The sequence below is a fragment of the Pseudomonas sp. BJa5 genome (genome assembly GCF_030272875.2).
Taxonomy (GTDB): Bacteria; Pseudomonadota; Gammaproteobacteria; order Pseudomonadales; family Pseudomonadaceae; genus Aquipseudomonas.
In genome coordinates this window covers 1-112,045 of the sequence record NZ_JALRNG020000013.1, presented here as the reverse complement: position 1 = coordinate 112,045, position 112,045 = coordinate 1, and the positions used below count along the sequence as shown (strand labels likewise).

At 64.0% G+C, this 112,045-nt stretch carries 100 protein-coding genes and 2 pseudogenes (1 of these 102 cut by a window edge); 53 read left to right on the top strand and 49 right to left on the bottom strand.

Features of this window, described 5'->3' with window-relative positions; all coding sequences use genetic code 11:
• The 3 genes in view from M2D63_RS10230 to M2D63_RS10220 are tightly spaced (at most 50 nt apart) and all read right to left on the bottom strand, a layout consistent with a single transcriptional unit that may run on beyond the window.
• Positions 1-164 carry the 5' portion of a cob(I)yrinic acid a,c-diamide adenosyltransferase gene (locus tag M2D63_RS10230; RefSeq protein WP_285862760.1) on the bottom strand. 397 nt of this gene lie to the left of the window's left edge, so 164 of the gene's 561 nt are visible here — the first part of the coding sequence; its start codon is at positions 162-164; its stop codon lies beyond the left edge, outside the window.
• Between the two features lie 2 nt (positions 165-166).
• Complete coding sequence (locus tag M2D63_RS10225; protein WP_285862759.1) at positions 167-2,203, bottom strand: ATP-binding protein; 2,037 nt, start codon at positions 2,201-2,203, stop codon at positions 167-169.
• Between the two features lie 50 nt (positions 2,204-2,253).
• The gene (locus tag M2D63_RS10220; RefSeq protein WP_285862758.1) at positions 2,254-3,171 is read right to left on the bottom strand and encodes a putative 2-dehydropantoate 2-reductase; all 918 of its coding nucleotides are present in this window, start codon (positions 3,169-3,171) and stop codon (positions 2,254-2,256) included.
• A 113-nt stretch (positions 3,172-3,284) separates the two neighbouring features.
• On the opposite strand from M2D63_RS10220, the gene M2D63_RS10215 reads away from it, so the two are divergent.
• The 3 genes from M2D63_RS10215 (at position 3,285) to M2D63_RS10205 (ending at position 6,144) form a co-directional block, all read left to right on the top strand.
• A complete protein-coding gene (locus tag M2D63_RS10215; RefSeq protein WP_285862757.1) occupies positions 3,285-3,770 on the top strand; it encodes a YajQ family cyclic di-GMP-binding protein in 486 nt (161 codons plus the stop codon).
• 114 nt (positions 3,771-3,884) lie between these two features.
• Entirely contained in the window at positions 3,885-4,727 is an 843-nt protein-coding gene (locus tag M2D63_RS10210) for a mechanosensitive ion channel family protein (RefSeq protein WP_285862756.1), read from the top strand.
• A 166-nt stretch (positions 4,728-4,893) separates the two neighbouring features.
• Entirely contained in the window at positions 4,894-6,144 is a 1,251-nt protein-coding gene (locus tag M2D63_RS10205; RefSeq protein ID WP_285862755.1) for an MFS transporter, read from the top strand.
• 24 nt (positions 6,145-6,168) lie between these two features.
• Here the strand turns inward: M2D63_RS10205 and M2D63_RS10200 are convergent, their stop codons facing one another.
• Together M2D63_RS10200 and M2D63_RS10195 are read right to left on the bottom strand one after the other, a co-directional pair.
• The gene (locus M2D63_RS10200) at positions 6,169-7,719 is read right to left on the bottom strand and encodes an AmpG family muropeptide MFS transporter (protein ID WP_285862754.1); all 1,551 of its coding nucleotides are present in this window, start codon (positions 7,717-7,719) and stop codon (positions 6,169-6,171) included.
• 43 nt (positions 7,720-7,762) lie between these two features.
• The gene (locus M2D63_RS10195; RefSeq protein ID WP_285862753.1) at positions 7,763-8,116 is read right to left on the bottom strand and encodes an MGMT family protein; all 354 of its coding nucleotides are present in this window, start codon (positions 8,114-8,116) and stop codon (positions 7,763-7,765) included.
• A 152-nt stretch (positions 8,117-8,268) separates the two neighbouring features.
• On the opposite strand from M2D63_RS10195, the gene M2D63_RS10190 reads away from it, so the two are divergent.
• From M2D63_RS10190 to groL, 5 genes are all read left to right on the top strand, one after another.
• Positions 8,269-9,276 carry a DUF481 domain-containing protein gene (locus M2D63_RS10190; RefSeq protein ID WP_285862752.1) on the top strand — a complete coding sequence of 336 codons (1,008 nt, stop codon included), beginning with the start codon at positions 8,269-8,271 and terminating at the stop codon, positions 9,274-9,276.
• Between the two features lie 105 nt (positions 9,277-9,381).
• Positions 9,382-10,113 carry a HugZ family protein gene (locus tag M2D63_RS10185; protein WP_285862751.1) on the top strand — a complete coding sequence of 244 codons (732 nt, stop codon included), beginning with the start codon at positions 9,382-9,384 and terminating at the stop codon, positions 10,111-10,113.
• 64 nt (positions 10,114-10,177) lie between these two features.
• Entirely contained in the window at positions 10,178-10,675 is a 498-nt protein-coding gene (locus M2D63_RS10180; protein ID WP_285862750.1) for an FxsA family protein, read from the top strand.
• A 258-nt stretch (positions 10,676-10,933) separates the two neighbouring features.
• Positions 10,934-11,227, top strand: a complete 294-nt coding sequence (locus tag M2D63_RS10175) for a co-chaperone GroES (protein ID WP_003260750.1) — start codon at positions 10,934-10,936, stop codon at positions 11,225-11,227.
• A gap of 47 nt (positions 11,228-11,274) precedes the next feature.
• Positions 11,275-12,927, top strand: a complete 1,653-nt coding sequence (gene groL / locus M2D63_RS10170) for a chaperonin GroEL (RefSeq protein WP_285862749.1) — start codon at positions 11,275-11,277, stop codon at positions 12,925-12,927.
• A 105-nt stretch (positions 12,928-13,032) separates the two neighbouring features.
• Here groL and M2D63_RS10165 read toward each other — a convergent pair whose 3' ends face one another.
• Positions 13,033-13,797 (bottom strand): phosphatase PAP2 family protein, encoded by a 765-nt coding sequence (locus M2D63_RS10165; protein ID WP_285862748.1) that lies wholly within the window; start codon positions 13,795-13,797, stop codon positions 13,033-13,035.
• Between the two features lie 187 nt (positions 13,798-13,984).
• Here M2D63_RS10165 and colR point away from each other — a divergent pair, with 187 nt between their 5' ends.
• The 5 genes from colR to M2D63_RS10140 all read left to right on the top strand — a co-directional run bounded on the left by colR (position 13,985) and on the right by M2D63_RS10140 (position 17,716).
• The gene (gene colR / locus M2D63_RS10160; protein ID WP_285862747.1) at positions 13,985-14,668 is read left to right on the top strand and encodes a two-component system response regulator ColR; all 684 of its coding nucleotides are present in this window, start codon (positions 13,985-13,987) and stop codon (positions 14,666-14,668) included.
• Positions 14,658-15,956, top strand: a complete 1,299-nt coding sequence (locus tag M2D63_RS10155; RefSeq protein WP_285862746.1) for a HAMP domain-containing sensor histidine kinase — start codon at positions 14,658-14,660, stop codon at positions 15,954-15,956. The genes colR and M2D63_RS10155 overlap by 11 nt, the downstream gene beginning before the upstream one ends.
• Before the next feature lie 135 nt (positions 15,957-16,091).
• A complete protein-coding gene (locus tag M2D63_RS10150) occupies positions 16,092-16,772 on the top strand; it encodes a class I SAM-dependent methyltransferase (protein WP_285862745.1) in 681 nt (226 codons plus the stop codon).
• Positions 16,773-16,778: 6 nt separating this feature from the next.
• Positions 16,779-17,489, top strand: a complete 711-nt coding sequence (locus M2D63_RS10145; RefSeq protein WP_285862744.1) for a lipopolysaccharide kinase InaA family protein — start codon at positions 16,779-16,781, stop codon at positions 17,487-17,489.
• Entirely contained in the window at positions 17,489-17,716 is a 228-nt protein-coding gene (locus M2D63_RS10140; RefSeq protein ID WP_285862743.1) for a hypothetical protein, read from the top strand. The genes M2D63_RS10145 and M2D63_RS10140 overlap by 1 nt, the downstream gene beginning before the upstream one ends.
• 55 nt (positions 17,717-17,771) lie before the next feature.
• Here the strand turns inward: M2D63_RS10140 and M2D63_RS10135 are convergent, their stop codons facing one another.
• The 9 genes from M2D63_RS10135 to M2D63_RS10095 form a co-directional block, all read right to left on the bottom strand.
• Positions 17,772-20,819 (bottom strand): multidrug efflux RND transporter permease subunit, encoded by a 3,048-nt coding sequence (locus tag M2D63_RS10135; RefSeq protein WP_285862742.1) that lies wholly within the window; start codon positions 20,817-20,819, stop codon positions 17,772-17,774.
• A 13-nt stretch (positions 20,820-20,832) separates the two neighbouring features.
• Positions 20,833-21,984: an efflux RND transporter periplasmic adaptor subunit gene (locus M2D63_RS10130; protein WP_285862741.1), complete on the bottom strand. Its 1,152-nt coding sequence runs from the start codon at positions 21,982-21,984 to the stop codon at positions 20,833-20,835.
• A 903-nt stretch (positions 21,985-22,887) separates the two neighbouring features.
• Positions 22,888-23,985 (bottom strand): DUF1513 domain-containing protein, encoded by a 1,098-nt coding sequence (locus M2D63_RS10125; RefSeq protein ID WP_285862740.1) that lies wholly within the window; start codon positions 23,983-23,985, stop codon positions 22,888-22,890.
• 2 nt (positions 23,986-23,987) lie between these two features.
• Entirely contained in the window at positions 23,988-25,052 is a 1,065-nt protein-coding gene (locus M2D63_RS10120) for an imelysin family protein (protein ID WP_285862739.1), read from the bottom strand.
• Positions 25,053-25,066: 14 nt separating this feature from the next.
• On the bottom strand, positions 25,067-26,494 hold the full coding sequence (locus M2D63_RS10115) for a di-heme oxidoredictase family protein (protein WP_405309654.1): 1,428 nt from the start codon (positions 26,492-26,494) through the stop codon (positions 25,067-25,069).
• Between the two features lie 166 nt (positions 26,495-26,660).
• Positions 26,661-27,995, bottom strand: coding sequence for an imelysin family protein (locus tag M2D63_RS10110; protein WP_285862738.1), 1,335 nt, complete (start codon positions 27,993-27,995; stop codon positions 26,661-26,663).
• Between the two features lie 148 nt (positions 27,996-28,143).
• On the bottom strand, positions 28,144-30,225 hold the full coding sequence (locus M2D63_RS10105; protein WP_405309651.1) for a putative bifunctional diguanylate cyclase/phosphodiesterase: 2,082 nt from the start codon (positions 30,223-30,225) through the stop codon (positions 28,144-28,146).
• Positions 30,226-30,462: 237 nt separating this feature from the next.
• Positions 30,463-31,059 carry a superoxide dismutase gene (locus M2D63_RS10100; RefSeq protein WP_285862736.1) on the bottom strand — a complete coding sequence of 199 codons (597 nt, stop codon included), beginning with the start codon at positions 31,057-31,059 and terminating at the stop codon, positions 30,463-30,465.
• A 188-nt stretch (positions 31,060-31,247) separates the two neighbouring features.
• Positions 31,248-31,847, bottom strand: a complete 600-nt coding sequence (locus M2D63_RS10095) for a LysE/ArgO family amino acid transporter (protein ID WP_285862735.1) — start codon at positions 31,845-31,847, stop codon at positions 31,248-31,250.
• Positions 31,848-31,965: 118 nt separating this feature from the next.
• Here M2D63_RS10095 and M2D63_RS10090 point away from each other — a divergent pair, with 118 nt between their 5' ends.
• From M2D63_RS10090 to M2D63_RS10080, 3 genes are all read left to right on the top strand, one after another.
• Positions 31,966-32,856, top strand: coding sequence for a LysR family transcriptional regulator ArgP (locus M2D63_RS10090; RefSeq protein WP_285862734.1), 891 nt, complete (start codon positions 31,966-31,968; stop codon positions 32,854-32,856).
• Between the two features lie 49 nt (positions 32,857-32,905).
• Entirely contained in the window at positions 32,906-33,901 is a 996-nt protein-coding gene (locus M2D63_RS10085) for an NAD(P)-dependent oxidoreductase (RefSeq protein ID WP_285862733.1), read from the top strand.
• Positions 33,902-33,989: 88 nt separating this feature from the next.
• Positions 33,990-34,832: an ATPase gene (locus M2D63_RS10080; RefSeq protein ID WP_285862732.1), complete on the top strand. Its 843-nt coding sequence runs from the start codon at positions 33,990-33,992 to the stop codon at positions 34,830-34,832.
• An 81-nt stretch (positions 34,833-34,913) separates the two neighbouring features.
• Here the strand turns inward: M2D63_RS10080 and M2D63_RS10075 are convergent, their stop codons facing one another.
• From M2D63_RS10075 to M2D63_RS10065, 3 genes are read right to left on the bottom strand one after another with little or no spacing between them, the layout of a single operon-like run.
• Positions 34,914-35,963, bottom strand: coding sequence for an alkene reductase (locus M2D63_RS10075; protein ID WP_285862731.1), 1,050 nt, complete (start codon positions 35,961-35,963; stop codon positions 34,914-34,916).
• Between the two features lie 15 nt (positions 35,964-35,978).
• Positions 35,979-37,148 carry an MFS transporter gene (locus M2D63_RS10070; protein WP_285862730.1) on the bottom strand — a complete coding sequence of 390 codons (1,170 nt, stop codon included), beginning with the start codon at positions 37,146-37,148 and terminating at the stop codon, positions 35,979-35,981.
• 13 nt (positions 37,149-37,161) lie between these two features.
• Positions 37,162-37,464 carry a helix-turn-helix transcriptional regulator gene (locus tag M2D63_RS10065; RefSeq protein WP_038607345.1) on the bottom strand — a complete coding sequence of 101 codons (303 nt, stop codon included), beginning with the start codon at positions 37,462-37,464 and terminating at the stop codon, positions 37,162-37,164.
• 154 nt (positions 37,465-37,618) lie between these two features.
• Between M2D63_RS10065 and M2D63_RS10060 the strand changes: the two genes are divergently transcribed.
• Positions 37,619-38,200, top strand: coding sequence for an ACP phosphodiesterase (locus M2D63_RS10060; protein WP_285862729.1), 582 nt, complete (start codon positions 37,619-37,621; stop codon positions 38,198-38,200).
• A 1-nt stretch (position 38,201) separates the two neighbouring features.
• Here the strand turns inward: M2D63_RS10060 and M2D63_RS10055 are convergent, their stop codons facing one another.
• Both M2D63_RS10055 and olsB read right to left on the bottom strand, forming a co-directional pair.
• A complete protein-coding gene (locus M2D63_RS10055) occupies positions 38,202-38,990 on the bottom strand; it encodes a lysophospholipid acyltransferase family protein (protein WP_285862728.1) in 789 nt (262 codons plus the stop codon).
• Positions 38,990-39,745, bottom strand: a complete 756-nt coding sequence (gene olsB, locus M2D63_RS10050) for an L-ornithine N(alpha)-acyltransferase (protein WP_285862727.1) — start codon at positions 39,743-39,745, stop codon at positions 38,990-38,992. Before olsB ends, M2D63_RS10055 begins: the two co-directional genes overlap by 1 nt.
• A gap of 133 nt (positions 39,746-39,878) precedes the next feature.
• Here olsB and M2D63_RS10045 point away from each other — a divergent pair, with 133 nt between their 5' ends.
• From M2D63_RS10045 to M2D63_RS10020, 6 genes are all read left to right on the top strand, one after another.
• Positions 39,879-40,766, top strand: a complete 888-nt coding sequence (locus tag M2D63_RS10045) for an acyl-CoA dehydrogenase (protein ID WP_285862726.1) — start codon at positions 39,879-39,881, stop codon at positions 40,764-40,766.
• A 53-nt stretch (positions 40,767-40,819) separates the two neighbouring features.
• Positions 40,820-41,908 carry a serine hydrolase domain-containing protein gene (locus tag M2D63_RS10040; protein WP_405309678.1) on the top strand — a complete coding sequence of 363 codons (1,089 nt, stop codon included), beginning with the start codon at positions 40,820-40,822 and terminating at the stop codon, positions 41,906-41,908.
• Positions 41,905-42,201: an amidase gene (locus M2D63_RS10035; protein ID WP_285862724.1), complete on the top strand. Its 297-nt coding sequence runs from the start codon at positions 41,905-41,907 to the stop codon at positions 42,199-42,201. Before M2D63_RS10040 ends, M2D63_RS10035 begins: the two co-directional genes overlap by 4 nt.
• Positions 42,202-42,246: 45 nt before the next feature.
• Positions 42,247-42,828, top strand: a complete 582-nt coding sequence (locus M2D63_RS10030) for a YceI family protein (protein ID WP_285862723.1) — start codon at positions 42,247-42,249, stop codon at positions 42,826-42,828.
• A 1-nt stretch (position 42,829) separates the two neighbouring features.
• The gene (locus M2D63_RS10025; RefSeq protein WP_285862722.1) at positions 42,830-43,987 is read left to right on the top strand and encodes a phosphatidylserine/phosphatidylglycerophosphate/cardiolipin synthase family protein; all 1,158 of its coding nucleotides are present in this window, start codon (positions 42,830-42,832) and stop codon (positions 43,985-43,987) included.
• A 72-nt stretch (positions 43,988-44,059) separates the two neighbouring features.
• Positions 44,060-44,641, top strand: coding sequence for a DJ-1/PfpI family protein (locus tag M2D63_RS10020; RefSeq protein ID WP_285862721.1), 582 nt, complete (start codon positions 44,060-44,062; stop codon positions 44,639-44,641).
• Between the two features lie 147 nt (positions 44,642-44,788).
• Here the strand turns inward: M2D63_RS10020 and M2D63_RS10015 are convergent, their stop codons facing one another.
• Entirely contained in the window at positions 44,789-46,312 is a 1,524-nt protein-coding gene (locus M2D63_RS10015; protein WP_285862720.1) for a fumarate hydratase, read from the bottom strand.
• 251 nt (positions 46,313-46,563) lie between these two features.
• Here M2D63_RS10015 and M2D63_RS10010 point away from each other — a divergent pair, with 251 nt between their 5' ends.
• Positions 46,564-47,502 carry an iron-sulfur-binding ferredoxin reductase gene (locus M2D63_RS10010; RefSeq protein ID WP_285862719.1) on the top strand — a complete coding sequence of 313 codons (939 nt, stop codon included), beginning with the start codon at positions 46,564-46,566 and terminating at the stop codon, positions 47,500-47,502.
• Between the two features lie 44 nt (positions 47,503-47,546).
• Here the strand turns inward: M2D63_RS10010 and pyk are convergent, their stop codons facing one another.
• A complete protein-coding gene (gene pyk, locus M2D63_RS10005) occupies positions 47,547-48,998 on the bottom strand; it encodes a pyruvate kinase (protein WP_285862718.1) in 1,452 nt (483 codons plus the stop codon).
• An 879-nt stretch (positions 48,999-49,877) separates the two neighbouring features.
• On the opposite strand from pyk, the gene M2D63_RS10000 reads away from it, so the two are divergent.
• The 3 genes from M2D63_RS10000 (at position 49,878) to sbcB (ending at position 52,244) form a co-directional block, all read left to right on the top strand.
• Positions 49,878-50,264 (top strand): tol-pal system YbgF family protein, encoded by a 387-nt coding sequence (locus tag M2D63_RS10000; protein WP_285862717.1) that lies wholly within the window; start codon positions 49,878-49,880, stop codon positions 50,262-50,264.
• 125 nt (positions 50,265-50,389) lie between these two features.
• Positions 50,390-50,749, top strand: coding sequence for a PilZ domain-containing protein (locus tag M2D63_RS09995; protein ID WP_285862716.1), 360 nt, complete (start codon positions 50,390-50,392; stop codon positions 50,747-50,749).
• A gap of 64 nt (positions 50,750-50,813) precedes the next feature.
• Positions 50,814-52,244, top strand: a complete 1,431-nt coding sequence (gene sbcB, locus M2D63_RS09990; protein WP_285862715.1) for an exodeoxyribonuclease I — start codon at positions 50,814-50,816, stop codon at positions 52,242-52,244.
• Between the two features lie 78 nt (positions 52,245-52,322).
• On the opposite strand, the gene mvaT is transcribed toward sbcB, so the two are convergent.
• Positions 52,323-52,700 carry a histone-like nucleoid-structuring protein MvaT gene (gene mvaT, locus M2D63_RS09985; protein ID WP_285862714.1) on the bottom strand — a complete coding sequence of 126 codons (378 nt, stop codon included), beginning with the start codon at positions 52,698-52,700 and terminating at the stop codon, positions 52,323-52,325.
• 314 nt (positions 52,701-53,014) lie between these two features.
• Here mvaT and purU point away from each other — a divergent pair, with 314 nt between their 5' ends.
• Together purU and M2D63_RS09975 are read left to right on the top strand one after the other, a co-directional pair.
• Positions 53,015-53,866 carry a formyltetrahydrofolate deformylase gene (purU, locus tag M2D63_RS09980; RefSeq protein WP_285862713.1) on the top strand — a complete coding sequence of 284 codons (852 nt, stop codon included), beginning with the start codon at positions 53,015-53,017 and terminating at the stop codon, positions 53,864-53,866.
• Between the two features lie 23 nt (positions 53,867-53,889).
• A complete protein-coding gene (locus M2D63_RS09975; protein ID WP_285862712.1) occupies positions 53,890-54,063 on the top strand; it encodes a hypothetical protein in 174 nt (57 codons plus the stop codon).
• Here the strand turns inward: M2D63_RS09975 and M2D63_RS09970 are convergent.
• The 5 genes and pseudogenes from M2D63_RS09970 to M2D63_RS09950 form a co-directional block, all read right to left on the bottom strand.
• Positions 54,038-55,042, bottom strand: a complete 1,005-nt coding sequence (locus M2D63_RS09970) for a lysylphosphatidylglycerol synthase transmembrane domain-containing protein (RefSeq protein WP_285862711.1) — start codon at positions 55,040-55,042, stop codon at positions 54,038-54,040. The genes M2D63_RS09975 and M2D63_RS09970 overlap by 26 nt on opposite strands.
• Positions 55,042-55,800, bottom strand: a complete 759-nt coding sequence (locus M2D63_RS09965; RefSeq protein ID WP_285862710.1) for a polysaccharide deacetylase family protein — start codon at positions 55,798-55,800, stop codon at positions 55,042-55,044. Before M2D63_RS09965 ends, M2D63_RS09970 begins: the two co-directional genes overlap by 1 nt.
• Positions 55,793-56,914 (bottom strand): glycosyltransferase family 1 protein, encoded by a 1,122-nt coding sequence (locus M2D63_RS09960; RefSeq protein ID WP_285862708.1) that lies wholly within the window; start codon positions 56,912-56,914, stop codon positions 55,793-55,795. Before M2D63_RS09960 ends, M2D63_RS09965 begins: the two co-directional genes overlap by 8 nt.
• Before the next feature lie 141 nt (positions 56,915-57,055).
• A pseudogene (locus M2D63_RS09955) lies at positions 57,056-57,652 on the bottom strand (methyl-accepting chemotaxis protein); the annotation flags it as partial.
• A 261-nt stretch (positions 57,653-57,913) separates the two neighbouring features.
• Positions 57,914-58,792 (bottom strand): annotated as a pseudogene (locus M2D63_RS09950) (cache domain-containing protein); the annotation flags it as partial.
• A gap of 312 nt (positions 58,793-59,104) precedes the next feature.
• On the opposite strand from M2D63_RS09950, the gene M2D63_RS09945 reads away from it, so the two are divergent.
• Positions 59,105-60,583 (top strand): helicase HerA-like domain-containing protein, encoded by a 1,479-nt coding sequence (locus tag M2D63_RS09945; protein WP_285862706.1) that lies wholly within the window; start codon positions 59,105-59,107, stop codon positions 60,581-60,583.
• A 117-nt stretch (positions 60,584-60,700) separates the two neighbouring features.
• Here M2D63_RS09945 and M2D63_RS09940 read toward each other — a convergent pair whose 3' ends face one another.
• Positions 60,701-62,173 (bottom strand): inorganic phosphate transporter, encoded by a 1,473-nt coding sequence (locus tag M2D63_RS09940; protein ID WP_285862705.1) that lies wholly within the window; start codon positions 62,171-62,173, stop codon positions 60,701-60,703.
• Between the two features lie 341 nt (positions 62,174-62,514).
• A complete protein-coding gene (locus M2D63_RS09935; RefSeq protein ID WP_285862704.1) occupies positions 62,515-62,715 on the bottom strand; it encodes a hypothetical protein in 201 nt (66 codons plus the stop codon).
• Between the two features lie 449 nt (positions 62,716-63,164).
• Between M2D63_RS09935 and pcaR the strand changes: the two genes are divergently transcribed.
• From pcaR to pcaC, 9 genes are all read left to right on the top strand, one after another.
• On the top strand, positions 63,165-64,040 hold the full coding sequence (pcaR, locus tag M2D63_RS09930; protein WP_285862703.1) for a pca regulon transcriptional regulator PcaR: 876 nt from the start codon (positions 63,165-63,167) through the stop codon (positions 64,038-64,040).
• Positions 64,041-64,323: 283 nt separating this feature from the next.
• On the top strand, positions 64,324-65,670 hold the full coding sequence (locus M2D63_RS09925) for an MFS transporter (protein ID WP_285862702.1): 1,347 nt from the start codon (positions 64,324-64,326) through the stop codon (positions 65,668-65,670).
• Between the two features lie 245 nt (positions 65,671-65,915).
• A complete protein-coding gene (locus tag M2D63_RS09920; RefSeq protein ID WP_285862701.1) occupies positions 65,916-66,776 on the top strand; it encodes a CoA transferase subunit A in 861 nt (286 codons plus the stop codon).
• Positions 66,773-67,552 (top strand): CoA-transferase subunit beta, encoded by a 780-nt coding sequence (locus M2D63_RS09915; protein WP_285862700.1) that lies wholly within the window; start codon positions 66,773-66,775, stop codon positions 67,550-67,552. Before M2D63_RS09920 ends, M2D63_RS09915 begins: the two co-directional genes overlap by 4 nt.
• A complete protein-coding gene (pcaF, locus tag M2D63_RS09910; RefSeq protein WP_285862779.1) occupies positions 67,549-68,754 on the top strand; it encodes a 3-oxoadipyl-CoA thiolase in 1,206 nt (401 codons plus the stop codon). Before M2D63_RS09915 ends, pcaF begins: the two co-directional genes overlap by 4 nt.
• Positions 68,755-68,875: 121 nt before the next feature.
• On the top strand, positions 68,876-70,165 hold the full coding sequence (locus M2D63_RS09905; protein ID WP_285862699.1) for an MFS family transporter: 1,290 nt from the start codon (positions 68,876-68,878) through the stop codon (positions 70,163-70,165).
• Positions 70,166-70,184: 19 nt separating this feature from the next.
• The gene (locus M2D63_RS09900) at positions 70,185-71,549 is read left to right on the top strand and encodes a 3-carboxy-cis,cis-muconate cycloisomerase (protein WP_285862698.1); all 1,365 of its coding nucleotides are present in this window, start codon (positions 70,185-70,187) and stop codon (positions 71,547-71,549) included.
• Positions 71,550-71,559: 10 nt separating this feature from the next.
• Entirely contained in the window at positions 71,560-72,351 is a 792-nt protein-coding gene (gene pcaD / locus M2D63_RS09895; protein WP_285862697.1) for a 3-oxoadipate enol-lactonase, read from the top strand.
• A gap of 12 nt (positions 72,352-72,363) precedes the next feature.
• Positions 72,364-72,756 (top strand): 4-carboxymuconolactone decarboxylase, encoded by a 393-nt coding sequence (gene pcaC / locus M2D63_RS09890; RefSeq protein WP_285862696.1) that lies wholly within the window; start codon positions 72,364-72,366, stop codon positions 72,754-72,756.
• 77 nt (positions 72,757-72,833) lie between these two features.
• Here the strand turns inward: pcaC and M2D63_RS09885 are convergent, their stop codons facing one another.
• Entirely contained in the window at positions 72,834-73,340 is a 507-nt protein-coding gene (locus tag M2D63_RS09885) for a DUF962 domain-containing protein (RefSeq protein WP_285862695.1), read from the bottom strand.
• A gap of 90 nt (positions 73,341-73,430) precedes the next feature.
• Here M2D63_RS09885 and M2D63_RS09880 point away from each other — a divergent pair, with 90 nt between their 5' ends.
• Positions 73,431-74,138, top strand: a complete 708-nt coding sequence (locus tag M2D63_RS09880; RefSeq protein WP_285862694.1) for a Crp/Fnr family transcriptional regulator — start codon at positions 73,431-73,433, stop codon at positions 74,136-74,138.
• Here M2D63_RS09880 and M2D63_RS09875 read toward each other — a convergent pair.
• Genes M2D63_RS09875 through M2D63_RS09865 form a run of 3 tightly spaced genes read right to left on the bottom strand, consistent with a single transcriptional unit; the run spans position 74,110 to position 78,128 of the window.
• The gene (locus tag M2D63_RS09875) at positions 74,110-75,711 is read right to left on the bottom strand and encodes an arylsulfatase (protein ID WP_285862693.1); all 1,602 of its coding nucleotides are present in this window, start codon (positions 75,709-75,711) and stop codon (positions 74,110-74,112) included. The genes M2D63_RS09880 and M2D63_RS09875 overlap by 29 nt on opposite strands.
• A 9-nt stretch (positions 75,712-75,720) precedes the next feature.
• Complete coding sequence (locus M2D63_RS09870) at positions 75,721-76,545, bottom strand: ABC transporter ATP-binding protein (RefSeq protein ID WP_285862692.1); 825 nt, start codon at positions 76,543-76,545, stop codon at positions 75,721-75,723.
• On the bottom strand, positions 76,542-78,128 hold the full coding sequence (locus M2D63_RS09865; protein WP_285862691.1) for an ABC transporter permease: 1,587 nt from the start codon (positions 78,126-78,128) through the stop codon (positions 76,542-76,544). Before M2D63_RS09865 ends, M2D63_RS09870 begins: the two co-directional genes overlap by 4 nt.
• A gap of 279 nt (positions 78,129-78,407) precedes the next feature.
• Between M2D63_RS09865 and M2D63_RS09860 the strand changes: the two genes are divergently transcribed.
• Positions 78,408-79,454, top strand: a complete 1,047-nt coding sequence (locus M2D63_RS09860; protein WP_285862690.1) for an ABC transporter substrate-binding protein — start codon at positions 78,408-78,410, stop codon at positions 79,452-79,454.
• On the opposite strand, the gene M2D63_RS09855 is transcribed toward M2D63_RS09860, so the two are convergent.
• A complete protein-coding gene (locus tag M2D63_RS09855) occupies positions 79,411-80,337 on the bottom strand; it encodes a LysR family transcriptional regulator (protein WP_285862689.1) in 927 nt (308 codons plus the stop codon). The genes M2D63_RS09860 and M2D63_RS09855 overlap by 44 nt on opposite strands.
• A gap of 182 nt (positions 80,338-80,519) precedes the next feature.
• Between M2D63_RS09855 and M2D63_RS09850 the strand changes: the two genes are divergently transcribed.
• The gene (locus M2D63_RS09850) at positions 80,520-81,425 is read left to right on the top strand and encodes a TauD/TfdA family dioxygenase (protein ID WP_285862688.1); all 906 of its coding nucleotides are present in this window, start codon (positions 80,520-80,522) and stop codon (positions 81,423-81,425) included.
• 108 nt (positions 81,426-81,533) lie between these two features.
• Here the strand turns inward: M2D63_RS09850 and M2D63_RS09845 are convergent, their stop codons facing one another.
• The 4 genes from M2D63_RS09845 to M2D63_RS09830 all read right to left on the bottom strand — a co-directional run bounded on the left by M2D63_RS09845 (position 81,534) and on the right by M2D63_RS09830 (position 88,855).
• Positions 81,534-82,739, bottom strand: coding sequence for an OprD family porin (locus tag M2D63_RS09845; protein WP_405309623.1), 1,206 nt, complete (start codon positions 82,737-82,739; stop codon positions 81,534-81,536).
• 357 nt (positions 82,740-83,096) lie between these two features.
• A complete protein-coding gene (locus M2D63_RS09840) occupies positions 83,097-84,551 on the bottom strand; it encodes an AdeC/AdeK/OprM family multidrug efflux complex outer membrane factor (RefSeq protein WP_285862686.1) in 1,455 nt (484 codons plus the stop codon).
• A complete protein-coding gene (locus tag M2D63_RS09835) occupies positions 84,548-87,700 on the bottom strand; it encodes an efflux RND transporter permease subunit (RefSeq protein ID WP_285862685.1) in 3,153 nt (1,050 codons plus the stop codon). Before M2D63_RS09835 ends, M2D63_RS09840 begins: the two co-directional genes overlap by 4 nt.
• A 3-nt stretch (positions 87,701-87,703) precedes the next feature.
• Positions 87,704-88,855 (bottom strand): efflux RND transporter periplasmic adaptor subunit, encoded by a 1,152-nt coding sequence (locus M2D63_RS09830; RefSeq protein ID WP_285862684.1) that lies wholly within the window; start codon positions 88,853-88,855, stop codon positions 87,704-87,706.
• A 257-nt stretch (positions 88,856-89,112) separates the two neighbouring features.
• Between M2D63_RS09830 and M2D63_RS09825 the strand changes: the two genes are divergently transcribed.
• On the top strand, positions 89,113-89,745 hold the full coding sequence (locus tag M2D63_RS09825) for a TetR family transcriptional regulator (protein ID WP_285862683.1): 633 nt from the start codon (positions 89,113-89,115) through the stop codon (positions 89,743-89,745).
• Positions 89,746-89,795: 50 nt separating this feature from the next.
• On the opposite strand, the gene M2D63_RS09820 is transcribed toward M2D63_RS09825, so the two are convergent.
• Together M2D63_RS09820 and M2D63_RS09815 are read right to left on the bottom strand one after the other, a co-directional pair.
• Positions 89,796-91,253: an MDR family MFS transporter gene (locus tag M2D63_RS09820; protein WP_285862682.1), complete on the bottom strand. Its 1,458-nt coding sequence runs from the start codon at positions 91,251-91,253 to the stop codon at positions 89,796-89,798.
• A 376-nt stretch (positions 91,254-91,629) separates the two neighbouring features.
• Entirely contained in the window at positions 91,630-92,538 is a 909-nt protein-coding gene (locus M2D63_RS09815; RefSeq protein WP_285862681.1) for a LysR family transcriptional regulator, read from the bottom strand.
• A 104-nt stretch (positions 92,539-92,642) separates the two neighbouring features.
• Here M2D63_RS09815 and M2D63_RS09810 point away from each other — a divergent pair, with 104 nt between their 5' ends.
• Positions 92,643-93,527, top strand: coding sequence for an MBL fold metallo-hydrolase (locus tag M2D63_RS09810; RefSeq protein ID WP_285862680.1), 885 nt, complete (start codon positions 92,643-92,645; stop codon positions 93,525-93,527).
• A 28-nt stretch (positions 93,528-93,555) separates the two neighbouring features.
• Positions 93,556-94,170: an NAD(P)-dependent oxidoreductase gene (locus M2D63_RS09805; protein WP_285862679.1), complete on the top strand. Its 615-nt coding sequence runs from the start codon at positions 93,556-93,558 to the stop codon at positions 94,168-94,170.
• Here the strand turns inward: M2D63_RS09805 and M2D63_RS09800 are convergent.
• A complete protein-coding gene (locus tag M2D63_RS09800; RefSeq protein ID WP_285862678.1) occupies positions 94,164-95,051 on the bottom strand; it encodes a LysR substrate-binding domain-containing protein in 888 nt (295 codons plus the stop codon). The two genes, M2D63_RS09805 and M2D63_RS09800, sit on opposite strands and share 7 nt — an antisense overlap.
• Positions 95,052-95,165: 114 nt before the next feature.
• Between M2D63_RS09800 and M2D63_RS09795 the strand changes: the two genes are divergently transcribed.
• On the top strand, positions 95,166-96,803 hold the full coding sequence (locus tag M2D63_RS09795) for a 5-guanidino-2-oxopentanoate decarboxylase (protein WP_285862677.1): 1,638 nt from the start codon (positions 95,166-95,168) through the stop codon (positions 96,801-96,803).
• Entirely contained in the window at positions 96,800-98,239 is a 1,440-nt protein-coding gene (locus M2D63_RS09790; protein WP_405309615.1) for an aldehyde dehydrogenase family protein, read from the top strand. Before M2D63_RS09795 ends, M2D63_RS09790 begins: the two co-directional genes overlap by 4 nt.
• A 126-nt stretch (positions 98,240-98,365) precedes the next feature.
• Here M2D63_RS09790 and M2D63_RS09785 read toward each other — a convergent pair whose 3' ends face one another.
• Positions 98,366-99,295: an AraC family transcriptional regulator gene (locus tag M2D63_RS09785; RefSeq protein ID WP_285862676.1), complete on the bottom strand. Its 930-nt coding sequence runs from the start codon at positions 99,293-99,295 to the stop codon at positions 98,366-98,368.
• A 203-nt stretch (positions 99,296-99,498) separates the two neighbouring features.
• Here M2D63_RS09785 and M2D63_RS09780 point away from each other — a divergent pair, with 203 nt between their 5' ends.
• Both M2D63_RS09780 and M2D63_RS09775 read left to right on the top strand, forming a co-directional pair.
• The gene (locus M2D63_RS09780) at positions 99,499-99,807 is read left to right on the top strand and encodes an antibiotic biosynthesis monooxygenase family protein (RefSeq protein WP_285862675.1); all 309 of its coding nucleotides are present in this window, start codon (positions 99,499-99,501) and stop codon (positions 99,805-99,807) included.
• 38 nt (positions 99,808-99,845) lie between these two features.
• The gene (locus M2D63_RS09775; RefSeq protein WP_285862674.1) at positions 99,846-100,076 is read left to right on the top strand and encodes a hypothetical protein; all 231 of its coding nucleotides are present in this window, start codon (positions 99,846-99,848) and stop codon (positions 100,074-100,076) included.
• A gap of 1 nt (position 100,077) precedes the next feature.
• Here M2D63_RS09775 and M2D63_RS09770 read toward each other — a convergent pair whose 3' ends face one another.
• From M2D63_RS09770 to bglX, 6 genes are all read right to left on the bottom strand, one after another.
• Positions 100,078-100,683: a flavin reductase family protein gene (locus M2D63_RS09770; RefSeq protein ID WP_285862673.1), complete on the bottom strand. Its 606-nt coding sequence runs from the start codon at positions 100,681-100,683 to the stop codon at positions 100,078-100,080.
• A 107-nt stretch (positions 100,684-100,790) separates the two neighbouring features.
• Complete coding sequence (locus tag M2D63_RS09765; protein ID WP_285862672.1) at positions 100,791-101,156, bottom strand: heme utilization protein; 366 nt, start codon at positions 101,154-101,156, stop codon at positions 100,791-100,793.
• A 316-nt stretch (positions 101,157-101,472) separates the two neighbouring features.
• Positions 101,473-102,792: an MFS transporter gene (locus M2D63_RS09760; RefSeq protein WP_285862671.1), complete on the bottom strand. Its 1,320-nt coding sequence runs from the start codon at positions 102,790-102,792 to the stop codon at positions 101,473-101,475.
• Positions 102,793-102,964: 172 nt separating this feature from the next.
• A complete protein-coding gene (locus tag M2D63_RS09755; protein ID WP_285862670.1) occupies positions 102,965-104,299 on the bottom strand; it encodes a sigma-54 dependent transcriptional regulator in 1,335 nt (444 codons plus the stop codon).
• Positions 104,299-106,050, bottom strand: coding sequence for an ATP-binding protein (locus M2D63_RS09750; protein WP_285862669.1), 1,752 nt, complete (start codon positions 106,048-106,050; stop codon positions 104,299-104,301). The genes M2D63_RS09755 and M2D63_RS09750 overlap by 1 nt, the downstream gene beginning before the upstream one ends.
• Before the next feature lie 53 nt (positions 106,051-106,103).
• On the bottom strand, positions 106,104-108,398 hold the full coding sequence (gene bglX, locus M2D63_RS09745; protein ID WP_285862668.1) for a beta-glucosidase BglX: 2,295 nt from the start codon (positions 108,396-108,398) through the stop codon (positions 106,104-106,106).
• Positions 108,399-108,582: 184 nt separating this feature from the next.
• On the opposite strand from bglX, the gene M2D63_RS09740 reads away from it, so the two are divergent.
• The 4 genes from M2D63_RS09740 to M2D63_RS09725 all read left to right on the top strand — a co-directional run bounded on the left by M2D63_RS09740 (position 108,583) and on the right by M2D63_RS09725 (position 111,911).
• Positions 108,583-109,185: a LemA family protein gene (locus M2D63_RS09740; RefSeq protein ID WP_285862667.1), complete on the top strand. Its 603-nt coding sequence runs from the start codon at positions 108,583-108,585 to the stop codon at positions 109,183-109,185.
• Positions 109,185-109,943 carry a YgcG family protein gene (locus M2D63_RS09735; protein WP_285862666.1) on the top strand — a complete coding sequence of 253 codons (759 nt, stop codon included), beginning with the start codon at positions 109,185-109,187 and terminating at the stop codon, positions 109,941-109,943. The genes M2D63_RS09740 and M2D63_RS09735 overlap by 1 nt, the downstream gene beginning before the upstream one ends.
• Before the next feature lie 27 nt (positions 109,944-109,970).
• Positions 109,971-110,588: a TPM domain-containing protein gene (locus M2D63_RS09730; RefSeq protein WP_285862665.1), complete on the top strand. Its 618-nt coding sequence runs from the start codon at positions 109,971-109,973 to the stop codon at positions 110,586-110,588.
• A gap of 105 nt (positions 110,589-110,693) precedes the next feature.
• The gene (locus M2D63_RS09725; RefSeq protein WP_285862664.1) at positions 110,694-111,911 is read left to right on the top strand and encodes an SAM-dependent methyltransferase; all 1,218 of its coding nucleotides are present in this window, start codon (positions 110,694-110,696) and stop codon (positions 111,909-111,911) included.
• The last annotated feature ends 134 nt before the right edge of the window (positions 111,912-112,045 follow it).

Sequence of the window (112,045 nt, the reverse complement as noted above, 5' to 3'; positions counted from 1 at the left end):
TCGGCCAGTCCCGCCAGCAGCAAACCCAACTGACTGTTGAGGCTATCGACCTCGCCAATGGCCTCGATCCGCGGATGATCCTTGGGCACCCGGCGCCCGTCGCCCAGGCCTGTTTCGCCCTTGTCGCCGGTGCGGGTGTAGATCTTCGACAGGCGAAAACCCATGTTCATGACTCCATTTTGTGGGGCTCGACCTCAGCCGGCGCGGTATTGGCCAGGGGCAGGCGCAAGGTGAAGCAGGTGCCCTGGCCGGGTGCCGACTGCACTTCCATCTGGCCCTTGTGGTTGTTGGTGATAATGAAGTACGACACCGACAGGCCAAGGCCGGTGCCCTGGCCGATTTCCTTGGTGGTGAAGAACGGCTCGAAGGTGCGCTTGCGTACCGCTTCGGGCATGCCGACACCGTTGTCTTCCACCTGGATCTCCGCCCAGGGTGGATTGAGCCGGGTACGCAGGATGATGCGGCCAGGCTCGCTGTCGTCTTCGCGCAGGTGAATGGCCTGGGCGGCGTTCTTCAGCAGGTTGAGCAGCACCTGCTCCAGCTCGTTGGCGGTGCAGGGCACCGGGCCCAGGTTGGGGTCGAACTGGCGGATGATGGCCTGACCCTTGAAGTCGAAGCCGATGGTCAGGTCGAAATCGTTGCCGGCGATTTCCACTGCCTGGTCGATCAGCGCCGGCAGGTCACAGGGTGCCAGCTGGCGGTTGCTGCGCCGGCTGAAGCTGAGCATGTGGGTGACGATCTTGGCCGCACGGGCACCGGCCTGCTGGATGCCATCGAGCAACTGCGGCACCTCGCGGCTTTCCAGGTAGCGATTGACCGCAGGCAGGTCGATGCCCACTTCGTCGGCCTGTTCCATGTTCCGGGCCAGGTCTGGTGACAGGCGTCGGCGAATGTTCTGCACGTTGTGCAGGATCGCCCCCAGCGGGTTGTTGATTTCATGGGCCATGCCGGCTGCCAGGCCACCGACCGAGAGCATCTTCTCCGACTGCACCATCATTTCTTCCAGGGACAGGCGCTGGGTGATGTCGTCGATGCGGATCACCACGCCGCGTCCGCCACCGCCCATCAGTGGGTAGAAGGTCAGGGCGTAGTGCCGGGCGTCGTCGTCCTTGGTCCAGGTGACCCGCTCGATCTTCGCCACCCGGTGTTTCTCGACGCTCTCCTTGAGCTGCGGCAGGAACGGCTTGAGCGGCTCGAAGGCGAGGAAGATCGGTTGGTTCAGCGCTTCGTCCAGCGGCGTGCCGGAGAGCACGCTGGCTTCCTGGTTCCACTGGGTGACGTAGAGCTGTTCGTCCAGGGCGATCAGCGCCGAGGGCATGGAGTCGATGATGCTGTTGAGGTAGTTCTGGAAGCCCGTGAGCTTTTTCTCGATCTTGCTGCGCACCTGGACTTCCAGCTCCAGCTTGCGGTTGGTGTGGCGGGTTTCCTCGGCCAGGCCCTGGGCCTGGTCGTAGGCTTCCTGGAATTCGTCGCGGGTGCGCTTGAGCTGCTGCTCGCGGGCTTCGATGCGCGACAGCATGGTGTTGAAGGCCTCGGCCAGGCTGCCGATTTCGTCATCGTTGCCGCGCTTGGCGCGCAGGGCGTAGTTCTCTTCGCGGGTCACCTGGCGCGACAGTTCTTCGAGCTGGTAGATCGGCTGGGTGATCAGGCGCTTGATCTGCCGGGCGATGATCATCCACAGCAAGATACTGAACACCAGGATGCCCAGGCTGGCGGTGAGGGTGCCGGTGTAGAAGGCCACAGGCAACTCGCTGCTGGCCACCAGCAACAGGTAGCCCGGAGGCCCGCCCGGGCGTGGCAGCTGGGTCAGCTGGGTGCTGCGAAACTCGGTCAGGCGCCAGTTCTCGATGTTGCGATAGCGTTTGGGCAGGGGCAGCACTTCGCCGTGCTGCAACTGCGCCAGCAGCTTGCCGTCGCCGCCGTAGACGGCAGCGGCGCGCAAGGGGGTGTAGCTGTCCAGCTCCTTGAGCAGGGCCTTGGCGGCCTCGGGCGAGTCCGCGGCCTGGGTGGACAGTTGCGGGTTGGCCACCAGTCGGCCGATGGTCTGCAGGGCCTGGGGCGCCATGCTCTCCTGGGAGATCCAGTAGGCGGCGCTGATGAAAGTCAGGTTGGCCACCAGCAGGATGGTGATCAACAGCACCAGCAGGGCGGCCAGCAGTTTCTGGCCAACCGGCAGGTTCTCCAGGCGTTCGCGCAGCGTCATGTGAAAGCCAGATCCCGGTCTGTAGGTGAAAGGGCAGGGTAACGCTGCGCTCAGTCGCTGGGCAATCCGCGCGCGTTCAGGTGTTCGACCAGGCGCCGGTAGAGCCGCTCCAGGTGCGGCAGCTCGCGGCCATGACGGCTGGCGACGCGGCAAGCATGGCCGAGCAGGTAGTGGATCTCGGTACGACGGCCCTGGCGAACATCCTGGTACATGGAAGAGTAGTTGGCGGCCGTGGCCTTGATTACCCGCTCCACTTCTTCGCCCAGGCCTTCGGCGGCTTCGGGCTGACCGCAGTACTGCAGCAACTCGGCGAGTTCGGCGCAGAGGGTCGCCACTTCGCAGTGATGCGCCTGCAGGCCGCCGTTCTGGCACTCATGCAGCACCGTCAGGGGATTGATGGCGCAGTTGAGCGCCAGCTTGCGCCACAGGCGGGTGAGGATATCCGGGGTCCACTCGTGGGGAATGCCGGCGTCGGCCAGCTCGTCGAGCCATTCGGGGGCCAGCGGGTTGGCCGGATCGCCCAGCCAGTTGAAGCCGTGGCCGGCGAAATTGACCCGCCAGTCGGCTTCGCGAAACGCACCTTCGGTGCTGGAGGCGAAGATGCAGCGGGCATGGGGCACCCGGTTGGCGACCTCGTCCTGGCTGCCCAGGCCGTTCTGCAGCAGGATCAGCTCGGCGCCGTGGGCCAGGCGCGGCGCCAGTTGTGCCACCGCCTGCTCGGCATCGTAGGCCTTGCAGGCCACCAGCAGGCGATGAATGGGCGTGTTGTCCTCTGCGGTTTGCGCCGGAATGGCGTGCAATTGCGCCTGCCCGTGTTCGACCAGGGTCAGGCCGCCGGCCGCCTCGTAGGCCGCAAGGCGCGGCGCATCGCGCAGGATCAGGCGGACCGCTTTGCCGGCACGGGCCAGACGGCAGGCCCAGAGGCTGCCCAGACTCCCCGCGCCGAGAATATGCCAGGTGCTGCTCATCAGCGTTTCGCAACCGTTATAATGAGCCGGCATTTTAACCGTCAAACCCGACGCGCTCCATCACGCTCTGCAATCAGGGCCGTGAGCGCGCATTTATTTTCTGGAGAATCGTTATGCCGTCGTTCGACGTGGTATCGGAACTGGACAAGCACGAAGTCACCAACGCCGTTGAGAACGCCGTGAAGGAACTGGACCGCCGCTATGACCTCAAGGGCAAGGGCAGCTTCGAGTTCAAGGAGAAGGAGCTCACCGTCAACCTGACCGCCGAAGCCGAGTTCCAGCTCGAGGCGATGATCGAGATCCTCAAGCTGGCCCTGGTCAAGCGCAAGATCGACGTGCAGTGCCTGGAGGTCAAGGACGCCTACGCATCGGGCAAGGTGATGAAGCAGGAAGCCGTGCTCAAGGAAGGCATCGACAAGGAACTGGCGAAGAAGATCGTGGCCCACATCAAGGACGCCAAGCTCAAGGTCCAGGCCGCCATCCAGGGCGAGCAGGTGCGTGTCACCGGCAAGAAGCGCGACGACCTGCAGGAAGCCATCGCCGCCCTGCGCGCCCGCGAGTTCGGCATGCCGCTGCAGTTCAACAATTTCCGCGACTAAGCCCACCGTTCAGGGAACCTTGGCGCCGAATCGGCGTCCGAGGTCCTTAGGGCCGCTGAAACGATTGCGGCAGGGATTTCAAGCTTCATTGCCGCTCGGCATCAGGAGAACATTATGGATTTCAACGCTGAGGTCGACCAACTGGTCAAGACTTCGCAAACCTGGCTCCCGTTGATCATGGAGTACAGCAGCCGTCTGTTGTTGGCGCTGGTGACCCTGGCCATCGGCTGGTGGCTGATCAACAAGGTGACCTACCGCCTGGGCAAACTGCTTGCCCTGCGCAACGCCGACCTTGCGCTGCAAGGTTTTATCAGCAGCCTGGCGAACATCGTCCTGAAGATCCTGCTGATTGTCAGTGTCGCCTCGATGATCGGTATCGAGACTACCTCGTTCGTCGCCGCCATCGGTGCCGCGGGCCTGGCCATCGGCCTGGCCTTGCAGGGCAGCCTGGCGAACTTCGCCGGCGGGGTGCTGATCCTGCTGTTCCGTCCGTTCCGCATCGGCGACTGGATCGAAGCCCAGGGTGTCGCCGGCACCGTGGACAGCATCCAGATCTTCCACACCGTGCTGCGTACCGGTGACAACAAGACCGTGATCATGCCCAACGGCAGCCTGTCCAACGGCATCATCACCAACACCAACCGCCAGCCGACCCGCAAGGTGGTGTTCGATGTCGGCGTCGACTATGACGCCGACCTGCAGAAGGCCCGTGGCGTACTGCTGGAGCTGGCCCAGGACCCACGCGTGCTCAAGGACCCGGCGCCGCAGGCAGTGATTTCCACCCTGGGCGACAGCTCGATCACCGTGTCGCTGCGCATCTGGGTCAACACGGCCGACTACTGGGACGTGCTGTTCATGCTCAACGAGCATGCCCGTGACCGCCTCAAGGCCGAGGGCATCGACATTCCCTTCCCGCAGCGGGTGATCCGCATGGTGCAGGAAACGGCGGTGCAGTAAGTACCGGCCGTGATCGCGGGGCAAGCCCGCTCCCACAACTGCGTGTGGGAGCGGGCTTGCCCCGCGATGCTTCTACGGTCATTACACTTGTTCACGTCTTCACGCTACCTGCGCCCCGGTCTTTCTGGCATATAAGCTGGCTCACTTTTGTTTGTCCGGTCTTGCCATGCTTACCCCCCTGATCTACATCACGCCCCTGCGCGCCTTGTGCTTCGCCTTGTGCCTGGCGTTGTTCGAACTGCTGACCTACCTCGCCAGCGATGCGGTGATGCCCGCCATGCCGGTGGTGGTCGGTGATCTGCGCGCCAGCCCCGAATTCATCCCCCACGCCCTGAACCTGTACCTGCTCGGCGGTGTGCTGCTGCAATGGCTGATCGGCCCGCTGGCCGACCGCTATGGTCGCCGGCCATTGTTGCTGGGGGGCTGTGCGTTTTTCTGCATCGCCTGCCTGGCGACCTTCTGGGTCGAGAGCATCGAACTGTTCAACCTGCTGCGCCTTTTGCAGGGCATCGGCCTGGGCTTTGTGGTGACCGTCAGCTACCCGGCCTTGAACGAGGCGTTCAGCGAGGCCGACGCGGTGCGCATGATGGCCCTGCTGGCCAATATCGCGCTGCTTTCGCCGCTGCTGGGGCCGTTGGTGGGCACCTTGCTGCTGGAGTGGGTGTCGTGGCGCTGGTTGTTCGTGATTTTCGGCGTCTGTGCGGTGCTGGCCTGGCTGGCGTTGTACCGCTTCATGCCGGAAACCCTGGGGGTGGAGCGTCGCGACGGTTCGCGCCTGGCCTTCCAGCCCATCCAGCTGCGGCCGTTGCTGGCCGGCTACGGCCAGTTGCTCGGCAACCGTCGCTTCGTCGCCGGCAGCGCTGCCCTGGGCCTGGTCGGCCTGCCGTTGATCGGCTGGATCGGCCTGTCGCCGGTGCTGTTGATCCACGATGAAGGCCTGAGCACCCTGGACTATGCACTGTGGCAGTTGCCGGTGTTCGGCGGGTTGATCCTGGGCAACCTGATCATCAACCGCATCGCCGATCGCTACCCGCTCAAGAGCCTGGTGCGACGGGCGCTGTGGCCGTATCTGGCGGGGCTGCTGGGGATGATGCTGGCTACCTGGCTGGTGCCGGGCGTGCCGAGCCTGGTGGCGGGGCTTTCGGTCTATGCCCTGGGCCTGGGTATCGCCAATGCGGTGCTGTACCGCATGACGCTGTTCGCCAGCGAACAGAGCAAGGGGCTGGTTTCGGCGATGCTGGGCATGATCACCATTGCCTTGCTGGGCCTGGGCGGGGCGTTGCTGGCGATGCTCGGTGCCGGCGCCAGCCTGCTGAGCTTCGCGTTGGCTGCAGGCATTGCCGGGATTTCGGCGCTGTGGCCGCTGAGGGTGGTTCTGGGCGCTTCCGGCGAACAGGCCGAGGCTTTGCCGGGATAAACCCGGCAATCGCCTCAGGCGGCCTCAGGGGCGCTGTTCGGCAACCGGGTTGTCGGCTGGCAGCTGTTTGCCCTTGCCCTGCTCCTGGCGCCAGTGCAGGGCGATCAGGATCAGGGTCGGCACGCCGAGCAGGGCGGTGATCAGGAAGAAGTCGTGGTAGCCGAACTTCTCCACCATCACCCCCGAGTAGCCGCCGATCAGGCGTGGCAACAGCAGCATGATCGAACTGAGCAGGGCGTACTGGGTGGCGGAGAACTTCAGGTTGGTCAGGCTCGACAGGTACGCCACGAACGCCGAGGTGGCCAGGCCCGAGCTGAAGTTGTCCAGGGAGATGGTCAGCACCAGCATCTGCAGGTTGGGGCCCATGTCGGCCAGCATCAGGAACAGGATGTTGGTCGCCGCCGAAGCCGCGCCGCCGATGAACAGGATCGGCAGGATACCGAAGCGCACGATCAGCAGGCCGCCCATGCCGGCGCCGACCAGGGTCATGATCAGGCCGAAGATCTTGCTGACGCTGGCGATCTGGTCCTTGGTGAAGCCCTGGTCGATGTAGAACACGTTGGCCATCACGCCCATCACCGTATCGGACATCCGGTAGGTGGCGATCAGGCCCAGCAGCAGCAAGGCCTGCCAGCGGTAGCGGTGAATGAAGTCGTTGACCGGTGTCAGCACCGGCGCCAGGCCGCGACGGCCCAGGGACGACAGGCACAGCGAGGTCAGGGTGATATAGAGGATCGCCCGCAGGAAAGCGCGGTCTTCGAGCAGCAGGTCGAGCAGGCTTGCGCCTTCGAACAGCACGCTGGCGAAATCGGTGTTGTACAGCTGGGTGAACATGGCCGGTACCGAGACCAGCAGGATGATCAGCACGAACACCGATGCCAGTTGATGCATCAGGCCGTAGCGGGCCGCCGACAGCTGGGTACGCAGGGGGACGGGCGGTTCGCGCATCAAGAGGGTGGTGATCAGCGCCGGCAGCATCATGATGCCGAACAGCACATAGGTACCGGTCCAGGCTTTGTGCAGGTAACTGAAGCCGGTGGAACCGAAGCCTTCGGCGAAGAACAGCGCACCGGCGGTGGCCAGCAGCGCGGCGACCCGGTAGCCGGCCATGTAGCTGGCGGCCAGGGCTGCCTGGCGCTGGTCGTCGGCGATTTCCAGGCGGTAGGCGTCGACGGCGATATCCTGGGTGGCCGAGGCAAAGGCCACCAGCACCGCCAGGGCAATCAGCCACGACAGATGCTTTTGCGGGTCGCAAAAGCCCATGCCGATCAGGCCAATCACCACCAGAATCTGTGAGAGCGCAAGCCAGGAGCGGCGGCGACCGAGCTTGCCGAGCAGTGGCAGGCGCCATTGGTCGAGCAGTGGCGACCAGACCCACTTGAAGGCATAGGCCAGGCCGATCAGGCTGGCATAACCAATGGTTTCGCGAGCGACTCCGGCTTCGCGCAACCACACCGACAGGGTCGAGAACACCAACATATAGGGCAGGCCGGCGGCAAAGCCGAGCAGCAACAGCACCAGGGTGGACGGGCTGGCATAGGCAGCAAGCGCAGCGCGCCAGGTTTTACGGGGCATGGGCCAACATCTGCCTCAAGTTTACGAAAACAAAGCGCGCACTCTAACCGCTGTGCTCCGTTGGGCGCCAGCCATGGCGCAACATATCCACACGATTATTGTGCAGTGTGACCCCTTCTGCCCGCAGTCGTGCACGCTGCTCGTCGCCTGACGGGGTGCCCAGGGCCAGGCTCAGTCGACCACCGGCAGCCAGTACCCGATGCCAGGGCAGGCGGGTGTCGGCCGGCAACTGGCTCAGGGTACGCCCGACCCAGCGCGCCGCGCGCCCCAGGCCGGCCAGCTCGGCCAGCTGGCCATAGCTGACCACCTTGCCGGGCGGCACTTGGTCGAGCACCAGATAGAGCGCCATTCGTCGGGCTTGCGGGTCGTCCGTCGGGTCACCAGGTACCGGGCTCATCGCGGTGCTCCGGGGAGAGGCCGGTAAACAGGCGTGTCCAGCGGCCAAACAGGAATTGAACTCATTGGCATCGGGTCGGTCAGTCCTTGCTCCACGGTCGGGTATCTGGATAATGCCCGACTTTTTTCGCGAACCAGAGTCCGTTTTTGCTTATGTTTTCCAGAGTCTTGCTGTTCCTTGCTGCCGTTGTTGCCTGCGCCCCGGCCATCGCTGATACCGTGTGGATGAAGAACGGCGACCGGCTCAGCGGCAAGATCTCGGTGTTCGATGGCGGCAAGCTGCTGCTGCAGACCACCTATGGGGGCACCATCGCGCTGGACTGGAAACAGGTCAAGACCCTGGAAAGCGACCAGGAGCTTCTGGTCAAGCAGGATGCCTACACCGGCGAAAAAGCCAAGGCATTGCATGCCGCCGAGGATGGCAAGGTCACCCTGGCCAATGGCGATGCGCCCAAGACCGTGGACCTGGCCAGTATCCAGCAGATCATGAAGCCCAAGCCTGTGGTCGAGGACTTCTCGTGGAAGGGCAATGTCGACCTGGCCCTGGACTACAAGCGTGCCGAGACCGACAGCGATGACTATGACATCGACTTCAAGACCTCGGCCCGCCATGGCCGCTGGCGCCACCAGGCCGAAGGCGAGTACAACCGCGAAAGCAAGAACGACGTCACCACCACCAACAACTGGAGCGCCGAGTACGCCCTGGACCGATTCATCACCGAGAAATGGTTCTGGCAAGGCCGCCTGGAGGTCAAGCGCGACCATATCGAAGACCTGGCGCGCCAGCGCACCGTGGGTACCGGCCCGGGCTATCAGTTCTGGGACGATGAACTGGGCGCGTTCTCCCTGGGTTCGCTGCTCAACCGCACCGACTATGAATATGCCGACGGCGGCAAGGACAACTTCTATTCCCTGGGCATGAAGTGGGACTACAACCGCTACCTGATGGGCAAGCGCGTGCAGTTCTTCACCAATGGCGAAGTCGGCAAGCCGCTGGGCGGGGTGGCCGACTATGCCCTGGATGCCGAGATGGGCCTGCGCTACAAAGTCACCGAGTGGGCCTCGCTCAACCTCAAGGCCGAGAAGGACATCATCCGCGGCACCCGCGAGAGCGACCTGGACAAGACCCGCTACACCGCAGGCTTTGGTGTGACCTGGTAAGCGCGCTGGCAACCCTCGGCGATACTGATTATTTTGTCGGTTAATCACCTGGTCGCCTGATCCCTGCGGCCAGCCCTCCGCTATCGTCGAGTCGGGAGTCACACAGTGAGCACCAAAACCGCCCAGCAGGCCCGCGAGCTGCTGCTCAAGGAATACCGTGGGGTCCTGTCGACCCATTCCAAGTCGATGCCGGGCTTCCCGTTCGGCTCGGTGGTGCCTTATTGCCTGGATGCCGAGGGCAACCCGCTGATCCTGATCAGCCGCATAGCCCAGCACACCCATAACCTGCAGAAGGACCCCAAGTGCTCGCTGCTGGTCGGCGAGCGCGACGCCGAGGATGTGCAGGCGGTCGGTCGCCTCACCGTGCTGGCCGAGGCGCATCGGCTCGAAGCGCCCGAGGCCGTGGCGGCCGCGGCCGAGCGCTATTACCGCTACTTCCCCGACTCGAGCAATTACCACAAGGCCCATGATTTTGACTTCTGGGTGCTCAAGCCGGTGCGCCACCGCTACATCGGCGGCTTTGGCGCGATCCACTGGATCGACCACCTGAACCTGCCCAATCCCTTTGCCGGCCAGGCCGAGGCGAGCATGATCGAGCACATGAACAGCGATCATGCCAACGCCATCGAACACTACGTCGAGCTCAGCGGCCTGCCACGCGGTGCGGCAGCGCAGATGGTCGGCATCGACAGCGAAGGCATGCACCTGCGCATTGGCCAGGGCCTGCACTGGTTGCCGTTCGGCGCGCCTTGCAATACGCCGATACAAGTGCGCGAAGCCCTGGTATTTCTGGCCCGCGCCGATCAATGGCCGGATCGTTCATACTCCGAGGCTTGAAATAGCGACCGACCGCAACCATTAAAGGTCTACTGCAAGGTCATCTTGCGTAGAGGATCCTTTGATGCGTGCTTTTCTACTGCTGTTTCTGATTTTTCCGGTGCTGGAGCTGTATGTGTTCTTCAAGGTCAGCTCCGCGATCGGCTTCTTTCCGGCGCTGCTGCTGATCATCGCCGGCTCCGCCCTGGGTGTGCTGGTGGTGCGGGTGGCGGGCCTGGCCACCGCCTTGCGCGCGCGTGAAAGCCTGCAGCGTGGCGAACTGCCCGCCGAAGACATGTTCCAGGGCCTGATGCTGGCGCTCGGTGGTGGCCTGCTGCTGCTGCCGGGTTTCATCAGTGACGTCATCGGCCTGGTCTGCCTGCTGCCATTCACCCGCCGCCTGCTCGGGCGCAAGATGCGTGAGCGTGCCGAGGCCCAGGCCATGCGCCAGCGCGCCTTCGCCGACGACCCGTTCATGGCCCGTCCGGGCAGTGCCGGCAGCCAGTCGCGCCAGCCCGATGTGATCGAAGGTGAGTACGAGCACCACGAGCCACGTGAGCCTCGCGATCCTCGCCTGCATTAAGCGTTGCCAATACCTGTAGAAACGGCCCCGGAAGGGGCCGTTTTGCTTTGTCCGGGGCTATCGCTAAAAAATTTAACGACCAAGCCTTGTAATTGCCCTTGGCGACCTCATGTATGGGTCACCGCAAGGTTTCTGGTGGCTTGCCCCAGACTTTACATGGGTGGTTCGCCTTCGCGGGCCACGAGCGGCAACGCCGCAAGCATCAACCCGCCGGTGTCGATACCGGCCGATGAAAACCACAATTAGGAGAGATCGACAATGAAGCTTCGTCCTCTGCATGACCGCGTCGTTATCCGTCGCAGCGAAGAAGAATCGAAAACCGCTGGCGGTATCGTTCTGCCAGGTTCGGCCGCTGAAAAACCTAACCGTGGCGAAGTCGTCGCTGTAGGTACCGGTCGCATCCTGGACAACGGTGAAGTGCGTGCGCTGGCCGTGAAAGTGGGTGACAAGGTGGTTTTCGGCCCTTACTCGGGCAGCAACACTGTGAAAGTTGACGGCGAAGACCTGCTGGTAATGGCTGAGAACGAGATTCTCGCTGTTATCGAAGGCTGATTCCGCTGGTTTCCCGTTACTCCAAAGTATTCAAGGATTAAACGATCATGGCTGCTAAAGACGTAAAATTCGGCGATTCCGCCCGTAAGAAAATGCTGGTTGGCGTCAACGTTCTGGCTGACGCGGTAAAAGCGACCCTGGGCCCGAAAGGCCGTAACGTTGTCCTGGCCAAGAGCTTCGGCGCTCCAACCATCACCAAAGACGGTGTTTCGGTTGCCAAGGAAATCGAGCTGAAAGACGCTTTCGAAAACATGGGCGCCCAGCTGGTCAAGGAAGTTGCTTCCAAGGCCAACGACGCTGCCGGTGACGGCACCACCACCGCTACCGTCCTGGCTCAGGCCATCGTCAACGAAGGCCTGAAAGCCGTCGCTGCCGGCATGAACCCGATGGACCTCAAGCGCGGCATCGACAAGGCCACTGCTGCCGTCGTCGCCGAGCTGAAAAACCTGTCCAAGCCATGCGCCGACTCCAAGGCCATCGCCCAGGTAGGCACCATCTCCGCCAACTCCGACAACTCCATCGGTGACATCATCGCCGAAGCCATGGAAAAAGTCGGTAAAGAAGGCGTGATCACCGTTGAAGAAGGCTCGGGCCTGGAAAACGAACTGTCGGTCGTAGAAGGCATGCAGTTCGACCGTGGCTACCTGTCGCCTTACTTCGTCAACAAGCCGGACACCATGGTTGCCGAGCTGGATGGCCCGCTGCTGCTGCTGGTTGACAAGAAGATCTCCAACATTCGCGAACTGCTGCCAGTTCTGGAAGCCGTTGCCAAGGCCGGCCGTCCGCTGCTGATCGTGGCTGAAGACGTCGAAGGCGAAGCGCTGGCGACCCTGGTCGTCAACAACATGCGCGGCATCGTCAAGGTTGCTGCGGTCAAGGCACCTGGCTTCGGCGACCGCCGCAAGGCCATGCTGCAGGACATCGCCGTCCTGACCGGCGGTACCGTGATCTCCGAAGAAATCGGCCTGAGCCTGGAGTCCGCTACCCTGGAGCACCTGGGTAACGCCAAGCGTGTAATCCTGTCCAAGGAAAACACCACCATCATCGACGGCGCTGGCGCCGACGCCGAGATCGAAGCACGCGTCAAGCAGATCCGTGCCCAGATCGAAGAGACTTCCTCGGACTACGACCGTGAGAAGCTGCAAGAGCGCCTGGCCAAGCTGGCTGGCGGTGTTGCCGTGATCAAGGTCGGTGCCGGCACCGAAGTTGAAATGAAAGAGAAGAAAGCCCGCGTTGAAGACGCCCTGCACGCTACCCGCGCAGCCGTCGAAGAAGGCGTGGTGCCTGGCGGTGGTGTTGCCCTGGTGCGTGCACTGAACGCCATTGCCGACCTCAAAGGCGACAACGAAGAGCAGAACGTCGGTATCGCCCTGCTGCGTCGCGCCGTTGAAGCGCCACTGCGTCAGATCGTTGCCAACGCCGGCGACGAGCCAAGCGTTGTGGCCGACAAGGTCAAGCAAGGTTCGGGCAACTTCGGTTACAACGCTGCTACCGGCGAGTACGGCGACATGATCGAAATGGGCATCCTGGACCCAGCCAAGGTCACCCGTTCGGCACTGCAAGCTGCCGCTTCGATCGGTGGCCTGATGATCACCACCGAAGCCATGATCGCTGACGCTCCAGTGGAAGCTTCCGCTGCCGGCGGCATGCCAGACATGGGCGGCATGGGTGGTATGGGCGGCATGGGCGGCATGATGTAAGCCAGCCTTGTCCGCTTGAGAAAAAGCCCCGCCTAGTGCGGGGCTTTTTTTTTGCCTATGTGGGAGCGGGCTTGCCCCGCGATCGGCCACCAGGGCAGTCGTGTTTCAGACTGCAGCAGATGTACGGGCTGTGCTGGCCTCATCGCTAGGCAAGTCGAGTCGTCGCACCGCCGCTCCTACAGGTTTGCGGTACAACACCCCGTAGTAACAACCCAGGCTGATCAACCAGCAGAACACCGCCGTCCACACGTTGTGGGAAAAGAAATGCGCGCCTTGCAGCATGCGTCCCACCGAAAACACCATACCCAGGCCGAACGCAAACAGCAGGGCGGCACGGGCCAGGCGCGGGCGACGATCACGCAGGGCGAAGAACAGGGCGAACAAGGTAAAACCGGTGGCCGCATGGCCACCAGGCCAGCAACGCCCTGGTTTGTCGGTCGCCGGGCGCGGGCTCAGCAGTTCGCTGTAGGTTTCCTTGCCGCCAAACTCCTGAAGGCTCCAGGGGCATTGCACCGCGGTGACCGCCTTGAGCGGGGTGACGAAGCTGGTGGAAATCGCCATGGCCATGACCAGATACCCCAGCTCCCGGCGCCAGTTCTTCAGGCGTTGCCAGAAGAAGCTGGAAGCGAATGCCACAATAGCGCCCAGGCCAAGCACGATCACCGCCTGTTTGGCGCGATCATGCAGGATATCTTCGAGGAAATAGCTGTGGCGACCAATGAACTGGCCGGCCACCGGATCGAACATCAACCTGGCCAGGTCCATGTCCAGCGAGGTGAGCTCGAGCAGAATCAGGGTCAGGGCAGTCAGCGCGGGGATACCCAGGGCAACCCAGAGGTTGAGCGGGCGGGAGGTGGAAGGTAAAGGCATGGCAGGTCCAGACTGGTCGATGGGCGGTTGCGACCGGCGATTTTCGACCAGGCGCCATCGCTTGTCCGTGAAGCTCGGGTGAAAAAAACGTTAACCTGCAATAAAGCGGCGCTGGCCTAGCCGTGCGCGGTCGATGGCCGTAAGCTGCGCCTGCCAAGCAGGCAAAAGCCCTGGACAGGAGAACTCCATGCGAATCCTACTGGTTGAAGACAACCGCGATATCCTCGCCAACCTGGCCGACTACCTGGGCCTGAAGGGCTACACGGTGGACTGCGCCCAGGACGGCCTGTCGGGGCTGCACCTGGCCGCCACCGAGCATTACGACCTGATCGTGCTCGACATCATGCTCCCGGGCATCGACGGCTATACCCTGTGCAAACGCCTGCGTGAGGACGCCCGGCGGGATACCCCGGTGATCATGCTCACCGCCCGCGACCAGCTCGATGACCGCCTGCAGGGCTTTCGTTCCGGTGCCGACGACTACCTGCTCAAGCCCTTTGCCCTGTCGGAACTGGCGGCGCGCATCGAGGCGGTGCTGCGTCGTGCCCAGGGCGGTGGACGGCGCACCTTGCAAGTCAGCGACCTGAGCTACGACCTCGATACCCTCGAAGTGACCCGCGACGGCAAGATGCTCAAGCTCAACCCGGTCGGCTTGAAGCTGCTGGCGGTATTGATGCAGAAGAGCCCCCACGTGTTGCGCCGCGAAGTGCTTGAAGAGGCGCTCTGGGGTGACGATTGCCCCGACAGCGACAGTCTGCGCAGTCATGTGCACCAGCTGCGCCAGGTGATCGACAAGCCGTTCGACAAACCCCTGCTGCATACCGTCCACGGCGTCGGCTACCGCCTGGCCGAGGGCCGCGATGGAGTTTAAGCAGAGCCTTGCCCAGCGGATCATCATCGCCTTTGCCTTGATGAGCGCGCTGGTGGCCGGCGCTTTCGCGTTCGGCATCGTCGCCACCGTGCACCTGGTGGAGGAGCGCCTGATTTCGGCGGTACTGGGCGGCGACCTACAGCGCCTGCTGCGCATGGACAGCGTCAGCGACTGGAGCCATCGCCCGCGACCGGACCAGTTGTTCTATTACAGCGGCGGGCGCGACGATTTCGAATTGCCCAAGGACTTGCGCCACCTGACACCGGGCTTCCATGAGGTGTTTCGCGAGCAGCTGTCCTACCACGCCATGGTCGAGGTGGTGGATGGGCGGCGCTATGTCCTGCTGCAGGACCAGAGTGACTTCGAAGAGCGCGAGCGGGTGCTGTTCGCGATCGTGGTAGTGGGTTTCGTCCTCAGCCTGGCCTTGGCGGTGTTCCTCGGCTGGGTGCTGGCGCGAAGGGTAATGGCGCCGGTGATCCGCCTGGCCCGTCAGGTGCGACATCGCGACCAGTTACTGGGCCTGGCGCCGCCCCTGGCACCGGACTACGCCGACGACGAGGTCGGCCAGCTGGCCGTGGCCTTCGACGATACCCTCGGGCGCCTGCGCGATGCCCTGACCCGCGAGCGCCTGTTCACCAGTGATGTCAGCCATGAATTGCGCACACCCTTGATGGTCCTGGCCAGTTCCTGCGAGCTGTTGCTGGTTAACCCGAACATCGATACCCGCGCCCGTGCCCAGGTCGAACGTATTGCCAGGGCCACCGAGGAGATGCAGGAACTGGTCAAGACCTTCCTGATGCTGGCCCGTGCCCAACGCGACCAGGGCGCAGTGGCATCGCGGGCGACCATGAAGGAAGTGGCCGACGATCTGATCAGCGTCTGGCGTGACACCATCGAGCAGAAGGGCCTGACCTTGATCTACCAACCAGGGGCGGGTTCGAGGACGCTTTACAACGCCACCTTCCTGCAGGCGGTGATGGGCAACCTGCTGCGTAACGCAGCACACTACACCGACTACGGGTTCATCCGCCTGACCCTGGAGCCGGCCGGTTTCCTGGTCGAGGACAGTGGCGTGGGCATTCCCGAAGAGCAGCGCGAAGCCATGTTCCGACCGTTCGTACGCGGTGACGAACGCCGTGGTGAAGGCCTTGGCCTGGGCTTGTCACTGGTGCAGCGAATCTGCGACGACCAGGGCTGGACAGTCGGCCTGACGGCCATGGTGCCCCATGGCTGTCGCTTCCACGTCGACCTCACCCATGGCCCGGAATGCCTGCCAGAACCGGAGTGAAGGCCAGGGGAGGCCTTCCGCTCTGGTAATGTCTTGTAACGTTAAATCCCGTACTAACAAATTTTTCACATTTGTATGACCTGACGCCAACGATCGCCTCCTTATCGTGGGGGGATTGGAGTCAGGAGATGCACCATGCGTAGCCCCATCAAACTCGAATTTTCCGAAAAGTACGACCAGCAGCACGCCCAGGAATACTTCCTCAAGCACCAGGACGGGATGTCCCGTCGCCTGTCGCACCAGCGCGACGAACAACTCGCCCGCCGTGCCCTGGCGCTGGTCGGCGAGCCAGGACTGGTGCTGGACCTGCCTTGTGGCGCCGGTCGCTTCTGGCCCTTGCTGGCCGAAAAACCCAACCGGGTGATCATCGGCGCGGACAACTCCGAGGCCATGCTGGAAACCGCCACCAAATCCCAGCCGGCGCATATCGTCGAGCGGGTACGGACCTTGCAAACTTCTGCCTTTGCCATCGATCTGCCTGATAACTCGGTAGACAGTATTTTCTGCATGCGCCTGATGCACCATATTGGCGATGCGGCACACCGCAAGACACTTCTTTCGGAATTTCAACGAGTTACGCGCGATAGCGTTATCCTGTCGCTGTGGGTGGATGGCAACTTCAAGGCATGGCGGCGCAAGAAGCTCGAACAACGCCGTTTTGAGAAAACCGGAGAAGTCGGTTACCAGAATCGCTTTGTGTTACCGGCTGCAACGGTCGAGGAAGAATTCCAGGCTGCCGGTTTCCGGATTCAGGAACGATTGGACTTCTTGCCGTTCTATGCCATGTGGCGAGTATACGTATTGCGTAAGGGGTAGCAGGGCATGGCGGTAGCGCGCGAAGGATCAGCAACGGGAAACAGCCGGTTCGATCATTTCTGGCAGCAGCAGGGTGAATGGGTTGAAGAGCCCAACCAGCGTCGAGGCGGGGAAAGCGGAGTACAGCGACTGAGCGATGAAAGCGGTCAGTTGCTCTACTCCAAGCGCCAGATCGGCCATATCTACCGCAGCTTCCTGCATCCGTTCGGGCGCCCGACGGTGTTGCGTGAATATGATGCACTGAACAGCTTCGAACAACTCGGGGTGCGGGTGCCCCATATCGTTTACTGCGGGGTCGAACGCGATGCCGACCACCAGTGGCGCGCCCTGTTGGTCAGCAAGGCCCTGGACGGCTTCGTCGACTGCGACAGCTGGTACGCCGATGGCGCACGGGAACGCTACAGTGCGGTACTGCACGAGCGGATGCTGGAAGACCTGGCCCAAAACCTGGCGCGCATGCACCGCGGTCACTGGCAACACGGTTGCCTGTACGGCAAACACGTGTTCATCAAGGTGATTGGTGAAGGCGATGAAGCCCGGGCCGAAGTAGCCCTGCTGGACCTGGAAAAGTGTCGGCGGCGCATCAGCTGCCAGCGGGCGGCCGCCAACGACCTGAAGCAATTGCGCCGCCATTCGTCATTCAATGACGCGGAGTGGCAAAAGCTGCTCTATTTTTACAAGGTGGCGTTTGGCAGCGCTGTCAAAGGTTTAGAGTAATGAAACTAGAAATCGCTCGAGGTCTGTTTCTGATTCTGGCACTGGCAGTCGCTACAGCGGCGGCCGCTGCCTGGGAAGAACCACGCCCGCAAGTACTGAGCAAGGTTGATTCTGCTGCCCAGTGCCCTCCACCGCGGGTAGTGAAGAGCCAGACAACGGCCACGCCCGACCAGGACCTGTTGCTGTTCCTGTTCGGCATGAGCCAGGGTCTGCGCCCTCAGAGCTGATGTTCAAGCGTCGGTAACGCCAGAAGGCCTCGTTGAAAACGAGGCCTTTTGCATTTCAGGCTTCCTGGGCCTGGGGCCTGGGCAGCTCGGCGTGCGCCAGCAGGGTATACACGCACGGCAGGACGAACAGGGTGAACAGGGTGCCCACCGACATGCCGGTGGCGATCACCGTGCCGATGTCGAAGCGACTGACGGCCCCCGCACCGGTGGCCAGGATCAGCGGCACCATGCCGAAGACCATCGCCGCCGTGGTCATCAACACCGGACGCAAGCGAATCGCCGCCGCTTCCTCCACGGCCTCGCGGGCGCTCAAGCCCTTTTGCAGGCGCAGCTGGTTGGCGAACTCGACCACCAGGATGCCGTGCTTGCTGATCAGGCCGATCAGGGTCACCAGGCCCACCTGGGTGTAGATATTCATGCTGGAAATCCCCAGGAACAGCGGAATCAACGCCCCGCAGATCGACAGCGGCACGGTGACCAGGATTACCAGCGGATCGCGGAAGCTCTCGAACTGGGCCGCCAGCACCAGGAAGATGATCGCCAGGGCCAGGCCGAAGGTCACCCACAGCGCGCTACCCTCCTGCACGTACTGTCGCGCGGTACCGGCGTAGTCGAAGGCATAGCCTTCCGGCGCTTCCTCCCGGGCAATGCTGCGCACGGTATCCAGCGCCTCGCCCATGCTGACCATGGGCACGCCCTGGATGATCGCCGAGTTCAGCTGCTGGAACTGATTGAGCTGGCGCGGTCGGGCGCGGTCGTGGAGGGTGATCAGGGTCGACAGCGGCAGCATCTGGCCCTGCTGGTTCTTCACGTAGTAGTTGCTCAACCAGTCGGGATTGTCCCGGTACAAGCGCTCGACCTGGGCGATGACCTTGTAGCTGCGGCCGTCGATGGTGAAGCGGTTGATCTCCGCCTCGCCGAGCAGGGTGGCCAGGGTGCCGCCCAGGGCATCCATGGACACGCCCATCTGCGCCGCCTTGGCCCGGTCGATATCGACCACCACTTCCGGCTTGTCGAAGGCCAGGTCGATGTCGAGGAAGGCGAACTTGCCCGTGGCCTGGGCGCGCTCCTTGACCCGCTCGGCCACCTGCAGCAGCGACTCGTAGTCGTTCGGGGTGTTGATCACGAACTGGAACGGCAGGCCCTCGCTGGTGCCCGGCAGCGACGGCAGGTTGAAGCCGAAGATCTGCAGGCCGCTGATGCTTTCCAGACGCTTCTGCACCAGGGGCAGCAACTCCATCTGGGTGCGCTCGCGCTCGCCCCAGGGCTTGAGCAAAAAGCCGCCGATGCCGGACTGCACACCGTTGAAACCGTTGATCTGGAACGAGGAAAAGTACTCGGGAAACGCCTTGAAGATGTCGATGAACTCGTCGGTGTAGGTGCTCAGGTAGTCGAGGTTGGTCGGCTGTGGCGCGGTCGCCATCATGAAGATCACGCCCTGGTCTTCGTCTGGCGCCAGCTCGTTGCGGGTAAACATCAGGAACACCGGAATCAGGCACAGCACGATCACCGCGAACACCAATACCACCGGGCGGGTGTTGAGGGTGGCATGCAACAGCTTCTGGTAGCGCACCTTCAGGCCATCGAACAGCATGTCCAGGCGATGGGCCAGGCCCGTGGGGTTCGAGTCGTGGCGCAAGAGCAGGGCGCACATCATCGGTGACAGGGTCAGGGCGACGATGCCGGAAATGATCACCGCCCCGGCCAGGGTCAGGGCGAACTCCTTGAACAAGGCTCCGGTCAGCCCCTCGAGGAAGCCGATGGGGGCATAGACCGCCGCCAGGGTGATGGTCATCGATACCACCGGCATGGCGATTTCCCTGGCACCTTCCAGGGCCGCGTCGAACGGCGTCTTGCCTTCCTCGATATGGCGGTGGATGTTCTCCACCACCACGATCGCATCGTCCACCACCAAGCCGATGGCCAACACCATCGCCAGCAGGGTCAGCAGGTTGAGCGAGTAGCCCATCAACTGCATGAAGAACAGCACGCCGATCATCGACAGGGGAATGGTGATCACCGGGATCAGCACCGAGCGCAGGGCACCGAGGAACAGGAACACCACGACGATGACGATCAGCACTGCCTCGGCCAGGGTCTTGACCACCTCGTCGATGGAGGCCTGGATGAACAGGGTGGCGTCGTAGGCGATGGAGGCCTTGAGGTTGGGCGGCAGCTGGCTTTCCAGCTCCGGCATCAGCTTGCGTACCTCCTTGATCACATCCAGCGGGTTGGCCCCCGGCGTGGCCTTGATGCCGATGTACACCGAGGGAATGCCGTCGAACGAGCTGACTGTGTCGTAGTTCTCCGCGCCCATCTCGACCCGTGCCACGTCACCCAGCAGCACCCGGCTGTCGCCACGGGTCTTGAGCGGGATGTTGGCGAAGGCTTCGGCGTTCTTAAGCTCGGTGGTGGCATTGATACTGGTGACGATGTACTCACCCTTGACCTCACCGGCGGCCGAGAGGAAGTTGTAGCGCCTGACGGCCTCGGTCACCTCGTTGGCGCTCAGGCCGTAGCCGGCGAGTTTCACCGGGTCTAGCCACAAGCGCATGGCAAACAGCTGGTTGCCGAGAATCTCCGCCTCGGCCATGCCGGGCAGGGTGGCGAGCTTGGGCTGGATCACCCGCGACAGGTAGTCGGTGATCTGCGGGTTGCTCAGCGCGTCGCTGTAGAAGCTGATGTACATCAGCGCCGAGGCGTCGGCGGCCTCCTTGCTCAGCACCGGGTCTTCGGCGTCCTGGGGCAGCTTGTTCTTGACCTCGTTGGCCTTGGCCAGCAGTTCGGTGAACAACCGGTCGCTGTCGGCGCCGATACGCGCATACACGGAAATTACCGAAAAATTCTGCCGGCTCACCGAGGTCATGTAGTCGATGCCCTCGGCGCTGGCCAGGCTCTGCTGCATGGGCTGGGTGATGTAGCCCTGGATGGTTTCGGCATTGGCCCCGGGGTAGGCAGTGGTCACCGTGATCAGGGCGTTTTCCATCTGCGGGTACTGGCGGATGGGCAACTTGCTCCAGGCCTGGAAGCCCAGCAGCACGATCAGCAGGCTGACGACGCTGGCCAGCACCGGCCGGCGGATGAACGGATCGGTAAAAGCCATGACTTGTCCTCGATCAGTTGGCGCGCGACGTGTGATTGGCCTGGGGTTGCAGGGTCTTGTCCGGGGTGAGGGTGACGGAAGCGCCCTGGGTCAGCTTGAGCTGGCCGGCGGTCACCACCTGCTCACCGGCTTTGAGGCCCTTGCTGATGACCACCAGGCCCTCGCGACGCTCGCCGGTCTCGACGAAGCGGCGTTCGGCGATCAGTTCCGGCTTGCCCTCGGCATTGAGTTGCGGCTGGCCGTCTTCGTTCTTTTTCGCCACGGCCACGTACACCGAATTGCCGTACAGGGTGTAGGTCACGGCGCTTTCCGGCACCACGACCTGCGGCTGTGGATCGGGCAGCACCACCTGCAGGCTGCTGAACATACCGGGCAGCAACTTGCCGTCAGGGTTGCCCAGGGTCGCGCGGACCAAGACGTTGCGGGTGCTGTCGTCGACCTTGGGGTTGATGGCGCTGATGGTGCCGGGGAAGGTCTCCCGGGGATAGGCCGCGACTGACGCCAGGACCTTCTGGCCGATGCTCAGCCTGGGAATCTGCTGCTCGGCGACATAGAAGTCCACGTACAGGCTGCTCAGGTCCTGCAGGGTGGCGATCACCGTGCCGCTGGCCAGGTAGTCGCCAACGTCGACCTGGCGGATGCCGATGGTGCCGCTGAAGGGCGCTTCGATGCTTTTCTTGGCCAGGGCCGCCTTGAGCTGGTCGACCACCGCCTGGCTGCGCTTGAACTGGGCGTTCAGACGGTCGTACTCGCCGCGGGAGATCGCCTGGCTACCGACCAGTTGGCTGCCGCGGCTGAAATCCACCCGGGCCAGGCCCAGATCGGCCTGGGCGGTGCCGAGCAGGGCGGTTTCCACATCGCTGTCCAGTTGCAGCAAGGGCTGGCCCTTGCTGACCTTCTGCCCGGACTCGAACTGCAGGCGCTTGACCGTGCCCGCGCTTTCCAGGCTCAGGTCGACCCCTTGCAGGGCCGTGAGACTGCCGACCGCCGGCAGGCGGTTTTCCCAGACGCGCTCGCTGGACTCGGTCGCCGCCACGCTGATCGGTGGCTTGGGGGCCGAGAACATCTGCACCTGCTGGTAGATGGAGAAAGCCTTGTAGCCCCCCAGCATCAGTACAAGCAGCAGGACAACACCCAACATGATGAGCATGCGGCGGCGCAGCATAGTCCAGTTCCTTGGAGTCGAATTTTATCGTTCGATTGGCACGACGACGGGCGATCCTGCCCACGTGCTCAGTAGCCGAATATTACTCGTTTGACCCGACTCCGGAACCTGTGTTCCGAGGTTATTTTCGGTTATTCACGGGGTCCTGAGGGGGGATGGTCCTTGGGCTTGGGTATTGAGGTTGTGAGCTTATCCATTCGATGTGGTGACGCTGCCGGCCCCTTCCGCCTTTACGGCGGCCTACTTTTCTCTTGGGAAAAGTAGGCAAAACCGCTTGCTCCTGCATCCGGCCCTGCGCTGCGCTCCGGGTCCCCTCGCTCCGGCGCCCTCCGGGGCCACGCGGCCTACGACTTGCTACGCCAAGTCTACGGCTCGCGTTCTTCGGCTGACGCCGAAGGTGCTGCGCACGGCCCCTGCAGGCACCTCCACTCGGCCTCCTGAAGTCGCATTCTGCGGCGCCTGTAACAACGCGCATGAGGAGCAAGGGTAGGAGCGGGCTTGCCCCGCGATGGCGTCAGCCAGGCTGCGCCAACCTCTGCCTTCGAAGATGCGCCAGCACAGGCACCACCCGTAACTTCGCGACTTCAGGAGGCCGAGCGTAGGTGTCTGGAGGGGGCGGGTGCGTAGCACCCTTCGGCGTAGCCGAAGAACGCGAGCCGTAGACTTGGCGAAGCAAGTCGTAGGCCGCGCAGCCCCTGGAAGACACCGTAGCGAGGGAACCCGGAGCGCAGCGTAGGGCCGTATGCAGGAGCGAGCGGTTTTGGTTCCTTTTGCCAAGACAAAAGGGACCCGCCGTAAGGGCGGAAGGGGCCGGCAGCATCGCCGCATGGAATGGATAAGCTCGCCGCCTCAGCACCCAAGCCCAAGGACCATAACCCCCGGGTTCCGTGAAGAACCTTATGCTCAGACCAGGTGCAGGTGGTTGTCCCAAAGCCCGGAAGGCAGTTGCAGCGGCTGGCCGACCAGCTCGCCCTTGCGGCAGTCGTAGAGCCGGCAGCGACCCTGTCCAGACGTGACCACGAAGCCATCGGCCACCGCACCCACGCCGGCGCAATCGGGCATCGGCGCATCAAGTTTTACCTGGGCCGTGTCCAGGTCCCAGATGAACAGGCGGTTGGCCCGCGGAGCGGTCAGGGCGACCAGGCGCAGCTCACTGTGAATAGCCACGCTGGCGGTGTAGTTGGCCATCGACAGCAACTGCTGCTCCGGCACCGGGAAGGCTGCGAAGGGCTGGCCCGGCCGCTTGATGGCAATCAGCTCGGCGGTTTCATCGCCGTTGCCCATGAACTGCTGGCCGGCGACGATGGTGCCGTCGCTGGCAATCGCCAGGTGACGCACGCTGTTCATCTGCTGGGGCAGGGCTTCCTTGCTCAGCAGGGTGCCGTCGCGCTGCATCAGCACCAGGCTTGGCTGCATGGCGTCGAGGTTCATCTCCACCCGGCTTTCGGCCTCGGTGCGAATACCGCCATTGGCTACCACCAGGGTCTCGCCGTCGGGCATCCACGACACCTGGTGCGGGCCGATGCCGTGGGTGGAAATCTCGCCGCTGTGCGTCAGGCGCTCACAGTCGAAGCGGTACACACCGAGCACGCCACGACCGGGATCGGTAGTGTCGTTCTCGGTGGCGTACAGCCATTCGCCGCTCTTGTGGATCACCGCGTGGCCGTAGAAATGCCGGTTCGGCTGCGAGGCGATGGTCTGCAGCAGGCGGCCATCGCGCAGGTCGATCAGGTAGCTCTCGGTGCCCGGGCGACGGGCGACGAACAGGGCAATCGGCTGCTCGGGGTGATTGATGATGTCATGGCAACGCTGGGCCACCTGGGTGGCGAACACCTGGGTGCCGTCCAGGCGATAGCCGACCGCGTAGTGCTTGCCGTCGCCATCGTCACGGGCCGAGAGCAGCAGCGGGCTGCTGTCCTTGCCGCGAAACAGGGTCCAGCCGCCCAGGGTGAGGGCGCTGAGCAGGACGCTACCGAGTTTGAGAGCCTGGCGTCGCAACATGATCAGTCACCGTCGTTGGCGTTGAAGCCCAGCTGGATGCCCAATGCCTTGGCCAGATCGCCTTCATGCAGGCGGTGGACGGCGTTGAGGCTGTCGTAGATGGCGTTCAGTTGCTGGCGACCGGCTTCGTCGTCGAGCAGTTCGCCCAACGGCTTCTGGTTGGCGGACAGCAGCTTCAGGGCGTTGGCGTAGGCGGCATCGATCTTGTCGGCCAGGGCCTTCTGGTCCTTGCCCAGCAGGCCGCGCAGGCCCTGGTTGTCGACACCGACCCAGACGGTTTGCGCGGCAGTCAGGCTGGCTTCCAGGCTCTTGAGCGAGGATTGGCTACGCCAGGCTTCGGCCTGCAGCGGTTGCGGGATGCCCTTGCTCAGGCGGCCCATGGGCGCGCCGAGCTTTTTCTTCAGGGTGTCCAGGGCGGTGACCTGGGCACGCAGCAGGTCGGCGATGGCCTCGTGGGAATCGGCATAGCGCTGGTTGGGGAACTTGGTCAGTTGCGCCAGCATGCCGTCGGTGCTGTTCCAGCCTTTGAGGATGTCCTCGGCCAGGGCCTTCTGGTGTTCGCCGATGGCCACCAGCAGCGGGCAGTAGCGGGCTTTCTGTTCAGCATTGGCGGTGTCCGGCTTGCTGTCGAACAGGATGTACTCATAAGCGGACAGGCCGCGCACCACGACGCTGGACTTGGCCAGGCTTTCGGCATCGATCGGCTTGTCGCCACTGACCAGTTGCTCGACCTGGCGGCCGACCAGGTTCTTTTTGTCCGGCCAGAACTGTACCTGCCAGGCGCGGTTGCCTTCGGCCAGCGGGCCGATCAGCAGCGGCTGCAGTTCAGCCCAGGCCTTTTGCGCATGCAGGAAATCGGCACGGGCGGTGGCCAGGTCCGCCTTGCCTTCGCAGAAGGCCAGGGCACTGACGGCCAGCTGGCGGTCGGCTTCGACCCAGCGGCTGTAGGTCGGCAGGATCACTTGCTTGGCGATGGCGGCGGAAGTCACCGCCTGCGGGTCCTGCGGCGAGCAGGCGCCCAGGGCGAGGGCGGCGAGGCTGGTGAACAACAGTTTGGGACGGAACATGCCCGGCTCCTCTCTTAAAGTGAATTCAGGAACGCCAGCAACGCGGCGCGCTGCTCGGCATTGAAGGTCAAGACATGCTGCTTGGCCGCCTGCGCTTCGCCGCCATGCCAGAGCACGGCTTCGAGCAGGTTGCGGGCGCGGCCATCGTGAAGAAACTGGGTGTGGCCGCTGACCGTCTGGGTCAGGCCGATGCCCCACAGGGGTGGCGTGCGCCAGTCCTGGCCGCTGGCGGCGAATTCGGTGCGGTTGTCGGCCAGGCCCGGGCCCATGTCGTGCAACAACAGGTCGCTGTAGGGGCGGATCAGCTGGTTGGCCAGCTCCGGCTCGGCGGCATCGGCGGCGGTGGTGTAGCTTGGGGTATGGCAACTTTGGCAGCCCGCCTGGTGGAACAGGTTCTTGCCGGCCAGCACCTGGGGGGAGTCGACATCCGCGCGGATCGGCACCGCCAGGTTGCGGGTGTAGAACTGGATCAGGCGCAGGATGTTGTCGCTGACTTCCTGCTCGCCGTCGGCGCCGTTACCGTTGGGGGCGTTCAGGCAATCGACCTGCGCCGGGGTGCAGTCGTCCATGGGCCGCAGGCGGGTGGTCAGGCCCATGTCGCCGGAGAAGGCGTGTACGTTCTGCTGATTGAGGTTGGGTTGCCCGGCCTTCCAGCCGAAGCGGCCCATCACGGTCTTGCCCAGGGCATCGTCCCACACCTGGTTGGCGCGGCCGCGGATGCCATCGCCGTTGCGATCATCCGGGTCGGCATTGGCCAGCAGGGCGGCTTCGGGAATGGCTTCGAGCAGGCCCAGGCCGATCATCGGCGGCGCTACCCGGGCGGAGAAACGGGTGTCGGGGTGCATCGGGCCGTAGCCGAGCTGGCTGATCTTCAGGCTCGGCTGGCGCAGTTCGACCTGGGTGCCGTCCTTGAACGTCACCGCCAGCGGCGTGTACTCCACCCGGACCTTGCCCTCGGGGACGACGCCAGGCACCGCCATGTCCTGGAACTGACCGCCATAGACCGGCTCGGGAACCACGCCCAGTTGCTCGATGACCTTGGCGTAGTGGGGCTGGTCGGGAATCGACAGGCGCACCAGCATCGACACGGCGTTACTGGCACTGGGGCCGGGCGGATGGCCGCGACCGTCCTTGATGTGGCAGTTCTGGCAGGCGTTGCTGTTGAACAGCGGCCCCAGGCCATCGCGGGCGGTGGTGGTCGAAGGGGCGATCACCCAGGGATTGCGAAAGAAGCTGTTGCCGACGCTGAAGTCCAGGCGCCGACTGGGGGCAAGGTTCGCCGACGGCATGGAGAAGGCATTCTGGTCGCGCTTGTTCACTGTCGTCCTGCCACCGCCCAGCGCCTCTCCCGGTTCGGCCTGGGTGAAGCGGGGCGCATCGTCACAGGCGACCAGGGTCAAGGCCATGAGCAATGGGCTGAAACGGCGCAGCGACGAAAGCATCGAGGATCCTGAGCGAGAGCAAAAAATCGGCGTGCAAGCTTAGCAGGCTGAGGATCATTGAATAAGAGCAATTTGCGTTTGCTTGATGAAATCTCATGCCGCGCCGGGCCCTGAATGCACAACGCCCGGCACTGGGGCCGGGCGTTGTGTGACACGGTGTCGCGGATCAGAACTCGTGATCGGCGGTATCCGGGTTCAGGTTGGCGATACCCAGCTTGCCGGCAGCCTGCTCGATGGCACCGGTCTGCTTGACCAGGGCGGCGATGGCGTCGCGCACGATCTGGTTGCCGGCGGCGTTGTCGGCAGCGATCAGCTGGTCATAGTGCTCACCCTTGGCGGCGTGGTCGACCATGACCTGGATCTTCGCTTCGGTGGCTTCCAGGTCGGCCTTGAGGGTGGCGTCGGCGGCCGGATCGACCTTGGCCACCAGCGACGACAGGCTCGGACCGGTCAGCTTGCTGCCGTCGGCGCGGGTGTACTCGCCCAGGTAGACGTTGCGGATGCCCTTGGCGTCGTAGAAGTGCGAGAAGTGGGTGTTGTCGCTGAAGCAGTCCTGCTCGTCTTCAGGCGAGTTGGCTTCCAGGGAAACCTTCATGCGCTCGCCGGCCAGTTCGCCCAGCGACAGGCTGCCCATGCCGAACAGCATCTTGCGCAGGCCGTCGGTGACCGGCTCGGCTTCGAGGGTGGCGCGGTAGTTGGTGGCGACGTTCGGTGCCCAGTTGCCGACCATTTCTTCCAGGTCGTTGACCAGCAGTTGGGTCACGGCCTTGAGGTAGGCGCGGCGACGCTCGTTGTGGCCACCGGTGGCGCCTTTGCCTTCCAGGTAGTCGGAAGCAGGACGTGCGCCGGCGCCTGGGCCGGTACCGTTGAGGTCCTGGCCCCAGAGCAGGAATTCGATGGCGTGGTAGCCGGTGGCGACGTTGGCTTCGGAACCGCCCAGCTCATTGAGGCTGGCCAGTTTTTCCGGGGTGATGTCCTTGACGTCGACCTTGTCTTCGCCGACCTGGATCTGGGTGTTGGCGATGATGTTGGCAGCGGCGCCCGGGTTGCCCAGGGCATGTTCGTAGCTGGCGTCGACGTAGTCGATCAGGCCTTCGTCCAGCGGCCAGGCGTTCACCTGACCTTCCCAGTCGTCGATGATGGTGTTGCCGAAGCGGAACACTTCGCTCTGCAGGTAAGGCACGCGCGCGGCTACCCAGGCAGCCTTGGCGGCCTTGAGGGTTTCATCGTTGGGCTTGGCAAGGAAGGCGTCGATTGCGGTCTGCAGGGTCTTGGCGGTGCTCAGCGAGTCGCTGTACACGGCATGGACCATGTCGGCGTAGTGCTTGACCACGGCCTTGGCGGCGGCCTCGTCGACGGCGCCGGCGGCAGCCGGTGCTGCTGCGCTGGCAGCCGGAGCCTGGGCTTGCGGTGCGGCAGCCTTGTCCTTGTCGTCGCCGCACCCGGCGAGAGAGATGGCAATGGCCAACAGACTGGCGGTGGCCAGAGGCATACGAATCATGGCGAGTTCCTGCGTCGAGAGGTTGGACAGGCGTACCGGCGGTACGCAAAACTGCAACATAATGCGAAAGATTTGCATTTTGTGTAAAGGGGCGGCCACGTAAATATTCAAATGCGTGTTTTCGCCTTTCACTCAATGCCGACAGGGGTTACAGAATGGACACCTGGTTGCGTTGCGCCTGTTTGAGGAAGGCGGTCAGCTCCCGGGAGGGTAGCGGTTTGCTGTAGTGGTAGCCCTGACCTTCATGGCAGCCCTGGGCGATGATGTAGGCTTCCTGTTCTGCGGTTTCCACGCCTTCGGCGATCACCTGCATGCCCAGGCTCTTGCCCAGCTGGATGATGGCGCGAACGATGGTGGCATCGTCGTCGTCATCGAGCAGGTCCTGGACGAAGCTCTTGTCGATCTTGATCTTGTCCAGCGGCAGCGACTTCAGGTAACTGAGCGAGGAATAGCCGGTGCCGAAGTCGTCGATGGCGATCAGCGCGCCGGAGCGGCGCAGGCTCAGCAGGTGCTGGGCGGCGGTGCTGATGTCTTCCATCAGGCCGGTCTCGGTGACTTCCAGCTCCAGGCTGCGCGGCGGCAGGCGGTAGATCTGCAGCAGGTTGTTGACCACCCGCGGCAGTTCGTTGTGGTGCAGTTGCACCGTCGACAGGTTGACTGCCATGCGCAGCTCGCTGAAGCCCTGGTCGTGCCATTCGCGCAGTTGCCGGCAGGCCTGGTCGAGCACCCATTCGCCGATGGCGATGATGTTGCCGTTCTGCTCGGCCAGGGGAATGAACTGGTCGGGTGGCACCATGCCCAGTTCCGGATGCTGCCAGCGCAGCAGCGCCTCGACACCGACCACGCGATGGTCGCGGTAGCTGATTTGCGGCTGGTAGACCAGGTACAACTGGTTGCGCGGCAGGGCTTCGCGCAAGTCCTTTTCCAGCTCGCGGCGCCGGCGCATTTCACTGTCGACGCTGGCGATGTAGAACTGGTAGCGGTTGCGCGAGCGGGTCTTGGCCAGGGTCATGGTCTGCTCGGCCTTCTGCAACAGCTTCTCGGTGCTGTCGCCGTCTTCCGGGAACAGGGTGATGCCGATGGTCGCGCGCAGGCGGATTTCCTGGTCGCCCAGGGCGAACGGCGCCTCCAGGTCATCGAGAATGCTCTGGGCCAGTTCGGCCGCTTCGTAGGGCTGCTCGATATCGGCCTGGACCAGGGCGAACTGGTCGCCGCCGAGGCGCGCCAGGGCGCCCAGGCGGCCGCTGTGGGCGCGCAGGCGGTCGGCCAGGGCCAACAGCAACTGGTCGCCGGCCTGGTAGCTGAACTGTTCGTTGATGCCTTTGAAGTCGTCCAGGCCCACGCACAGCACCGCGACCCGGCGTTGCAGGCGGCCGGCGTCGACCAGGATCTTGTCCAGTTGCTGCTGCAATTGCTGGCGATTGGGCAAGCCGGTGAGGAAGTCATACTGGGCCATGCGCAGCAGGCTGTTCTCGGCCTCGTGGCGCAGGTGGGTGTTGCGTTCGATGGAGGCCAGCAGCTGGTTGGCGGTATTGACCCACACCCCCAGCTCATTGCGCTCGTGGCCCTTGATCAGCGGCAGCTGGTGCTGGCTGGGGCGGTCGGGGTTGATCTGGGTGAGGTGCTCGATGATCTTCGACAGCGGCTTGGTCAGCATCCAGTGATAGACCAGGTACAGCACCAGGCCCATGGCCAAGGCACGCAGCACGCCGGAAATGAAGATGATCACCGAACTGACCAGAAAGCCCTGGCCGTAGCTGGCGGTGTCGAGGGTGATGCTCAGGTCGCCGTAGTATTCGCTGTAGGGGCCGCGACCGACCAGTGACGTGGTGAAGGTGCGCTCCTGGCCGAGAATCAGGTCGGTCAGCCAGCGTGTCGGTGATTCCTGCAACGGGCGGTTTTTTTCCGCCAGCATGGTTTCGTTGGGATGGCCGATGGAAGCCAGGCGCACCGACTCGTCCTGGAACAGCCCCTCCATGACCTGCATGCCCATTTCTTTGTCCAGGCTGTACACCGCCTGGGTCGAAGGATCGCGGAACATGTCGAGGATTCGCTGGGCGTCGCTGGCCACTGCCTGACGTGTCTTGTAGGCATCGAAGACAATCTGCGCACAACTGAGAACGACACCGACCACCAGTGCCGAGAGCAATACAACCCTCAGCAACTTGACCGATAAGCTGTTCTTGAGTTCCAGCTTCAATGGGGTTTCCTTAATCCATGCGCATGGCATCATTTTGCCATCAAACTCGGCAATCCACTATCGGCCATTGGCAGATCCCGCCCCCTGGAAAGGGTTGGCGAGCCTGCTACCACTGTATCGGTCGGCCGGCCTTGCGACTTTAATCCCGGGAATGCGTTTCCCAAGGTTTGATGTTAGCGCGGTATCAGTTTGGAGCAAGAGCCTCGGGTCGTGCCGCAGGCGAAAAAAAACCCGGCCAGGCCGGGTTTTTTTCGTCACTGTGTTCGCTTAGGCGGTGAAGGTCTTGCCTTCGAACTGCTCGGCGACGAACTTCCAGTTGACCAGGTTCCAGAACGCCTCGACGTATTTTGGACGCAGGTTGCGGTAGTCGATGTAGTAGGCGTGTTCCCAGACGTCGCAGGTCAGCAGCGGGGTGTCGCCGCTGGTCAGCGGGCAGCCGGCGCCGATGGTGCTGGCCAGGGCCAGGGAGCCGTCAGCCTTTTTCACCAGCCAGCCCCAGCCGGAGCCGAAGGTGCCGATGGAGGTCTTGGAGAACTCTTCCTTGAACTTGTCGAAGGAACCGAACGCAGCGTTGATGGCATCAGCCAGGGCGCCGGTTGGCTGGCCGCCGCCGTTTGGCGACATGCAGTTCCAGTAGAACGAGTGGTTCCAGACTTGAGCGGCGTTGTTGAAGATGCCGCCCGAGGAGGTCTTGACGATCTCTTCCAGGGTCTTGCCTTCGAACTCGGTGCCTGGCACCAGGTTGTTCAGGTTCACGACATAGGTGTTGTGGTGCTTGTCGTGGTGGTATTCCAGGGTTTCCTTGGAAATGTGCGGCTGCAGGGCGTCGTGTGCATAAGGCAGCGGCGGCAGTTCAAAAGCCATGGTGATTCTCCTAATCAGGTCTGATGCGGTGAGCGCAAGGCCGATCACGGGCGGCCGGTGTGCGTCGGGGGGAGTTTGTACTCTTTGCGACGCAAGGGCTGGATCATAGCACCGGGCCCTGTGCTTAACCACGCAACAAGTGTACGGGAAAGAGGTTCCAGAGCCTTCGCCGCCAGGGGACGGGTGGCTCAGCTGAAGATCAGCTGGGCCGCCACGGCGAACATCATCACCGCCACCATCAGGTCGAGCAGACGCCAGGTACCCGGGCGTGCCAGCCAGGGGGCTAGCCATGCCGCGCCCAGGGCCAGGGTGAAGAACCACATCAGCGAAGCGCTGGCCGCGCCGGCCACATAGGCGCCGGGCACGGTCTGCTGGGCGCCCAGCGAGCCGATCAGCAGCACGGTGTCCAGGTACACATGGGGGTTGAGCAGGGTCACCGCCAGGGCGCTGAGCAGTACCGCCCGGCGCGAACGCAGGCCCTGGCCTTCGCCCTGTTGCAGGCTTTGTTGCGAACAGGCGCGTAGCAGCGCCTTGGAGCCGTACCAGATCAGGAACACCGCGCCACCCCAGCGCGCCACAGCCAACAGGGTCGGATTCTGCGCCAGTACCGAGGCCAGGCCGAACACACCGGCCGCGACCAGGATCGCATCACACAGCACGCAGAGGGCTGCCACCGGCAGGTGGTGTTCGCGGCGCAGACTCTGGGCCAGGACGAAGGCGTTCTGGGTGCCGATCGCCATGATCAGGCCGAAAGCGACCAACAGGCCGTTCAGGTAACTTTGCCACATAGGGGATACTCCACAGACGCCAGGGTGTGGCGGATAGAACCTAGAAGATGCTGGCTATTCTGCGGTTCGCACCTGTATAAGAAAAACAAATAAAGCTGATCTGGCATTAGGAAAAATAATGTTCGATTACAAACTGCTGTCCGCCCTTGCCGCCGTCATCGAGCAGGCCGGATTCGAACGTGCCGCCCAGGTGCTGGGGCTGTCGCAGTCGGCGATCTCCCAGCGCATCAAGCTGCTGGAGGCGCGGGTCGGGCAACCGGTGCTGGTGCGGGCGAACCCACCCAGCCCGACGGATGTCGGCCGCCGTCTGCTCAACCATGTGCAGCAGGTGCGCCTGCTGGAACGTGACCTGCAGAGCCAGGTGCCGGCGCTGGACGAAGAGGGCGTGCCCGAACGCCTGCGCATCGCCCTCAATGCCGACAGCCTGGCCACCTGGTGGGCGGCGGCGGTGGGGGAGTTCTGCGCCGGACAGCAGGTATTGCTGGATCTGGTGGTGGAAGACCAGGAGGTGGGGCTCAAACGCATGCGTGCCGGTGAAGTGGCGGCCTGCCTGTGTGGCAGTGAGCGTCCAGTGGCCGGCGCGCGCAGCCTGCCACTGGGTGCCATGCGTTACCGTGCCCTGGCCAGCCCGGCATTCATGGCCCGTTACTTCCCGTCCGGTTTCGATGCCACGCGCCTGCCGCGTACACCGGCGCTGGTGTTCGGCCCCGATGACTTCCTGCAACATCGTTACCTGGCCTCCCTGGGTATCCAGGATGGTTTCCTGCATCACTTGTGTCCTTCTTCCGAAGGCTTTTTGCGCATGACCGAAGCGGGGCTGGGCTGGGGGCTGGTGCCGGAGCTGCAGGTGCGTGAACAACTGGCCAGCGGGCGTCTGGTCGAAATTTCCGTGGATAAACCCATCGACGTGCCGTTGTACTGGCATCATTGGCGTAACGGCGGGCAATTGCTCGCACAGTTGACCGAACATTTGCGCCACACGGCCCGGCACTGGCTGGTGCCCTTGTAGGCGCGGATGGCGTCAGCAGCATCTGAATATTGGTAAGGCGGAGTGGTACATGCGAATTCTGGTCACCGGCGCTAGCGGCTTCATCGGCGGGCGCTTTGCGCGCTTTGCCCTGGAGCAAGGCCTTGATGTCCGGGTCAACGGCCGGCGTGCCGAAGGTGTCGAGCATCTGGTGCGGCGCGGGGCGCAGTTCATCCCCGGCGACCTGGGCGATGCGGAACTGGCCCGGCGCCTGTGCCAGGGCGTCGATGCCGTGGTGCACTGTGCCGGGGCGGTGGGCAACTGGGGGCGTTACCAGGATTTCTACCAGGGCAACGTGGTGGTTACCGAAAACGTGGTCGAGGCGTGCCTCAAGGAGCACGTGCGGCGCCTGGTGCACCTGTCGTCGCCGTCGATCTACTTCAATGGCCGTTCGCAACGGGACATCCACGAAGAGCAGGTACCACGCCGCTTTCATGACCATTACGGCGCCACCAAGCACCTGGCCGAGCAGAAGGTCTTCGGCGCCCAGGAGTTCGGCCTCGAAGTGCTGACCCTGCGCCCCCGCTTCGTCACGGGCGCGGGTGACGTGAGCATTTTCCCGCGCTTGATGCAGATGCAGCGCAAGCGCCGCCTGGCGATTATCGGCAACGGCCTGAACAAGGTCGATTTCACCAGCGTGCAGAACCTCAACGAAGCCCTGCTCAGCGCCTTGTTCGCCGATGAGCAGGCTCTGGGCCAGGCCTACAACATCAGCAATGGCCATCCATTGCCATTGTGGGACGTGGTCAACTATGTGATGCGCCAGATGCAACTGCCACAGGTCACTCGCTATCGCTCCTACGGCCTGGCCTACAGCCTGGCGGCGCTCAACGAAGGGGCCTGCCTGCTCTGGCCTGGCCGTCCGCAGCCGACCTTGTCGCGCCTTGGCATGCAGGTCATGAGCAAGGATTTCACCCTGGACATCAGCCGTGCCCGGCATTTATTGAACTACCGGCCGACGGTCAGCCTGTGGACGGCGCTGGACGAGTTCTGCGCCTGGTGGAAGGCGCAAGACCCGCGTTCGTGAACCCAAGGGCGGGATTGCGGTCGATCAGAGCGCCGCACAAGCGGTTTATACTAGTGACCATTTGCCATTAATGCGGTTGAAAGCCCCCATGCGCAACGATGCCCAAGACGATTTCGACAATGTGCCGACCCTGCGTGCCAATACGCGGGATGACGATAACTTTGAACCCTTGCCGGGCCGTGGAGGCATTGCCGCCACCGACCGTCGCAAAGCGCCGCGGGCGGCCAGCACCGGGCCGTTGTGGGCGCTGCTGGGGGCGTCCTTCGTGGCCCTGGCCGGGCTTGGCTGGTGGAGCTTCCAGCAGGTCTCGTTGATGGAGCAGCAACTGGTGGCGACCCAGGAAAGCTTTGCGCGCATCAGCGAAGAGGCGGCCGGGCGCCTGCAGGTCATCAGCGGCAAGGTCGATGCCAGCGAATCGAGCGCCAGCACCGGCAGCGAAGCCTTGAAGCTGCAGATCAAGCAGTTGCAGGCCAATCTCGCCGAGCAGGGCAAGCAACAGCAGGGCGTCGCCGGGCAGGCGGGCGATCTGGGCAAGCGCCTGGAGCAGGTGTTGGCTCAGGCCAGTGAGCAGCAGGCGGCCAGTGCCAGGCTGCAGGGCGAGTTGCAGGCCCAGTTGAAGGCAGTGAATGCCGAGCTGGCCGAGTTGAAAGCCGCCCAGGTCGACGGAGGCAAGCTGGGCAGCCAGATCAACAGCCTGAGTGCCGATGTCGCCGCCTTGAAGAAGCAGGGCAACCCCAGTGCTGCCATCGAGCGCCTGGAGCAGGACCTGATCGTGCTCAAGAGCGAGCAGGAGAATCGCCCGGCAACGCCGGCGGCGTCGGGTGCCTCGGTGGCCGAGTTCGATGCCTTTCGCGCTCAGATGACCCGCAACATCAACACCCTGCAAAGCCAGGTGCAGAACCTGCAACGGCAGATCAACGCCCGTCCTTGAGGGGAGGTGGGAGCGGGCTTGCCCCGCGATGCGGTGGTGCGATCAATCGCGGGGCAAGCCCGCTCCCACGTGCAGTCGTCTTTACATCCGTGGGTAGTCGATATAACCGACCGGGCCCTTGGCATAGAAGGTCTCGGGATGCGCTTCGTTCAACGGCGCATCCGCCGCCAGGCGCGCCGGCAGGTCCGGGTTGGCGATGAACGGAATACCGAACGCCACTGCATCGGCCCGGCCGCTGGCCAGTGAGGCATTGGCGCTGGCCTTGGTGAAACGCTCGTTGACGATGTACGGGCCACCGAAGGCTTCCTTGATCAACGGGCCGATGCTGTCGTCGGCTTCCTTCTCCCGCGAGCAGATGAAGGCAATGCCGCGCTTGCCCAGCTCGCGGGCAACGTAGGTGAAGGTTTCGGCGCGGTTGGCATCGCCCATGTCATGGGCGTCGGCGCGCGGCGCCAGGTGCACGCCCACGCGTTGTGCACCCCATACCTCGATCACCGCATCGGTCACTTCCAACAGCAGGCGCGCACGGTTTTCCAGCGATCCGCCGTACTGGTCGTTGCGCTGGTTGGTGCTGCTCTGCAGGAACTGGTCGAGCAGGTAGCCGTTGGCCGCATGCACTTCCACGCCGTCGAAACCGGCGGCCTTGGCGTTCTCGGCACCGGTGCGGTAGGCCTCGACGATGTCGGCGATTTCCGCTGTTTCAAGGGCCCGCGGGGTCGGGTAGTCGGCCAGTGGGCGTACCAGGCTGACATGGCCTTTGGGCTGGATGGCGCTCGGCGCTACCGGGGCTTCGCCGTTGAGGTAGGTCGGGTGGGAGATGCGCCCGACATGCCACAGCTGCAAGAAAATCCGTCCGCCGGCGCCGTGGACGGCCTTGGTGACGTTGGTCCAGCCACGTACCTGGTCGTTGGACCAGATGCCTGGGGTGTCGGGGTAACCGACGCCCATCGGGGTTACCGAGGTGGCTTCGCTGAGGATCAGCCCGGCACTGGCACGTTGCACGTAGTACTCGGCCATCAGCGCATTGGGCACCCGGCCTTCGTCGGCGCGGCAGCGGGTGAGCGGGGCCATGATGATGCGGTTCGGCAACTGCAGGTCGCCGAGGGTGATCGGATCGAAAATAGTCGTCATAGGTACCTCGAGGCTTCAGTGAGTTGCAGGGGCCAGCTCCGGCTTGTTGCCGGCCTGGCTGAATGTAATCAGGGTGACGATCAGGGCCAGCACGGCCAGGGCGGCGGCGGCCAGTGGCACACGGGTCAGGCCCAGGCCCTGGGCGATGACCGTGCCGCCGACCCAGGCGCCCAGGGCGTTGCCCAGGTTGAAGGCACCGATGTTCAGGGTCGACACCAGGTTCGGTGCCGCCTTGCCGAAGGTCACCACGTTGACCTGCAGGGCCGGCACGGCGGCGAAGGCGGCGGTGGCCCAGAGGAACAGGGTGATCTCGGCGGGAATCAGGGCGACGCTGGTCCAGCTCAGGGCGGTGGAGACCACCGCCATGCTGATGAACACACCGATCAGGGTGGCGCTCAGGCGCCGGTCGGCGAGCTTGCCACCTACGATATTGCCCAGGGTCAGGCCCAGGCCGATCAGCAGCAGGGTCCAGGTCACGCCCTGGGGCGAGACGCCGGTGACATCGCCCAGCAGCGGCGCGACATAGGTGAACAGGGCAAACATCGAGGCCGAGAACAGCACGGTCATCGACAGCGACAGCCAGATCCCCGCGCCCTTGAGGGCGGCGAGTTCGGCACGCATGTCGAGTTTTTCCTCATCATGGCGAAACGGCAGGAAGCGGATCAGGCCGATCAGGGCGATCACGCCGATCACGGTCACTGCCCAGAAGGTCGAGCGCCAGCCGTAGACCTGACCCAGCGCGGTGCCCAGCGGTACGCCCAGCACGTTGGCCAGGGTCAGGCCGGTGAACATCAGGGCCACCGCCGAGGCGCGGCGATTGGCCGGCACCAGGCTGGCGGCGACCACCGAGCCGATGCCGAAGAAGGCACCGTGGCACAGGGCGGTGACCACCCGGGCGAACATCAGCAGGTTGTAGTCACTGGCCACCGCGCACAGCAGGTTGCCGACGATGAACACGCCCATCAGTGCGATCAAGGCTGCCTTGCGTGGCAGGCGCGCGGTGGCCAGGGCCATGAACGGCGCACCGATGGCCACGCCCAGGGCATAGCCGGTGACCAGCCAGCCGGCGCCGGGAATCGACACACCCAGGTCCGTCGCCACATCGGGCAGCAGGCCCATGATGACGAACTCGGTGGTGCCGATGGCGAAGGCGCTGAGCGCCAGGATCAATAGCGAGAGGGGCATTGCAAAGTCCTTGTCAGAGCTCTTGGCTCATTTGCTTGAGGAAGGCCTGGATGGTTTCCTCGTTGCGCTTGAAAAAATGCCACTGGCCGATCTTCTGGCTGCTGATCAGCCCCGCCCGTTGCAAGGTCGCCAGGTGGGCCGAGACCGTCGACTGCGACAGGCCGCAGCGTTGGTCGATCTGCCCGGCGCAGACACCGTGTTCGGTGCTGTGATGCTGGTCGGGGAACTGCACGTCCGGGTCTTTCAGCCAGTTGAGGATTTCTCGCCGTACTGGGTGGGCCAGGGCTTTTATTATTTCGTCGAGATCGAGAGGCATGGTTGGGCTCATGAGTGATGTAACGGTATATCGCGATGTGGCGAAATATAAATCGGTATTTCGCGATATACAAATATGAAGATGGACTGAGCTCAGCGTAAATCGCTATATCGGGTTATAACGATATTGGCAAGGCAGGTGCTAGACTGCGTCCATGAACTACCTCGCACACCTTCACCTGGGCGGCCAGCAACCCGAGCAACTGCTGGGCAGCCTGTACGGTGATTTCGTCAAAGGGCCGCTGGCCGGCCGCTTCCCCTTGCCGCTGGAGGCAGCGATCCGCCTGCACCGGCAGATCGACGTCTTCACCGACAGCCACCCGTTGGTGCTCGCCTCGCTGGCGCGCTTTCCCCGCGAGCGGCGGCGCTATGCCGGGATCATCCTCGATGTGTTTTTCGATCACTGCCTGGCGCTGCACTGGCAGGATTACGCCGACCAGCCCCTGGCGCAGTTCACCGGGCGGGTCTACCAGGTGCTTGGTGCCCAGACTGACCTGCCCGGGCGGCTGGCGCAGATCGCGCCTTACATGGCGGCGGATGACTGGCTGGGGTCGTACCGCGAGTTCGCGGTGCTGGAGCAGGTGTTTCGCGGCATCGCCCGGCGCCTGTCACGACCTGAAGGCATGGACGGCGCGCTGGAGGTGGTGGACGCCTTGTACCAGCCCTTGATGGATGACTTTCGCGCCTTCTACCCGCAGTTGCAGGCCTTCGCCGGCAAGTCCCTGGGCCAGGCCTGAGTCAGGCAGCCTTGGCCCGGCGCAGCGCTTGGGTTGCGGTTTCGTCAGCGCCGAACAGCGCCAACTGGATGACCTGCCGCGCCTTGAAGGCCAGGGCGGCGCGCTCTTCGCCCGCACTCGGGATCGGCGCCAGCAGCTGGATCTCCACTTCGGCACAATCGTGGGCAAACAGGCGCATCAGGTGCGAGAGCAGGTCGTCGTCGCCGATGAACGGGGCCACCGGATCGGCCTGGCCATTGCGCAGGTAACGCAGGGCTACCGGTTGCAACGGCACTTCGGTGTCGATGGCGCTGGCCAGCAGGCGGCCATGGAAGGTGCGCAGGCTGCGGCCATCGGTAGTGGTGCCTTCAGGGAAGATCAACAGGGCGCAGGCCTGTTGCAGGTGCTGGCTGATCTGCGTGCGCAGCAACTGGCTGTCGTTGCCACCGCGGCGAATGAACAGGGTGCCGGCCTTGAGCGCCAGCCAGCCGGCCACCGGCCAGTGGCGCACTTCGGCCTTGGACAGGAACGACAGCGGGGCGAGCATGCCCAGCAGGGGGATATCGGTCCAGGACACGTGGTTGCTGACCCACAGCATGGGCCGCTCGGGCAGTGTGCCAAGCACCCGGACCTTGAAGGGCAGGGCATTGCTCAGCTTGACCATGAACAGTTGCGACCAGCGCTGACGGCGTTCGGTCGAGGCGGGAATGCGCAGGCGCTCGTAGAGGCTGAACAGCGCGGCCATGCCCAGGCCGAACAGCACCACCAGCAATACCCGCAGGATGCGCGCGAACACGCGCAGGCGCCCCATCACACGGCCGCCTTGAAGTGGCGGGCGTAGCGCGGGCAGAGCTCGTCGCGCTTGAGCAGGATGAACACATCGGCGACCTGGAAGTCTTCATCCCAGCAGGGCTCGCCGCAGATCTTCGCGCCCAGGCGCATGTAGGCCTTGAGCAGCGGTGGCATCTCGGCGATGACATTGCCGGGCAGGGCCAGGCTGGGCAGCGGCTTCTTCGGTTCGGCGCGCAGGTGTTCGGTGCACAGGTAGCGCTCGCGCAGGCGCTGCATGATCGCATGGGCCTGCACGCCGCCGTCCTGCATGGGGATGCTGGCGCAGCCCATCAGGTAGCTGTAGCGGCCTTCGTTGAGCACTTCGGCCAGTTCCGCCCAGAGCACGGCGATGGTGCCGCCGTTGCGGTAGGCCGGGTCGACGCAGGTGCGGCCCAGCTCCAGGATCGGGCCTTGCAGATGGCCCAGGCCATGCAGGCTGAATTCCTCTTCACTGTAGAAACGTCCCAGGCTGCTGGCGGCCTGATGGTCGAGCAGCCGGGTGGTGGCGACCAGGCGTCCATTATTGAGATCGCGCACACCGATATGACGGCAATGGATGTCGTAGTCATCCATGTCCAGGCCCTGTTCGGCACCCTTGAGCTTGGCCTTGAATTCACCGCTGAATACGTTGAAACGCAGGGCCTGCGCCTCCTGCAGGGCGGCGGGCCCGACCAGGCGTTCGGCTTGCAGACGGCGTTCAGTGCTGTTGTCGCCAGAGCGAGCGATCTGAGTCATTGCGAGTCTCCATAAGCCAGCCATGGGGTTGCGGCCGGTCGACTTTGTTGTGCAAGCTCAGCCTAGGAAGGTGCGGTGTCACCCCCATGAACCTTTGGTGATGCTTGTATGACAGCCCCCGAGGAGTGCTGAAATGGCCTGGCTGCAACGACTCAACGATCCCCAGCGACACCCCTTGGCCGAGACCCTGGCCGACACCTATGCAGGCCTGCTGGAGCGCCTGGGCACGGTCAGCCCGTTCGAGCTGGCGGTGCTCGGCGCACGGGCCATGCCGACCCCGGGGCTGGCCTTTCTGGTCGGCTACCAGGCGGCGCTGCGCATGCTCTGGCCCAGTGCCCCGGCCAGCCTCGGCGCCCTGTGCGCCAGTGAACGGCGCAGCGTGCGTCCGGCCGATATGCAGGTGCGCCTGGATGACCTGCGCCTGACCGGCAACAAGGATTTCGTCACTGCCGGGCTCGATGCCGACTGGCTGCTGGTGGCCGCCCGCAGCGAGGCTGCCGGGGCGTCGCCGCAGCTGAGCCTGGCAGTGGTCTACCCCGGTGAGCCCGGGGTACGCCTGGAGGCGTTGCCGGCCTTGCCGCTGATGCCGGAAGTCGGCCATGCCCGCCTGCACCTGGACCAGGCCTTGTGCGAGCGCCTGGCGGGCGACGGTTGGGATGCCTACGTCAAACCCTTCCGCTCGCTGGAAGACCTTTATGTACTCAGTGCCTTGACCGCCTGGCTGTATGGCGTCGGCCAGGACAACGGCTGGCCGCAGACCCTGCAATTGCGCCTGCTCGGCCTGCTCGGCGGTTGTGCCGAGGGCAGCCGGCAGTGTGCCGACAGCACCGACTGCCATCTGCTGCTTGGCGGGTTGTTCGCCCAGTTCGCCGCGCTCAAGGAGGAGGTCAACCAGGCACTGTGCAACAGCCCCGGCGAGTGGGCCGCGCTCTGGCAGCGCGACCAGGGCTTGCTGGAGATCGCCAGTGCGGCGCGGGCCAAGCGCCTGGCCAAGGCCTGGGCCCACGCCGGATTGTCATGAAGCACCGCTAGGCTGGGACGCTCTTCGTCCTGAGTCTTGCCCCCATGAGCAACCTGCTGTCGACCCTGTTGCTTGGCTTGGCGTGCTTCAGTGCCGGTGCCCTGGGCCAGGAACACTGGCCGGTTCCGGACTGGCAGCCGGCGCCAGGCAGCAACAACGAAGCCTGGCGGGAGGTGCAGGCATACGCCTTCGCCCCGCGCGACGAGCAGTTTCGTAAAGGCGTGCGCACTGATGCGCTGCTGGTGATCAAGGACGGGCGCATTGTCTATGAACACTACGCCGCACCCACCACGGCGCTGACCCCGCACCTGACCTGGTCGGTCAGCAAGAGCGTACTGGCCACGCTGCTGGGCGTGGCCCGGGGCGAGGGCCGCTTCGTGGTGGGTGATCCGGTGGCGCGCTTCTATCCCGGGATGCACCAGCATCCGCAGGTCCGCATCGAGGACCTGCTGCACTGGGCCAGTGGCCTGGACTGGCAGGAAGACTACGAATACGCACCGCTCAACTCCTCGGTGGTGGCCATGCTCTACACCCGTGGGCGTGGCGACATGGCCGCGTATACCGCCGCCCGGGCTGCTGCAGCGGCGCCCGGTGAGCGCTTTCTCTACTCCAGCGGCGACAGCAACCTGCTGGCGGCGGCCTTGCGCGGCATGGTCGGCGCAGGCTATGCGGATTATCCCTGGCAGGCGCTGTTCACGCCGCTGGGCATCGAGTCGGCCGTCTGGGAGCGCGATGTGAGTGGCACCCTGGTCGGCTCTTCCTATCTGTATATGAGCGCCCGCGACCTGGCGCGTATCGGCCTGCTGATGCTGCGTGACGGGCGCTGGCAAAAACGGCAGGTGCTACCCCGGGATTGGGTGGTGTTCAACCGCACGCTGTTTACCCAGGCCGAATCCCTGCCCGGCGAACCCAACCCCGGCGGGCACTGGTGGCTCAATCAGCCGTTGCCCGGGCAGGGGCGACCCTGGCCGGATGTCCCGGTCGATACCTTCGCCGCGCTTGGGCATTGGGGCCAGGCCCTGTATGTAGTGCCCGATCTGCAACTGGTGATCGTGCGCTATGCCGATGACCGCGACGGGCGGTTCCAGCACAACGAGCTGCTCAAGCGGGTGCTGCTGGCCCAGGCCGGGGGGCAGCGATGAAGCGGGTGCTCGTGGTGCTGGTGCTGTTGGGTGGGAGCTGGGGCTGGTATGAGCGCCAGGCCCTGGCGGATTTTCCCGGCATCCTCAGTGCCTACTCGGCCAAGGAATATTGTTCCTGCCGGTTTGTCATGGGTTTTGACAGGCCCTATTGCCAGGGCTACGTGCGCCAGTACCTGCCCCTGAGCCGCCTGGAGGAGGACACGGCGGCCCGCCAGGTCAGCGCCGTTGGCCTCGGGGTGGAGCGTCGTGCCGCCTGGCGCGGCGTGCGCGAGGGCTGCGGCTTGCTGCCGTGAGGGCAGCCGGGTAAGGTTGTGGGCTTCTGTGTTTCAGGATTTGACATGTTTTCCTTGCCCCGATTGCTACTCGCCGTGCTCGCCTTCGTGAGCCTCTCCGCCCAGGCCAACTGGCATCTGGATGGCGAATCGTCGCGCCTGTCCTTCATTTCCAGCAAAAATGGCGACACCGCCGAAGTTCATCGTTTCCTGGTGCTGCATGGCAAGGTCGATCGCAAGGGCGCGGCCGAACTGCAGATCGAGATGGACTCCAACAGCAGCGGCGTGCCGCTGCGTGATGAACGCATGCGCAAGGAGCTGTTCGAGTTTGCCAAATTCCCGGAAGCCAAGGTCAACGCCCTGATTGACCTGCGGCCGATCAACGACCTGGCCAACGGTGCCCAGGTGGAGTTGCGCCTGCCGCTGACGGTCACCCTGCATGGCAAGGAGCACAACTATGACGCCCTGTTGCTGGCGACCCGCCTGGATGAACGGCGCTTCCAGGTGGTGACCCTGGAACCGCTGGTACTGCGCGCCGAACACTTCGACCTGGTGCCGGGCTTGTCCACCTTGCGCAAGATGGCCGGGCTCAAATCCATCAGCCCTGCGGTGCCGGTGAGTGCGGTGCTGATCTTCACGGCGCGTTGACATGGCCGGACCGGTTTTCCCCTGGCGTGATGGCAACCGGTTCGAATTATTGATCGACGGCCCCGAGTTTTTCCCGCGCATGCTCACCGCCATCGTGCGGGCCGAGCAGCAAGTCGACCTTGAGTTGTACCTGGTGGAGGCGGGGGCCTGCGCCGAGGCCCTGGTCCAGGCCCTGGTCCAGGCGGCCGGGCGTGGTGTGCAGGTGCGCTGCCTGTTCGATGACTATGGCGCGCTGGCCTTTACCCTGAGCCTGCGCCAACGCCTGACCGCCGCCGGCGTCGAACTGCGTTGGTATAACCGTCTGCGCTGGCGCCGGGGTTTTCGCAACCTGTACCGCGACCACCGCAAGTTGTTGCTGGTCGACCAGTCCTGGGCGGTGGTCGGTGGCACCGGGGTCACCGATCAGTTCTGGGAACCGGACAAGGACGTCAGTGAGTGGCACGAGGTGATGGTGCAGATGCAGGGGCCACTGGTGGCCGACTGGCAGATGCTGTTCGATCGCCAGTGGCGGGCCAACCTGCGCCGTACCGCCTGGCGCCCGCCCACGCACTTCGGCTTACCGCGCTTGCCCCATGTGCCGGACAGCGGCCAGGGCATGGGCCGGGTTGCCTATGCCGACGCCCGCCAGCATCGGGATATCCTGCAATCGCTGGTGCGGGCGATGAACAGCGGCCAGCGCCGGATCTGGCTGGCGACGCCGTATTTCCTGCCGACCTGGAAGGTCCGCCGCGCCCTGCGCCGGGCTGCCCACCACGGTATCGATGTGCGCCTGTTGTTGACCGGGCCGCGTACCGACCATCCTTCCGTGCGTTACGCCGGCCATCGTTATTACCCGCGGCTGTTGCGTGCCGGGGTGAAGATCTACGAGTACCAGCCGTGCTTCCTGCACCTGAAAATGGTGCTGGTCGATGACTGGGTGAGCATCGGCTCGTGCAACTTCGACCACTGGAACCTGCGTTTCAACCTCGAAGCCAACCTTGAGGCGCTGGACCCACCGCTCACCGCTGCCGTGGCGGCCAGTTTCGAGCGCGATTTCGCCCAGAGCCTGAGCATCGATCTTGAGCGTTGGCATGCCCGGCCGTTGTGGAAGCGGGTGCAACAGCGCTTGTGGGGCTGGCTGGACCGCCTGGTGGTCAACCTGATCGATCGCCGCGACTGAAGTTGCCGGGCTGCCTGTGGGAGCGGGCTATTGTGTCCTGTGTCTTTCCATACACCTGAAGGAGTTGAGGGCATGGCTGCGAAGAAAATTCTGATGCTGGTGGGCGACTACGTTGAAGACTACGAAGTGATGGTGCCGTTCCAGGCCTTGCAGATGGTCGGGCACACCGTGCATGCGGTGTGTCCGGGCAAGCGCGCGGGGCAGACGGTGCGCACGGCGATCCACGATTTCGAAGGCGACCAGACCTACAGTGAAAAACCCGGGCACAACTTCGCCTTGAACTTCGACTTCGACCAGGTCAAGGCCGAAGGCTACGACGCGTTACTGATCCCCGGTGGACGGGCACCGGAGTATTTGCGCCTGAACGAGCAGGTGCTGGCATTGGTGAAGGCGATCGACAAGGCGGGCAAGCCCATTGCAGCGGTGTGCCACGGCGCCCAGTTGCTGGCGGCGGCCGGTGTGTTGGAGGGGCGTGAGTGCAGTGCCTATCCGGCCTGTGCACCGGAAGTACGGCTGGCCGGCGGGCAGTTTGTCGAGATTGGCGTCGATCAGGCGCATGTGCAGGGCAATCTGGTGACGGCACCGGCCTGGCCGGCACATCCGAAGTGGCTGGCGGGTTTCCTGCAGTTGTTGGGGACCCGTATCACCTTGTGATCGACGGTGGGGTTAATCGCGGGGCAAGCCCGCTCCTACGGAATCTGTAGGAGCGGGCTTGCCCCGCGAAGAGGCCCATACAGGCAATAAAAAAGCGGCAGGGGAATGACCCCCTGCCGCTTTTTCAGATCAGCAAACCCTTGGGGCTTACTTCACTTCCACCGCCAGGCTCTCGGCGATCTTGCTCTGCCAGATCGCGGGACCTGTGATGTGGACCGACTCACCCTTGCTGTCGACCGCAACGGTCACCGGCATGTCCTTGACCTCGAACTCGTAGATCGCTTCCATGCCCAGTTCGGCAAAGGCCAGGACCTTGGACTTCTTGATCGCCTGGGCCACCAGGTAGGCGGCGCCGCCGACGGCCATCAGGTACACGGCCTTGTTGTCCTTGATCGCGTCGATGGCGGTCGGGCCGCGCTCGGACTTGCCGATCATGCCCAGCAGGCCGGTCTGCTCGAGGATCTGACGGGTGAACTTGTCCATCCGCGTAGCGGTGGTCGGACCGGCCGGGCCCACCACTTCGTCGCCTACCGGATCAACCGGGCCGACGTAGTAGATGAAGCGACCCTTGAGGTCGACCGGCAGTTCTTCGCCCTTGTTGAGCATTTCGACCATGCGCTTGTGCGCAGCGTCGCGGCCGGTCAGCATCTTGCCGTTGAGCAGGATGGTCTCGCCCGGTTTCCAGCTCTGTACGTCTTCCGGGGTCAGGGTGTCGAGGTCGACGCGGCGGGCCGACGGGCCGGCTTCCCAGACGATTTCCGGGTAGGCGTCCAGCGATGGCGCTTCCAGGTCGGCAGGACCCGAACCGTCGAGCACGAAGTGGGCGTGACGGGTGGCGGCGCAGTTGGGGATCATGCACACCGGCAGCGAGGCGGCGTGGGTCGGGTAGTCCATGATCTTGACGTCGAGCACGGTGGTCAGGCCGCCCAGGCCCTGGGCACCGATACCCAGCTGGTTGACCTTCTCGAACAGCTCCAGGCGGATCTCTTCGATGCGGTTCTGCGGGCCACGGGCCTTGAGCTCGTGGATGTCGATGGATTCCATCAACACTTCCTTGGCCATGACCGCGGCTTTCTCGGCGGTACCGCCGATGCCGATGCCGAGCATGCCCGGTGGGCACCAGCCGGCACCCATGGTCGGAACGGTCTTCAGCACCCAGTCGACGATCGAGTCGGACGGGTTGAGCATGGCCATTTTCGACTTGTTCTCGGAGCCGCCGCCCTTGGCCGCCACGTCCACTTCCACGGTGTTGCCCGGGACGATGGAGTAGTGGATGACCGCAGGGGTGTTGTCCTTGGTGTTCTTGCGCGCGCCTGCCGGGTCGGCAAGGATGGATGCACGCAGGACGTTCTCCGGCAGGTTGTAGGCGCGGCGCACGCCTTCGTTGATCATGTCGTCCAGGCTCATGGTCGCGCCATCCCAGCGCACGTCCATGCCGACGCGTACGAACACGGTGACGATACCGGTGTCCTGGCAGATCGGGCGGTGGCCGGTGGCGCACATGCGCGAGTTGATCAGGATCTGGGCGATGGAGTCGCGGGCAGCAGGCGACTCTTCACGCAGGTAGGCCTCGTGCATGGCCTGGATGAAATCCACGGGGTGGTAGTACGAAATGAACTGCAGGGCGTCGGCAACGCTCTGAATCAGGTCGTCTTGCTTGATCACGGTCATGCAGCGCGCTCCTCTTAAAGACGGGAACATTCAATAAGGTATTCCGACGCGGACAGGCCGAGGTGTCGAAACGACCTTTCACGGCGCACCGTCGGACGGGCCGGCGGCACAAAAAAGGCGCGGCAGTATAGCGTGCATCGGCCCCGGGTACACGCGTCAGTGGTCTAACGAAGGTCGGCAGCGGGTCGGCACTGTTCTTGCGTAGGGCTGTTTGTGCAAATATGACCGTCTGAAAGCCGGGGAGCGCAGTGATGCCTGAATTGCAGGTGGGTGAGCGGCAGTGGGCGGTGTTGCCGGGCTGCAACCTGCTCGATGCCTTGAACGCGGCAGGCCTGGCCGTGCCCTACAGCTGCCGTGCCGGTAGCTGCCACGCTTGCCTGGTGCGCTGCCTGAAGGGACAGCCGCAGGATGCCCGGCCCGATGCCTTGAGTGAGGCACAGCGCCAGTCCGGTTGGCGGCTGTCGTGCCAGTGCAGCATCGAGGAGGACCTGCAGGTTGCCCTGTTCGATCCCCTGCAGGATGGCATCGGCGCCAGCGTGGTCGGGCTTGACTGGTTGAGCCCGGCGGTGCTGCGCCTGCGCCTGGCGCCTGAGCGCGCGCTGCGCTACCAGGCCGGCCAGCACCTGGTGCTGTGGAGTGCCAGCGGTGTGGCGCGGCCCTATTCGCTGGCGAGCCTGCCCGCCGAGGACCGTTTTCTGGAGTTTCACCTCGATTGCCGCCGAGCCGGGGCCTTCTGTGATGCGGCGCGCCAGCTGCGGCTGGGCGATACCTTGCGCCTGGGCGAGTTGCGCGGCGGTGCCTTGCACTACGACGCCGAGTGGCAGGAGCGTCCGCTCTGGTTACTGGCGGCGGGCACGGGCCTGGCGCCGTTGTGGGGTATCCTGCGCGAAGCCCTGCGCCAGCAGCATCGGGGAGAAATTCGCCTGCTGCACCTGGCCCACGACAGCGGCGAGCATTACCAGGCCCAGGCCCTGAAAGCGCTGGCTGAGAGCCATCCGCGACTTTCGGTCGAATTGCTGACCCCGGCGCAGTTGCCCCAGGCCCTGGCGGCCTTGCGCTTGTCATCGCGGCAGACGGTTGCACTGGCCTGTGGCTCACCGGCCAGCGTCGAGCAGTTTTGCCGTCGGCTGTTCCTCGCCGGGCTGCCGCGCAACCAGCTGTACGCCGATGTCTTCACGGAGCACGCATAAAAAAACCGCAGCCAGGGCTGCGGTTTTTTCATCGCCGGAAGGTATCAGACCAGCGAATCACCGACATGCAGGATCTTCATGCCGTTGGTGCCACCGATGGTGTGGTAGCTGTCGCCTTTGGTCAGGATCACCCAATCACCGGGCTCGACCATGCCGCGCTTGAGCAGCTCGTCGACCGCGGCCTGGCTGACTTTCTCCGGCGGCAGGGCAGCCGGGTCGAAGGCAATCGGGTAGACGCCACGGAACATCGAGGCGCGTGCCTGGGTGGCGCGGTGCGGCGACAGGGCGAAGATCGGCACCGAGGAGCGCAGGCGCGACATGATCAGCGGGGTGTAGCCACTTTCGGTGAGGGCGATGATCGCCTTGACGCCCGGGAAGTGGTTGGCGGTGTACATGGCCGCCAGGGCGATGCTTTCGTCGCAGCGCTCGAAGGTGGTGTGCAGGCGGTGGCTGGACTTCTGGCTGGTCGGGTGCTTTTCAGCGCCCTGGCAGATGCGCGCCATGGCCTGGACCGCTTCGATCGGGTAGGCACCGGCGGCACTTTCGGCCGAGAGCATCACCGCATCGGTGTTATCCAGCACGGCGTTGGCCACGTCGGACACTTCGGCGCGGGTCGGCATCGGATTCTGGATCATCGATTCCATCATCTGCGTGGCGACGATCACGGCCTTGTTGTTGCGGCGGGCGTGCTGGATGATTTTCTTCTGGATCGCGATCAGCTCGGCGTCGCCGATTTCCACGCCCAGGTCGCCACGGGCAACCATCACCGCGTCACTGGCGGCGATCAGGCCATCGAGGGTCTCGTCGTCGGCCACGGCTTCGGCGCGTTCGATCTTGGCCACCAGCCAGGCGCTGCCGCCGGCTTCGTCGCGCAGGCGACGGGCGTATTCCATGTCGCTGGCGTCACGCGGGAACGAAACAGCCAGGTAGTCCAGGTCCATTTCCGCGGCCAGCTTGATGTCGGCCTTGTCTTTTTCGGTCAGGGCCGGGGCGGTCAGGCCGCCGCCTTTGCGGTTGATGCCCTTGTGGTCGGACAGCGGGCCGCCGATCAGGACCGAGCAGTGCAGGGAATCGCTGGTGGCGGTCTCTACGCGCATGACCACGCGGCCGTCGTCGAGCAGCAGCTCGTCACCGACGCCGCAGTCCTTGACCAGGTCCGGGTAGTCGATACCGACGATGTCCTGGGTGCCTTCGGTCAGGGGGTGGGCGGTGGAGAAGGTGAAGCGGTCACCGACTTTGAGTTCGATGCGCTTGTTGGCGAATTTGGCGATACGGATCTTCGGGCCTTGCAGGTCGCCGAGCAGTGCTACGTGGCGACCCAGTTTTGCCGCGATTTCGCGGATCAGGCGGGCGCGGGCCTTGTGCTCATCGGGGGTGCCGTGGGAGAAGTTCAGGCGGGCGACATCCAGGCCGGCAAGGATCAGTTGTTCGATGACTTGCGGCGAGTTGCTGGCGGGGCCAAGGGTGGCGACGATTTTGGTACGGCGGATGGTCATGCACAGACTCCTATAGTGAAGCGCAGCGAAAGGCTACTCTGGAATTTCGCTGTAGTCATTGTTCCTTTGCACTACCTGCTCGAGGGGACGTGGGGCGTTTGAACGGGGCGCGAGTCGGTTGGGCGGGTAGAACGTTGGCAGTTGAGTGGTGGTTTTATCCATTTGCCAGGGTGACGCTGATTCACCTTTCCGCCCTTACGGCGGGTCACTTTTGCTTGGCGGCAAAAGTAACCAAAAACGCCCTGTCCCTGCATCCGGCCCTACGCTTCGCTTCGGGTTCCCTCCTTCCACCCTTGCTCCCGCGGGGGCGCGCCGAAGGGCCGTCCCTGGCCCTGCGGCGCTCGCCGGCCATCCATGGCCGTCGCCCCACTACGCAAGGGTTCCACTCGGCCTCCTGAAGGGACGATTGGTGGCGCCTGGAATATCGCGTGCTCAGAAGCAAGAGCAATAGCGGAGCGAAGCGATGGTTCTTCTTTGCTTTTGCTTTTGCTGATCGTACATCGTCAGTCCAGACGACACGATTCGTCCCTTCAGGAGGCTGAGCGGAGGTATTGCGGAGCTGGGTGCAGGCCATGGATGGCCTGCAAGCACCGTCGGGCCAGGGACGGCCCGTCGGTGCGCCCCAGCGGGAGCAATGCCGGAGGGAAGGGACCCGAAGCGCAGCGTAGGGCCGTATGCAGGGACGCACGGTTTGGCTACTTTGCCACGACAAAGTAGCCCGCCGTAAGGGCGGAAAGGTGAATCAGCGCCGCCATGGCAAATGGATAAGCCCCCAGAACTGGAAGCCTTCACAAACCATCACAAGCCACCACAGAACCAGGCCCACCTATAGATTTGCCAGCAAACGCCGATACACTGCTCATTAAAGGAGATCCCCCCATGCGAGCCTTGATCGTTCTAGCCCTGGCGACCAGTGTCGTCGGCTGCACCCGCTGGTCGATGGACCATCATCTGAACAACGCCTACCGCGCCTACGACCGTGGCAACTGCGAGCGCGTCATGCTCGAACTGTCGCAGGTCGACCGCACCAGCCGCGCACGACCGTTCATCCACCCGGAAGTCTCGATGCTGCGCGGCCAGTGCCTGGAGCGCCAGAAGCTCTACGTCGATGCCGCCCAGACCTACCAGTACATCATCGCCCGCTACCCGCAGAACGAATACGCCTACCGCGCCCGTGCCCGCCTGCAGACCCTGGAGCAACTGGGCCATCTGCGTAGTGGCGAAGCGGCCATAGCCCGACCGGCCACCACCACGCCTTGGCGTTAATACTAAAGAGCATGAGACGCATTGTGACGCAGGGGACAGGTTGCGCTAATCTTGTTGCTGAAGCACAGGTAAATCAGCAGCACTAGCGCGACCCTGCTAAAGGGTCTCCGACAGCGATACCGACCATGTTTGACGAGCGCCACATCGAGCGTCATCAGCTCCCTTACTTCCTCAAAGTCTTCAACCGCTATACCGATCAGCCCATCGGCTACCTGGGTAACGTGTCCGAAGACGGCCTGATGCTGATCAGCCAGCTGCCCATGCTGGTCGGCCCGGATTTCGAGTTGCAACTCAAAGTACCGGTCCGCCGGGGTGGCGTGCACCTGATCAACCTCACCGCCAGTTGCCTGTGGTGCCACGAAGACCAGACCCCGGGCCATTACGATTCCGGCTTCATGCTGTTGCAGGCCCCTCGTGAGTACGAGCAATTGGTGCACGCCCTGCGCGGCTATTTCAGCTTCCATCCGTTGAACGCCTCGGCCTGATCAGGCTGGCCGTGACCGGCGACTGGCCCTAGACTCTGGTCGATCTTCTGTTCAGGACGACCCCGTGAGCTCCAGCATCTTCTGGCACGACTACGAAACCACCGGTATCAACCCACGCAATGACCGGCCACTGCAGGTGGCCGGGGTGCGCACCGATCTCGACCTCAACGAGATCGAAGCCCCGGTCAATCTGTATTGCCAACCCAGCGATGACATCCTGCCCCATCCGGCCGCCTGCCTGGTCACCGGAATCACGCCGGCGCAATTGGCCAGTCGCGGTTTGCGTGAAGCCGAATTCATGACCCGGGTGCATGCCGAGCTGGCCCGCCCGGGCACCTGTGGGGCCGGCTACAACAGCCTGCGATTCGACGACGAGGTCACCCGCTACAGCCTGTACCGCAACTTTTTCGATCCTTATGCCCGCGAATGGCAAGGCGGCAACAGCCGCTGGGATCTGATCGATGTGGTGCGGGCAGCCTATGCCCTGCGCCCCGATGGCATCGTCTGGCCGCAGCAGGACGGGCGGACCAGCCTGCGCCTGGAGTTGCTGACCGCCGCCAACGGCATCGACCATGGCCAGGCGCACGAAGCGCTCAGCGATGTGCGGGCTACCATCGCCCTCGCACGTTTGATTCGACAGAAACAGCCGAAACTCTATGACTGGTTGATTCAATTACGCAGTAAACAGAAAGTTCTGGATCAGATTCGCCTGCTTCAGCCGCTGGTGCATATTTCCGGGCGTTTCTCTGCTGAGCGCAACTACCTAGGTGTCGTTTTGCCATTAGCCTGGCACCCACGTAACCGCAATGCCCTGATTGTCTGTGACCTGCACCTGGACCCGCAGCCATTGTTGCAGGAAGAAGGCGATACGTTACGTCAGCGTTTATACAGCCGACGTGATGAAATGCTTGAGGGACAATTACCGGTGCCCTTGAAGTTGGTGCATATCAATCGCTGCCCGGTGGTTGCGCCGTTGGCCGTATTGCGTGAACAAGATCAGCAACGCCTGGGCCTGGATATGTCCTTGCTGAAAGCGCGGGCATTGAACCTGAGTGCGGCTCAATCCCTCTGGCAAGACAAACTGCAGGCAATCTATCGCGAGGAAGAGTTTGCCCCGTGTGAGGATCCTGAGCAGCAGTTGTATGACGGCTTTATCGGCGATCGGGATAGACGCCTGTGCGAACAAGTCCGCAGTGTCGACCCGCAGCAATTGGGCCAGGGACACTGGATGTTCGATGATGAACGATTGCCTGAATTGCTGTTTCGCTACCGTGCGCGCAATTTCATCGAGACCTTGAATGAGCAGGAGCTGCAACGCTGGCAATTGTTCTGCCAGCAGCGCCTTTGCGATCCGCAGATGGGCGCACCGAACACCCTGGGGGATTTCGAGCAGGCCCTGCAGGGCTGCTGGGACAGCGCCGATGCCGCGCAGCGGGAGTTGCTCGGGCAGTGGCGAACCCATGCCCAGGGGCTGAAGTTGCAGTTTGGGCTTTGAGCGGCAAGTGACAATAAAAAAACGCCAGCAAGCTGGCGTTTTTTTATCAGTGCAACATCAGGTTGCGCTGGCAGGCGATTAACCCAGCAGGGTTGCCCAGCCTTCAACCACATCGCCACCCCATTTGGCTTTCCACTCTTTCAGGGTCTTGTGGTTGCCGCCTTTGGTCTCGATGACTTCACCGTTGTGCGGGTTCTTGTATTGCTTGACCTTGCGTGCACGCTTGGTGCCGGTAGTTTTAACAGCGCCACGTGGTGCTTTCACCGATTTGGCTTCTGGGTCAAGCAGCGCAATGATATCGCGCAGCGATTTCGAATATTCGCCCATCAGGTTGCGCAGTTTGCCTTCGAACTCCAGCTCTTTCTTCAGCTTGTCGTCATTCGACAGGTTGGCCAGGCGGGCTTGCAGTTCTTTGATGGCTTCTTCTGTGGCGCGATATTCGTTGATCAGGGACATTGGCTATTCCTTGGGAATGAGGTGTCAGGTAGACAGTGGGCCCAATAATAGTCAGAGCGTAGTGCCAAGTAAACATTAAACTGGGCAATTAACCGGGCATGAGTTAATCGTTTCGATAAAAAACATTAAGAAAAATTTACAAACTAATGCGCTCCGATAACACCCAACTTGGCCGTCACCCGGTACGGTCTGTGGCCTTGCCCCGTCAATCACGCCCGGCAGACGCGGGCGACAGGACGCCTGCATTGCCTACTGCAGTTTTTCCGGGCACTCGCTAGAATGTGCGCCTTTGCGAAGTTTCTGGAGTCTCTTTCATGCGCACCTACCGGCTGGTGATTGCTTGCCCCGACCGCGTTGGCATCGTCGCCAAAGTCAGTAATTTTCTGGCGTCCTATAACGGCTGGATCAACGAAGCGAGCCATCACTCCGATGAGCAGAGCGGTTGGTTCTTCATGCGCCACGAAATTCGCGCCGAGAGCCTGCCCTTCGGCATCGAGGCGTTCCGCGAGGCGTTCGCGCCGATTGCCGAAGAGTTTTCCATGGTCTGGCGCATTACCGATACCGACCAGAAAAAACGCGTGGTGCTGATGGCCAGCCGTGAATCCCACTGCCTGGCCGATCTCCTGCACCGCTGGCACGCCAAGGAGCTGGAGTGCGACATCCCGTGCGTGATCTCCAACCACAATGACCTGCGCAGCATGGTCGAGTGGCATGGCATCCCGTTCTTCCACGTTCCGGTCGATCCGCAAGACAAGCAACCGGCGTTCGCCGAAGTCTCGCGCCTGGTCAAGGAGCACGGTGCCGACGTCGTGGTGCTGGCCCGCTACATGCAGATCCTGCCGCCGCAACTGTGCCAGGAGTATGCCCAGCAGGTGATCAACATCCACCACAGCTTCCTGCCGTCCTTCGTCGGCGCCAAGCCGTATCACCAGGCTTCCCTGCGCGGGGTGAAACTGATCGGTGCCACCTGCCACTACGTGACCGAAGAACTGGATGCCGGCCCGATCATCGAGCAGGACGTGGTGCGCGTCAGCCACAGCGACAGCATCGAGGACATGGTCCGCTTCGGCCGTGATGTCGAGAAGATGGTCCTGGCCCGTGGCCTGCGCTATCACCTGGAAGACCGCGTGCTGGTACACGGCAACAAGACCGTGGTGTTCAACTAAGCACCGTGGCAGGAGGTTGCAGCATGGCCGATCCCTTCGACAGAGCAACCTCCAAGGCCCCGCCGACCCTCGGCGAGGGCTGCCTGAGCCGCTACGACCCGGCTGCGCTGGACACAGACGACGGCACCGATTTCCCCGGTGCCGCCCAGTTGTGGGAGCAATTGCAGGGGCCTAGCGACGCACCCGTGCCTGATTGAGGCGCCAACGCTCAAGCAATGGGCGGCCGAGCAGGCAAAGAAATACCGGGCCACCGGCGATCAGGTAAAAGTAGTAGGTCACTGCCCGCCAGATCACGATGGCCGCCGCAGCCGTGGATTTGCCCACCAGCGGCGTCAGCAGGCTGGCCGACGTCAGTTCGGCGGCGCCGGCACCTCCGGGCAGCAGGCTGAACTGTCCGGCGCTGAGCGAGAGTACCTGCACCAGGAAGCTCAGTATCCATTGCAGGTCCACGCCCAACCCGCGCAGGGCCAGGTACAGCACGCTGTAGCGCAGTCCCCAATGCACGCAAGTCAAGGCGAACACCAGGGCCAGGGTGCGCTTGGGCAGGCGCCAGGTGTCGGCCAGGGCGCGGAAGAAATGCAGCGCTTTACGCGTCCAGCGTCGGCGCCGGGCAGCGGATACCCTCAGCTTGCGCAGCAGTCGGCCATTGAGCCGCAGTAGTCGCCGTCGACAGCTGACCAGTGCCACCGTACCTGCCAGTACGCCCAGCATCAGCAAGACGCTGCCGGCGAGCATTTCCTCCAGGCTGCGGTTCAGGCTGTGGAACAGGGCGTAGCCGGCGATCCCCAGCAGGGCGCAAAGGAAGAACAGCAAATCGTTGATCTGGTCAGCGGCGAACACTGCACCGCTGCGCGCCGGCCCGATGCGGTCGCGGGCCAGCAGCGCCATCAGGGTCAACGGTCCGCCGCTGCCGCCAGGCGTGGTGCAGATCGCGAACTCGGTGGCCATGATCACGCCCAGGCTCCTGATCCGGCCCAGGTTGCTACCCTGGCTGCCCAACAACAGGCGCAGGCGAATGGCATTGATGACCCAGCACAGCAGGATCATGCCCAGCAACCCCAGCAACAGGCCGGGGGCGAAGGCGCGCAAACGTGCCGGCAAATCCGTTCCGCCGAGTAGCGCAGGCACCAGCAGCGCCATCAATAACGCCAGCAGCAGCCAGAGCGCGCGCCTCATCACGCCTGCCTGCCGGCCAGCCAGGCGGACTTGGTCAGGGGCGTGCGGCCCTGCTGCAACAGCTGCTGCAAGGTATGCATCCAGTAGCGGCGGGCGAAACCATGACGCATGTCCACCGGATGCAGGCCCAGGCGTATCACCGGCGCCTGTTCGAGGCGCACGGCCTGGCAGTCACAGGCCAGCCGTGACAAGCCCCGGCGCCAGGCGCTGCGGGCGCTCCAGACCAGCCCTGGGGCGCAGATCGGGGTGAAATCCGGCAAGCGGTACAGGTGCCCGGGATCGCTGGTGTACTGCAAGGGCAGGGATTGAAGTGCCTGGCGGGTGCCTTCGCTCATCAGCCAGGCCGGGGCGACGAAGCCGGCCAGCGGCCAGCCGAAGCGCTGGAACAGATCCATCCCGGCCTGCAGGCGCTCCAGGGCGACAGCGCGGTCGAGGCTGTAGAACTCGCCTTCGTGGGTATAGATGCGGCGCATGAAGTAGTCGCGGGGCGAGTGGGGCGGCGGGCTGTCGTCGGCATGGTAATAGCCATGCAGGGCCAGTTCGTCACCGCGTTGCACGCGCCGGTCGAGCATCTGCCGAAAGCCTGCGGCCAGCACCAGCGGATCATGCTGGTGAAAGTCCGGGACCACCAGCCAGGTCATGGGAATATTGCCCAGTCTATCGACGGCTTCGACAAAGGGCTGGTAATCCGGCCAGGTCTGCGGCGCCACGTCATGCAGCACCAGCAACAGGCTGCGCCCAACGGCCGGGTCAGGCATGGGCACGTACCGGCAGGCCGTGGCCGAGCACGGCCCGGTAATGGGCAAGCAGGCCGTTGACCACGGTGTCCCAGGCGTAGTGCTGTTCGGCGTGATGGCGCGCCTGCAGCCCGAGTTGCTCTGCGCCCTGGTCGAACACCTCGCGCACGGCACTGGCCATGGCCTGGCCGTCATTGGGCCGGCACAGGCGGCCGCAACGCGGGTCGATGATCTCTACGAACGCGCCGGCGGCGACGGCAATCACCGGAGTCGCGCTGGCCATGGCTTCGAGGATGACCAGGCCGAAGGTTTCCTGATCGCCCGCATGCACCAGGGCGTCGGCGCTGGCCAGCAACCGGGCGACCTCATGGGCGGGGCAGAAGTGGTCGATGACTGTGACATTGGCCGGGACGCTGGTTGGCATGTGCGAACCGACCAGCAACAGGTGATAGTGCCTGCCCAGTCGCTGCATGCAGTCGAGCAAAACCGGCAGGTTCTTTTCCCGCGAGCCGCGACCGGCAAACACCAGCAGGCGCGTGCTGTCGGCAAGCTGCAACTGCTGGCGCAAGGTGTCGTCGCGGTGCCGCGGATGGAAGGTGGACAGGTCCACACCCAGGCGTTGCACATGCACATTGCCGATGCCCAGCCTGCGCAGCTTGTTGGCCATGACCTGGCTTGGGGCAAGGACACGGTCGAAATTGCCATACAGTTTGCTGACGTAGGCCTCGACGTTGGGCGTGAACCAGTTGCCCATGCGGTTGCTGACCAAAAGCGGCAGGTCGGAATGATAGAAACCGATCACCGGCACATCGAGTTGGCGCCGTGCGTCCAGGGCGGCCCAGGCGGTCAGGTAGGGGTCGCCGACTTCGATCAGGTCCGGTTGCAGGTCGTGCAGCACGTTGCGCCAGGGGGCCAGGCGCAGTGGAAAGCGATAGCCGTTGCCGAAGGGCAGGGCCGGCGCCGGCACCTGGTAGATGCCATTGGCGTGGCGGGCACTGGCGCCGGGGATCAACAGGCTGTGGCGTACACCGGACGTCTGTCCCAGGCGGCGATGTTTGGCATCAAGATAGGTACGCACACCGCCACTGGCCGGGGCGTAGAACATGGTGATGTCAGCGATGTGCACGATCAGCATCCCTCCGAGATCGTCTTCAGGGTGCGTCCGCCGCCACAGTTGTGCACGGAATGACGCGCCCTAAGGTTGACCTCTATTAAGGATAGTTTGTTCGATCGCGATGCAGGGGAGGGGCAGCGGCGGGCGCCGCTGCCCGGGGGCTCAGATACGGAAGCTGCCGACCAGGTGTTTCAGGCGGCTGGCCTGTTGCTCAAGGTCGGCGCAGGCGCGCAGGGTCGACTGCAGGTTCTCGACCCCTTCCTGGTTGAGCATATTGATTTCGTTGATGTCCATGTTGATCGAATCGACCACGGCGGTCTGCTCTTCGGTGGCGGTGGCCACCGACTGGTTCATGCCGTCGATCTCGCCGATACGCAAGGTCACGCTGCCCAGGCGCTCGCCGGCCTGGTTGGCGATGTCCACGCTGTCCTGGCTGTGGCGCTGGCTCTGGCTCATGGTGTCGACCGACTCGCGGGCGCCGACCTGCAGCTCCTCGATCATGTTCTGCACCTGTTGCGCCGACTCCTGGGTACGGTGCGCCAGGTTGCGTACTTCATCGGCGACCACGGCAAAACCACGACCAGCCTCACCGGCCCGCGCTGCCTCGATGGCCGCGTTGAGGGCCAGCAGGTTGGTCTGCTGGGAGATGCTGGTGATGACCTCAAGGATCTGGCCGATGTTCACGGTCTTGCTGTTGAGGGTCTCGATGTGCGAGCTGGAGGTGCAGATCAGGTCCGACAGACGGTTCATCGCCTGGATGCTGCGATCGACCACTTGCTGGCCTTCTTCGGCCAGGTGGCGTGCCGAGCTCGCCTGTTGCGAGGCTTGCGCTGCGTTGTGGGCGATCTCCTGGGCAGCGGCACCGAGCTGGTTGATCGCCGCGGCAACGCTGTTGGTGCGGTTGGCCTGCTCGTCGGAGTTGACCATCGACGAGTTGGAGGCGCTGACCACCCGCAGGGCAACTTCGTTGACCTGTTCGGTAGCCGAGGACACTTCGCGGATCGAGCCGTGGATACGTTCGACGAAACGGTTGAATGCCGTGCCGAGAATGCCGAATTCATCCTGGCTGTGCAGAGTCAGGCGCTTGGTCAGATCGCCTTCGCCTTCGGCGATGTCTTCCATGGCCCGGGTCATGGTGTGCAGCGGCTGCAGCAGGACGCGGATCAGCAGGCCGAGCAGGGCGATGATGATGACCACGGCAACCAGGGTGGCGATCACAGCCGAGGTGCGGAAGGTGCTGAGCATTGCGTAGGCCTTGTCCTTGTCTACGGACAGGCCGATGTACCAGTTGGCCGAAGGCAGGCCCTTGACCGGGGCGAAGGTCAGCAGGCGGGTTTCGCCATTGAGCTCAACCTCGCTCAGGTCCTTGCTCAGGCGCGGGGTGTTCTGCGGGAACAGGTCCGACAGCGACTTCATCACCAGGTTCTTGTCCGGGTGGACCAGGATCTTGCCCTGGTCGTTGACCAGGAACGCATAGCCCATGCCACCGAAGTTCAGCGAGTTGATGATCTCGGTCAGGCCGTCCAGTGCCAGGTCGCCGCCCACTACGCCGATGTTGCGCGCGGCAGTGGTGACCACCGAAATCACCATTTTGCCGGTGCTGACGTCCACATAGGGCTCGGTCAGGATCGGCCCGTTGGCGGCCATCCCGTCCTTGTACCAGGGGCGTACTCGCGGGTCGTAGCCATCAGGCATCTTGGTCTGCGGACGAATGGTAAAGCCGCCGTCGACGTCCCCCAGGTAAATAGTCAAAAAGCTCGACACCAGGGACTGTTGGCCCAGCAGGGTACCGATCTGCTCTTTTTCCGGGAATGCGGCAATGTTCTGCGCCACGTTCTGGACCAGCATGATGCGGCCATCAAACAGGTTCTTGATGTTGGTCGAAGTGGTATCACCCATTTGTGCGAGGTAACTTTCCAGGTCTTCGCGAATTGCATTGCGTTGCAGGAAGTCGTTGTACAAAGTGAAAAGGGTGAACGCGATCATGACGATCAAGGAAGCGGCCAGCAGGATCTTGTGGCTGAATCGGAGGCTTTTGTTCATAACGTGTCGGTCCGCTAAGGTCTTATTATCCGGGTCTTTCGCACAAAGAGCAGTTGAAAGCAGTGCAGGTCCCCTGTCCTTGTCGGGCTTTTCCTGTCTTTCTGGTGGTCTATCGCTAATGTGATATCGGCCGATTCGAGCCAAAGCTTAAACAGAGGGTGAAAAAACATGCCTGATTCTTCGCAGTTCATTCTCGGTGCGGACCTCAGTGGTCAGCCGGTCGGCCAAGCCATGCGCCTGGCCAACCGCCATGGCCTGGTCGCTGGCGCCACCGGCACCGGCAAGACCGTGACCCTGCAGCACATGGCCGAGGCCTTCAGCGATGCCGGCGTGGCGGTGTTCGCCGCCGACGTCAAGGGCGACCTGTGTGGCCTGGGCGCGGTGGGCAACCCTCAGGGCAAGGTGGCCGAACGCATTGCCGGCATGCCCTGGCTTGAACACCGGCCCAAGGCGTATCCGGTCAGCTTGTGGGATGTGAACGGTCAGTCCGGCCATCCCTTGCGCACCACCTTGAGCGAAATGGGCCCACTGTTGCTGGGCAACCTGCTGGAGCTGACCGACAGTCAGCAGGCCGCGCTCTATGCCGCGTTCAAGGTGGCCGACCGTGAAGGCCTGCTATTGCTCGATATCAAGGACCTCAAGGCCCTGCTTGCGCACCTCAAGGACAACCCGCAACTGCTTGGCGAAGACAGTGCGCTGATGACCAGCGGCTCCAGCCAGGCCCTGTTGCGACGCCTGGCGACCCTGGAGCAGCAGGGCGCCGAGGCGTTGTTCGGCGAGCCGGCCCTGCAGCTGGAAGATATCCTGCGCCCTGATGCCGATGGCCGTGGACGCATTCACCTGCTCGATGCCAGCCGCCTGGTGCATGAGGCGCCCAAGGTCTATGCCACCTTCCTGCTCTGGCTGCTGGCCGAACTGTTCGAGCAACTGCCCGAGCGGGGCGATGCCGACAAGCCGTTGCTGGCGTTGTTCTTCGATGAAGCGCACCTGCTGTTCAACGGTACGCCCAAGGCGCTGCAGGACCGGCTGGAACAGGTGGTGCGCCTGATCCGTTCCAAGGGGGTGGGGGTGTACTTCGTCACCCAGTCGCCGGGCGATTTGCCCGACGATGTCCTGGCGCAACTGGGCTTGCGCATTCAGCACGGCTTGCGCGCCTTCACCGCCAAGGAACAGAAGTCGCTCAAAGCAGTGGCCGAGGGCTTCCGTCCGAACCCGGATTTCGACACCTTGAGTGTGTTGACCGAACTGGGTATCGGCGAAGCGCTGGTGGGAATTCTGCAGGAAAAGGGCACGCCCGGTATGGTCCAGCGTGTGTTGATTGCACCGCCCCAGTCGAGAATCGGGCCGCTGAGCGAGGCCGAGCGTGCGGCATTGATCGCGGCTTCACCGCTGGCCGGACGTTATGACAAGGCGGTGGACCGCGAGTCGGCCTATGAAATGCTCATGGCGCGCAAGGGTGGGGCACAGGCGCCGGAGCAGGCGCCTGCAGCCGCCGAGGAAAGCCTGGCCGACAAGGCTGGAGAATTTCTCCAGAGTGCCGCGGGGCAAGCGATCAAGTCGGCGGTGCGCCAGGCGGCCAACCAGTTCGGTCGCCAATTGGTGCGAGGCCTGATGGGGTCGCTGCTCGGTGGCAGCAAGCGTCGGTAACCTGTAGGAGCGGGCTTGCCCCGCGATGCGATGTTGCAAACAGACCGCAATCGCGGGGCAAGCCCGCTCCCACAAAAAAAAAGGCGCCCGTAGGCGCCTTTTTCATGGGGGCGTGTTTCAGCCGACGAACTTGGTCGCCAGCCAGAACAAGGTTGCCGACAGGCCCACGGTTGCCGGCAGGGTCAGGACCCAGGCCAGCAGGATGGTCTTGACGGTGCCGCCTTGCAGGCCGCTCTTGTTCGCCACCATGGTACCGGCCACACCCGACGACAATACGTGGGTGGTCGATACCGGCAGGCTGAAGATGTTGGCCATGCCGATGGCGCAGGCTGCGGTGATCTGCGCCGACATGCCCTGGGCGTAGGTCATGCCCTGCTTGCCGATCTTCTCGCCGATGGTCAGTACCACACGCTTCCAGCCGACCATGGTACCCAGGCCCAGGGCCAGGGCGACGGCCAGGATCACCCAGAACGGCGCGTACTCGGTGGTGGCGGTCAGGTCCTTGCGCAGCTTCTCCAGGTCAGCCTTCTCGCGCTTCTCCAGGCCCGGCAGCTTGCCGACCTTCTTCGCGGTGTCGTCCAGGCAGAGCAGGTAGCGACGCACTTCAACGCGTTTTTCCGGGGTCAGCGAACGGTAGTCGGCCACACCCTGGAGCGAGTCGAGCAGGGCCGCGATGGTCGGCTCGGTCTGCTGCGGGTTGCAGCTGAACTGCTCGGGCAGGTCGGTGTCCTTGGCTTTGCCAAGGGCCAGGAACTCACCCAGGGTCGCCTCGTTGCGCTGGTAGAACTGGCTCAGGTGCAGGGTGGCGTCGCGGGTCCGCTCGATCTGGTAGGTGGTGCTGTTCAGGTCGAGGACGAACTGGGACGGTACGATACCGATCAGCACCAGCATGATCAGGCCGATACCCTTCTGGCCGTCGTTGGAGCCGTGCACGAAACTCACGCCCATGGCCGACATCACCAGCACCAGGCGGTTCCAGAACGGTGGGTGCTTTTTGTCGTCGAGTTTGCGGCGCTGTTCTGGCGTCTTGTGCATCTTCGACAGCGGGCGCCACCATTTCAGGCCGATCAGCACCAGCGCAGCCACGGCAAAGCCGGCCATGGGCGACAGCACCAGGGACATGCCGATGTCGATCGCCTTCTGCCAGTTGACCCCTTCACCCAGTGGGATGTCGCTGATCAGGGCGTTGGCCAGGCCAACCCCGAGGATCGAGCCGATCAGGGTGTGGGAGCTGGAGGCCGGGATACCGAAGTACCAGGTGCCCAGGTTCCAGGCGATGGCGGCGGCCAGCAAGGAGAAAACCATGGCCAGTCCATGACCGGTGTTCACATTGATCAGCAACTCCACCGGCAACAGGTGAACGATGGCATAGGCCACCCCGACACCGCCGAGCAGCACGCCAAGGAAGTTGAACACCCCGGAGAAGAACACCGCCAGGTGCGGGGGCATGGCTTTGGTATAGATGACTGTCGCGACCGCGTTTGCGGTGTCATGAAAGCCATTGATGAACTCGAAGGCGAGTACGAAGGTCAAAGCGAGCAGCAGGCTCACCAGTACCCAGGCATCAAGTCCGCTGAATAAATCGATCATGAAGGTTTTCTGACCCGGTCATAAGGGGGCGCGATTATGCCAGAAATCCCTGCTAATCGATGCACTTGCTGCTGACCGGTGCTGAGCGTTCGAGCGCTTTGTGCGAGGGGCATGTACCGGCAAGAATCAGGAAAATGCCGGCTAAAATCGGAAAAAATCGAGAAAATTTAACGGTTTAGGCCGTTCGTCGTCTGTGGGAAAAAATTCAAACGATTGTATGAAATTTGTGAGATTCCGTTTCGACCTGCTGCCGACACGGTAATGATCGGCACGCGGTTTTCTGTGCAAAAAACCGCCATTCCACCTGCCACAGGCAAGCGGTGGGGAGGGGCGAAGGCAGGTTAAGCCTCGTCGCCCTTCAGTTCTTTCTCTATTTTTTGCAGCTCCTGGGCGAAGGCCTGGTCGCGAATACTTGCGCGTTTGCGCCACGGCTTGCGTTCAGGGTCGGGTTGCGCGGCGTAGGTGGTGACTTCCCCGCCGTAAACTTCCTTGTAGCGTTGTTCCTGGCGCTCAAGTTCCGCGCGCAGTTCATCTTTCGTCACAGTACTACCTGTATGTAATAAATGGACCCGGGCATTAATGCGTGCACGGGCGCGCGATGCGCAACTTGCACACGGCCTGTCGGGCTGTGGATTTGAATGTTCAGTATAGCAAGCAAGTTGTATCAGCGTATCTGCCGCTATTGCTCGATCAATGACAACAAAAGATGTCGTTTGTTACAGCCCGGGTTGGATCGGCATTCACCCGCCATTGTCGCTGGAAGCCTGCCTGCACACACTTTTGCCAGGGGATGAAACGAAGGGGAATAAAAACGGCCTCGCTTCGTGGGCAAGGCCGTGCCTGGGACTTCTACGGTGGGTACCTGACCAGTCTCTCCAAGAAGCCACGTGGTGGCGGTAGAAAGGTATAAGTAATTGAGGGTATCGGTCAATTGCGATTATCGGTCGTTGGTTCGATAATCGCACCAGTGACCGTGTTGCCGAGGTGAACCATGACAGAAGAAACACAGCCCAAAGGATCTGGATTGAGCGATCAGGTGCGCAGCTCGTTTGCCTCCTTGGCGCCGCCTATCGTTGCGTCACCGGCCAGGCGTATCCAGGCGTTCACCGGAGACCCGGATTTCATGACCTCGCTGGCCCGTGGCCTGGCAGTGGTGCAGGCGTTTCAGGAACGCAAGCGGCACCTGACCATCGCGCAGATCAGCCACCGTACGGAAATTCCCCGCGCTGCCGTACGTCGTTGCCTGCACACCCTGATCAAGCTGGGCTATGCCACGACCGACGGACGGACTTACTCGCTGTTGCCCAAGGTCCTGACCCTGGGGCATGCCTACCTGTCGTCGACACCCTTGGCGGTGTCGGCCCAGCCGTACCTGGACCGCATGAGCGACCAGCTCCACGAGGCCTGCAACATGGCGACCCTGGAAGGCGATGACATTCTGTATATCGCCCGCTCGGCCACGGTGCAGCGCCTGATTTCGGTCGACCTCTCGGTGGGTGGCCGGTTGCCGGCCTATTGCACCTCCATGGGGCGGATCCTGCTGGCGGCGCTGGACGATGCGACGCTGCACGAGTACCTGGAGCATGCCGACCTGCAGGCCAAGACCAGCCGTACCATTCACGATCCTGTGGCCTTGCTCGAATGCCTTCAGCAGGTTCGCCAGCAGGGCTGGTGCGTGGTCGACCAGGAGCTGGAACAGGGTCTGCGTTCGATTGCCGTGCCGGTGTACGACGCTTCCGGCCAGGTACTGGCCGCGCTCAATGTCAGTACCCACGCCGGACGGGTCAGCCGTACCGAGCTTGAGCAACGCTTCCTGCCGATCATGCTGGCGGCCAGTCGCGACCTGAGTGCCCAGTTGTTCGTCTGATGTTGCACTTTCCTGTTCGATAAACGCACACAGTTGCGTTTATCGAATTGCGCCGCTTTGGGTGCCTTATTAATGTCGCTCGCACCGGTCAGCCCGCACTGACCGCCAATAATAATGAGCGAGAGGCGTACGCCCCATGACCCACTTCCCTTCGATGCACCGCCCGCACTTGTCCGAGCACGGACTGCATAGCGGCTGACTGCCGCGTCGCCCCCCGCACCCTGTCGTCCGTGCCGTTCAACCGCGCACCCGCACTCCCGCGCGCTCCCACTGGATAAAAATAATGAACAGTCCGCAAGCTGCTGTCGGAAACTGCCTTGATGTGCAGTCCTTCATCAATAACCAACCCCTGTCGCGCTATCAGTGGCGGGTGGTGATCCTCTGTTTCCTGATCGTTTTCCTCGATGGCCTGGATACCGCGGCCATGGGCTTCATTGCCCCGGCGCTGTCCCAGGACTGGGGTATCGACCGTGCCAGCCTGGGCCCGGTCATGAGTGCCGCGTTGATCGGCATGGTGTTCGGCGCCTTGGGTTCCGGGCCTCTGGCTGACCGCTTCGGACGCAAGATCGTACTGGTGGCGGCCGTGGTGGTGTTCGGCGCCTTCAGCCTGGCCTCGGCCTACAGCACCAATGTCGACCAGTTGCTGGTGCTGCGCTTTCTGACCGGCCTGGGCCTGGGCGCCGGCATGCCCAATGCCACCACGCTGCTCTCCGAATACACCCCCGAGCGGCTCAAGTCGCTACTGGTCACCAGCATGTTCTGCGGCTTCAACCTGGGCATGGCCGGCGGCGGCTTTATCTCCGCCAAGCTGATCCCGGCCTTCGGCTGGCACAGCCTGCTGTTGATCGGTGGCGTGCTGCCGTTGCTGCTGGCCCTGGTGCTGATGGTCTGGCTGCCGGAGTCGGCGCGCTACCTGGTGGTGCGCAACCGCGGCACCGACAAAGTACGCAAGACCCTGGCACCGATCGCGCCGGCCATTGTCGGCCAGGCCTCGAGCTTCAGCGTGCCGGAGCAGAAAACGGTCAAGGCGCGCAACGTCTTTGCGGTGATCTTCTCCGGCACCTACAGCGTCGGCACCTTGTTGCTGTGGCTGACCTATTTCATGGGCCTGGTGATCGTCTACCTGCTGACCAGCTGGCTGCCGACGCTGATGCGTGATAGCGGCGCGAGCATGGAGCAGGCGGCTTTCATCGGTGCGTTGTTCCAGTTCGGCGGCGTGCTCAGCGCGGTTGCGGTGGGCTGGGCCATGGACCGCTACAACCCGCATAAAGTCATCGGCACCTTCTACCTGCTGGCCGGGGTGTTCGCCTACGCGGTCGGCCAGAGCCTGGGCAACATCACCCTGCTGGCGACCCTGGTGCTGATTGCCGGCATGTGCGTGAACGGTGCGCAGTCGGCCATGCCCTCGCTGGCCGCGCGCTTCTACCCGACCCAAGGGCGTGCCACCGGCGTTTCCTGGATGCTCGGCATCGGTCGTTTCGGCGCGATCCTCGGTGCCTGGATGGGCGCGACCCTGCTGGGCCTGGGCTGGAACTTCGAGCAGGTGCTGACCGCGCTGGTGATCCCGGCCGGGCTTGCCACCGTGGCGGTGATCGTCAAAGGCGTCGTCAGCCACGCCGACGCGACCTGATCCACCCCGACGCTCGATTTGCCTTCCGTGGGAGCGGGCTTGCCCCGCGATAGCGTTGTGCCAGAAACATCGTAGTCGCGGGGCAAGCCCGCTCCCACAAGGAATTACATTTTGTTCGATAATCGAACAGTTAGTCGATTATCGGATTGTAGCGACCCAAACCCCGCCTTAATCTGGAACCCATACCGGCGCCGCCCAAGGCGCCTTGCACACCGACCTCGACTCAGCATATCCAGGAGTCTGCAATGGCTGAAATCCTCTCGCTCCACGACGCCGTGAAGCAGTTCGTCCACGACGGTGACAGCGTCGCCCTCGAAGGCTTCACCCACTTGATTCCCACTGCCGCAGGGCATGAAATCATCCGTCAGGGCAAGAAAGAGCTGACCCTGGTACGCATGACGCCTGACCTGATCTACGACCAGCTGATCGGCGCCGGTTGTGCCCGCAAACTGATTTTCTCCTGGGGTGGCAACCCTGGCGTCGGCTCGCTGCACCGCCTGCGCGACGCGGTAGAGAAACAGTGGCCGCACGCGATGGAAATCGAGGAGCACAGCCACGCGGACCTGGCCAACGCCTACGTTGCCGGTGCCTCGGGCCTGCCGTTTGCGGTGCTGCGTGCCTACGCCGGCTCCGACCTGCCCAAGGTCAACCCGCTGATCAAGAGCGTTACCTGCCCGTTCACCGGTGAAGTGCTCGCCGCCGTGCCTTCGGTACGCCCGGACGTCACCGTGATCCACGCGCAGAAAGCCGACCGCAAGGGCAACGTGCTGCTCTGGGGCATCCTTGGGGTGCAGAAGGAAGCGGCCCTGGCGGCCAAGCGCTGCATCGTCACCGTCGAAGAGATCGTCGATGACCTCAATGCACCGATGAACGCCTGCGTACTGCCGACCTGGGCACTGTCGGCGGTCTGCCTGGTGCCTGGCGGCGCCCACCCGTCCTACGCCCACGGTTACTACGAGCGTGACAACCGCTTCTACCAGGCCTGGGACCCGATTGCCCGCAGTCGCGAAACCTTCAGCGCCTGGATCGACACCTACATTCGCGGCACCGCCGACTTCAACGAATTCAAGGCAAAACTGGCCAGCGCTTCGGAGGCTGCACAATGAGCTACTCCACCAATGAAATGATGACCGTCGCCGCAGCCCGTCGTCTGCGCAATGGTGCCGTATGCTTCGTCGGCATCGGCCTGCCGTCCAAGGCTGCCAACCTGGCCCGCCTGACGTCCTCGCCGGATGTGGTACTGATCTACGAATCCGGTCCGATCGGTGCCAAGCCGAGCGTGCTGCCGCTGTCCATCGGTGATGGCGAGCTGGCCGAAACCGCCGACACCGTGGTGCCGACCGGCGAGATCTTCCGCTACTGGCTGCAGGGCGGACGCATCGACGTGGGCTTCCTCGGTGCTGCCCAGGTCGACCGCTTCGGCAACATCAACACCACCGTGGTCGGTGACTACCATCAACCGAAGGTGCGCTTGCCAGGTGCCGGCGGGGCGCCGGAGATTGCCGGTTCCGCCAAGCAGGTGCTGATCATCCTCAAACAGTCCAACCGCGCCTTCGTCGACAAGCTCGACTTCATCACCTCGGTCGGTCATGGCGAGGGTGGCGATTCGCGTCAGCGCCTGGGCCTGCCAGGCCAGGGGCCGGTGGGCATCATCACCGACCTGTGCATCATGGAGCCGGAAGCCGGCACCAACGAGTTCATCGTCACCGCGATCCATCCGGGCGTGACCCGCGAGCAGATCATCGCAGCGACCGGCTGGGCCATCCGCTTTGCCGACAACGTCGAGACCACCGCCGAACCGACCGAGGTCGAACTCAGCGCCTTGCGTGACCTGGAAGCGCGCACCGCCGCCGCCCACGGCCAAGCGCCAGGAGAAGCCTGATGCGTGACGTATTTATCTGCGACGCCATTCGCACCCCCATCGGCCGCTTCGGCGGCGCCTTGGCCGGCGTACGCGCCGACGACCTGGCGGCGGTGCCGATCAAGGCGCTGATCGAGCGCAACCCACAGGTGCAGTGGGAGCAGCTGGACGAAGTGTTCCTCGGCTGCGCCAACCAGGCCGGTGAAGACAACCGCAACGTCGCACGCATGGCGCTGCTGCTGGCCGGCCTGCCGGACAGCGTGCCGGGCGTGACCCTCAACCGCCTCTGCGCCTCGGGCATGGATGCCGTCGGTACGGCGTTCCGAGCCATCGCCAGCGGCGAGATGGAGCTGGCGATTGCCGGCGGTGTCGAGTCGATGTCCCGTGCACCGTTTGTCATGGGCAAGGCCGACAGCGCCTACTCGCGCAACATGAAGCTGGAAGACACCACCATCGGCTGGCGCTTCATCAACCCGTTGATGAAAGCCCAGTACGGCGTCGATGCCATGCCGCAGACCGCCGACAACGTGGCTGACGACTACCAGGTCTCGCGCGCCGACCAGGACGCCTTCGCCCTGCGCAGCCAGCAGCGCACGGCGGTGGCCCAGGCCGCCGGTTTCTTCGCCGAAGAAATCGTGCCGGTGCGTATCGCCCACAAAAAAGGCGAGACCCTGGTCGAACACGACGAGCACCCACGGGCTGACACCACCCTCGAAGCCCTGGCCCGGCTCAAGCCGGTCAACGGCCCGGACAAGACCGTCACCGCCGGCAATGCCTCGGGCGTCAACGACGGTGCTGCGGCGCTGATCCTGGCTTCGGCCGAGGCAGTGAAAAAACACGGCCTGACCCCACGTGCCCGGGTCCTGGGCATGGCCAGTGCCGGCGTTGCGCCGCGGGTCATGGGTATCGGTCCGGTGCCTGCGGTACGCAAGCTGACCGAGCGCCTGGGCGTGGCGGTCAGCGACTTCGATGTCATCGAGCTCAACGAAGCCTTCGCCAGCCAGGGCCTGGCCGTGCTGCGCGAACTGGGCCTGGCCGACGATGCGCCGCAGGTCAACCCCAACGGTGGCGCCATTGCCTTGGGCCACCCCCTGGGCATGAGTGGCGCACGCCTGATCCTCACCGCTTTGCACCAGTTGGAGAAGTCCGGCGGTCGCAAGGGCCTGGCGACCATGTGCGTCGGCGTAGGGCAGGGCCTGGCCCTGGCCATCGAGCGAGTGTGAACCAATGACTCCGGTCGGGTGGCCCCCACGCAGGGTCACTCGTCCGGGGTGATTGTTTGTGGAACGAGAGTGTTACTGAATGTGTCTAGACTCCAGTAACCCTCTCCAGGAGTGAAATGCCATGACAACAGCCTATTACACCGGTGAGGAGCGCAGTAAGCGTATCTTCGCCATCGTCGGTGCCTCTTCGGGCAACCTGGTGGAGTGGTTCGACTTCTATGTCTATGCCTTCTGCGCCATCTACTTCGCCCCGGCGTTCTTTCCTTCCGACGATCCGACCGTGCAGTTGCTCAACACCGCCGGGGTATTCGCCGCCGGGTTCCTGATGCGACCCATCGGTGGCTGGCTGTTCGGCCGGGTGGCCGACCGACATGGCCGCAAGAATTCGATGGTGATCTCGATCCTGATGATGTGCGCAGGCTCGCTGGTCATCGCCTGCCTGCCGACCTACGCCTCGATCGGCGCCTGGGCGCCGGCGCTGCTGTTGTTGGCGCGGCTGTTCCAGGGCCTGTCGGTGGGCGGTGAATACGGCACCACGGCCACCTACATGAGTGAAGTGGCCCTGCGCGGCCAGCGCGGTTTCTTCGCCTCGTTCCAGTACGTGACCCTGATCGGCGGCCAGTTGCTGGCGGTGCTGGTGGTGGTCATCCTCCAGCAACTGCTCAGCGAGGATGAACTGCGCGCCTGGGGCTGGCGGATTCCGTTCGTGGTCGGGGCGGTTGCAGCCGTGATCTCGCTGTACCTGCGCCGTTCGCTGGAAGAAACCAGCAGCGCCGAAACCCGCAACGACAAGGAAGCCGGCAGCGTGGCCGGATTGTTCCGACATCACAGCGCAGCGTTCATCACAGTGCTTGGCTACACCGCCGGCGGTTCGCTGATTTTCTATACGTTCACCACCTACATGCAGAAGTACCTGGTGAACACCGCGGGCATGAACGCCAAGACTGCCAGCTTCATCATGACCGGCGCGCTGTTCCTGTACATGTGCATGCAGCCGTTCTTCGGCATGCTCTCCGACCGCATCGGCCGGCGTAATTCGATGTTGCTGTTCGGCGCCCTGGGCACTGTGTTCACCGTGCCGATCCTGATGGCCCTGAAGACGGTCAGCAGCCCGTTCCTGGCCTTCGTGCTGATTACCCTGGCGCTGTGCATCGTCAGTTTCTATACCTCGATCAGCGGCCTGGTGAAGGCCGAGATGTTCCCGCCGCAGGTCCGAGCCCTGGGTGTGGGTTTGGCCTACGCGGTGGCCAACGCGATGTTCGGTGGCTCGGCCGAGTACGTGGCGCTGGGGCTGAAATCACTGGGGATGGAAAACACCTTTTACTGGTACGTTACCGCCATGATGGCCATTGCGTTCCTGTTCAGCCTGCGTCTGCCCAAGCAAGCGGCCTACCTGTACAACGATCATTGACCTGTTGAAGGACTTGTAGATGAACCCGAGACCGGGCAATCAGCTGTTCGATGCCTACTTCACCGCGCCCGCCATGCGCGAGGTGTTTTCCGACCGTGGCCGGGTGCAGGGCATGCTCGATTTCGAGGCCGCCCTGGCCCGTGCCGAAGCCGCCGTCGGGGTGATTCCCCAGCTGGCGGTGGCGCCGATCGAGACCGCCTGCCGGGCCGGGCACTTCGATTTCGCCGCCCTGGCAGAGGCCATCGCCATTGCCGGCAACTCTGCGATTCCGCTGGTCAAGGCGCTGGGCAAGGTGATCGCCAGCGACGTGCCCGAGGCCGAACGTTATGTGCACCTGGGCGCTACCAGCCAGGATGCCATGGACACTGGCCTGGTCCTGCAATTGCGGGTGGCGTTGGCGCTGATCGAAGCCGATGTGCAACGTCTGGCCGATGCGCTGGCGCGTCAGGCCCAGGCCCATGTCGATACACCGCTGGCCGGACGCACCTGGCTGCAACATGCCACGCCGGTCACCCTGGGGATGAAGATCGCCGGCTGGCTGGGCGCCTTGACCCGCCATCGCCAGCGCCTGCAGGAGCTCAAGCCGCGCCTGCTGACCCTGCAATTCGGTGGCGCTTCCGGCACCCTGGCGGCCCTGGGCGACCAGGCCCTGCCGGTGGCCGAAGCACTGGCTAAAGAGTTGGACCTGCACCTGCCGGAACAACCCTGGCACACCCAGCGCGATCGCCTGGTGGAGTTCGCTTCAGTACTGGGCCTGATCGCCGGTAGCCTGGGCAAGCTGGGTCGCGATGTCAGCCTGTTGATGCAGACCGAGGCGGCGGAAGTGTTCGAACCCTCGGCCCCGGGCAAGGGCGGTTCCTCGACCATGCCGCACAAGCGCAACCCGGTGGGCGCTGCGGTATTGATCGGCGCCGCGACGCGGGTGCCGGGGCTGGTGTCGACGATGCTCGCGGCCATGCCCCAGGAGCACGAACGCAGCCTGGGCCTGTGGCATGCCGAGTGGGAAACCCTGCCGGAGATCTGCTGCCTGGTGTCCGGCGCCTTGCGCCAGGCCCAGGTCATCGCCGATGGCCTGCAGGTGGATGCCGCACGCATGCGCCACAACCTCGACCTGACCCAGGGCCTGGTGCTGGCCGAAGCGGTCAGCATCGTCCTGGCCCAGCGCCTGGGCCGCGACCACGCCCATCACTTGCTGGAAACCTGCTGCAAGCGTGCAGTGGCCGAACACCGTCACCTGCGCGCCGTGCTCGGCGACGATCCGCAGGTGAACGCCGAACTCTCGGCGGACGAACTCGATCGCCTGCTCGATCCCGCCCATTACCTCGGCCAGGCTCGCGCCTGGGTCGAGCGGGCGCTGGCCGAACATCACCAATCCAATGCCTGAGGAGGCTGAAGTGGCACAGGTACAACTCGAAGGTGGCGTACTCAACTATCAACTCGACGGCCCTGAAGGCGCGCCGGTGCTGGTGCTGTCCAACTCCCTGGGCACCAACCTGCACATGTGGGACACCCAGGTGCCGGCCTTCGCCGCGCACTTTCGCGTGCTGCGTTACGACACCCGTGGCCATGGCGGCTCGCTGGTAACCGAAGGCCCCTACAGCATCGAACAGCTGGGCCGGGATGTGCTGGCATTGCTCGATGCCCTGAAGATCGAACGTGCGCACTTCTGTGGCCTGTCCATGGGCGGCCTGATCGGCCAGTGGCTGGGGATCAATGCCGGTGAGCGCCTGAACCGGCTGATCGTTTGCAACACGGCGGCGAAGATCGGTGGCCCGGAGACCTGGAACCCGCGCATCGAGACAGTCCTGCGCGATGGCCAGAAAGCCATGGTCGACCTGCGTGACGCCTCGATCCAGCGCTGGTTCACGCCTGACTACGCGGCGGCCCATCCGGACCAGGCCAAGCGCATCACCGACATGCTGGCGGCCACCTCGCCCCAGGGCTACGCAGCCAACTGCGGCGCCGTGCGCGATGCCGATTTCCGTGACCAACTGGGCGAAATTCGCGTACCGCTGCTGGCGATTGCCGGTAGCGAAGATGCGGTGACCCCGCCGTCGGGCAGCCTGTTCATCCAGGAGCATGTGGTCGGTGCCGAATACGCCGAGTTCCGCGCGGCGCACCTGTCCAACGTCGAAGTCGGCGAGCCGTTCAGCCGCCGTGTCATCGATTTTCTGCTGGCCCGCTGAGGAGCGCGATTCGTGGACGAGAAACAACGTTATGAAGAGGGCATGAAGGTACGGCGCGCGGTGCTGGGCGATGCCCATGTCGAGCGCAGCCTGAACAACCTCAATGACTTCAACGGCGAGTTCCAGGAGATGATCACCCGCCATGCCTGGGGCGACATCTGGACCCGCCCGGGCCTGCCACGGCATACCCGCAGCCTGATCACCATCGCCATGCTGATCGGCATGAACCGCAATGAAGAACTCAAGCTGCACCTGCGGGCCGCCGCCAACAATGGCGTGACCCGTGAGGAGATCAAGGAAGTGCTGATGCAGAGCGCGATCTACTGCGGCATCCCGGCGGCCAATGCGACCTTCCACCTGGCCGAGTCGGTGTGGGATGAGCTGGGCGTCGAGTCCAGAGAGTAAGTCAATTGCGGGGCAAGCCCGCTCCCACAGAGCAGACCTGTGGGAGCGGGCTTGCCCCGCGATGACCCCCAATGCTTCTACCGGATCGCCACCGGCCCCACATTGCGCTCGATCGCCCGTTTCAGTTCCGGGCACAGCCCCAGCAGGAACGCCAGCTCCGCCACCACGAACAACGGCCCGATGATCAGTCCGCTGATATCGTCGACAAAGGCCGGTTTGCGCCCTTCATAGTGGTGACCGATGAACTGGATCACCCAGCCGGCGACGAACAGCCCCAGCCCCGCACTCAACCAGACCATCGTGCTTTGCTGCGCCAGCACCTGGCCTAGCCACAGGCACAGGCCCAGCAACAAGCCCATGACCAGGCCGAAACGCTGGTCCAGGCGCAGGTAGAACCAGGCCGACACCATCGCCACCAGCATTGCCGGCGACAGCCACATGCCGGCCAGATCCAGCCCCGGACGGGACAGCAGTACCGTCACCGCCACCACGATCATCGGGATGCCGACGAAGTGGGTGGCAATGTTGCGCGGGTCGCGGTGGTAGGCGGCGTATTGACTGAGGTGTTCGACCAGGTTTTTCATTATTGTTCCTCCTGTAGGGTGGCCTGAGCATGCCCTGCAGGCATTGCGGCTGTCTGTCGGCTAGCCGACAGAGTTGACCTTCGAGGCGTTATGAGCACCGATCCCACCTGGCGCGACACCCTGCTCCAGGGCCACTGGTTCAAGCATCTGCCACGTTTCCTTCAGGATAGCCTGCTGGATCTTTCCCGGCAGCGCGAGCTGGTGTCCGGGCAGTTCCTGTTCCAGCGCGGCGACCCGCCTTGCGGCCTGTACGCGGTGCTCGACGGGGCGATGCGGGTGGGGGCGGTCAGCCACGAGGGCAAGGAGGCCTTGCTGACGTTGGTGGAGGCGCCGCAGTGGTTCGGCGAGATCAGCCTGTTCGACGGTCAGCCGCGCACCCATGACGCCCAGGCCGAAGGCGCGACGCGGTTGTTGTGGGTACCGCAGGCGCAGCTGCTGGCCTTGCTGGACCAATACCCTTGCCACTGGCGCGACGTTGCCTTGCTGATGAGCCAGAAGCTGCGCCGGCTGTTTGTCGCGCTCGAGCAACAGAGCCTGCTGGCGGCGGCCCCACGGGTCGCCCACCGGCTGTTGCAGATCGCGGCCGGTTACGGTGAGGTGGACGATACCCGGCGCCTGCTGCAACTGTCCCAGGAGCAACTGGCGCTGATGCTGTCGCTGTCACGCCAGACCACCAACCAGATCCTCAAGTCGCTGCAACAGGAAGGGGCGTTGCGCCTGGGCTATGGCGAGATCGAGATTCTCGACCTCGCCCGCCTGCAGGCCCTGGCTAGTCCGGCTGGAACGGCGACTCGCTGAGAATCACCCCGGTCTCTTCGACGTACTTCTGCCATTCGCCCAGCAGTGCTTGCAGTTTCTCGGGCTGGCTGGCCGCCAGGTCGTCGATTTCGCCCGGGTCGCTGGCCAGGTCGTACAGTTGCCAGGTGGCAGGGCCCACCGGCCCCGGGATGTAGACCGCCTTCCACTGGCCCTGGCGAATGGCCCGACGACCGAACAACTCCCAGCCGGTGACGGTGCGTTCGTCATGCACCTGCTCGGTTTCCCCCGACAGGTAGCCCAGCCACGACTTGCCGCGCAGCGGCGCGACATCGCGACCGCGCCAGCGCTTGCCGGGGTGGCGCACGCCGGCAAGGTCGAGCAGGGTCGGGGTAATGTCCATCACTGTGCTGAACTGATGGCTGATCTGCTTCTGCCGGGCCAGGGCCGGGTAGTGCAGCAGGGCCGGCACGCGAATGCCGCCTTCGCTGGTGAAGGCCTTGTACAGCCGCGACGGCGCGGTGGCCGCCTGGGCCCACTGCGGGCCATACCAGACGTAGGAGTTGGCCCGGCCGATGTTCTCCAGGCTGTTGTCGTAACGCTGGTCCAGGTAGCTGGCCAGGTGCGGACCGAACTTGGGGAAGGCTTCGAGCAGCGCCCCTTCGGCGCCGTTGTCGGACATGAACAGCACCAGGGTGTTGTCCAGCTGGCCCTGGTTGCGCAGGTAATCCAGGACCCGGCCGATGTTCCAGTCCATGCGCTCGACCATCGCCGCGTAGACCTCCATGGAGCGCGCCGAGCGCTGGCGTTGCTCATCGCTGAGGCTGGCCCAGTGGTTGTCGACCGGGTGGGCACGGGTGTCGGCCTTGATCAGGCCCAGCTCGCGCAGTTTTTCCAGGCGCTCCTGGCGCAGCACTTCGGGACCTGCGTCGTAGCGCCCCTTGTAGCGGGCGACCACCTCGGCCGGCGCCTGCAACGGCCAGTGTGGTGCCGAGAAGGGCAGGTAGGCGAAGAACGGGCGGCTCTGGTCGCGCGCCTTGAGGTATTCGAGCAGCTTGTCGCCGAAGGCGTCGGAGGAATAGAAACCCTCGGGCAGGTGCTCGACGAAGGTCTGGTCTTCGATGTACAGCGCCGGGGTGGACTTGAGCAGGCGCGGGGTCTGTTCGTCGTAGGTCGGCTCGAAGCCATAGTGGTTGGCCGCCCCGGGCAGCAGGGCGAAGGAGCGCTCGAAGCCACGGGCGTGGGGCGCAAGCTCGGCTTTCAGGCCCAGGTGCCACTTGCCGCTCATCAGGGTCTGGTAGCCGGCTTCGCGCAGCAGCTCCGGCAGGGCCACCACGCGGTCGTTGAGGTAGCCTTCGTAGCCGGGCTTACCGATCAGCTCCGGGGTCAGGGCCTCGGCCATGGTGCCGATGCCGGCGATGTGGTGGTCGGTGCCGGTCAGCAGCATCGAGCGGGTCGGCGAGCAGGTCGGCGCGGTGTGGAAGTCGGTCAGGCGCAGGCCGGCGGTGGCCAGGGCGTCGAGGTTCGGGGTGGCGATTTCACCACCGAAGGCGCCGAGGTCGGAGAATCCCAGGTCATCGGCAACGATGACCAGAAAGTTGGGGCGTTGGCTCATGGTCGGTTCTCAATAGGCTAGATAGGACAGGGGCAGGTTGTTGATCTGTACCGGCGCGGCCGGCAGGTAGCGGGCGTCGGCGGTCAGTTCGTGCAGCAGTTCCTCGCGCAGGCGATGGAAATCCAGGCTGGCGCGCTGGCGCGGGTGCGGCAGGTCGATGTGCTTGATCTGCTTGATCCGCCCCGGTCGCGGTTCGAGCACCACGACCCGGTCGGCCAGGAACAGCGCTTCCTCGACATCGTGGGTGACCAGCAAGGTGGTGATCCGCGCCCGCTCGCGGATTGCCAGCAGCTCGTCCTGCATCTGCTGGCGGGTCAGGGCGTCGAGGGCGCCGAAGGGTTCGTCGAGCAGCAGGATCCGCGGACTGGCCACCAGGCCGCGGGCAATCGCCACACGCTGGGCCATGCCGCCGGAGAGCTGGTGCGGGTAGGCCTGGGTGAAGTCCTCAAGGCCCACCAGGGCGATGTAGTCGGCGATCCGCTGTTCCCGCTCGTGGGGTGGCAAGGCTTCGTTAACCAGGCCCAGGGCGATGTTTTCGCGCACGCTCAGCCAGGGGAACAGGCGATGTTCCTGGAACACGATGCCACGCTCGCGGCCGATGCCGGTCAGTGGCTGGCCGTCGATCAGGATCTGCCCCCGGTAGTCGTTGTCCAGGCCGATCAGCAGGCGCAACAAGGTGGATTTGCCGCAACCGCTGGCGCCGACGATGGCGACGAACTCGCCGTCGGCAATCTGCAGGTTGAAGTCGCGGATGGCCTCCAGCTCGCCGCCGGCTACCGCGAAGTGTTTGCCGATCTGATTGAAGCTGACCAAGGGATGGGCAATGGCATTCATGCTCGTCTCCAGCGCGTGGCACGCGATTCGATGTGTTGTCCGAGGGCGCCCAACAGCGCCCCGGTGAGGCCGACCAGGAGCATCCCGGCCATGATCAGGTCCATGCGCAACAGTTGCTGGGCGCCGATCATCAGGCTGCCGATACCGCCGCCCGAGGGCATGAAGTACTCGGCGCCGATGGTGCCGAGCCAGGCATAGATCAGGCCCACGCGCAGGCCGGCGAAAATGCCCGGTGCGGCGCCGGGCAGTACCAGGCGCAACAGGCGCTGGCGCAGGTCCAGGTGCAGCACCCGGGCGGCTTCGTCCAGTTGCGCCGAGCGCTGGGCGACGCTGCGCTGGGTGGCGATGAACAGCGGAAAGAACGCCGCAAGGCCCACGAACACCCATTTGGCCAGTTCGCCCAGGCCGAACCAGGCGGTGAGCAAGGGCACCCAGGCGAAGATCGCGATCTGCCGCAGGGCCGCCAGGGTGGGCGCCAGCAGGCGCTCGGCAGGCGCTGAAAGCCCAAGCCACAGCCCCAGGCCAAACCCCAGTCCGCCACCGAGCAGCAATCCCCCCAGGGCCCGGCCGACACTGACCACCAGGGCGGCAATCAACGAACCGTCGAGCACGCCTTGCCAGGTGGTGAGCAGCACCTGCCAGGGCGCCACGAGAATGTTGGCATCGACCCAGTGCAACTGGCTCGCCAGTTGCCAGGCCAGCAGCAGTGCCAGGGGCAGAAGCAGTGCCTGCAGGTGTTCGATACCTTGCAAGCGCTGCACCCGCAGCTGTGCGCCGGGGGGATGCGGCCAGTGCACCAGGCGCCGGTCCAGCCAGCCCAGGCCACGGTCCATGGCAAAGCCCAGCACACCGATGACGCCGATGCAGACGAAGACGATATCGAGCATGAACAACTGCCGGGCCCAGACCATCAGGTAGCCGATGCCTTCACTGGAGGCCAGCAGCTCCACTGCCAGAAGCGACGACCAGCCGGTGGCCAGGGCCAGGCGCACGCCGGCGAGGAAGGCGGGCAGGGCGGCGGGCAAGATCAGTTTGCTGATCAGCAGGTGTCCGGGGAGTTGCAGCACGGCAGCGGCTTCGCGCAAGCGCGGCTGGGCATCGCGCACGCCGACCAGGGTATGCAGGGTGACCGGCACGATGATCGCCTTGACCAGCACCACCAGCTTGAGCAATTCGCCGATGCCGAACAGCACCATGAACAGCGGCACCCAGGCCAGGGTCGGAATCTGCGCCAGGGCGTTGAAGGTCGGTAGCACCAGGCGTTCGGCGCGGCGACTGAAGCCCAGCCAGGCGCCGAGCAGCGCACCGCTGGCGACCCCGGCCAGCAGCCCGACCAGCAGGCGTTGCAGGCTGATTGCCAGGTGCGACCACAGCTCGCCGTGGCTCAGCTCCAGGGCACTCTGCCAGACCAGGCTGGGCGCCGGCAGAATCTGCTCGCTCATCCACCGGTTGCTACTGGCCAGCCACCACAACAGGGCCAGGCCCAGCGGCACGATCCAGCCTTGCAGGCGTTGCCATGGCAGTGTGTGCAGGCGCCGCGTGGCGGGGGCCAGGGGCAGGCTAGAGACGGAAACTTGAGCCATGGCGGACCTCCGTGGATTGGCTATTTGTATATTCCTTTCGGATATATTTTTCTAAAAATAAATTCGAATAGGTGATAAGAGCCTGCATTTAAAGCACTGCGCCAGACCGACATCCAATGCCTTCGAGGCATATTTTTCCTGCGCCGAATGCATCCCCGGCGCGGAGTCCCGTGAGGGTGTACTTATGTTTTTTTATTATTAAAATGTAATTTATTAGTATTTATTTATCGGTTTGGGATCTGGTTAGCGTGGCCGCACCACTACAAGGAGTCGCGTGCCATGAACCTGTCGATCAACCGTGTTTTCAGTCTGTTCGCCGCCCCCGCCCTGGCAGCCGTGGTCGGTTGGCTGCCGCCGCTGGCCCAGGCCGCTGCGGTCAAGGAAATCCGCATTGCCGTGCCGGACTTGAGTGCCGGCACGAAGCACTCCGGAGGCGGGGTCAGCGATGTGCTGCGCAATCAGCAGTTGCTGGAAAAGGCCTTTGCCGCCGATGGCATCAAGATCCAGTGGAACTACTTCAAGGGCGCGGGCCCGGTGATCAACGAAGCCTTTGCCAACGGCCAGGTCGACTTCGCCTACCTGGGCGACCTGGCGGCCATCATCGGCAAGGCCAACGGCGTCGACACGCGCCTGCTGGCCGCCACCGGGCGCGGCATCAAGCATTACCTGGGCGTGGTGCCCGGCAGCGGCATCAAGACCCTGCAGGACCTCAAGGGCAAGCGCGTGGCGATCTTCCGTGGTACCGCGAGCCAGTTGTCCTTCGATGCCGCCCTGGCCAGCCAGGGCCTGAGCGAGAAGGACTTCAAAGTCATCAACCTCGATTTCAACGCCTCGATCGCCGCTCTGGCGGCCCGGCAGATCGATGCCACCTGGGGGCTGTCGGGGTTGAACGCCCTGCAGGCGCGCGGCCTGGCGGACTTGCCGCTGAATACCCGTGACCTGGGGGGCGCCGGCAGTATCCAGGCGGTGCTGGTGGGTTCCGGTGCCTTCGTCGATGCCCACCCCGAGCTGGTCGAGCGCCTGCTCGATGCCCAGCAGCAGGCGGTGCAGTGGTTGAGCGAGGAGGGCAACAAGCAGGCCTACATCCAGCTGGTGTCGGAGCTGGCCAGTTACCCGCCGGTGATCCTGCAGCGTGACCTGCAGGACGAGCCGCTTGCGCAGACCTTTCGTTCCAGCCTCGACCAGCCGTTCCTCGACCAGCTCCAGGCGTCGGTCGACCTGGCCGCCGAGCAGCGCCTGATCCGCAAGCCGTTCAAGGTCGCCCAGTGGCTGGCGCCCCAGGCTATCCAGCCAGCCGCTGCGCCGCTGGCTGCCGATCGAGGCTGACCAGGGTATCGATCATCGCCCGCGCCGCGGGCGACAGGCGATAACCGCTGCGGCTGACAATGCCGCAGCGGGCATTGAGGCTGTCGAGGTTGGCCGGCAGGTTGCGCCAGTGCAGACGTACCAGGCGGCCCTGCTGAATGTCTTCGGCGAAGGCTTCCTCGGTACCGATGCCGATGGCGTCGCTGCCCAGCACCCGGCGTACCAGGGTCGGCAAATGTTCAGTCTGTATCTGCGGAACGAAGTCGGTCTTGCCGCTCAGGTTGGCCAGCAGCTTGCGCACGCCCGGCGGGATCAAGGTGGTGGCCAGCGGATAGTCGAACATGTCGTTGGTCGACAGGCTGTCCTTGGCCAGCAAGGGATGCCCGGGGCGGCAGAAGAACAGGCCGCGACGGGGGCTCAGGGGCAGGGTATGGAAGTTGGGATCGGCTTCGAACTGGCGGATATCGGCGACGAAGAATTCAATTTCCTCGCGGTTCAACGCCCTGCCGAGCTTTTCCCAGTTATCCACTTCGAGACGGGTGCGCACCTTGGGGTGGGCGTCGAGAAACTGCGCCAGCGCCTGGGGCACCAGTTGCACCGCCGGTGCGGGCCCGCAACCGAAATGCAGTTCGCCGGCATCGAGCTTGGTCATCTCCAGCACTTCGCTGCTCAACAACGCCGCCCCCTGGACCAGGCGCAAGGCGTGCTGCAGCACCACCTGGCCTTCGGGCGTTGGGCGCAGGTCCTTGTTGCCACGGTCCACCAGCACGCAACCGAACTCCTGCTCCAGGCCCTGGATGCTGCGGCTGAAGGCGGGCTGGGTGATGCCCATGGCGTCGGCGGCACGCACGAAGCTGCGGTGTTCGTTGAGGGCGATGAAGTAACGCAGTTGGCGAAGATCCATATGCTTTCCCGGCATTCCAAAAATACGGCGAAGGTATTTGCCGCCACGAAGGCTCAGGTTTTAAATGCAAGCTCTTATTCCGTCAATGAAGCACGTATCAATTTGTTAGAGCTTATTTGCATATTGATAGTGCAAGTGTTTCATCGGCATTTTTCCCAGAGCAGCCAGATGAGGGTCGTACCATGAGCAATGCCGCACACGCCGTAGCAGCCGTCAGCCATGTGCTGGACATCCACCCGGTGGCTGGACGCATCGGCGCCGAGATTCGCGGGGTGCAATTGAGCGCCGACCTCGAGCCCGCGGTGATCGAGGCCATCCAGGCCGCGCTGGTGGCGCACAAGGTGGTGTTCTTCCGCGCCCAGCACCACCTCGATGACCAGGGCCAGGAAGCCTTCGCCCACCTGCTTGGCGAGCCGATCGCCCACCCCACCGTGCCGGTGCGCGACGGCACGCGCTTTCTGCTGGAACTGGACGGCGGCGAAGGGCGCCGGGCCAACTCCTGGCACACCGACGTGACCTTCGTCGACGCCTATCCCAAGGCCTCGATCCTGCGCTCGGTGGTGGCGCCGGAATCGGGCGGTGACACCGTCTGGGCCAACACGGCATCGGCCTACCAGGACTTGCCGGCGGAACTGCAGGCCCTGGCTGACCAGCTCTGGGCCGTGCACAGCAACGAGTACGACTATGCAGGGGCCAAGCCGAATGTCACGCTGGAGCAGCAGGAAAGCTACCGCCGGATCTTCACCTCGACCGTGTATGAAACCGAGCACCCGGTTGTGCGGGTACATCCGGTCAGCGGCGAGAAAACCCTGCTGCTCGGGCACTTCGTCAAACGCCTGAAGGGCTATTCGCAGTTCGACTCCACGCACCTGTTCAACCTGCTGCAGAGCCATGTCACTCGCCTGGAAAACACCGTGCGCTGGCGTTGGCAGGCGGGCGACGTGGCGATCTGGGACAACCGCGCCACCCAGCATTACGCCGTCGATGACTACGGCACCCAGGGCCGGGTGGTGCGGCGGGTGACCTTGCAGGGCGATGTGCCGGTTGGCGTTGGCGGGCAGCGCAGCCGGACCACGCGCGGGGTGTGAGGCCAATCGCGGGGCAAGCCCGCTCCCACAGGATGAACTGCACCCCAAAAGTTGGACACTGGGGGGCAGTTCAGGACCTCTGTGGGAGCGGGCTTGCCCCGCGATGCATTAAAGGATGCTTATGGGGTAGCTGATGATCAGGCGGTTCTCGTCGAAGGCATTGGTGCTGTAGTCGCGGCGCATGGTCGAGTTGCGCCATTTGACCGACAGGTTTTTCAGGCTCCCGGACTGGATCACATAGGCCAGTTCCGATTCCCGCGCCCATTCCTCGCCATCGGTGATCGCCCCGGTGTGCACGTTGTCACCGCTGATGTAGCGGTTCATCAAGGTCAGGCCAGGCACGCCGACGCCGGCGAAGTTGAAGTCGTGACGCACCTGCCAGGAGCGCTCCCGGGCATTGTCGAAGCTGGAGTTGTAGCTGTCGTTGGCCAGGGTGCCACCGCTGGTGCCATTGACCCGCATCCAGCCATCGTCGCCGCTGACGCGCTGCAGGCCGACATAGAAGGTGTTGCTGCCATAGCGGGCCGAGAGCAGGGCCGAGGCGGTGCGGTTGTCCAGCTCACCGGCGCGTTCGGCGCCATCTTCCTTGCCGATGAAATAACCGAGGTTGGCGCCCAGGGTCCAGTCGCCCAGGGGCTGGCTGTGCACCAGGTTGATGTACTGCTGGTTATAGATGTCCTTGAGCTCGGCGTTCCACAGGCCGATCAGTGTGCGCTTGTCGTTGAAGCTGTATTCGCCACCGGCAAAATTGAAGCGGTCGGAGGTGAAGGCCGGCCGGCCGTTCAACGACATGTCTTCCATGCTCGCGTCGTTGCGCGGGCTGTTGGCGCGGAACTGGCCGGCATAGAGGGTCAGGCCGGCGATTTCCTGGGAGGTGACCTGCCCGCCACGGAAGGTCTGCGGCAGCGAGCGGCCGTCATCCGAGCGCAGGATCGGCAGCACCGGCATCCATTCGCCGACCTTGAGCTCGGTGTTGGAGACCTTGGCCTTGAGTGCCACGCCCAGGCGCCCGAAATCATCGGCCGGGCGACCGTCGTCATGCACCGGCAACAGCTGGGTATTGGTCGTGCCGCGGCCACCATCGAGCTTGACCGAATACAGGCCCAGCACATCGACACCGAAACCGACCAGGCCCTGGGTAAACCCGGAGCGGGCATCGAGGATGAAACTCTGGGTCCATTCCTCGGCCTTGCCCTGGGGGTTGGCCGGGTCGACGAAATTGCGGTTGATATAGAAATTGCGCAGGTTGAGGCTGGCCTTGGCATCTTCGACAAAGCCCCCTTCGGCCGCGAACGCGGGCAGGGTGCAAGTCATGGCCAGCAGGCCTGGAAGCAGGTGTCGTGCGGGTGGGAGTGCGGTCATCTTGTGTGTGTCTCTTGTTTTTATGTAAGCCGAAGCCATCCGCTGCGACGGTTGAAGGTCGCAGGCCGGGCATCGATCTTGGGGTTACAAGCTGGGAACAGCTGAGAAAGGATGGTGCGGCGACGGGCAGGGGGAATCAATTCGTTACAGGCGGAACTGGGCGATAATCGAACGTTAACTGTTTGGTTAGTTTTTACGGCAATCGCGGGGCAAGCCCGCTCCCACAGACCTGTAGGAGCGGGCTTGCCCCGCGATCGAACACATAAAAAAAGCCCACCTCGAAGGTGGGCTCTTTCATGCAACGGTCAATCAGCTTTTCGACGCCTCGGCTTGCGCCTGCTGCTGCGCCTGGCCGGTCTGCTCGTACCAGCCGCCACCGAGGGCCTTGTACAGGTTGACCTCGCTGACCAGCTGCGACAGGCGGTCAGTGATCAACGACTGCTGGCTGTTGAACAGCTGACGCTGGGCGTCGAGGAAGGTCAGGTTGCTGTCGACACCGATACGGTAGCGACGCTCGGCCAGACGGTAGTAGTCCTGGTTGGCAGACACCAGGTCACGCTGGGCTTGCAACTGCTCGTTGAAGGTCTTGCGCGCGGCGAGGCCATCGGAGACTTCCTGGAAGGCGGTCTGGATGGTTTTCTCGTACTTGGCGACGTTGATGTCCTTCTGGATCTTCGAGTAGTCGAGGCTGGCACGCAGTGCCCCGGCGTTGAAGATCGGCAGGTTGATCTGTGGCTGGAACAGCCAGGTGCCCGAACCGCCCTTGAACAACCCGCTCATGTCCGGGCTGATGGTACCGGCGTTGGCGGTCAGGCTGATGCTCGGGAAGAACGCTGCGCGGGCGGCGCCGATGTTGGCGTTGGCGGCCTTGAGCAGGTGTTCGGCTTCCTGGATGTCCGGACGGCGCTGCAGCACGTCGGACGGCAGGCCCGCCGGTACTTCGGCCAGCAGGTCGCTGTCGAGGTCCTTGGCTGCTGGCAGGTTGTCCGGCAGGCCGGTGCCGATCAGCACGGCCAGGCTGTTCTGGTCCTGGGCCACCAGGCGCTGGTACTGGGCCAGGCGCACGCGGGCGCCCTCGACCGAGGTACGCGCCTGGCTCAGGTCCAGGGCCGAGGCGACACCCACTTCATTGCTGCGCAAGGTCAGCGCGTAGCTTTCCTCGTAGGTCTTGAGGGTGTTTTCGGTCAGCTGGAGCAGGTCCTGGTCGGCCTGCCAGGTGAAGTAGGCGTTGGCCACGCTGGCCACCAGGGCGATCTGGGTCGAGCGCCGCGCTTCTTCACTGGACAGGTAGATTTCCAGTTGCTGCTCGGTGAGGCTGCGCACGCGACCGAACAGGTCGAGTTCGTAGGCGCTCACCCCGAGGGTGGCCGAGTAGGTGCTGGTGATACCGGCTTCACCGGTCTGCGACATGTCGGCAGGCAGGCGTTGGCGATTGCCGCTGCCATTGGCGCTGACTGCCGGGAACAGGTCGGCCCGCTGGATGCGGTACTGCGCGCGGTAGGCATCGACGTTCAATGCCGCGACCTTGAGGTCGCGGTTGTTGACCAGCGCAGTCTGGATCAGTTGCTGCAGCGCCGGGTCATGGAAGAACTGACGCCAGCCCTGTTCGGCGGCGGCCACATCCGCCGACTCGGTCGGCGAATAGGCAGGGCCTTGCGGCCACTGCGCAGCCACCGGCGATTCCGGGGTCTGGTAGTCGGGGATCAGCGAGCAGCCGCCAAGAATGAAGGCGGTGACCGCCAGGGACAACAGGGACTTACTCATTGCCCGGCCTCATAGCGTGGAGTTTCAGGGGTGGCGTCTTCTTCGGGCTTCTTGCTGCCGAACATGGACGACACGGTCACGAAGAACAGCGGTACCCAGAAGATCGCCAGTACGGTGGCCGTCAGCATCCCGCCGATTACCCCGGTACCGATGGCGTGCTGGCTGCCGGAACCTGCGCCGCTGGAAGTAGCCAACGGTACCACGCCGAGGATGAACGCCAGCGAGGTCATGATGATCGGCCGCAGACGCATCCGGCAGGCTTCGATGGCGGCATCGACCAGGCTGCGGCCCTGCTCGTGCAGCTCCTTGGCGAACTCGACGATCAGGATCGCGTTCTTCGCCGCCAGACCGATGGTGGTCAACAGACCCACCTGGAAGTACACGTCGTTGGACAGGCCGCGCAGGCTGGTGGCCAGCAGTGCACCGATGATCCCCAGCGGTACCACGAGCATGACCGCGATCGGGATCGACCAGCTTTCATACAGCGCCGCCAGGCACAGGAACACCATCAGCAGCGACAGGGCGTACAGCGCTGGCGCCTGGGAGCCCGACAGGCGCTCCTCATACGACAGGCCGGTCCAGGAGTAACCGATGCCCTTGGGCAGTTGCGCGGCAATGCGCTCGACTTCGAGCATGGCTTCACCGGTACTGTAGCCAGGGGCTGGTGCACCGAGGATTTCCATGGCTTCTACGCCGTTGTAACGCGACAGCTTCGGCGCGCCGTAGATCCACTCGCCCTTGGCGAAGGAAGAGAACGGCACCATCTCGCCGGCGGCGTTGCGCACGTACCACTTCTGCAGGTCCTCGGGGCTCATGCGCGAACCGGCTTCACCCTGGATATAGACCTTCTTCACCCGACCGCGGTCGATGAAGTCGTTGACGTAGCTGGCACCCAGGGCAATCGACAGGGTGTTGTTGATGTCGGCGATAGTCACGCCCAGGGCGCTGGCACGTTCGTCATCGACGGTCAGCTGGTACTGCGGCTCGTCGTTCAGGCCGTTCGGACGCACGGCAGCCAGGACCTTGCTCTGTGCGGCCATGCCGAGGAACTGGTTGCGCGCTTCCATCAGCTTGTCGTGGCCGACGCCGGCACGGTCTTGCAGGAACACGTCGAAACCGGTGGCGTTACCCAACTCCAGTACCGCTGGCGGGGCGAAGGCGAACACCATGGCGTCGCGGAAGGTGAAGAAGTGCTGCTGGGCACGGGCGGCCAGGTTGAACACGTTGTTCTCGGCGGAACGCTCTTCCCACGGCTTGAGCATGATGAACGCCATGCCCGAGCTCTGGCCGCGACCGGCGAAGTTGAAGCCGTTGACGGTGAACACCGAGGCAACGGTATCGGCTTCCTTGTCCAGCAGGTAGGCGCGCATCTCGTCGATCACCACCTGGGTCCGCTCGGCACTGGAGCCGGCCGGGGTCTGCACCTGGGCGAACAGAACGCCCTGGTCTTCCTCGGGGAGGAAGGCGGTGGGGATGCGGGTGAACAGCCAGATCATGCCGACCATGATCAGTACATAGGCCAGCAGGTACGGTGCCTTGTGCCGCAGGATATTGCCCACGCCACGCTCGTAGCTGCGCACGCTGCGATCGAAGTTGCGGTTGAACCAGCCGAAGAAACCGCGCTTGGCAACGTGATGCTCACCCTTGGCGATCGGCTTGAGCATGGTGGCGCACAGGGCCGGGGTGAAGATCAGGGCCACCACGACCGACAGGGCCATGGCCGAGACGATGGTGATCGAGAACTGCTTGTAGATCACACCGGTGGAACCACCGAAGAACGCCATCGGCAGCAGTACCGCCGAGAGCACCATGGCGATACCGACCAGGGCGCCCTGGATCTGGCCCATGGACTTCTTGGTCGCTTCCTTGGGGGACAGGCCCTCTTCGGCCATCACCCGCTCGACGTTTTCCACCACGACGATGGCGTCGTCCACCAGCAAGCCGATGGCCAGTACCATGCCGAACATGGTCAGGGTGTTGATGCTGAAGCCCGCCGCGGCGAGGATGCCGAAGGTGCCCAGCAGTACCACCGGTACAGTCATGGTGGTGATGATGGTGGCGCGGAAGTTCTGCAGGAACAGGTACATCACCAGGAACACCAGCACGATCGCCTCGATCAGGGTGTGGATGACCCCGCTGATCGATTCGGTCACCACTGGCGTGGTGTCATACGGGAATACCGCCTTCATGCCTTCCGGGAAGAACGGTTCCAGGTCGCTGATGGTCTTGCGCAGGGCCTTGGCGGTGTCCAGGGCGTTGGCACCGGTGGCCAGCTTGACCGCCAGGCCCGACGCCGGCTTACCGTTGAATTGGGCGCTGACTGCATAGTTTTCGCCACCGAGGCCGACCTTGGCGACGTCCTTGAGGCGTACCTGCGAGCCATCGCGGTTGACCTTGAGCAGGATGTTCTCGAACTGCTCGGCGGTCTGCAGGCGGGTCTTGCCGATGATGGTGGCGTTCAACTGGTTGCCGGGCAGGGCAGGCAAGCCACCGAGCTGGCCGGAGGACACCTGGACGTTCTGCGCGGCCACGGCGGTACGCACGTCGACCGGGGTCAGCTGGAACTTGTTCAGCTTGGCAGGGTCCAGCCAGATACGCATCGCGTACTGGGCACCGAACACCTGGAAGTCACCGACACCGGCGGTACGCGAGATCGGGTCCTGCATGTTGGACACGATGTAGTTGGCCAGGTCGTCCTTGGACATGCTGCCGTCTTCGGACACCAGGCCGATCACCAGCAGGAAGTTCTTCACCGCCTTGGTCACGCGGATACCCTGTTGCTGCACTTCTTGCGGCAGCAGCGGGGTGGCCAGGTTCAGCTTGTTCTGGACCTGGACCTGGGCGGTGTCGGGATTGGTCCCCTGCTCGAAGGTGGCGGTGATGGTCATGGTGCCGTCGGAGTTACTTTCCGACGAGACATAACGCAGGTTGTCGATACCGTTGAGCTGCTGCTCGATCACCTGCACCACGGTGTCCTGCACGGTCTGCGCCGAGGCGCCCGGGTAGGTCACGGCGATGGCGATGGCCGGCGGTGCGATGCTGGGGTACTGGTTGATCGGCAACTTCAGGATCGACAAGGCGCCGACCAGCATGATCACCAGGGCGATCACCCAGGCGAAGATCGGGCGATCGATAAAGAATCTCGACATGGTTTACTCCCCTTTGGCCCCTGCAGTCGATGCATTGGCCTGGGCTGGCTGTACAGGCTTGACGTTGGAGGCCGGGCTGGCCTTGACCTCGATGCCCGGCTTGACGAACTGCAGGCCTTCGGTGATCACCCGGTCGCCGGCGTTCAGGCCATCTTCGATCAGCCACTCGTTGCCGACGGTGCGGCTGGCCTTGAGCTGACGCAGCTCGACCTTGTTCTCCTGGTTGACCACCAGGGCGGTTGGCTGGCCCTTGAGGTCGCGGGTGATGCCCTGTTGCGGCGCCAGGATGGCCTGGGCGTTGACACCGGCCTTCAGGCGGGCGTGCACGAACATGCCGGGCAGCAGGTTGTGCTCGGGGTTCGGGAACACGGCGCGCAGGGTCACGGAACCGGTGGTCGGGTCTACCGAGACTTCCGAGAACTCCAGGCGACCTTCCTGGCGGTAGGTGCTGCCGTCTTCCAGGGTCAGGGTGACCTTGGCGGCGTTGTCGCCGACCTTCTGCAGCTGGCCGCTTTCCAGCTCGCGGCGCAGCTTGAGCAGCTCGGCCGAGGACTGGGTGACGTCGACGTAGATCGGGTCCAGCTGCTGGATCACCGCCATGGCTTCGGCCTGGCCATTGTTGACCAGGGCGCCTTCGGTCACGGCCGAGCGGCCGATGCGGCCGCTGAGCGGTGCCAGGACCTTGGTGTAGCGCAGGTCGATCTGGGCGCTGCGCAGCGCTGCCTCGGCCTGCAAACGTTTGGCTTGCGCATCGTCGTATTCCTGGCGGCTGACCGCCTGTTCGGCCACCAGCTGCTTGTAGCGCTCGGACAGCGAACGGGTCGACTGCAGGTTGGCCTGGGCGCTGGCCAGGGTCGCCTCGTACACCGACGGGTCGATCTGGTACAGCTGCTGGCCTTCCTTGACCTCGGTACCTTCCTTGAACAGGCGCTTGAGAATGATGCCGTTGACCTGTGGGCGGACCTCGGCGATGCGGTAGGCGGTGGTGCGCCCCGGCAGATCGGAGGTGAGGGTATAGGCCTGGGTTTGCAGGGTGACGACGCCGACCTGAGGAGCTTGCGCTGCGGGAGCTGCCTCTTCCTTTTTACAGCCGCTGAGCAGTGTTGCCAGGGCGACGGCGGATACCAGAGCGGTAACAGCTGGCTTGAATTGCATGAAGATCCTCGGGTCGCAAGAGCACAAGACGCTCAAGAATAGTGGAAAGGGTGCGAGAGAAAAAATGCTGTCGAGTAGATATTTAGCTTACTAAGGAATATACTTACATTCATGGTTGTTTGTAAATACCGTGCGGCATCGCCCCGGGCCGCCGCAAGCCCTGAAACTTATACATTCGGTAACAACCCCGAAGGTTGATCCGGCCTAGCCCCCAGGAGCCTGCACGCTTGCCTGGGCATTGATGAGGTTGTACTGCCATGGTCCGTCGAACCAAAGAGGAAGCCCAGGAGACCCGCGCCCAGATTCTCGAAGCGGCGGAAAAGGCTTTCTACAAGCGCGGGGTAGCGCGAACCACACTGGCCGACATCGCCAAGCTGGCGGGGGTTACCCGCGGTGCCATCTATTGGCATTTCAACGACAAGGCCGAGTTGGTCGAGGCCATGCTCGAAAGCCTGCGTGAGCCCCTTGATGCGCTCGCCAGGGCCAGTGAGAGCGAAGAAGAAGTCGACCCGCTGGGCTGCATGCGCAAGTTGCTGGTCCAGCTGATGCAGCAGATGGTGCTTGATCCGAAAACCCGCCGAATCAATGAGATCCTGCATCACAAGTGCGAGTTCACCGATGATATGTGCGAAATCCGCCAGCAACGGCAGCTTTCGACGGCCGAATGTCATACCAACATCGTGTTGTCGTTGAGCAATGCAGTCAACCGCGGGCAACTGCCCGCCGATGTGGACCCCGAGCGCGCGGCGCTGGCGATCTTTGCCTATATCGATGGCCTGATCCGCCGCTGGCTGCTCCTGCCGGAAAGCTTCGACCTGCTGGGCGAAGCCGAGCAATGGATCGATACCGGGCTGGATATGCTGCGCTTGAGCCCTGCATTGCGCAAATAAGACTTTGTGAAGGTTTGTGAGGAACTGTTTCCGCACTCTTCACAATCCGGTTATTGATGGCCGCGCAGCTGCCGGTCCGGCAGGGTCAGCGCGGCCGTCAGGCCGAACAGCGACACCAGCGCACTGCCCAGCAACAAATGACGGAAGGTCTCAAGCAATTCGACCTGCATTTGCGCGCTCGGTTCACCCGCCTTGAGGCTGCCGAGCAGGGTGTCGCCGGCCAGGCTCAGGCCGCCATCCTGCAACATCGCCAACAGCAGTGCCGACATGCAGGCCACGCCCATGGCCCCGCCCAGGGTGCGGAACAGGTTGGTGGTACTGGTGGCCACGCCGATATCGCGCGGCTGCACGGCGCTCTGGGTCGCTACCAGCGAGGTCGGGAACTGCAGGCCCGAGGCAATGCCGGTGAGGACCATGAACAGGCCGCTGAGCCAGGCCGCCTGCGGCGGTGTCAGGGCCATGCCGACGATGGCGAAGGGCATCAGCAGCGCACCGCCGAGGATCTGTGGTTTGTAGCGGCCGGTGAAGCTGGTCAGGCGGCCGCCGCAATAGGCGCCGATCGGCAGACCCATGGCCAGCGGCAGCAGGTGCAGGGCGGCGCTGTCGGCACCGGCGCCGGTGATGCTCTGGTAACGCAGCGGCATCAGCATGGTCAGGGAAATGGCCTGGAAACTGGTGAAGAAAATGGTGCACCAGCACAGGATCGCGACCCGGTTGCCGAACAGCTTGAGCGGCAACAGCGGCTCTGGCGTGCGCCGCTCATGCAGCACGAAGACGCACAGGCCGAGCAGGGCGCACAGCAGCAGGCTGCTGACGTGCGAGCCATTCCATGGCTGGCCCTGGCCGATCAGGGTGATGCCGAGCATCAAGCTGCTCAAACCGAAAACCAGCAGGGCGGCGCCGAGGTAGTCGACCCGCGCCTGGCCCTGGGGCACCGCCAGGGTGCGCAAGGCGCGTCGGGTCACCCACCAGGCGGTCAGGCCCAGCGGCAGGTTCAGCCAGAACACCCAGCGCCACGACAGGTACTCGGTGAGGTAGCCGCCCAGCACCGGCCCGAGCACGCTGGCCAGGGCATACATGCTGCTGAAATAGCCCTGGTAGCGACCGCGCTCGCGGGGCGGCACGAAGTCGCCGATGATCGCCTGGCTGACCGAGACCATGCCGCCGGCGCCGATGCCTTGCAGCACGCGGGCCAGCACCAGTTGTTCCATGTTCTGGGCCAGGGCGCAGAACAGCGAGGCGAGGGTGAACACGGCGGTGCCGGTGAGGATCATGCGCCGCCTGCCGTACAGGTCGCCCAGCTTGCCGTAGATCGGCACGGCCACGGTCATGGCGACCATGTAGCCGGAGATCACCCAGGCCAGCAGGCCGACATCATTGAACTGGGCGGAAATCGCCGGCATCGACACGGCGACGATGGTCTGGTCCAGGGCCCCGAGGAAAATCGCCAGCATCAACGCGACTAGCACGCTGCGCAGGACCGGTTGCGGAGTGTTCAGTTGGGTCACGGGCCAGCTCGGAAGGCAGGGTTATCCCGCAGCGTGTCGCCGCGGAAACGGGTGCTGGCCAGTGTACTCGATAGCTTGCTAAGCGTCTGCCCCGATCAATGCGCCGCGCTGGTCAGACGCTGCCCGGTGGCTATTTCACCCCGCTCAGGGTTGCGGTGTGCGGTACACAATTGGCCAGGCTGCAACTGGCCGCCGAATTGGGTTGATGACGGATCTGTTCGACCCGATAGGCCGCAGTTCCATACAACCCGAGCACTGCAGCGATGGCACAGACGACCGCGCATCTTCTGGATTTGAGGGTCATGTTGCTCACCTCGTTCAACCCGCACTCAGGTGCTATTTAAAGCATAGGTCAGCTTTGCCTGGGATGCCCGGGCTAGAGCAGGTCGCGGTCCCATTCTGGCTCGGCGGTGAAGCGCTCGGCGAGAAAGTCGAGCATGCTGCGCAAGGTCGCGGGCATGTGCTTGCGCGAGGTGTATACGGCGTTGAGGTCCAGTGCCCGTGGCTGCGCCTCGGGCAACAGGCGCACCAGTTCGCCGCTGCGCAGGATGGCCGCCGCCTGGTAGGTGGGCAGCATGGCGATACCGGCGCCGGCCAGGGCGGCGCGTTGCAGGGTCATGGCCTCGTTGGCGCTGATGTTGCCCTGGACCGGCACCGAGACCTGCTCGCCCGCCACCTGGAAGTGCCAGAGGCTGCGACCGAAGTAAGTGTGGGTCAGGCAGTTGTGCCGGGTCAGGTCCTGGACCTGCTGCGGCGCCGGGTGCTCGCGCAGGTAGGCCGGTGATGCGCAGATCACCGAGCGGCACACCGTCAGGCGCCGGGCGATCAGGTTGGGGTCAAGGTCGTTGCTGGTGCGGATCGCGAGATCGATGCGCTCATCCACCAGGTTCACCGTGCGATCGAGCATCTGCAGGTCGACCTTCACCCCGGGGTAGCGTTTGACGTAGACGGCGACCGCCTCCATCAGTTGCGCCTGGCCGAACGAGGTGCTGACGCTGATGCGCAATTCACCCCGTGGCGCATCCTCGGGCGCACTCACCGCCGCTTGCAGGTCACCGGCCAGTTCCAGCATCTGCCGGCAGCGCGGCAGGGTTTCCTGGCCGGCGGCGGTCAGGCTCAGGCGCCGGGTGGTGCGCTGCATCAGGCGCGCGCCGACCCAGTCTTCCAATTCGGCGAGGTAGCGCGACACCACCGGACGTGACAGGTCCAGGTGGTCGGCAGCGGCCGATTGGCTGCCGAGGTCGACGACGCTGACGAAGACCCGCATTGCTGTCAGACGATCCATGATTTGCCCGATTTCAGAAACAAACTAATGCCAAGCATCGCATTTTTTGCAACGGATCGTGCAACTAAGCTGTGGCTCATCGTTACCAGACAGGAATTGCCTTGATGCGTCGTCCGTTCTCCCTCCGTGGCCTGTTGCTGGCCTTCGCCACCCTCGGCGTCATGGCCCAGGCCAGCGCGGCCGAAAAGCCGTTGCAGCTGGATGTCTATAACCCGGGCACCGCGGCGCTGTTTCCGGTCAGTTCAGTGATCGTCAGCGGCGAGCACGATGCCATCCTGGTCGACGCTCAGTTCGGCAAGGGCCAGGCCGAGCAGCTGCTGGCAAAGTTGCGCGCCAGCGGCAAGCACCTCACCACTATCTATATCAGCCATGGCGACCCGGACTACTACTTCGGCCTGCAGACCCTGACAGACGCCTACCCCGAGGCCAAGGTCGTGGCGTCTGCCGCCACGGTTGCGCACATCAAGCAGACCATGGACGCCAAGCTGGCCTACTGGGGCCCGCAGATGGGCAGCGACAAACCGGCCCGGTTGGTCGTTCCGCAGGTGCTGGACGGTAATGAACTGACCCTGGAAGGCCAGCGCCTGGAAGTGCTCGGCCTCGATGGCCCGCAGCCGGACCGCAGCTTTGTCTGGATTCCGTCGATCAAGGCGGTGGTCGGTGGCGTGGTGGTCGCCCAGAACCTTCATGTGTGGATGGCCGACACCCAGACCGCGCAATCGCACAAGGACTGGCTGGCGACCCTGGAGCGTATCGAACAGCTCAAGCCGCAGACGGTGGTGCCCGGTCATTACCTGGGCCAGCCTGGCGATGGCCTGCAGGCCGTACGTTTCACCGCCGACTATATCCGCGCATTCGATGCCCAGACCGCCAAGGCGGCCAACGCTGCCGAGCTGATCGCGGCGATGCAGGCGCGCTACCCGGGCCTGGGCGAACAGAGCTCGCTGGCGCTCGGCGCCAAGGTCGCCAAGGGCGAAATGAAGTGGTAAGTGACCTCAATCCTCACGGGAGTTTGATATGAGCAAGATTGCAATCATCGGGGCGACCGGACGTGCCGGTAGCCAGTTGCTGGAAGAAGCCCTGCGTCGCGGTCACAGCGTCACCGCCATCGCCCGCAACCCTGCCAAGCTGCAAGGGCGCGCAGGCGTTACGGTCAAGGCCGTGGATGTGCTGGACAGCGCTGCGCTGCTTGAGGCGCTGAAGGGTAGCGATGTGGTAGTGAGCGCGGCGCACTTCGCCACGGTTCCGGCTGCCGCGATCATCGGGCCGGCCAGGCAGGCCGGGGTCAAGCGCCTGCTGGTGGTCGGTGGCGCGGGCAGCCTGTTGTTGCCTTCCGGGCAGCGGGTGATCGACAGCCCCGGCTTCCCCGAGGCCTACAAGGCTGAAGCCACCGCCGGCTGCCGGTTCCTCGATGCCCTGCGCCAGGAAGGCGAACTGGACTGGACCTTCCTGTCACCCTCGGCCGAGTTCGTCGAAGACGCACGCACCGGCAGCTTCAGGCTGGGCCAGGACCACCTGCTGTTCGCCGCCGACGGCAGAAGCTGGATCAGCTTTGCCGACTACGCCATCGCCATGCTCGATGAAGTGGAGAAGCCCGCTCACCCGCGCCAGCGCTTCACCGTCGGCTACTGAGTGCCGCGCCGCTGGGCCTGCTCGCACAGCCAGTCGAGCAGCTCCAGCAGCGCCGGCTGCCCCGCACCTTGTGGCCTGACCAGGTAGTACGCCTGGCCGGTGCCGACCTTGAGCGGGAAGGGCGTGACCAGGCGGCCGCTGTTGAGGTCGTCGCCGATCAGCGACCAGTCGCCGATGGCCACGCCCGTACCCTGGGACGCCATGGACATGGCCATGTCCAGGGTCTCGAAATGCTGGCCCTTGCCCTGGCGCGCCAGGTTGGCGCCCGCGGCGCTGAGCCAGGTGTTCCAGTCATGCTGGTCGCGGGTCGGGTGCAACAGCATGTGCTGCTCCAGGTCCGCCAGCTGGCGCAGGGGCAGGGCGCCGTCCAGCAGTTGCGGGGCGCACACCGGGGTCAGTTGTTCGTCGAACAGCTTGAGCTTGTGCAGACCGTGATTGGGCGCTGCGCCATAGACCACTGCGGCATCGAATACCTCGCGGCGAAAGTCGACACCGTGCTGCACCGTGGTGGTCAGCTCCACCGGCACATCCGGACGCAATGCCTGCCATTCCATCAGCCGCGGCAGCAGCCAGCGCATCACGCAGGTGGGCGCCTTGAGCTGCAAGGTGGCGCTGCGCGCACCGACCTGCTGTACCCCTTCCTCGATCAAGGCGAACACCTGCTGCACCCGTGGCAACCAGTCCTGGCCTTCGCGGGTCAGGCTCAGGCCGCGGGCCTGGCGCAGGAACAGGGCATAGCCCAGATGATCCTCCAGGCCGGCGATCTGCCGGCTCACCGCGCCCTGGGTGATGTGCAGCAATTGCGCTGCGCGGGTGAAGTTGCAGCACTGGGCAGTGACCAGGAAGGTGTGCAGGGCGGGCAGTGGCGGCAGGCGTTTCATCGGGCATGAGCCATGATCTGGGGACATGGCTAGTATGAGCTTTTTTGCATTGTGCCGGTAGCGGTGCAGCGGTCCAATAAAGCCTGTTTTCAGCACAACAACAGGCACACGATCATGGCGACTTGCGGCGAAGTACTGGTCAAACTCCTTGAAGGCTATGGCGTTGACCATGTCTTCGGCATCCCCGGCGTGCACACCGTGGAGCTCTACCGGGGGCTGGCGCGTTCCGCCATCCGTCATATCACCCCGCGCCATGAGCAAGGCGCAGGTTTCATGGCTGACGGCTATGCGCGTACCCGTGGCAAGCCGGGTGTCTGCTTCATCATTACCGGCCCCGGCATGACCAACATCACCACCGCCATGGGCCAGGCCTACGCCGACTCGATCCCGATGCTGGTGATTTCCAGCGTGCAGTCGCGCAATCAGCTGGGCGGTGGTCGCGGCAAGCTGCACGAACTGCCGAACCAGGGCGGCCTGGTCGCTGGCGTGGCGGCGTTCTCCCACACCCTGATGAGCGCGGATGACCTGCCGATGGTGCTGGCCCGGGCTTTCGCCGTGTTCGAGGGCGCCCGCCCGCGCCCAGTGCATATCGAGATTCCGCTGGATGTGCTGGTGGAGGATGCCGACCACCTGCTGGCCAGCACGCCGGTACGCATCGCTCGTGCCGGTGCGGCCCCGGCCCCGGTGGCGCAGATGGCAGCCTTGCTGGCCAGCGCCCGTCGCCCGTTGATCCTGGCCGGTGGCGGTGCCATCGACGCCAGTGCGGCGCTGACGCGCCTGGCCGAATACCTGCAGGCACCGGTGGCCCTGACCATCAACGCCAAGGGCGTGTTGCCGGCCAGCCATGCGCTGCAGATCGGCTCGACCCAGTCGCTGGTGGCGACCCGTGCCCTGGTGGCCGAAGCGGACGTGGTCCTGGCGATCGGCACCGAGCTTGCCGAAACCGACTACGACGTGACCTTCAAGGGTGGCTTCGAGATTCCCGGCCGCCTGCTGCGCATCGATATCGACCCGGACCAGACCGTACGCAACTACCCGCCGGAAGTCGCCCTGGTGGCCGACGCCACGGTCGCGACCCAGGCCCTGCTGGTGGCCCTGGCCGAGCAGCCGGCACCGGTGCGTGGCAGCGACTGGGGCGCCAGCCGTGCCGCTCGCCTGCGCGAAACGCTGCTGGCCGACTGGGACCTGCCGATGCACAGCCAGACCCGCATGCTCAAGACCCTGGTCGATACCCTGCCGGGCGTGATCCTGGTCGGTGACTCGACCCAGCCGGTGTACACCGGCAACCTGACCCTGGACATGGATCAGCCGCGCCGCTGGTTCAATGCCTCCACCGGTTACGGCACGCTGGGCTACGCCTTGCCGGCGGCCATGGGCGCCTGGCTGGGCAGTGCCGAGGCGGTTGCAGACCGCGCCCCGGTGGTCTGCCTGATCGGCGACGGTGGCCTGCAGTTCACCTTGCCCGAGCTTGCCAGTGCCACCGAAGCGCAGGTGCCGCTGATCGTGCTGCTGTGGAACAACCAGGGTTACGAGGAAATCAAGAAGTACATGGTCAACCGCGCCATCGAGCCGGTGGGCGTGGACATCCATACCCCGGACTTCATCGGCGTGGCCAAGGCGCTGGGTTGCGCCGCCGAAGCGGTGGGCAATGTCGAGCAGCTGCGTGACGCACTGCGCCAGGCCTGCGATCGCAAGGGCCCGAGCCTGATCGAAATCGACCAGAACCGCTGGATGCAGGCGGTGCCAGCATGATGAAGCTGCCTGGCGTGTATATCGAGGGTGTCTGGCAGCACGGTCCACACCCGTTGATGGTGATCAACCCGAGCAATGAACAACTGCTGGCCGAAGTGGCCGGGGGCGATGGCGCGGCGGTGGATCGCGCCACCCTGGCTGCCCGCCAGGCTTTTGGCCGCTGGTCCAACAGTACCGGCAGCGAGCGGGCGAAGGTGCTGCGGGCCATCGCCGAAGGCGTCGAAGCGCGCCGCGAGCGCCTGGTTTTCCTGCAGGCCAGCAACAACGGCAAGCCCCAGGGCGAAGCGCAGATGGATGTCGACGATGTGATCGCCACCTTCCGCTACTACGCCGAACTGGCCGACGGCCTCGATGCCGCGCAGGACAGTGCAGTGGCGCTGCCCAGCGAGGACTTCGTCGCCCGCTTGCGCCGTGAGCCGTGCGGCGTGGTCGGGTTGATCGTGCCGTGGAACTTCCCCATGGTCACCACCGCCTGGAAGCTGGCACCGGCCCTGGCGGCCGGCTGCTGCGTGGTGTTGAAGCCGTCCGAGGTGACACCGCTGGCGGAGCTGGAACTGGCGGCGATCATCGCCGAGGCCGGCTTGCCGGCGGGTGTGTTCAACCTGGTGTGCGGCACCGGTATCGCCGTGGGCGCGGCCCTGGCTGCCGATCCACGGATCGCCAAGATCTCCTTTACCGGCAGCAACGGCGTCGGCGTGCAGGTCATGCAGCGCGCCGCCGAGACCATCAAGGGCGTGAGCCTGGAGCTGGGCGGCAAATCCGCCTTGCTGGTGCTGGAGGATGCCGACCTTGACCTGGCGGTCGAGCTGGCGTGCCTGGGCGGCTTCTTCAATGCCGGGCAGATGTGCTCGGCGACCAGCCGGGTGCTGGTGGCCGACGCCTTGTACCCGGACTTCATCGCGCGCCTCAAGGCGCGTGCCGAAGCGATCCGGGTCGGTGATCCCTTTGTCGGCGACAGCGAGATGGGGGCCTTGGTCAACCAGTTGCAGTACCAGCGCGTTCAGGGGCATATCGCTGCGGGTCTTAAGGCTGGTGCGCAGTTGCTGTGCGGTGGATCACGGCCAGCGGAGCTGCCGTGCGGGTACTTCATCAGCCCCACGGTGTTTACCGAGGTGCCGCTGGACAGCGCGCTGTGGCGTGATGAAATCTTCGGTCCGGTGCTGTGCGTGCGCCCTGTGGCCAGTGAGGCCGAGGCGGTGGCCCTGGCCAACGACAGCGAGTTCGGTCTGGTGGCCAGCGTGGTCAGCCGCGACCGAGTGGCGGCCGAGCGGGTAGCCAATGCCTTGCAGGCGGGTCTTGTGTGGATCAATGCGCCGCAGGTGATCTTCCCGCAGACTGCCTGGGGCGGCTACAAGCAGAGCAGCATCGGTCGAGAGCTGGGGCCGTGGGACCTGAGTGCCTTCCAGGAAATCAAGCACGTGCTGAGCGCGGTGTAACCCCCCTGTGCTGTGGGAGCGGGCTTGCCCCGCGATTGCGATGTGCCTGATGATCGGCAATCGCGGGGCAAGCCCGCTCCCACAAAGCCAGTTGCTCCTATTAAGATCACAGCCAGGTGGCAGCGGCTACAGGGCATTGCGCAAGCGCGCCAGGTCGCGCAGCGGCGGCGCCCCGTACAGGCGGCTGTATTCGCGGCTGAACTGCGACGGACTCTCATACCCCACCCGATATCCGGCCACCGCCGCCTCCAGCCCGTCATTGAGCATCAGCCGTCGCGCTTCCTGCAGGCGCAATTGCTTCTGGTACTGCAAGGGGCTCATGGAGGTCACCGCCTTGAAGCGATGGTGCAGGGTCGAGCTGCTCAGGTTCACTTCGCGGGCCAGCTCGTCGATGCGCAGCGGTCGATGAAAATGCTGGTTCAGCCATTCGACGGCCTTGCAGACACGATGGGTCTGGCTGTTGGAGAGGGCGATTTCATGCAGGCGATAGCCCTGCGGCCCGCGCAGCAAGCGGTAGAGGATTTCACGGCGAATCAACGGCGCCAGCACCGCAATATCTTTCGCTGAATCGAGCAGACGAATCAGGCGCAGCAAGGCATCGAGCAGCAACGGATCGGTGCGCTCCACATACAGGCCACGGCCCGATGGCGAGGCGGGAACCGCCATGGGGCCGGCATCGGCGATCAGGTTGTTGAGCTGCGCCGGGTCGATATCCAGGCGCATGCCCAGACTGGGGTTTTCCGGACTGGCTTCCAGCACCACGCCGCTGATCGGCAAGGCCACCGACACCACCATGTAGTGCAGCGGGTCGTAGACATAGTGCTCGTCCCCCAGACTGACTTCCTTGCTGCCATGGGCAAGGATGCACAGGGCCGGTTGGGCCAGTGCCGGCATCGATCGCACGCTTTTTTCGTGCCGGGTCAGGTACAAACCTTCGATGGCCGACTCCACACCCATCTCGCTGGGCGCGTGGCGACGGATCAGTTCGGCCAGCTCCTGGCGTTGCAGCTCCAGGGCGGGGTCGAGGACAAGGCGGTCGGCGTCGATCGAGGACATAAGGGCAATTCCACAGAGAACGCCTGCAGGATAGGTTTGTGCAAGTTCGGGCGCTAGTCGAAAGCTGTCGCCCGCTTGCCTGATCCTGCCGCCCGCGCAGGATCAGGCAAGCGCCCGGCAGGAATCGCCTAACGGCCGCGCGGGCGCGTGGCCTAACCTGCGCAGCCTGGGATTTTTATCTGGCAGCTTGAGGAGAATCGCTAATGACCTCGCCCAATCCGGTCACTCACCTGGCTTTCATCCGCGCCAGCAGCGGTCGCTCGCAGGAGCTGGGCGAACGCCTGCGCCAGCTGCTCGAACCCACTCGCCAGGCGCCGGGGTGCCTGCACTTCAACCTGCAACAGTCCCAGGCCGATGCCGACCTGTGGCTGCTCAGTGGCTTCTGGCGCGACCAGCAGGCGATGGGCGGCTACTTTGCCTCGCAGGACCTGGCGCTGTTCGGCGAGCTGGTCCAGGCCCAAGTGGTCGCCAGCCTGGACCTGCATACCTTCGGTGAACCGTCTGCGGGTTAGAATGCGGGTTTCAGGCAATCGATGTGGATTTGAAGCACATGGCACGTAGAGAGTTTTCGCAGTTCGAAGCGGTATCGGCAGCCGTCCGTGGCGAGGAAGGGTACAACGCGGCAATCGCCGTCAAAGGCCTGGGTGCCACGGGCGCGCCGCGTTTTCATAAAGTCCTCGAAGGGCAGGTGTTCAAGACTGCCCTGGCCGCTGACGAGGCCGCCTGCGCCGAGCTCGAGCGCCTGCAGGACGTCAGCGACGACGCCGAACTGGTCTGGTAGTTCAGACCTGCGGACGGGCCATCTTGAACAGGTTGCCCAGTTCGAAATAGTCCGCAGGGCCACCGCCGCGCAGGATCGGCTGTGCGGCCGCGGTATCGTAGATACCGTCCTTGAGCAGGTGCTCGGCAATGTGCACCGCCACCACTTCACCCAGGATCAACCAGCTCGGCACCAGGGCCTGGTCGGCGCGTTGCAGTTGAATGATCTGGGTAACCTTGCACTCGAAGGACACCGGGCTTTCCTGCACCCGGGGCACGGCGATGACCTTCGAGGCCACCGGGGTCAGGCCACTCAGGTTGAACTCGTCGACTTCGGGCGAGACGGCCGCACAGCTCTGGTTCATGGCCTCGGCCAGTGGCCGGGTGGCCAGGTTCCAGGCGAACTCACCGGTCTGCTCGATGTTGTTCAGGCTGTCTTTGCGCCCGACGCTGCAGAAACCGATGATCGGCGGGATGTAGTTGAAGGCGTTGAAGAAACTGTAGGGCGCGAGGTTCAGGCGGCCTTCGGCATCCTGGGACGAGATCCAGCCGATCGGGCGCGGGCCGACGATGGCATTGAACGGATCGTGGGGCAGGCCGTGGCCTTGTGCGGGTTCGTAGTAGTACATCTGCCTTGAGGCCTTCCCTGTGTGAAAGCGCCTAGTGTGCCAAGGCTTTGCCCGCCTGAAAACGATTAAGCCCGGCCGAAGCCGGGCTGACTGCGTCGCTTCAGGTATCAGCTGAAGCGGTGGCCCTGGGTGCGGTCGAAACCGTCTTCGGCGAAGCGGGCGCCGCCAGTGCGATCGAAGCCGTCCTCGGCGAATTTGGCGCCGCCAGTGCGATCGAAGCCGTCTTCAGCGAATTTGGCGCCACCGGTGCGATCGAAGCCGTCTTCGGCGAATTTGGCGCCGCCAGTGCGATCGAAGCCGTCTTCGGCGAATTTGGCGCCACCGGTGCGATCGAAACCATCTTCTGCATAAGTAGCCGACTGGGTTTGCACGGCACCGAAGTTGTGGCTGTTGGTGCGGTCGAAGCCGTCTTCGGCGAACGCGTTGGCAGTCAGTACCGAGAAGGCCAGGGTCAGGATCAGTTTGCTTTTCATGGTCGTTGCTCCGGGGTGGTGTTGGGTTGTTCGTTTCTATGGGTTTGATGTTACGCCGATTAAATTGATTAAAAAGCGCAAAAAACTGCGTATAAAAATCGATCTATTCGATGTTTTCGGCGTCAGGTATGGCCTCATCGCGGGGCAAGCCCGCTCCTACATGCGAAACCTCTTGTAGGAGCGGGCTTGTCCCGCGATACAGGCAACGCGATCTATCGATGGAAGCAGGATGCAGGCGGGCGATTAATGCGGCGTTAAGCAAGAAAAAAGGGGCGTCCATTGCTGGACGCCCCTTTTTGTGCCGGCTTGATCGATATCAGTCAGTGGTGATCCGCGAATGCTTGCGGGTGTCCTTCATGAACACGTACACCAGCAGCGAGCAGGCGATACAGGCGGTCACGTACCAGTAGAAACCGCTTTCCATGCCGATGCTCTTGAACCACAGTGCCACGTACTCGGCGGTGCCGCCGAAGATCGACACGGTCAGTGCATAGGGCAGGCCGACACCCAGGGCGCGGATTTCGGTCGGGAACAGTTCGGCTTTGACTACGGCGTTGATCGAGGTGTAGCCGCTGACGATGATCAGCGCCGCCATGATCAGGAAGAACGCGCCCCACCAAGTCTGGATGGTGTGCAGGGTGGTCAGGATCGGTACGGTGCACAGGGTACCCAGCACGCCGAAGGCAATCAGGATCGGACGCCGGCCGATCTTGTCGGAGAGGCTGCCGATGATCGGCTGCAGGCACATGAACAGGAACAGGGTGGCCGCCGAAATGGTGGTCGAGTCGCTGATGCTCATGCCGACAGTGTTCACCAGGTACTTCTGCATGTAGGTGGTGTAGGTGTAGAAGGCCAGGGTGCCGCCCATGGTCAGGCCGACCACGGTCGCCAGTTCCTTGGGATGGCGCATCAGGGTGCGCATCAGGCTTTCCTTGGACTTTTCCTTCTTGGTGAAGGAGGCGGTTTCTTCCATGCCACGACGCAGGTACAGGGCCACGACCGCGCACAGGGCGCCGATCACGAAGGGTACGCGCCAGCCCCAGGCATACAGCTGCTCGGTGGTCAGGGTCTGCTGGAGGATGATCAGTACCGCCAGGGCGATGAGCTGACCGGAGATCAGGGTCACGTACTGGAAGCTGGAGAAGAAGCCGCGACGGTCCTTGGTCGCCATCTCGCTCAAGTAGGTGGCCGAGGTGCCGTATTCGCCACCTACCGACAGGCCCTGCATCAGGCGGGCGATGACCAGCAGGATCGGGGCGGCGACGCCGATGGTCTCATAACCCGGGGTCAGGGCGATGACCAGCGAGCCTGCGCACATCAGCAGCACCGAGGCCATCAGTGCGGCCTTGCGGCCCTTGCGGTCGGCGTACAGGCCCATCAGCCAGCCACCGATCGGGCGCATCAAAAAGCCCACGGCGAAGATGGCGGCAGTGTTCAGCAGCTGTGCGGTGGTGTCGCCGGCGGGGAAGAAGGCCTTGGCGAAGTACAGGGAAAACGCGGCGTAAACATACCAGTCGTACCATTCGACCATGTTGCCGATCGAACCGCTGAAAATCGACTTGAGCCGGCTTCGGGTGGTTTTTTCCGCGGCGGGCGCAATGGCCGCCCCGGCGGGCAGGGTGGTGGAGTTATCCATCGAAGGGACCTTCATAGTTGTTTTTGTGGAGCGCGCCGAAACGCAGCCTGCCAGGGCTATAGCAGGAGCTGTGCCAGGTTCGGAAGGCCCGGTCTAGAGGGGTTTGCTTGAATTGATGAGCAATAATCCGCCTATCGCTCGATTGCTGATAGGCGGATTTCCGCTTATTGGGTCAGTCCGCGCCGAGGAAGTCTTCGCGTTGCAGACCGTGGCGCTGCATTTTTTCATTGAGGGTGCGGCGGGGAATCTGCAGTTCTTCCATGACCGCCTTGATCTCACCCTTGTGCCGGCTCAGGGCGGCGCGCAGGCATTGGGCCTCGAAGGCTTCCTGCTGGGCGGCAAGCGACTGTCCACTTTCCACTTCGGCAACGGCGGGTGCGCCGAGCCCGAGGGCATGGCGCTCGCCGGCGTTGGCCAGTTCGCGGACGTTGCCGGGCCAGTCGTGGCTGAGCAGACGTCCCAGCTGCGCACCGCTGAGCGGCGGGGCGCTACGACCGACGCGCTCGGCGGCCTGGCGGGCGAAGTGCTCGAACAGCAGGGGGATGTCTTCGCGCCGCTCGCGCAAGGGCGCCAGGCGCAGTTCGGCGACGTTCAGGCGATAGGCCAGGTCTTCGCGAAAGCGACCGGCGCGGGCCTCTTCCAGCAGGTCGGGCTTGGTCGCGGCGATGATGCGCAAGTCTACCGCGATGCTCTGGTTGGCCCCCAGGCGCTCCAGTTTCTGCTCCTGCAGCACACGCAGCAGCTTGGCCTGCTGGGCCAGGGGCATGCTCTCGATTTCATCGAGGAACACCGTGCCGCCGTTGGCATATTCCAGCTTGCCGATGCGCTTGCCCTGGGCGCCGGTGAAGGCGCCGCTCTCATGGCCGAACAGTTCGGCCTCGAACAGGGTCTCGGGAATCGCGGCGCAGTTGAGGGCAACGAACGGCTTGCTCGCGCGCGGGCCGAATTCGTGCAGGCAGCGCGCGACCTGTTCCTTGCCGCTGCCGGTTTCGCCGCGGATCAATACGTTGACCGGCAGGCTGGCGAGGTCCAGCACTTGCCGGCGCAGCTGCTGCATGCCCTGGGACATGCCCAGCAGGTTCAGCTCCAGGCGTGCCTTGAGATCGGCCTGTTCATGCAGGCGACGGTTCTCCAGCACCAGCTGGCGCTTTTCCAGGGCGCGGCGCAGGCTGCCCAGCAGGGCCTCGGGGCTGAACGGCTTTTCAAGGAAGTCGTAGGCGCCGTTGCGCATGGCCTCGACCGCCATGGGTACATCGCCGTGGCCAGTCAACAGGATCACTGGCAGGTCGGCATCGCGCGCCTGCAGTTGCTCCAGCAGCTGCAGGCCATCCATACCGGGCATGCGCACGTCGCTGAGGATCACCCCGGGAAAATGCTCGGGCAGCTGCGCCAGGCATTCTTCGGCGCGGCTGAACAGCTGCACCTCGAAGCCGGACAGGCTCAGCCATTGCTCGACCGCCGTGCGGATGCTGGCTTCATCATCGACGACCATTACCGAATTCAACATCAGGGCTCCGGGTCACAGGGCAGGGTAAGACTGAAACGGGCGCCGCCTGGCTGGTTGTCGACTGCAAGGCGTCCGCCGGCTTCGTGAATGATGCCATAGGATATCGCCAGCCCCAGCCCCAGGCCTTCGCCCACAGGCTTGGTGGTAAAGAACGGGTCGAAGACGCTGGCCAGGTGTTCGGCGGCAATACCGCCGCCGCTGTCCAGTACGCTCAGGCGCCACTGATCGGCGTCGATTTCGATGCGGATTTCCAGGCGCCTGAAGGTTTTCCCGGCCATGGCATCCAGGGCATTGCGCAACAGGTTGATCAGCACCTGTTCCAGGCGGATGGCGTCGCCGCGCACCCAGGCCGGTCGGGCCAGGTACAGGGCGACGTCCACCTGCTCGGCGCGGATCCGCGCTTCGAGCAGTTGCAAGGCCTGGTCGACCACGGTGGCCAGGTCCAGGCGCTCGCGCAGGCCGCTGGGGCTGTTGCGGGCGAAGGTCTTGAGGTGGCCGGTGAGTGCCGCCATGCGCGTCAGCATCTGTTCCAGCGGCTCCAGGGCCTTGCGCGCCTCATCGTAGCGCTGGTTGTCGAGCAGCAGGCGCAGGGTCGCCAGTTGCATGCGCTGGGTGGTCAGGGGCTGGTTGATCTCGTGGGCCAGGGCCGCCGACATCTGCCCCAGGGCGGCGAGCTTGGCCGATTGCACCAGGCCTTCCTGGGCGGTGCGCAGGTCGCGGGTGCGGGCCTCGACCAGGCGCTCCAGCTCTTGCCGGCTGCGCTGGCGCAGGCGGGCCAGGCGCAGGCGCTGGCTGATGAACAGCAGGGCGAACACCAGGCTCAACCACACCGCCGCCGCGGCCAGGGCGGCATTGCGACCGTCGTCGCTGACCTGTGGTTTGCGCAGCAGGTGCAAGGTCCAGCCTTCGGCTTCCAGCGGCAGGCTTTCCCACAGGTAGTCGGTGCTGCCCTCGGGGCCCTGGACGCGCATCAGGTGGCTGTTGTCATCGAAGCGGCTGAGCACCTGGTGTTGCAATGGCACCAGCGGTTGCTTGTCGTACTGGCGGGTGGCGGCCAGCTCGGCACGGTCGGCGCTGCTCAGCGGCTTGAGTTCGCGGTAACGCCAGCCGTCCTGGTTGGCGATGAAGATGATTCCGCGGGCGTCGCTGACCAGCAGGATATCGCTGCCCTGGCGCCATTCGCGCTCAAGCTCGGGAAACTCCAGCTTGACCACCATGGCGCCAAGAAAGCGGCTGTGCTCGTCCAGTACCGCGCTGGAGAGAAAGTAGCCCGGCACGCCGCTGGTCACGCCCACGGCATAGAAACGCCCGCTGCCCTGGCTGCGGGTCTGCTTGAAGTAGGGGCGAAAGCCGTAGTTGGAACCGACGTAGGTACTGGGCAGGCGCCAGTTGCTGGCGGCCACGGCAAGGCCGGTGCGGTCGAGCAGCTCCAGGGTCGAGGAATTGGCCGCGCCGTTGATGCGTTCGAGCTTGCGGTTCAGGGCGTCCTGGACCGGGCCGTTGACCGGGCCGCGCAAGGCGCTGACCAGTTCCGGGTCCAGGGCCAGCACGGCGGGCAGGGCGCGGTAGCGCTCGATCAGGGTGTGCAGCGAGTTGGCGTACAGGTCCAGTTGCTGGCTGGCGCGGCCGGCGTCTTCGACCATCGCCTGGCGCTGGGCGTGGTGCATGGCCCAACCGGCGCTGAACAGCGTGCCGGCGAGAATGAAGAATACGATCAGGCCCAGACGCAGGGCGCGGAAGGAAAAAGGCATGGTGCGGGTCCCGGCAAAGGGGGAGGCCTCCTGGCCTCCCCTTGAAGCATGGCTTACAGCAGTTCGAAACGCTGTTGCTGCACCGCCTGGGAGTCCAGTCCGACCTGAACGTTGAACTCGCCCGGCTCGGCTGCCCATTTAAGCTGGTTATTGTAGAACTTCAGGTCATCCTCGCTGATCTGGAAGCGCACGGTGCGCTCTTCGCCGGCCTTGAGCATGACTTTCTGGAAGTTCTTCAACTCCTTCACCGGCCGGCTCATGGACGCGGCGATGTCTTGCAGGTACAGCTGTACCACGGTCTCGCCGTCACGCTTGCCGGTGTTCTTCACGCGCACGCTGGCTTCGAGGGTCTGGCCCTTTTTCAGGGTCTTGCTCGACAGGGTCACTGGCGACAGGCTGAAGTCGCTGTAGCTCAGGCCGTAACCGAAGGGGTAGAGCGGGCCGTTGGGCTCCTCGAAGTACTGCGAGGTGTAGTTGCCAGGCTTGCCCGGGGTGAACGGGCGACCGATGCTCAGGTGGTTGTAGTACATCGGGATCTGCCCGACCGAGCGTGGGAAGGTGATCGCCAGCTTGCCGGACGGGTTGTAGTCGCCGAACAGCACGTCGGCAATGGCATTGCCGCCTTCGGTACCGCTGAACCAGGTTTCCAGGATGGCATCGGCCTGTTCGCGCTCCCAGGCCAGCGACAGCGGACGGCCGTTCATCAGCACCAGTACCAGCGGCTTGCCGGTGGCCTTCAGGGCCTTGATCAGCTCACGCTGGGCCGCCGGGATTTCCAGGGTGGTGCGGCTGGAAGACTCGTGGGACATGCCACGGGACTCGCCGACCACGGCCACCACCACGTCGGACTGGCGGGCGGCCTTGACCGCTTCGTCGATCAGCACGGCGGCGGGGCGTGGATCGTCGACGATTTCCGGGGCATCGAAGTTGAGGAAGTTCAGGTAATCGAGGATCGCCTTGTCATGGGTGACATTGGAGCCCTTGGCGTAGATCACCTTGGCCTTGTCGCCCAGGGCCTGGCGCATGCCTTCGCGCACGGTGACCGACTGGTGCGGACGGCCGGCGGCGGCCCAGCTGCCCATCATGTCGATCGGCGCGTCGGCCAATGGGCCGACCAGGGCGATGGTGCCGGCTTTTTTCAGTGGCAGGGTCTGTTCGCGGTTTTCCAGCAGCACCAGGCTGCGGCGTGCCACATCACGGGCCTCGGCGCGGTGCAGGCGGTTGTCGGCGTAGGTGTCGGCCGGGTCTTCGCTGGCCTTGCCGATACGCACGTACGGGTCGGCGAACAGGCCCATGTCGTATTTGGCGCCGAGCACTTCGCGCACGGCATTGTCGATGTCGGCCTGGTCGACCTTGCCGGCCTTGAGCAGGCTGGCCAGCTCTTCGCCGTACAGCGAGTCGTTCATGCTCAGGTCGATGCCGGCCTTGATCGCCAGGGTTGCCGCTTCACGGCCATCGCGGGCCACGCCGTGGCGCACCAGCTCGCCGATCGCGCCGTGGTCACTCACGGTCACGCCCTTGAAGCCCCATTCCTTGCGCAGCAGGTCGTTCATCAGCCAGGTGTTGGAGGTGGCCGGCACGCCGTTGATCGAGTTCAGGGCGACCATTACGCCACCGGCGCCGGCATCGATGGCGGCGCGGTAGGGCGGCAGGTAGTCGTTGAACATCTTGCTCGGGCTCATGTCGACGGTGTTGTAGTCGCGACCGCCTTCCACCGCGCCGTACAGGGCGAAGTGCTTGACGCTGGCCATCAGGCTGGTGGCCTCGGCCGGGCTCTTGCCCTGGAAGGATTCGACCATGACCTTGGAAATGCGCGAGACCAGGTAGGTGTCTTCGCCGAAGCCTTCACTGGTGCGGCCCCAGCGCGGGTCGCGGGCGATATCGACCATCGGTGCGAAGGTCATGTCGATGCCGTCGGAAGCCGCTTCCAGCGCCGAAACCCGGCCGACCGTGGCGATGGCGTCCATGTCCCAGCTGGCGGCCAGGCCCAGGCTGATCGGGAAAATGGTGCGGTGGCCGTGGATCACGTCGTAGGCGAAGAACATCGGGATCTTCAGGCGGCTGTTGCCCGCCGCGTCCTGCATCGGACGGTTCTCGGCGCGGGTGATCGAGTTGAAGGTGCCACCGATGCGGCCGGCGGCGATTTCCTTGCGGATCATCTCCCGGGGCATTTCCGGGCCGATGCTGATCAGGCGCAACTGGCCGATCTTCTCGTCCAGGGTCATCTGCTTGAGCAAGTCGGCGATAAACGCCTGTTTATCCTTCAGCGGGGCAGCAGCGGGGGTGTCGGCAATCGCCGATTGACTGGCCAGGCTGACAAGAAGGCCCAGCAAACACAGCTTGTTCATTAAGTTCAGTTCTCGAGGCGCTCGGCAGTGTTCACGGTGATACTGCCCGGCCGAAATTGGGGAAGCGGCTATTGTTGTAGTTTGCTGGGGCATCTTTTAGCCGATTGGGCTGTCACGATCCAGCGACGGTGGCGGATTATGCCTCATCTACAGTGATTTACGCTGATCAAGGAGCGCGGCAACTATGCAGGTAATCCAGTTCAAGGGCGTGAGGCTGTGGCTGTTGCTGATGCTTGGCAGCCTGCTGGCCGGCTGCGGTATCAACAACATTCCCAACTACGACGAACAGGTCAAGGCCGCCTGGGCCCAGGTGCAGAACCAGTACCAGCGCCGTGCCGACCTGATTCCCAACCTGGTGGAAACCGTCAAAGGCTATGCCAAACAGGAACAGGAAACCCTGACCGCGGTCATCGAAGCGCGCGCCAAGGCCACCTCGATCCAGGTCGATGCCAGCACCCTGGACGATCCGCAGAAGCTGCAGCAGTTCCAGCAGGCCCAGTCGCAGCTGACCGGGGCGCTGAGCCGGTTGATGGTGGTCTCCGAGCGCTACCCGGACCTGAAATCGAACCAGAACTTCCTCGCCCTGCAGTCGCAGCTCGAGGGCACCGAGAACCGCATTGCCGTGGCGCGCAAGGATTTCATCGCCGCCGTGCAGCGCTACAACACCGAGATCCGAACCTTCCCCGGGCGCCTGTGGCACAGCCTGATGTACAGCAGCCTGCCGCTGCGGGAGAACTTCGAGGCCACGGCCAGCGATGCCGACAAAGCCCCTGAAGTGAAGTTCTGATGCGCCTGGTCCACCTGGCGCTGTTGCTGGCGCTGTTGCTGGCGCTGCTGATCGTCACGCCGCTGCGGGCCGAGCCGAGCTTCCCGGCCCTCACCGGGCGGGTGGTGGACAACGCCGGCCTGCTCGACAACGGCAGCCGCAGCCAGCTCGAGCGCATGCTCAGCGCCCATGAGCAGGCGACTGGCGAGCAGGTTGTGGTGGTAACCCTGAACGATCTGCAGGGGCTGCCCATCGAAGACTTCGGTTTCCAGCTCGGGCGCCACTGGGGCATTGGCCAGAAGGGCAAGGACAACGGCGCCTTGCTGATCGTCGCACCGCGTGAGCGCAAGTTGCGTATCGAGGTGGGCTACGGGCTCGAAGAGCGCCTGACCGACGCCCAGGCCTCGGTGATCATCAATGGCATCATCACCCCGGCCTTTCGCCGTGGCGAGTTCAGCCTGGGCATCGTCCAGGGCACGGCGGCGATCCTCCAGGTGCTGGGCGGCAATCCGCTGGCCGAGCCGTCGCGGGCTGCGGGCAGCCCGGCCGACGAGGGGGCGCCGGCCTGGGCCGTGGGCCTGTTCGTGCTGCTCATCATCCTGGTGTTCGCCGGGCAGTCCCTGGGCCTCGGCGGAGGCGGGCGGGGTGGCAGGGGCGGGATGGGCGGGATGGGCGGCTTTGGCGGTGGCTATGGCGGCTTCGGTGGCGGTGGAGGCGGCGGTGGCTTCAGTGGCGGTGGCGGCGGTTTCGGCGGTGGCGGATCGTCGGGTGGCTGGTAGAACGACAATCAACGAGAACCCCAGTGCATGACTTTGCTCAGTGAATACGAACAGCGCCAGGTGGCCGAAGCCATTGCTCAGGTCGAGCGCCATACCGATGCCGAACTGGTCACGGTACTGGCCAGTCGTGCCGACGACTATGCCTACATCCCTTTGCTCTGGGCCAGCCTGCTGGCCTTGCTGGTGCCCGGCATGGTCCATTACCTGGGCAGCTGGCTGAGCGTCGACAGCCTGTTGATTGCCCAGTGGCTGACCTTCATTGTCCTGAGCCTGCTGTTTCGCATTCCGCGCCTGACCACGCGCCTGATCCCGCGCGCGGTGCGCCACTGGCGAGCCTCCAACCTGGCCCGGCGGCAGTTTCTCGAACAGAACCTGCACCACACGGTTGGCGGCACCGGTGTGCTGATTTTCGTCAGCGAGGCCGAGCGCTATGTGGAAATCCTCGTCGACGAGGGCATTGCCCGGCACCTGGGCAACCATGTGTGGGATGACATCGTCCAGCGGTTTACCGAGCAGGTGCGCAAGGGCCAGACCCTGCAGGGCTTCGTCGATTGCATCGAGGCCAGTGGCCGCTTGCTCAGCCAGCACGTGCCCCTGACCCATGAGCGCAATGAGCTGCCCAACCGTCTGGTGGTGCTGCGTTGAGCCCCAGGCGCTGATCGACAAAAGCTGGGCGCGGGGCAGTCATCCACGTAAAATGCCGGCATTGCGCCCAGCCGCTCCCTTCGCAACCCGAGGCACCCACTCCCGATGTCCGATACCCTTACCGCCCAGGCCGCGCCGGATGCCCGTGCGCAGTTTTTGAGCCTGCTCGCCACCAGCCTGCAACAGAACGCCCTGATCAAGCTGGTGCTGGCGCGCCATGTCGGCAGCGAAGAAGCCTTGCAGCGGATCATCGCCAAGCCGCTGACGGTCAAGGGCCAGCCGTGCCTGTCGCTGGTCTACCGCTACCAGACCCGCGATATCACCCGTAACCTGCCCAATGACGAAGCCCTGGCCCTGGTGGCCGAGTTGTTGCCTGGCTCGTTTCGCAATGCCCACCTGCTGAGCCTGAGTGACGAAGCGCAGCTGGAGTTCAGCAAGAAGGGCAAGCCGATGCTGCACCGCAACGCGGTGAAGCAGGCGCTTGAGGCACCCGCGGGAGAACATGACCGGGAGAAAAAGCGCTACCTGGAGCTGAGCCGGCCGTTCCTCCACGACCTGGGCGTGACCGACAAGCAGCAAGCGCTGATCCCGGCCATGTCGCGCAAGTGGAAGCAGATCAACAAGTTCATCGAAGTGTTTTCCCATGCCCTCAACACCGCGCCGCTGGCAGCTGATCAGCCGGTGCGGGTGGCCGACTTCGGGTCGGGCAAGGGCTACCTGACCTTCGCCATCCACGACTACCTGCGCAACACCCTGCAGCGCGAGGCCCAGGTGACCGGGGTCGAGCTGCGCAAGGACATGGTCGATTTGTGCAATGCAGCCGCCGGGCGCCTGGAGCATCCGGGGCTGGTATTCGAATGTGGCGACGTGCGCAGTGTGGTGCCCAGCGCCATCGAGGTGATGATCGCCCTGCATGCCTGCGACATCGCCACTGATTATGCGATTCATACCGGCATTCGCTGTGGTGCGGCGATCATCATGTGCTCGCCGTGCTGCCACAAGCAGATCCGTCCGCAGCTGCACAGCCCGGGCCTGCTCAAGCCGATGCTGCAGTACGGGCTGCACCTGGGCCAGCAGGCCGAAATGCTCACCGACAGCTTGCGCGCGCTGTACCTGGAGGCCTGTGGTTATGAGACCAAGGTGTTCGAGTTCATTTCGCTGGAGCACACCAACAAGAACAAGATGATTTTGGCGGTCAAGCGCCAGGCGCCAGGGGATTCGGCGGCGCTGCTGGAGAAGATCCGGCAGTTGAAGGAATTCTACGGGGTCAGGGAACATTGCCTGGAGAGCTTGCTCAAGGCCGATGGCTTGATCGCGGCCTGAATGCATCGCGGGGCCAGCCCCCGCCAACGGGAGGTGCGGGGGTGCCCCGCGCGGGGGCCCCCACAGACCCGCCCACGCGGCGGGTGGCCCCGGGGCGGGCGCCCCCGCCCCCCCCGGCCCATCACACCCGCCCC

Excerpts from the sequence above, each read along its gene's own strand:
- M2D63_RS10030 (WP_285862723.1), top strand. The coding sequence starts at position 42,247 with ATGTTTTCCTTGCCCCGATTGCTACTCGCCGTGCTCGCCTTCGTGAGC.
- M2D63_RS10065 (WP_038607345.1), bottom strand. The coding sequence starts at position 37,464 with ATGCCTCTCGATCTCGACGAAATAATAAAAGCCCTGGCCCACCCAGTA.
- M2D63_RS09775 (WP_285862674.1), top strand. The coding sequence starts at position 99,846 with ATGGCACGTAGAGAGTTTTCGCAGTTCGAAGCGGTATCGGCAGCCGTC.
- M2D63_RS10095 (WP_285862735.1), bottom strand. The coding sequence starts at position 31,847 with ATGTGGCAAAGTTACCTGAACGGCCTGTTGGTCGCTTTCGGCCTGATC.
- M2D63_RS09835 (WP_285862685.1), bottom strand. The coding sequence starts at position 87,700 with ATGTCGAGATTCTTTATCGATCGCCCGATCTTCGCCTGGGTGATCGCC.
- M2D63_RS10115 (WP_405309654.1), bottom strand. The coding sequence starts at position 26,494 with ATGCTTTCGTCGCTGCGCCGTTTCAGCCCATTGCTCATGGCCTTGACC.
- M2D63_RS10145 (WP_285862744.1), top strand. The coding sequence starts at position 16,779 with ATGGCGGTAGCGCGCGAAGGATCAGCAACGGGAAACAGCCGGTTCGAT.
- M2D63_RS09755 (WP_285862670.1), bottom strand. The coding sequence starts at position 104,299 with ATGTTGAATTCGGTAATGGTCGTCGATGATGAAGCCAGCATCCGCACG.
- M2D63_RS10210 (WP_285862756.1), top strand. The coding sequence starts at position 3,885 with ATGGATTTCAACGCTGAGGTCGACCAACTGGTCAAGACTTCGCAAACC.
- M2D63_RS09780 (WP_285862675.1), top strand. The coding sequence starts at position 99,499 with ATGACCTCGCCCAATCCGGTCACTCACCTGGCTTTCATCCGCGCCAGC.
- M2D63_RS10125 (WP_285862740.1), bottom strand. The coding sequence starts at position 23,985 with ATGTTGCGACGCCAGGCTCTCAAACTCGGTAGCGTCCTGCTCAGCGCC.
- M2D63_RS09995 (WP_285862716.1), top strand. The coding sequence starts at position 50,390 with ATGTTTGACGAGCGCCACATCGAGCGTCATCAGCTCCCTTACTTCCTC.
- olsB (WP_285862727.1), bottom strand. The coding sequence starts at position 39,745 with ATGACTCAGATCGCTCGCTCTGGCGACAACAGCACTGAACGCCGTCTG.
- M2D63_RS10120 (WP_285862739.1), bottom strand. The coding sequence starts at position 25,052 with ATGTTCCGTCCCAAACTGTTGTTCACCAGCCTCGCCGCCCTCGCCCTG.
- M2D63_RS09770 (WP_285862673.1), bottom strand. The coding sequence starts at position 100,683 with ATGTACTACTACGAACCCGCACAAGGCCACGGCCTGCCCCACGATCCG.
- pyk (WP_285862718.1), bottom strand. The coding sequence starts at position 48,998 with ATGACCATCCGCCGTACCAAAATCGTCGCCACCCTTGGCCCCGCCAGC.
- M2D63_RS09975 (WP_285862712.1), top strand. The coding sequence starts at position 53,890 with ATGGCCGATCCCTTCGACAGAGCAACCTCCAAGGCCCCGCCGACCCTC.
- pcaR (WP_285862703.1), top strand. The coding sequence starts at position 63,165 with ATGACAGAAGAAACACAGCCCAAAGGATCTGGATTGAGCGATCAGGTG.
- M2D63_RS10180 (WP_285862750.1), top strand. The coding sequence starts at position 10,178 with ATGCGTGCTTTTCTACTGCTGTTTCTGATTTTTCCGGTGCTGGAGCTG.
- M2D63_RS09875 (WP_285862693.1), bottom strand. The coding sequence starts at position 75,711 with ATGAGCCAACGCCCCAACTTTCTGGTCATCGTTGCCGATGACCTGGGA.
- M2D63_RS10195 (WP_285862753.1), bottom strand. The coding sequence starts at position 8,116 with ATGAGCCCGGTACCTGGTGACCCGACGGACGACCCGCAAGCCCGACGA.
- M2D63_RS09750 (WP_285862669.1), bottom strand. The coding sequence starts at position 106,050 with ATGCCTTTTTCCTTCCGCGCCCTGCGTCTGGGCCTGATCGTATTCTTC.
- M2D63_RS09880 (WP_285862694.1), top strand. The coding sequence starts at position 73,431 with ATGAGCACCGATCCCACCTGGCGCGACACCCTGCTCCAGGGCCACTGG.
- M2D63_RS10015 (WP_285862720.1), bottom strand. The coding sequence starts at position 46,312 with ATGACCGTGATCAAGCAAGACGACCTGATTCAGAGCGTTGCCGACGCC.
- M2D63_RS10190 (WP_285862752.1), top strand. The coding sequence starts at position 8,269 with ATGTTTTCCAGAGTCTTGCTGTTCCTTGCTGCCGTTGTTGCCTGCGCC.
- M2D63_RS10105 (WP_405309651.1), bottom strand. The coding sequence starts at position 30,225 with ATGCCATGCGCATGGATTAAGGAAACCCCATTGAAGCTGGAACTCAAG.
- M2D63_RS10215 (WP_285862757.1), top strand. The coding sequence starts at position 3,285 with ATGCCGTCGTTCGACGTGGTATCGGAACTGGACAAGCACGAAGTCACC.
- M2D63_RS10010 (WP_285862719.1), top strand. The coding sequence starts at position 46,564 with ATGCCTGAATTGCAGGTGGGTGAGCGGCAGTGGGCGGTGTTGCCGGGC.
- M2D63_RS09865 (WP_285862691.1), bottom strand. The coding sequence starts at position 78,128 with ATGGCTCAAGTTTCCGTCTCTAGCCTGCCCCTGGCCCCCGCCACGCGG.
- M2D63_RS10075 (WP_285862731.1), bottom strand. The coding sequence starts at position 35,963 with ATGACGACTATTTTCGATCCGATCACCCTCGGCGACCTGCAGTTGCCG.
- M2D63_RS09900 (WP_285862698.1), top strand. The coding sequence starts at position 70,185 with ATGAACCCGAGACCGGGCAATCAGCTGTTCGATGCCTACTTCACCGCG.
- groL (WP_285862749.1), top strand. The coding sequence starts at position 11,275 with ATGGCTGCTAAAGACGTAAAATTCGGCGATTCCGCCCGTAAGAAAATG.
- M2D63_RS09945 (WP_285862706.1), top strand. The coding sequence starts at position 59,105 with ATGCCTGATTCTTCGCAGTTCATTCTCGGTGCGGACCTCAGTGGTCAG.
- M2D63_RS09790 (WP_405309615.1), top strand. The coding sequence starts at position 96,800 with ATGATGAAGCTGCCTGGCGTGTATATCGAGGGTGTCTGGCAGCACGGT.
- M2D63_RS09805 (WP_285862679.1), top strand. The coding sequence starts at position 93,556 with ATGAGCAAGATTGCAATCATCGGGGCGACCGGACGTGCCGGTAGCCAG.
- colR (WP_285862747.1), top strand. The coding sequence starts at position 13,985 with ATGCGAATCCTACTGGTTGAAGACAACCGCGATATCCTCGCCAACCTG.
- M2D63_RS09725 (WP_285862664.1), top strand. The coding sequence starts at position 110,694 with ATGTCCGATACCCTTACCGCCCAGGCCGCGCCGGATGCCCGTGCGCAG.
- M2D63_RS10175 (WP_003260750.1), top strand. The coding sequence starts at position 10,934 with ATGAAGCTTCGTCCTCTGCATGACCGCGTCGTTATCCGTCGCAGCGAA.
- M2D63_RS10060 (WP_285862729.1), top strand. The coding sequence starts at position 37,619 with ATGAACTACCTCGCACACCTTCACCTGGGCGGCCAGCAACCCGAGCAA.
- M2D63_RS09765 (WP_285862672.1), bottom strand. The coding sequence starts at position 101,156 with ATGAAAAGCAAACTGATCCTGACCCTGGCCTTCTCGGTACTGACTGCC.
- mvaT (WP_285862714.1), bottom strand. The coding sequence starts at position 52,700 with ATGTCCCTGATCAACGAATATCGCGCCACAGAAGAAGCCATCAAAGAA.
- M2D63_RS09850 (WP_285862688.1), top strand. The coding sequence starts at position 80,520 with ATGAGCAATGCCGCACACGCCGTAGCAGCCGTCAGCCATGTGCTGGAC.
- M2D63_RS09825 (WP_285862683.1), top strand. The coding sequence starts at position 89,113 with ATGGTCCGTCGAACCAAAGAGGAAGCCCAGGAGACCCGCGCCCAGATT.
- M2D63_RS10200 (WP_285862754.1), bottom strand. The coding sequence starts at position 7,719 with ATGCCCCGTAAAACCTGGCGCGCTGCGCTTGCTGCCTATGCCAGCCCG.
- M2D63_RS10135 (WP_285862742.1), bottom strand. The coding sequence starts at position 20,819 with ATGGCTTTTACCGATCCGTTCATCCGCCGGCCGGTGCTGGCCAGCGTC.
- M2D63_RS10020 (WP_285862721.1), top strand. The coding sequence starts at position 44,060 with ATGGCTGCGAAGAAAATTCTGATGCTGGTGGGCGACTACGTTGAAGAC.
- M2D63_RS10080 (WP_285862732.1), top strand. The coding sequence starts at position 33,990 with ATGCGCAACGATGCCCAAGACGATTTCGACAATGTGCCGACCCTGCGT.
- M2D63_RS10035 (WP_285862724.1), top strand. The coding sequence starts at position 41,905 with ATGAAGCGGGTGCTCGTGGTGCTGGTGCTGTTGGGTGGGAGCTGGGGC.
- M2D63_RS09885 (WP_285862695.1), bottom strand. The coding sequence starts at position 73,340 with ATGAAAAACCTGGTCGAACACCTCAGTCAATACGCCGCCTACCACCGC.
- bglX (WP_285862668.1), bottom strand. The coding sequence starts at position 108,398 with ATGAACAAGCTGTGTTTGCTGGGCCTTCTTGTCAGCCTGGCCAGTCAA.
- M2D63_RS10110 (WP_285862738.1), bottom strand. The coding sequence starts at position 27,995 with ATGATTCGTATGCCTCTGGCCACCGCCAGTCTGTTGGCCATTGCCATC.
- M2D63_RS10100 (WP_285862736.1), bottom strand. The coding sequence starts at position 31,059 with ATGGCTTTTGAACTGCCGCCGCTGCCTTATGCACACGACGCCCTGCAG.
- M2D63_RS09795 (WP_285862677.1), top strand. The coding sequence starts at position 95,166 with ATGGCGACTTGCGGCGAAGTACTGGTCAAACTCCTTGAAGGCTATGGC.
- M2D63_RS09965 (WP_285862710.1), bottom strand. The coding sequence starts at position 55,800 with ATGCCTGACCCGGCCGTTGGGCGCAGCCTGTTGCTGGTGCTGCATGAC.
- M2D63_RS09940 (WP_285862705.1), bottom strand. The coding sequence starts at position 62,173 with ATGATCGATTTATTCAGCGGACTTGATGCCTGGGTACTGGTGAGCCTG.
- M2D63_RS09800 (WP_285862678.1), bottom strand. The coding sequence starts at position 95,051 with ATGAAACGCCTGCCGCCACTGCCCGCCCTGCACACCTTCCTGGTCACT.
- M2D63_RS09920 (WP_285862701.1), top strand. The coding sequence starts at position 65,916 with ATGGCTGAAATCCTCTCGCTCCACGACGCCGTGAAGCAGTTCGTCCAC.
- M2D63_RS09840 (WP_285862686.1), bottom strand. The coding sequence starts at position 84,551 with ATGAGTAAGTCCCTGTTGTCCCTGGCGGTCACCGCCTTCATTCTTGGC.
- purU (WP_285862713.1), top strand. The coding sequence starts at position 53,015 with ATGCGCACCTACCGGCTGGTGATTGCTTGCCCCGACCGCGTTGGCATC.
- M2D63_RS10025 (WP_285862722.1), top strand. The coding sequence starts at position 42,830 with ATGGCCGGACCGGTTTTCCCCTGGCGTGATGGCAACCGGTTCGAATTA.
- M2D63_RS09855 (WP_285862689.1), bottom strand. The coding sequence starts at position 80,337 with ATGGATCTTCGCCAACTGCGTTACTTCATCGCCCTCAACGAACACCGC.
- M2D63_RS09970 (WP_285862711.1), bottom strand. The coding sequence starts at position 55,042 with ATGAGGCGCGCGCTCTGGCTGCTGCTGGCGTTATTGATGGCGCTGCTG.
- M2D63_RS09730 (WP_285862665.1), top strand. The coding sequence starts at position 109,971 with ATGACTTTGCTCAGTGAATACGAACAGCGCCAGGTGGCCGAAGCCATT.
- M2D63_RS09735 (WP_285862666.1), top strand. The coding sequence starts at position 109,185 with ATGCGCCTGGTCCACCTGGCGCTGTTGCTGGCGCTGTTGCTGGCGCTG.
- M2D63_RS09740 (WP_285862667.1), top strand. The coding sequence starts at position 108,583 with ATGCAGGTAATCCAGTTCAAGGGCGTGAGGCTGTGGCTGTTGCTGATG.
- M2D63_RS09870 (WP_285862692.1), bottom strand. The coding sequence starts at position 76,545 with ATGAATGCCATTGCCCATCCCTTGGTCAGCTTCAATCAGATCGGCAAA.
- M2D63_RS10085 (WP_285862733.1), top strand. The coding sequence starts at position 32,906 with ATGCGAATTCTGGTCACCGGCGCTAGCGGCTTCATCGGCGGGCGCTTT.
- M2D63_RS10225 (WP_285862759.1), bottom strand. The coding sequence starts at position 2,203 with ATGACGCTGCGCGAACGCCTGGAGAACCTGCCGGTTGGCCAGAAACTG.
- M2D63_RS10205 (WP_285862755.1), top strand. The coding sequence starts at position 4,894 with ATGCTTACCCCCCTGATCTACATCACGCCCCTGCGCGCCTTGTGCTTC.
- M2D63_RS10070 (WP_285862730.1), bottom strand. The coding sequence starts at position 37,148 with ATGCCCCTCTCGCTATTGATCCTGGCGCTCAGCGCCTTCGCCATCGGC.
- M2D63_RS10130 (WP_285862741.1), bottom strand. The coding sequence starts at position 21,984 with ATGCTGCGCCGCCGCATGCTCATCATGTTGGGTGTTGTCCTGCTGCTT.
- M2D63_RS10090 (WP_285862734.1), top strand. The coding sequence starts at position 31,966 with ATGTTCGATTACAAACTGCTGTCCGCCCTTGCCGCCGTCATCGAGCAG.
- M2D63_RS10150 (WP_285862745.1), top strand. The coding sequence starts at position 16,092 with ATGCGTAGCCCCATCAAACTCGAATTTTCCGAAAAGTACGACCAGCAG.
- M2D63_RS10045 (WP_285862726.1), top strand. The coding sequence starts at position 39,879 with ATGGCCTGGCTGCAACGACTCAACGATCCCCAGCGACACCCCTTGGCC.
- M2D63_RS09925 (WP_285862702.1), top strand. The coding sequence starts at position 64,324 with ATGAACAGTCCGCAAGCTGCTGTCGGAAACTGCCTTGATGTGCAGTCC.
- M2D63_RS09760 (WP_285862671.1), bottom strand. The coding sequence starts at position 102,792 with ATGGATAACTCCACCACCCTGCCCGCCGGGGCGGCCATTGCGCCCGCC.
- M2D63_RS10165 (WP_285862748.1), bottom strand. The coding sequence starts at position 13,797 with ATGCCTTTACCTTCCACCTCCCGCCCGCTCAACCTCTGGGTTGCCCTG.
- M2D63_RS10155 (WP_285862746.1), top strand. The coding sequence starts at position 14,658 with ATGGAGTTTAAGCAGAGCCTTGCCCAGCGGATCATCATCGCCTTTGCC.
- M2D63_RS09810 (WP_285862680.1), top strand. The coding sequence starts at position 92,643 with ATGCGTCGTCCGTTCTCCCTCCGTGGCCTGTTGCTGGCCTTCGCCACC.
- M2D63_RS09815 (WP_285862681.1), bottom strand. The coding sequence starts at position 92,538 with ATGGATCGTCTGACAGCAATGCGGGTCTTCGTCAGCGTCGTCGACCTC.
- M2D63_RS10220 (WP_285862758.1), bottom strand. The coding sequence starts at position 3,171 with ATGAGCAGCACCTGGCATATTCTCGGCGCGGGGAGTCTGGGCAGCCTC.
- M2D63_RS09785 (WP_285862676.1), bottom strand. The coding sequence starts at position 99,295 with ATGTCCTCGATCGACGCCGACCGCCTTGTCCTCGACCCCGCCCTGGAG.
- M2D63_RS09960 (WP_285862708.1), bottom strand. The coding sequence starts at position 56,914 with ATGCTGATCGTGCACATCGCTGACATCACCATGTTCTACGCCCCGGCC.
- M2D63_RS09905 (WP_285862699.1), top strand. The coding sequence starts at position 68,876 with ATGACAACAGCCTATTACACCGGTGAGGAGCGCAGTAAGCGTATCTTC.
- M2D63_RS09915 (WP_285862700.1), top strand. The coding sequence starts at position 66,773 with ATGAGCTACTCCACCAATGAAATGATGACCGTCGCCGCAGCCCGTCGT.
- M2D63_RS09845 (WP_405309623.1), bottom strand. The coding sequence starts at position 82,739 with ATGACTTGCACCCTGCCCGCGTTCGCGGCCGAAGGGGGCTTTGTCGAA.
- M2D63_RS10055 (WP_285862728.1), bottom strand. The coding sequence starts at position 38,990 with ATGGGGCGCCTGCGCGTGTTCGCGCGCATCCTGCGGGTATTGCTGGTG.
- M2D63_RS09830 (WP_285862684.1), bottom strand. The coding sequence starts at position 88,855 with ATGCAATTCAAGCCAGCTGTTACCGCTCTGGTATCCGCCGTCGCCCTG.
- M2D63_RS09860 (WP_285862690.1), top strand. The coding sequence starts at position 78,408 with ATGAACCTGTCGATCAACCGTGTTTTCAGTCTGTTCGCCGCCCCCGCC.
- M2D63_RS10140 (WP_285862743.1), top strand. The coding sequence starts at position 17,489 with ATGAAACTAGAAATCGCTCGAGGTCTGTTTCTGATTCTGGCACTGGCA.
- M2D63_RS10000 (WP_285862717.1), top strand. The coding sequence starts at position 49,878 with ATGCGAGCCTTGATCGTTCTAGCCCTGGCGACCAGTGTCGTCGGCTGC.